We start from the raw sequence: 87547 nt of genomic DNA on the forward strand, positions 1-87547 counted from the left end.
GCATGCGTAATGCCGACACCGCCGTCATTGCGGGATTACCGTTTATGAAAGAAAGTGAGGCGGGCAACCAGATCTTCAATAGCGTGCAAGCGTTTGGCAATGCTAGTGGTAGCTACGACAAACAACGGCTCGTGCCATTTGGTGAGTTCATGCCATTTGAAGCGCAACTGCGAGGGTTAATCGACTTTTTTGATTTGCCAATGTCTGATTTCAGCCGTGGCAGTGATCAGCAAAGCCCTATGCAATGGCGCCACAATGGCAATGTTTACCCACTGAGCACCCTGATTTGCTACGAAGTTGCTTATGCCAGCACCGCGCGCGCTGGTATTTCTGGCAACACACCAGTTTTATTAACCGTCTCAAATGATGCTTGGTTTGGCGAAAGCTTAGGCCCGCATCAGCATCGCCAAATTGCCATTGCCCGGGGCATTGAGAACGGACGTTGGACGGTTCGAGCTACTCAAACTGGGCAGTCGTTCATTGCCGACCAATGGGGACAAACTAAATTATCCCTGGCGAGCTTTGAGGAGGGTGCTGCCAGCGCACGCGTAGAACTGCGCCACGGCCAAACCCTATACAATCGCATAGGCCATGGCTGGTTGATTATTGCTAGCCTGCTGCTTATTGTAGCCACAGCAGGCTATCGTTTTTACTCTGCTAAAGTTGGTCCACGATAATCATATTCAGCATGCGAGCAGGCAACGCAGGGTTCTAATAGCCGTGGGGTTTTGAGTGTTAGGTGTTCGCCACAGTTTCGGCAGGTTAATACCCCAGCTGGCGCGCGTTCACCGACACTGAAATGGTCTAAATCGCCGTCGGCAATGCGAGCCAAAAAATGCTGCCAGTCTAACTGGGTTGGGTCCGCACCCTCCACCACATATGCATGCAGCTGCTCACTCATTGCATCTGGGTCAATCTCTAGCCAGCGAGCAAAGCCTGCGACTGCGTCTTCTAATAGTTTGGTAAACTGACTCATAAGCACCTCCTCAACTTCTTAATTTAAGTAAAGCTCTACCATCGAAAAAAAGCGAAGGAAGCGGTATGCTATCGCACCTAAAATTTTATCAACCTGCCATTTAAGCGGATCTACTAAGCGGAACAAGAAATGGAAACGACGTATAACCCACAGCAGCTTGAGTCTGCGGTACAGCAGCACTGGGAAGAAAACAAAGCTTTTCGTGCCATTAAAGATGCCAACAAAGAGAAGTTCTATTGCCTCTCTATGTTCCCGTACCCATCTGGCCGCCTGCACATGGGCCACGTACGTAACTACACCATTGGTGACGTGATCAGCCGTTTCCAGCGCATGAATGGCAAAAACGTGATGCAGCCTTTTGGTTGGGACGCCTTCGGTTTGCCAGCAGAAAATGCGGCAATCAAACACGGCGTCGCACCAGCGAAGTGGACGGACGAAAACATCGCTTACATGAAAGGCCAAATTAAATCGCTTGGTTTTGCCTTCGATTGGGATCGCGAACTGCGTACCTGCGATCCAGAATACTACCGTTGGGAGCAATGGTTTTTTACCACCTTGGTGGAAAAAGGCCTAGCGTACAAAAAGACCTCAGCAGTGAACTGGTGCCCACACGATGAAACCGTATTGGCACGTGAACAGGTACACGATGGCTGCTGCTGGCGTTGTGACACACCAGTTGTGCAAAAAGAAATTGATCAGTGGTTCATTCGTATCACTGAATACGCTGAAGAGCTAATCAACGAGCTAGACAACCTTGAAGGATGGCCTGAGCACGTTCGCACCATGCAGAAAAACTGGATTGGTCGCTCTGAAGGTGTGAACTTACACTTTGGCCTTGAAGGGGCGGCAACGCAAGTCAGCGACTCTTTAGAGGTGTACACCACACGTCCAGACACGCTAATGGGCGTGACTTATGTTGCGGTAGCAGCTGGTCACCCATTGGCCAAACTAGCAGCCAAAGACAATGCCGAGCTAGCTAGCTTTATCGAAGAGTGTACTAAGAGCACCACATCGGAAGCCGAATTAGCCACGATGGAAAAGAAAGGCATGGCAACTGGCTTGTTTGCCACGCATCCAATCACTGGCAAGCAAGTACCTGTATGGGTAGCGAACTTTGTTTTAATGGATTACGGCAGCGGCGCTGTAATGGCGGTACCAGCACACGATCAGCGTGACTACGAGTTTGCTACTAAGTACGGCATCGAAATCAAACAAGTGATCGCGCCAGCTGAAGGTTCTGCAGCAGAACTAAAACTAGACGAAGAAGCCTTTGTTGAAAAAGGTGTACTAGTGAACTCGGGCGAATTCGATGGCCTAAGCTCTGCTGACGCTTTTGATGCAATCGCTGCCAAGCTAGAAAGCCTAGGCAAAGGTGAAAAAACTGTTAACTACCGTCTACGTGACTGGGGTGTGAGCCGTCAGCGTTACTGGGGGGCACCAATTCCTATGGTGAACCTAGAAGATGGCACTCAGGTACCAGCGAAAGAGTTCCCAGTTCGCCTACCAACAGACGTGGTCATGGACGGTGCTACTTCGCCGCTCATTGGCAACCCTGAGTTTGAAGACACCACTTACGACGGTCAGCCGGCCAAGCGTGAAATTGATACCTTTGATACCTTTATGGAATCAAGCTGGTACTACGCGCGTTACTGCTCGCCAAACTACAGCGAAGGCATGCTAGACACCAATGAAGCGAACTACTGGCTACCAGTTGACCAGTACATTGGTGGTGTTGAACACGCAACCATGCACTTGTTGTACTTCCGCTTCTTCCACAAGCTATTGCGTGACGCGGGCTTGGTAGAAAGCAACGAGCCAGCAAAACGCTTGTTAACGCAAGGTATGGTATTGGCCGAAACCTTCTACAAGCTTGGCGAAGGTGGTAACAAGATTTACTTGTCGCCTGAAGAAGTGAACGTCGAAAAAGACGACAAAGGCAAAGTCATCGGCGCAACGGAAAAAGTAACTGGCGATGCCGTTGTACTAGGTGGCATGGAGAAAATGTCGAAGTCGAAAAACAACGGCGTTGACCCACAAGCCTTTATCGAAGAATACGGTGCTGACACAGCGCGCTTGTACGCGATGTTTGCTGCGCCACCACAGCAAGAACTAGAGTGGCGCAACGACGGTGTTGCGGGTGCCCATAAGTTCCTACAGCGTTTGTGGCGTGCTGTGAGCAGCTTCACTGAGGAAGGCCCAACGCCTGCGTTATCGGTTGAAGGCGTGCGTGATGAATACAAAAACTTGCGCCGCAAGGTACACGAAACCATTGGCAAGGTAACCGACGACTACGACCGCCGCTACAGCTACAACACTGCTATTGCTGCGATCATGGAACTGATGAACGCGACGTTGAAAGCCAAGCCAAACTCTGAAGCTGAGCGCTCAGTGGTTGGCGAAGCCTTGAATACGTCAATCCTACTGCTTGCACCGGTGGCGCCACATATCACACACGTATTGTGGAATGCGATGGGCAACGAAGGCGATGTCATCGACGCTGGCTGGCCACAAGTGGATGAATCAGCACTAACGCGTGACAGCATCACTTACGTCGTGCAAGTGAACGGCAAGGTGCGTGCGCGCATTGAAGTCGCAGCTGATGCCGATAAAGACTCGGTCGAAGCCGCTGCCAAAGCCGATGAAAATGTGCAACGCTTTATGGAAGACAAAACCGTTCGTAAAGTCATTGTTGTACCAAACAAGTTGGTAAACATTGTTGTTGGGTAAAGTGCAGTTAGCCAGCAGAAAGCAGGCCGCGAGCCTGCTAGCTGCTCTGCTGTTTAGTGTATGGCTTTCGGGCTGTGCACTAACCAGCACGCCTGAGCCTTTGGGTATTCGTGTTACCTCGCAACTCTCGCTAGCAGACGACCCCGCCCTGCGCCGCGGTTTAGCGCAGGCAGGTGTGCAGGCCCAGGCAAACTCTGAAGCCCAACTCACCCTGCGCAAAGTAGAGAGTTTAACGTTTGGCAACCGTTTAACGATTACGGTGATATGGGCGCACCGGCCAGCCGGTCAGTTCGCCCTGCGTAGCAGCAAATCGGTACTTAGTGGCGAGCTACCAGCACAAGGCTTTGGCGGCTATCAATCCGACAGCCAAGTCCAGCAACTACGTCAGCAATTATTAGAGCAACTCGGTCGCCAGATTGGTGAGGAAATTCAAGCCTATGAACATCATCAAGCCTGAACAACTGGGGCAAAACCTTGGCACAATTTGCTGGATTGCTGGTGACGAGCCATTATTGGTCAATGAATCTGCCGATCAGTTTGCTAGCCATTGGCGTACTCAAGGCGCCGAACGCTTTAGTTTTCAAATAGAAAAGAACCAGCCCGTATGGGACGACGTGCTACAAGAAGCCGGTGGCATGTCGTTATTTGCAAGCCTTAAACTGCTTGATATCCGCTTTGCTCAGCTACCAAGTGAAGAAGATAAAAAACAGCTGGCTCGCATACTACCGCTGGCAGATAACACGCTCGCCATATCGATTCGCACACCAGCAATGAATAAAAAACAAACCTCAGCCAAATGGCTGCAGGCGTTGCCCGGTGTACTCATGCAAATTTGGCCAATGGATAAAGCTAAGTTTCCCAACTGGTTAGCCAGCAGAGCCTCGGCAGCAGGCTTTCAGCTCGATCAAAGTGCATTGTCGCTATTAGCCGAGCGCACCGAGGGCAACCTACTGGCAGCCATGCAAGAGTTAGAAAAGCTCAAACTGTTATGCGAGCCAGGCCAACTAACCGGCGAACAACTAATGGAGTTAGTTGCCAACTCTAGCCGCTATAAACCGCAAGACTTGCTCGACGCTGCCCTGCAAGGCAACTTAGATGCTGCTGTTAAAATACAACGTGACCTGATTACTGAGGGCGTTGCCGAGCCATTATTAAGCTGGGCGATTGCCAACGACTTGCGCACGCTATTAATGATCTCAAGCAAGGGTAATAATGCCCTACCCCCTTACATGCGCCCGCACTTTGCGCGCGCCAAACACTTTGAGCGCGCAGCAGCGCGCCACAGCACTAGCAAGGTAGAACAGTTGTTGAAGCTAGCCGGCAAACTCGACCGTCTAGCAAAAGGCATGGACGATGGGGACTTTGAGCGAGCCACGCTCACCTTGCTCGCTAAACTTGCCGCCTAACCAACTAGTTGCTGCAACGAACAGCAAAGCCATAGTGAGCGCACTCAGGTGATACTGGGTCGATGACCAAGGCTTTGCATTCATACCCTTCTGCCAAAGCATTCGCCAAGATGGTTTGCTCCGCCCAGTTTTGTGCCAACTCAGGTGACATAGGTGGCACTGAAGAAACAGAAAAGCCACCCTGATAAGCCATTAGAGGTAGCTTTCGCCCTCGCCATTCAGTGAGTATTGGCTGCGCTTCGCTTGGCAAAGTACAGGTAGAGGCTAGTTCGGCAACCTCAGCCGTGGGCTCAATGCTGACCGCTTGCTCACATTGATAGTTAACTTGATAAGCATCTGGGCCAATCGAGTCGACTGACAGCGTCGCACTGGCAAAATCACAGCGCACTAAGGCTTCATTAATCGTGGTATACACCTCAACGAGCGCTAGAAGCTTGCGTTGTGTCTCATCACTTTCACGCGTATAGAGCACACCTGTTAGTTCGGCTAATGGCGCCTCTACGCTTAGTTCAAACGGCTGCTGCTCAGGAAGCTCAGGCATGGTTGCACACCCTGCCAACAATAAAACTGCCCCGGTAAGTATATGTTTCATACTATGCCTTTTTTTTTATTTCGTTCTACGCTGTACATACTAACGGCGGGGCAATCATGGAAAAAGCAGTTTCGTGCAAAGTTTTAGCAACAATTTTTGATTCGCTTACTAAAAATGGCGTAGACCATGGCGTAGTTGTGCGTGACACTCAGCTGTCGCTAGCCACCCTCAAAGACCCTAAAGAGCGCATCACCTGGGCCGAATTCAGCCAGATTTTTCGCAATATCGAGCAGCATGGCAACTACACTCGCCAGGACTTTATTGATATTGGCCTCGGCATATTTGAAACCCCTGTGGTGCAAATGCTTGGCGTAATCGCGCGAACACTGTACACATTGCCCGAGTTCTACCTGTGGTATCACAACCAAGACAAGTCCAAGCTTAACAAGTCACTCACCTCTTGTGTGTACACTGAGTGCTCACATGACCATCAGCTCAACTTTGTTATTCGCCTGCACTTAATAGATGATGCCGAGCCTATAGAAGCCTTCTTTCTAACTTCTTTGGGTGTTGTGAAGGGCTGGCCGAAACTCTATGGTTTGCCCCCTATTGATGTCACCATGTCGCTTGTACCAAATGGTTGTGAGTACCGCTTTCGCTGTCCAAAAACAGGCGGTCCACTCAATGCGTTACGAAAACTACTAATGTGGCCGTTTACCGCGCGTGCGAGTGCAGAACACCTTGTTCTAACGAACAACGAAATCTATGAGTACAACCGCCGTTTAGAGGAAGAAAACGCCAAGCTGCGCGCCGCGGAAGTGGAACTGCAGGAAGCAATCTTCCAAGCGCAGCAAGCCTCGCAAGTGAAAACCAACTTCATCAACAACATTACCCACGAAATTCGCACGCCACTGAATGCGGTAATGGGTCTTAACTCACTTTGTATCGAGTCACAAGCAACACGCGAAAACCTTGATTCGCACTTAATGATGCAAACGGCTATCGACCGATTAGTGTATACCTTCGAGGATATAATTGAGTTCAACTTGCTAAGTGACGAAGCAGCATCTCTTCAGCTGTCAGTTAACAACGCACATAACTGGGTGCAACAGCAAATCACCACGCTGATCAATATGACCAGGGAGCAACAGCTCGAAATCATTGATCAAAACAAGCTTCCGAAAGATCTGTCATTAGAGCTAGATTGGCAACGTATTGCACAAGTGCTCAGGATACTAACCTCCAATGCTCTGAAGTTCACCGTGCAAGGCTACATCAGTCTGCGCGCCGAGTTTACCGAGGACAATCTACAAATTTGTATTTGTGATACAGGTAGCGGCATCGACAATGATGCACTTCAACACCTGTTTGAACCCTTGCATCGCATAGAGCGTGAGTGGACTCGCACCAATACAGGGATAGGGCTTGGCTTGCCACTAGCCAAAGCATCGATTGAGCAAATGCATGGCAGCATTGAATACCAGCCAAACCAACCAAATGGCAGCTGCTTTCAGATATCTGTTCCCGCCAGCCCAGCAAACTCACTTGAACTAGAGCTCGACACTGACAAACAGCTCACTATCTTGCTAGCCGAGGATAACAACGTTAATTCGATAATCTTTAAACGTATGGCAGAAATATTAGGGCATACCATGTATGTCGTGGAAAACGGTCAACTCGCCACTGAGTTTGTCAAAAAGCATAAGGTTGATTTAGTGCTAATGGACTTAATGATGCCTGTTATGGACGGTGTGAGCGCTAGCAAAATCATACGCCAGCACTTCTCACCTAATGAACTACCCATCGTCGCCGTGAGTGCCAATATCACCCCACATGACTTCGACGGGTTATTGAGCATCGGCATAAATCAATGTGCTACCAAGCCACTTAACCTAGAAATGTTTCAGAGCTTGATTCGGCCCTATTACTAGGCGTGTCGTCTTCGACGAGGTTCGCCAGCCATTTTTCACCACGATAACGCCAAAATGCCGCAATGCCCTTCAGTAACTCTTCAACAAAGGTTGCCAGAAAGACAATCGGCAAGCTGAACTGCCAAACAAATGCCATCAACGCAGCCAGTGGCACCCCAACAAACCACATGGTGATGACCTCGGCGTAGAGCACAAAGTTGTTATCGCCACCGGCGCGCAACACCCCAAGCATACAGCACATATTCCAAACCTTGCTCCACATAATCAGGCCCATCATAATCAGCAGCGACTTGGCCAGCGCCATAGTGCTCTCGGAGACACCTGAGTAGAACAATTCGAGCAACGGCATGCAGGCAATCAACAGCAAGCCAACCAGAGCGCCCAGCGCTGGAAATACCAGCAACAAACGCTTGGCGTTGAGCCTAGCCCCTTCGAAGTTGTTGGCGCCCAAGTCATTGCCGACCATAATTGAGGCTGCTATGGCGGCTCCTATGAAGAAGCTCAGAAGCACCCCTTCAAACGGTGCCAACATGTTCACCACAGCAAGTTCCTCAGTACCCATGCGTCCATAAATAATGTTATATGCGAAGATGCCTCCTACCCAAAGCGCTTCATTAACAATAAGTGGCGTAGATAACTTGGCAAACTTTTTCAGCGCCAGCCGGTCTTTCAACACAGCGAAATCCGGCTTTTTAATCGCTAGTACCGGGTAAACCTTATAAGCAAAATATAGTGCTAGGCCTAGGTGAACAATTCTCCCAAAGAGGGTGGCCCATGCAGCCCCAACTATTTGCATCTCGGGGAACGGACCTACCCCAAAAATAAGCAACCAGTTGAAAAGAATATTGGTTACGATTGCCCCGGCGCTGATCCAGGTTGGCGCGGCTGTTTTATGAATGGTGCGCATGGCATTTTCAAGCGTAATCACCACGGCAGATATCAGCACTGTTGGGCCAACAATACGCAAATAGTCGCCGGAATAACCCAGCATAACCTCATCGCTCGATGCCAACTGAGTTAAAAAGTTAGGAAACACCAAAAACAGCACTGCAATAGGCAGCATAATTGCAAAGCCGATCGCCATGGCCATGGCATAAGCTCGGCGAAGCCCAGAATAGTTTTGCGCGCCGAAATACTGTGCCCCCAAGATGGAAGCTCCCGCATTCACACCAACTAATACGATTACCGTGACAAAAATAACGCGCGAGGCAAGCCCAGCTGCAGCCACCTGCTGTTCGCCATATACTCCCAACATCAGCACGTCGGTTAACGATAACAAGTTGAACAGCACCATCTGAATGCTGATCGGAATTGCCAAGTGCGTTAAGCGGCGAAGAAAATCACCCATGGTGGATTCGGCCATTCGACCTCCTAGTAAAGGCAAAGCGATAAAGGGCAACCATACTGAGCAATAAGTAGAGTTGTTAGAGACAGATTGATCAAATCTAAATGATCAAATATCACAAGTATGAGATGATTTTTTCAAGGCCAAAAAAAACGCTGGGGGTTTAAGCCCAGCGTTTTTTTGTGCCGTTAAGTTTACTTGCTCTGCTGAGCCAAAGCTGCGGCAATAAAGCCCGAGAACAAACCATGACCATCGCGTGGCGTCGAGGTGAACTCTGGGTGGAACTGACAAGCCACGTACCAAGGGTGATCTGCTACTTCTACCATCTCAACTAGGGTGCCATCAGCCGATTTACCTGCGATGACCAAGCCGGCATCTTCAAGCTGCTGAACATAGTTGTTGTTGACTTCAAAACGGTGGCGATGACGCTCAGAAATGCGCTCGGCACCATAAGCTTCAGCCGATTTTGAGCCCGGCGTTAGCACACAGTCTTGCGCACCAAGGCGCATTGTACCGCCCAAATCAGAAGCTTCATCACGCTCTACTTTAGAGCCATCGGCAGTAATCCACTCGGTGATCAAGCCTACAACAGGGTGGCGAGATTGTTTGTCGAACTCTGTAGAGTTAGCGCCTTCAAGGCCAGCGACGTTGCGGGCAAACTCAATCACAGCAACCTGCATACCCAAACAAATACCCAAGTAAGGCACCTTGTTTTCACGGGCGTACTGGGCAGCCAAAATCTTGCCCTCTACCCCACGGTGTCCAAAGCCACCTGGAACAAGAATAGCTGAAGCATTCTTAAGAATCTCAACGCCTTCTTTTTCAACGCGCTCAGAATCTATGTATTCAATTTTCACTTTTGTGCGTGAGCGAATACCAGCGTGGTCAATTGATTCAATCAACGACTTATAGGCATCAAGAAGTTCCATGTACTTGCCAACCATGGCAATGGTCACTTCTTTTTCTGGGTTTAGTTTACGGTCTGCTACGTCGTTCCACTCAGACAAATCAGCTTCACCACATTGCAAGCCGAACTTCTCAACAATAAGTGAGTCCAAGCCACGGGCATTTAGGCTTGCTGGAATGCTGTAAATGGTGTCGGCATCTTCCAACGGAATCACCGCACGCTCTTCAACATTGGTGAACAAGGCAATTTTGCGCAACGAAGATTTTTCAATCTTGTGCTCAGAGCGACACAGCAAAATATCTGGCTGCAAACCAATGGTACGCATTTCTTTAACTGAGTGCTGCGTCGGCTTAGTTTTCGTTTCGCCGGCTGTGGCGATATATGGCACCAGCGTTAGGTGAATCGACAACGCACGGTTAGAACCCAGCTCAACACGTAACTGGCGAATGGCTTCTAAGAATGGCAATGACTCAATATCACCAACTGTGCCACCCACTTCAACAATCGCCACTTCTGCATCACCAGCACCATCAATGACACGGCGCTTGATCTCATCGGTAATGTGTGGAATTACCTGTACAGTGCCACCTAGGTAGTCGCCACGGCGCTCTTTACGTAATACATCTTGGTATACACGGCCAGTCGTGAAGTTATTGCGCTGTGACATCTTGGTGCGAATGAAACGCTCGTAGTGACCCAAGTCGAGGTCGGTTTCAGCGCCGTCTTCGGTTACGAATACTTCACCGTGTTGAAACGGGCTCATAGTACCCGGGTCAACGTTGATGTACGGGTCAAGCTTCATCATCGTGACATTAATACCACGAGCTTCTAGGATCGCTGCCAATGATGCTGAGGCAATGCCCTTGCCCAACGACGAAACAACACCACCAGTCACGAAGACGAAACGAGTCATAGATCACCTTAAATTCAAATAATAAAAACCCCGCCAATGACAGGTTCTGCCAGCGGAGATTTGAGTCAAATTAGTTGTGTCGGATAACCAAAGGAGAGGGTTACTCAAGACGGGCGCATATGATAGCGAAACAATGCGCCCAGCTCAATGCAGACAAATAGATTATTTGTTGCGTTTCGATTACAGCAGCTCAACCTCTCCAGGGCGTTGCCATTGAACAAGATAGCCCATTTCCCCAGTTTTGGCTGCAAATTGCTCATCAATCGCTAAATCTGCTACCGCTGCCAGCTCGCCATCGACATACAACATTGGCAGTCTTTCGCGCCACCAGGGCGCCTCGCGGTACTCCTGCAACAACCGTTTTACATCGCGTGACCCACCACGGCGCGGTGGGGTTATGCGCTCGCCGCCTTGTCGTGTTTGCACCATTAAGCGGTTAACCGACAACACAGGCCGAAAGCCATCAGCTTGTGCCGGTTGTAGGGTTAAGGTGCCTAACTTTTCGACCACTAGCGGCTGCTCTGGTGTTAGGGCAACCTGAGGCCACTGAGCGTCGTTTAACTCGGGCAATAAAAAGATGGCCGAGCCAAAGCGGCGAATATCGCGATTCCCCAAGCGCATTTTTGGCTGCCGATCGGCGCCAGCGTCGATCAGTTGTTCAATCAGCGTCATTAAATACTGTTGGCTTGGCACCAGCTGGTCATGGAACTCTAACCAGCAAGCCAGGAGGCCTAGCTGATCTGCCTGCGCCAGCGCATCAAAGTTCACTACTTTTAAGGCACCCTGTGCGGTTAACCTGTGCTCGAGTTCAGTTTGCCAAGCCTCACGCTGTGTTTCACTGGCCACTGCAATATGTTGGCGCGCGCGCTCGATGGTCTGCTGATATTGCGGCCAGCGCTGTTGAATGAGTGGCAGCACCTGCTGGCGTAAAAAATTGCGATCGTACTGGGTATCTACATTGCTTGGGTCTTCGATCCATTGAATATCATACTGCTGCGCATAAGCCACAATGGTCTCGCGCGTTACTGACAACAACGGCCGATAGAGCATGCCACGCCCACATTGCCGCCATGTTTGCATACCCGACAACCCGGCTAGAGAGCTTCCACGCAACATTCGCAAAAATAGGGTTTCGACTTGATCATCAATATGATGGGCAGTGAGCAGCACATCATCTTTGCCAAGCAATTGTTCAAACGCTTGATAGCGCGCTTGGCGAGCACTGGCCTCGAGCCCCTGACCTAGGTCGTGCACCGTAACGGTAATGGTTTTGTTTGGCAGATCACCACATTGCTGGCGCACAAACTCAACCCAGTCGCTAGCCTGTGGTTGCAATTGGTGATTGATATGTACGACCAGCAGTTTTTGTCGCACCGCTGTTTGGCGCAGCATATGCAACAACACCATGCTATCCACCCCACCACTGCAGGCCAGCACAATACGCCTTTTATTCGCTGCCAACTGCTCAAATACTGCTTGATCCAACATATCACCTCCCATTCAAGGCGCTATGCTAGCAATACTGACTCACGATTGGCAGAGATGCGGATCAAGCAAAAACGCTTTAAATGCGTCAGCTTTCATTGGTGCAGCAAAAAAGTAGCCTTGGCAGTAGCGCACCCCTAAATGATTAAGAATTCGCGACTGCGATTGGTTTTCCACCCCTTCGGCAATAATCACTACCTTTAAAGCTTCGGCTAGCGCCACTAAGTTTGGCCACATCGACGACTTGATAGCAGCTGACTCAATTTCAGTAGTGAAACTGCGGTCGACTTTAAGGTAATCAAAAGCCAGCTGATTTAAGCTTTGCAAATTGGAATAGCCAGTGCCGAAGTCATCGATACTGATACTAAAACCTTGGCTTCTAAGCCACTTTGTTGAGTGTACCAAAGCATTCATATTGCGAATTTCAGTTTCTAGCACTTCCAAACACAGCTTAAACGGTGTGTGCTTGGCATTTTTCAACCCCCTGCTCGATTGCAGTTTTTGCAAGTCTTCCAAGTCGTGTGGGTAGACATTGATAGAAATGGACGGGCAAGCAACCCCGGCTAGGTCATCAAAAGCACGTTGCATTACGTGCTCGGTAAATAGCCAGGTTTTTTGCTGGGGTATTAATGGAATAAACTCATCTGGGCGCAGACGACCGAACTCATCTTCAAAACGACTTAACACCTCACAGCCGATTACCTCGCCGGTGCCAAGTTCAATAATTGGTTGATACACATTGTATAACCCTTGCCGGTTCTGCATGCCGCGCAACACTCGTGAAACCGGTGAAAAGTAGTTTCGCCAAAGATTTAGAGCAGCCATGTAGACACCAGCAACCACAACAATCATTGCCGAGAAATACACGGCAAACAGCCACCAGTACAGGCGAACGGATGTTGCAAAGTCAGCTTTAGCAGTAATGCAATAACGAATGGATAAGCACTGAGTTCGCACCCCTGTTCCCAGTGTGCCAAATTTATTCACTAAGCCCCGCTTACCACCGGCATAAGCGAGAAAAGCGCCGTTTTCATCTACATGATACAGCTCAGTTTGTTCATCGATTGCCACAACTGAGCGCAAATCTAGGTAGCCGGCAAAACTATCAAAATTGGTCATCCAGGTCTTAAACGTGGGTAGCGAGGGCACCGCTGCACTTGAATTAATGCGCGCGCCGGTGTCGGAGTCATAATATTCCGCTTGCGGAATAGGCAATGCGGGGTCGAGTAGGCCTTGAATACTTGAACAATACATGCCCTGTTCATTTAGCAGAACCACTTCTAGTAAATAGGGATTAAGCAAGGTTTCTTGGCGAATACTGACCAAGGTTTGTGGGTCGCAGGCTTGAGGGTCGATTAGTTTTAACCGTTCGCGTGTAGAAATCCATTGAATGGCAATATCGTTCACCTGCTGGATGGCCGTATCAACTCGGGCTTGCGCTGCCAAGTTTGCAGCATGTAAAACCAGCCCAATACTTGTCACACACAAAATTAAGGCCATCGATACAGCAGCCCCGACAGCACGCCAAACTATTTTTGATTCTATTCCCTGCACGGAGAATCCTCAGCCAAATCATGGGTGAAGATTAGACGACGATTAGGCATAAAAAAAGCCGAGTTCAATGACTCGGCTTCTTTGCTAAAAAAACGCAGATTATAGCGCTTCAGCATTCTCAGATAGGTAAGAAGCAACACCTTCTGGCGTGTCTTTCATACCTTTATCGCCTTTGTTCCAGCCAGCTGGGCAAACTTCGCCGTGCTCTTCGTGGAATTGTAGCGCTTCCACCAAACGTACTAGCTCATCAATGTTACGGCCTAGTGGTAGGTCGTTGATATTTTGTGCACGTACAACACCTTCTTTGTCGATCAAGAAAGCACCACGGAATGCCACGCCGCCTTCAGACTCAACGTCGTAAGCTTGGCAGATTTCGTGCTTAACGTCGGCGACTAGCGTGTAACCAACTTGACCAATGCCACCATCTTCAACTTTAGTGTTACGCCATGCGTTGTGGCTGAACTGTGAATCGATCGAAACACCAATCACTTCTACGCCAAGCTCTTTGAACTTAGCTGTGCGGTGGTCTAGAGCGATCAGCTCAGACGGGCATACGAAAGTGAAGTCTAGTGGGTAGAAAAACACTAGGCCGTATTTGCCTTTGATCTCTTCAGATAGCTTAAAGTTCTCTACGATTTGACCGTCGGCAAGAACCGCAGCAGCTTCGAAATCAGGGGCTTTTTTGCCTACTAATACGCTCATTTACAATGCTCCATTGTGTTTTATTCAGCTCAACCTGCAGCACCGCTCTGTTGCCCACAGCATAGCGCCACAGGGTTGGCCTCTTTAGTATTTACGGGTAGATAACCCAGTGTTTAACTCAGGTACTCTATTATGGGGATCTTTATTGATTTCTCAACACCCAAAGTGGTGGAACTTTTACAACATTGCGCGTTGACCAGCTACCAACAAAACCAATTATCAAACCACCTAGTATTGGTCCTACCAGCCAAAGCCACGGATGCCAGCTCAAACTCAACTGGAAGACTTGAGTTTGCAACACCGCAACGGTCGCCTCGGCACCCATAGCTGCCAACAACCCAGCAAGGGCGCCAAGTGCTACAAACTCAGTGAGCAGCATGCCCTTCACCAATTTTTGTGGTGCGCCCAAGGCACGCAATAACGCGCCTTCACGCAAGCGCAAATCTATGGTAGCCACCACACTAGCGGTAAGCACAATCAACCCCGCAATCAATACCAGCGCCAGCACAAACTCCACTGCCCGCGTAACACGGCTAACAATGTCTTGCACCTGTTGAATAATCGCATCCACTTCAATTAGCGACAGCGTAGGGATCTGACCTACTAACTCCGCCAATGCCGTTTGATTGCCATTCGGTAAATAAAAGCTTGTTAGCCAAGTTGCACCGGCACCATCTAACAACGGTTTGTTGTAAATAAAGTAGAAGTTCGGGTTGAGCGAGTCCCATTCAACGGTGCGCAAACTGCTAACTATGGCGGTCTCTTCAAGGCCACCGATACGCACGGTAATCTGCTCGCCAACACTCAAGCCAATGCCCTCGGCCCACTCTTGCTCAATCGACACCAGTAAACGGTCATCATCTGGCTGCCACCATTCACCGGCAACGATTTCATTGTCGGTACCTGGTTCAGGTGCCCAAGTGAAGTTAATTTCGCGGCGATACTCACCCTCAAAGGCATCACTGCCTAACCTTGCGGCAATGTCTTCACTGCCAACCGCTACCACGCGTCCGCGGGTAATTGGGTACATGGGTTGTGGTTCAATGCCGTTGTTTTGCTGCCATTGCTCAAATACTGGCAAGTCTTCCTCAAACAGGTTGTAAACAAACTGGTTTGGCGCATCTTCCGGTAACTGTTCTTGCCAAGTATTGAGCAAGTCGGTGCGCACCAGTGTCATTACAAACAGCAACATAATGGCGACCGAAAAAACCATTAACTGAGCAGCATTGATATGCCTGTGGCGATATAACGTGGCCACCCCTAAACGAATGGTCTGGCTTGCACCACTGGCCAGTCGGCGAGCAATCGCCATTAAGCCATAACCCAGCACCAAAGCGCCTAGTGCAATGATTGCCACCCCTAAGAGTACAATAGCAGCGATTAGCCAGTCCGATGAGTACAGCCAAATCAGCAATAGCATGACGCCAACACCCCAAACAAGATGCCAGCGGCGACTAGAGCGCCCTAAACCCTGCTCGCGCAATACCTGCATTGGCGCCACATTGCGCAGCGACCAAATAGGTGGCAGGGCGAAGCCTAATAAGCTGAGCGCGCCGGTGGCGATGCCAAGCCAGATGGCGCGCATGCCTGCAAACTCGATGTCTTGCGGAAAGTAACCTCGTAATAACTCAATCAGCACACCATGTAGCGCAATGCCCACGCCCACGCCAATGGCTGTTACCAAGGTGGCAAGCAAAACGAATTGCAACACATACAGGTTCACTACGGCTTTAGGTGACATGCCCAATGTTTTTAGCAAGGCAACCGTGCTGGCTTGGCGGCTACCAAAACGATTCGAAGCCACTGCTAGCGCCGAGCCTGCCAGCATCACCGCTAAACTGCCGGCAAGCAGCAAGAAAGAGGTCGCGCGCCCAAGCGCATCGCCTACTTCAGCGGAACTATCTGCAGGGTCTCGCCATCTTAGTCCTTCAGCTTCCTCCACTAGCGGCTCTAATTTGTCTAGTTCGGCCGTATTACCGGCGAGCAGCAAGTCGTAGTCTACACGCGATCCTGGCTGCACCGCTTGGGTGCTTGGCACATCGGCGATATTCATCATGGCACGAGGGTTTACCCCAAACGCTGCCCCAGCGCTGTCGGGCTCCTTCAACAGGGCTTTTTCCACTTCTAATTCAGTTCGCCCCACCTGCACCATATCACCTGGTGTAACTTCAAGCGCGGCCATCACTCGTGACGCTAACCAAATTTTCCCCGGTGCTGGGCCACTGAGTACCACTTCGGCGTTGCCAAACGGGCGGTCAGACACTTCTAGTGTGCCTTTCAGTGGGTAGCTGTCGGATACAGCTTTCATCGCCGTTAGCTGAATACGCCCTTGAGCAAACACAGTTGCTTGAAAGCTGATGATTTCAGCACGCTCAAAGGGTTCGGTTGCTTCCATTAACCAATCGGGAAGTGGGCCATCACTGGCCACTAATCGATCGGAAGCGATCAGGGTACCGGCTTCACTAAGAATGGTGGCTTGAATTCGTTCGGCAAATAAGCCAATTGCGGTGACCGTGGTAACCGCCAAAAACAAAGCGCTGATTAAAATCCATAATTCAGCGGCTTTGCGTTGACGCCAAAGCATTCGCCAAATCATGCCTTCACCTCGTGCAACACACCATCAATCATTTCTAGTTGCCGCTGACAGCGCTCGGCTAGCTTAGGGTCGTGGGTGACTAAAATCAGCGTTGTTTGGCGCTCGGCATTTAACTCAAACAACAAGTCTGCTACCTTCTCGCCAGTTTTGCGGTCAAGATTGCCTGTTGGCTCGTCGGCAAACAAAATCGGCGCATTCGAGGCAAACGCTCGTGCCACTGCCACACGTTGCTGCTCACCGCCAGACAACTGCACTGGGTAGTGGTCCATGCGCGCGCCTAGCCCTACTCGCTCTAGCAAACTTTTGGCATCGTTTGCCGCCGAGGTCGACTTTTTTACTTCCAGTGGCAGCATCACATTTTCTAGTGCCGTCAAACTTGATAACAACTGGAAGTTTTGAAATACAAAGCCCACTTTTTCGGCTCGCACCCGAGCACGACCTTCTTCATCGAGCTTAGTAATGTCCTCGCCCGCCAAATGAATACTGCCGTGGCTAGGAGTATCTAGCCCTGCCAACATACCCAGTAACGTCGACTTACCTGAACCTGAAGCGCCAATGATGGCAACCGAAGTTCCTGCTTCAATCGTAAGGTCAATACCCTTTAAAATTGTTAAAGTTTCCTGACCGCTTTGTACTTCGTGCTTTAATGCCGAAGTTGTAATGATGGAGTTGACCATGGTGAAAAAGATTTTCCTCAGCCTAATATTACTGGTTTCGTTGCCAAGTATGGCAGACACAGTACTAGTATACGGTGATAGTTTGAGTGCGGGTTATGGTTTGGCCAATGAAGAACTCGGCTGGGTGCCACTACTTGGCGAAGCGCTAGGCGATGATCACCAAGTGTTAAATGCTTCGATTAGCGGCGAAACATCCCGCGGCGGCTTGTCGCGCCTGCCTGCCGTGCTAGATCGCATGCAACCAGATGTGGTGATTTTAGAGCTAGGCGCCAACGATGGTTTGCGTGGCTATCCGCTAAACCAGCTCGAACAGAACCTGAATAGGATGATCGACCTAATCGAAGCTGCCAACGCCGAAGTGCTTTTAGTAGGCATTCACTTACCGCCAAATTATGGCCCCGCCTATACCGAGCCGTTTTTTGATTTGTACCGAGCCATTGCCGAGCAACGCCAAGTAGCCTACCTACCGTTTTTGCTCGATGCAGTCGCCCTGCAGGCCGACCTAATGCAAGCGGATGGACTGCACCCAAATGCTGACGCTCAGCCAGTTATCCGTGATACGGTACTGCCATATTTGCGCCCACTATTGGAGTCGAACTCGTGAAAATAGCTTTTTTAGATCGCGATACCTTTCCACAAGAATTTACTACCAGCCTACCGGCGAGCTTGGGAGAGTACATTGAATATGCCAATACTACTCCTGAGCAACGAGTAGAACACTTACAAGGTGTGCAGGTGGCCATTGCCAACAAAGTGGTATTCGACCGAGCGCTACTAGAGCAGCTGCCAGACCTTAAACTGATTGCACTGACCGCTACGGGTTACAACAATGTCGACCTAGAAGCCTGCCAAGCACTAGGCATTCACTGTGCCAATGTAGCCGGTTACAGCACCGACAGCGTTAGCGACCATACGATGATGCTGATTTTGAACCTAATGCGTAATCAGCCCGCCTTTTTAGCAGACCAATACCAGCAAGGCTGGGCCGGTGGTCCCTTCTTTTGCCGCCAACTAGCGCCCATGACCGACCTGCGCGGCAAAACCCTTACCCTTGTTGGGCGTGGCGACCTAGGACAAGCCACCGCTCAGCGCGCCAGCGCCTTTGGCATGCAAGTGCTGTTTGCCGAACGCAAAAATGCCGACGAAGTTCGCCCCGGCTACACCGAGTTCTGGCAAGCGGTTGCCAGTGCTGATGTATTAAGCCTGCACTGCCCACTTACCAGCGACAACCACAAGATGATTGACGCTGAAGTCTTTGCCGCAATGAAAGCAAGTGCTTACTTTATCAATACCGCGCGAGGTGCCTTGGTAGACGAACAAGCACTGGCCGATGCACTATCCAAGCAAAGCATTGCTGGTGCTGGTATTGATGTAGCAACCCAAGAGCCTATGCCAGCAGAAGCACCACTTTGGCAGCATGCGAATGCCAACAATGTGATCATTACCCCACATGTAGCCTGGGCCTCACGCGAAGCTGTGACCACACTTTGGCAAGGCATTATCGACAACATTAATGCATGGCAAAACGGGCGTACCGACCAGTTTCTTTGTTAAGCGCTAGAGTGCTCCTATACTCCAAGTAATTGTGTAAGGAGTGCTCACATGACCAAACGCTTGGCAATCTGGCTGCCGATTAACTGGCTCTGTTTATTGGCGGCCTTCTGGTTAAACTACCCAGACCTTCCGCTACCTGAATCACTCATGGCGCCGCACTGGCAACCATTAAGCTGGGTAGCCCTAGTGCTGAGTACCATTGCCAGCGTTTGGGCGATTATGCAGACCGTCGCCGACTTTCGTGAGCGAATTTCCGACTATGCCCAACGGGTGCACACCAGCCATTTAGAAATTGAACGCTTGCAGCACGAGCAAAAACGCGCCGTACTCACCCGCGAAAAAGCCGAACGCTTTAGCCAAAACCGCGCCGAGCTTTCGGAATGGATAGCCGACGATTTGCAAACACTGGCCAGCGACGCCATTCGAACCATTAGCCCACAGAATCAAATGAGTCACAAAGCCGTTAGTCAAATACGCCAGTACGCCGACGAGCTCGCCGCCGTAGCGCAATTAGAGCGCCAGCAGCAATTACCCGAGCTAGATGACGTATGGCTCGACCGCTTATTTGCCACAGCAGCCGAGCAACACCCAATTAACTTGTTATTAGCAGATAGCGATATTGCCGTCAGCATGCCAAAAGCCTGGGGGGATCAGCTAGTGAAAGCCATGGTGCACGCCACCTTGGCATTTAGCCACGAGCAAGAAATACAGGTCATTCGCCACCAACATAGCGACTTAAACGAAGTTGTGCGAATGACAATAAGTGGGCCGTTGAATATTTCGGCGAGCGAACTGAGGCGCGCCTTGCGCCATGCATCGCTGGCCAAACAAAATGATGAAGCACTCGGCTGGCAGCTTGCTATTGCAGCACGCTACGCCGAGCGCTTAGGTGGCATTGTTAGTCACGAACCAGAAGGCTTGGTGATAATTTTGCCTCTGCGTCCCAATCAAGTAACACAAATGGATCATTAATTTCGCGACGATCCGTAGCGAACTCAGCTTTGTTATAGCTGCCAAACTGGCCACTGTACTGATGATGCCACAATGCGGCACGATCCGACTCGGCAAGGGTTTCTAACCAACGCACAAAGCGGTCTTGACTCATCTGCGTAATGGCGGTTTTGTGGCGCAAGCGTTCATCTAGGTGCACATAGCCACGGCTGACCGCTTGCCAGTCTAATTGCGCTTGTAGCACAGGCGACTCAGGCAGGCGAGCAACACTTTCGGCCAGACCCATGCGCCACGCATCAAACTGTTGCCCTTCAATGGCTTTCACTTGCTCGGCTAAGCGGCTAATGAATCGACGCCAATGTAGCTCCAGTAATCCTGGGTCGGTATCGGCGGCAATGCTCACGCGTAACACATCGCGCCACTGCTCAACTTGAGTTTGCAACTGCGGTGACTGAGCCAGCCCATAGTCACGCAGGGCATCTTCTAACCAAGCTTGCAACATCAGCTGCTGCGCGGCTTCGCTGTAGTCTTGGCGTGGCAAGTTCAAGCGGAAAGTATCGCCACCTTCGGTGAGCAAGAAAGTAGGCTCGTTTAACTGCCAGTGTAAGCCACCTTGTGGCTGCGCGGCGCCCTCTAGCTGGCGGCGCAACACTTGCATCACTTCACTTACACTGGTTTGGTCGAGCGGGCCATCGTGCATGGCCAGCATCGGGCGGCTAAATAACCACGTTTGCAGTGCGCCAAGCCAGGCATCGCTCGTTAACTCACTGGCGGCGGTAATGGCTGGTTGCTGCTGCAAAAACTTAACCGGTGTTTGGCTTAACTGCGCTTGTGCTAGGTTGAACTGCCCATCAATAGTAGATAACCACAGCAGCCAACTGTTCACCGCGCCAGCTATTTCTTGCGCCGGGCCAATAAAACTTACCTGAAGTTGGGCGTTGACCAACTCAGCCGACACCAACACATGGCGCTGACTAAGCTGCTGATTAACCGACCCAGGCGCATTAATGGCCGCAGCCAGTAACTGAGCACTGGCGAGATCGGCTTCTTGCAACTGCCAAGCAACAAACAATTGCGACACCGGCGCCTCACTTTGGCGATGCCACTGCGCCCAGGCGTCGTCTTGATGAACTAACGACAACTGCTGGCGATATAAGGTGCTAGTCACCACAGGGTCGCGGCTAAAGGTTTGCGCCACAATCGGCAGTGGTCTTTCTGGCCAAATGCGCCCTAACTCAGCCACATTACTAAACGTTGAAGCAGGGGTTACACGGTCTTCATTGGTGGTGCCACGCAGAGCAATGGCAATTTGGTCGCTGGAGAAATTAAGCGCTGGGTCGGCCGTTAAACATGACTGCATAGCACCACTAGCGCCAAGGCGCAGCAAGCGGTCAGACAAGTTGGTGTAGCAGCCTAGTGCATTTTGGAAGCGAGCAAAGTTAGGCCACTGCTGCGACAAAGCATAAAACCAAGCGATACCTTGTGATAAGTCGTCGGCATTGGCAAATTCAAAATGCAGCCAGTTTTGCTCAACCTGCCAGCTTGTTGGGGCCGGCGAATAATCCGCTAGCGTTGCGAGCGCTTGTTCGATTGGCTGGCTACCAATATTCGTTACCGGAATAGACATGCGCGCGGCAACATCTAGGGAGTCCAACGTGCGGGTTAAACCAAGCTCTACCGCACCATTTGGCTGTGCTGGGCTAAGCGTTGTTAAACTCGCTGGCAACTGGGCACGCATGTCTGCTAATGACAGCGCACTGCTCACCACTAGTTTGGCGTCGCTGGTAAACGGACGCTGATTGCGAATGGCAGCACCGCGCCAATCACTTGGATAGTCTTTGGCTGGGTCGGCCACTAGGCTTGCTAACATATCAAGCAATGCTTGTGGGTCTCGCCCACTGGCTTTAATGTTCGTTTCGGCCATGCCACTAAACGCTTGCCATTGGCCACCTAGGCTTGTGACATAGCGTTTAATGGTAGTGTTCTGATATGGCCGCTCGGCCAATGCTACTACACCGCGAGACGCAGGCCCCTGCCAGTGCCAATAGGCATTTTTCGCCTTGGCATCGCTAATTAAATAAACCTGCAGGCCGTTGTCGAGTACCAGTTCGTCGACTAAGCGTTCATCTAGGTTAGCAATGGGCGAGCTTGGGTTAGCAAGCCAATAAGCTTGCAACTGTTGCCAGCCGAATAATCCAGCGGCCAATACTAAAATGGCCAGAATGGGTAACCAACGAAGTATTTTTGTCATGTTCAACCCTGAAAGTCGTTTGCCCAATGATAACGCAATCTAAAACAAAATGATTGACTCGACGTTCATATCACTCTGCAGGTAAACTCGCGCCAGCAATTTTTATCGAGGTTTATATGGTCGCGCAACTCGCTGGCGTACTCGCTCCAGTTGTTTTAACAGTATTAATTGGTCTGCTATGGGGCAAGTGGCAGCGAAAAATAGATACCGACGCACTGAACTTTGCCGTCATCAATATTGGCACGCCATGCCTAATTATTGCCTCGTTGGTGCAGGTAGATGTAGACACCAAGGTACTCAGCCAAGTGGCATTCGCCGCTTTAATTGTGGCATTTGCAACCGGTCTCTTGGCCACCATTGTGTGCAAACTTACAGGCTCGCCAATGCGCGCCTATGTACCTGGAGTGGTGTTTTCTAACAATGCCAACATGGGCCTACCGCTGTGTTTATATGCTTTTGGCGAAGTGGGGTTAAGTATTGGTGTGGCTTATTACGTGACCATTGCCACCCTGCACTTTACCTTTGGTTTAATGTGGTTTAGTGGCAAACTTAGCTTTAAACCCATGCTCAAAAACCCAATCTTTTGGGCGGCCATGTTCGCCATTTTAATGAAAGCCAGCAACACCGGCCTACCTGGCTGGCTCGGGAACTGGCTGCAGTTTGTAGGCAACCTTGCTAACCCATTAATGCTAATTTTGTTAGGAATTAGCCTTGCACGCATTCAGCTGACTACACTAAAGAGACCACTAGGTTTTGCCATGCTGCGTGTATTTGGCGGTATGACCGTAGCATATGGCGTATGCCAAATGCTCGGCCTTAGCGGTGTAGTAGCTGGGGTAGTACTTATTCAAGCCAGCACAGCATCGGCAGTGGTGAACTATTTATTGGCCGAGCAGTATCAAAGCCAACCGAAAGAAATGGCCGCTATGGTCATGCTTTCAACCGCCGTTGCGTTCGCGAGCATGCCATTTTTGATTGCAACGCTTATATAGAGAGCAACGCTTATTTAATAACCCTAACTCAGAGGCGTGTTTTGTCGGAACAACTGGATTTAAGCCATCACTTTCTTATTGCCATGCCAGCCCTAGCCGATAGCTGGTTTGAACGAGCCGTGATTTATTTGCTCAATCATGATGAGGAAGGGGCCACAGGTGTGGTGGTTAACCGTGCCCTACCCGACTTTGGCTTAAAAGAGTTGTTAGACGAAGTAGAAATTCCCAACCAACACTTGTTGCAACAGCAACCTGTGATGCTAGGCGGGCCGGTGTCGGTAGAACAGGTATTTTTACTGCACAAGCGTCAAGATCATTGGCAGCATTCGTTGCACAACCATTGGCTGTCGCTCACCGCATCGCGTGATGCGCTGTCGGCGGTAGCAAGCGGGTTCGGCCCCGAGCCGGTGATGCCACTTATTGGTTATTCGGGCTGGGGCGCTGGCCAGCTTGAAGAAGAGATTGCCGATAACGCTTGGTTAACCGTTGCTGCCGACGAAACGATTATATTTGAAACCAACATAGACGACCGCTACGAAGCAGCGGTGCGCTTATTAGGCTTCGACCCAGCTTGGCTAGCGAGCACCGGCGGACACGCCTGAAAACACGGCCAACCAAATGGTGACAGGCTCGGCTTGCGTGTAAGTCACCAAGTGCTTGCGCCCGGCTGGAATAAACAAATGATCGCCTTGGGTTAGCCGATAAACCGCTTTGGGTTCTAGCAGCGTTACCTCGGCCTCACCCTGTAAAATCAACACCCATTCATCTTCTAATTGCTTGTAAGGCTGGTTGCTTGGCGTAGTTTGCCCAGCAGAAACAATGCGCTCAATGCGGCAATTAGGCAGTTTTAGCAAATCTTCAAATTGTTCTGCTTGAGTTGCGCTGGGGCATCCGGTAAAAACATTGCCAAATAACTCGTTCATAAGGAACACCTATGCCTAAGGCTGCTGAAGTAAAACCTGGCCACATTGTAGAGATTGATGGCAAGAACTGCACCATTCGCTCAGTAGACGTTCGCTCACCCACTGCCCGCGGCGCGGCAACGTTATATAAGTTTGTTGCCTTTTCGATTCCAGAAGGCCAAAAAGTTGAGGCCACCTGCAAAGGCACCGACATTCTAGGCGACGTAGACTTCGTGCGCGTAGACATTCAAGCCTTGTTCAATGATGGCGAGTTCTGGAACTTTATGGACAACGAAACCTTCGACCAATACCAGCTGGCCAACTCGGGCCTAGCGGGCATTGGTGAGTGGCTGCAAGACGGCATGCAAGTACAGGGCATGTTGATCGACGGCCACCTTGCCAGCATTCAATTACCGAACACCATCGACTGCGTAGTCGCCGATACCATGCCGTCGTTAAAAGGCTCTACAGCAGTCAAAAAGCCTAAGCCTGCGGTTCTAGATAATGGTGTATCGGTTATGGTGCCGGATTACATTGTAAACGGCGAGAAGGTGAAAATTGACCCAGAAGAAAAACGCTTCATTTCGCGCGTGACAGATTAAGCCATGCTAGTGCAGCTTGTTGAAAAACCAGCCAATGAGATAACAGCGCTCGCCCAAGCGCTGTTAATCCCCGAGGTGCTCAAACATTTACCAGACCACTGGCAGCCGGTGACCAACGCCGAAGCGGCCCTTAACTGGCTAAATGAACAACAAGCCATCTTCCACGAGATTCAATATCAGCACCAACCAGCCGGTTTGGTGCTGATACATCAACCTACCCCAGACACTTGGTATCTTGGTTTTATGCTACTGCCCAAGTTTTGGGGCCAAGGCATTGCCTCCACCGTAGTGAAACAAGTACAAACCCTTGCCCAGCAGGCAGCGGTTAAACAAATCGTTGCAGGCGCCAGTGCCGATAACATTGCTAGCCAGAAACTGCTAGAAAAATGTGGGTTTGCCCTCAGCCAATCAGATGACCAAGTTTATGCGCAATGGGTGCCCGATAACGGCGTAGCCTGATGGAACCGCAACTGCCAACTACTCTTGCAGCATTGCCAAATAGAGCTGCGCTGCGCGCGCTGCCAAAAACTACCGTTCTCGCCTTGCCAAGCACTTTGATAACTTAATTGTACTAGTTCGTCTGATAACTGATGCCACGCCATGCACTCTAGCACGAGGGTACGCTCTGCTGGCTGAGACGCGCATTGGTAGTCGGCCCGGCCATAGCGCAAACCGGTATCGGAAATGCCAGTGAAGTTTGGGTGCAGAAACTGTGGTGCAAGCGACCTTTCTAGCCACTGCTGCTCAAAGGGTTTAAATAAAGACAAAATAATATCGGCCATAAACAATTAGCCCAAAAAAGTAAAAAAGAGAGAGGTGTTCAATTTTATGTTACCGGTTTCATCTATCCAAACAGTAAGTCTGATTGAACAACGTTCGCTACCCACGATTGTGCGGTAAATCCAATTTTTGAACTCCGCTAGCCGTTACATCCAGTTACATTTTTAATATATCGGCTAAAAACTCATCACCTTTAAACCTGAACAACAGCGCGCATGGGCTGCATTTTGCAGCCTACTTTGCGCCAGCCTTTGGTATGCTTAGGCCAGTATTAAAAACTTGCAAGGAATGACTGTGAAGAAAACCATCACGCTACTACTGCTGACTAGCCTACTCGCTGGCTGCGCCTCGATGTCTGAAGAAGAATGCGCCACAGCAAGCTGGTACGACATTGGCTATGAAAGTGCCATATTAGGGCGCCTAAAATCGGCCAACGAACGCGACTTTCGCGCCTGTGAAAAACACGACATACCCGCCAATATTGGCCAGTATGATCAGGGTTACACCGTAGGCCTAAACGAGTTCTGCACCCCTGCCAATGGCGCTAGCTGGGGCAAACAAGGCAAACCTTATTACAACCAGTGCCCTGCTAGCCGCGAACCAGCATTCCTGCGCGAATACAAGCCAGCCTTTGCACTCAGCCAAGCCGAGCAACAACTACAGCGTGCTCAAAACGAGCTAACCAAAGACGAAAACCGACTAGCCGCCTTGCCTGCAGCCATTGCCAAAGCCGAAGCGGACGTAGCGTTCTTCGACAGTACCAGCTTGTTTTTAGAAAAACTAAAAGCCCTTCAAGTTGAACAGCAAACGCTTACCGAGCGCTTGCCGTCAAGGTTAAACGCCGTAACGCAAGCAAAAAGCGCAGTGAACGCAGTAAATGCCTGCGAATCACCATTTGATATTGGCATTGACGACGCGTTAGCAGGCCTTCCAGCCGATACTGTAAGCCAGCGTGCGAGCACCTGTAGAAGTTATGCCCGACCAATTGACTCGCGTGAATACCTGCGCGGCTACGACTCTGGCCTAGTGCGTTTTTGCACCGACACCAAAGCACGCCAACTAGGCAGCCAAGGCAGCGATTACAGTGGCCAATGCAGCGAAGTGAACCCAGACTTCTCGCGCCAGTACAACATTGCCAAGTACGACAGCGAGCTGTCTTTAGCGTTGGCCAAAGCCGACAACCGTTGGTTAGAAGCCAAACTAACCGTGGCCAAAAGCGAAGAGCAAATAACCGATTTACTTGAGCAAATTACCCAGGCAACCGAACTTGCCGACATTGAACTGCTACAAGCGCAGCTAACCGCTACCCGTGAGTTGTTAGTAGAACAGCAAGATAGGGAACTCGCTGTGCGCCTAGAGCGTGACGAGCGCCAGCTTAGCTTGAATCGGTTTAATCAGTGTAAAACTGGCGACTGGTACACCCTTGGTTTAATCGATGGCGACGCAGGCAAAGGCTACAGTGCGCTAGGCGAATACCAGCAAACCTGCGGCCAGTTTGGCCTAATGGTAGACACCCAAGCCTACCGCAGGGGCTTAAGCGACGCACTTGGCCGCTACTGCACACCAGCAAACGGCTTCCTAAATGGCCGCACTGGCTTGCCAATGACCAACAACTGCCCGAGCAACATGGCCCTTGAGTACCAAAGAGCCTACCGCGACGGCGTGCGCTACAACACCCTTAACCGCCTGCAAGACCAAGACCAGCAGCAAATTTTCGACATAGAAAAACAACTGCAAGTGGTGGCCAAGTCGATCAACACCACCCGCGACCGCCTAGCTGGTGAACTAAAACCAGAAACGCGCGCCGAACTAGAGCGCAACCTGCAACAACTAAACCAGCGCCGCCTTGGCTTGTCGGACCAGCTACAAGCCATTCAGCGCCAACAAGCCAACCGCACCCGCGAGATTCAACAAATAGAACGCCGCTACCCAGTGGTAGTGCTATAACGGTTAGATTGATTGGCTAGAAAAAGAATGCGCAAGCCCGGATTGGGCTTGCGCGTTTATTAATTGAATGACTCGCACAAACGAAAGCCTAATGGTGTAATAGAGCTTAAAGAGTGTCTTCGCGTACAACGTGTCAAATCAAAGGCTCCATTAAACCCTCCACCTCTTGTTATTGGGTGTTTAGGGTCAACTTTACTAAACCCGTCTTCAAGAAACTTGCCACCTGGGTATGGTTCATAAAGCGAGCTTGTCCACTCTTCCACATTGCCTGCTAAATCATATATGCCATATGAAGAACGTGATTCAATAAAGCATCCAACTGGCGTTGTGTTCATCAATCCTAATTCTAATGAATTACAATATTCTTTGTTAAATTTATCACCCCAAATATATTGCTTGTAGTCATCATTACCCGTAGCAACTTCCCATTGCTCCTCACTTGGGAGGCTGAATTTCCTGCCTGTTTTTTTACTCAGCCAGTCGCAATATTCGACAGCAGTATTTTTATTGATACTGTAAACAGGGTGATTTCCTAGCGCTTTAGGGAAAGTTCCGTTAAACCAACTTGATGGTATTTCTTTATCTGGGTTCTCCCTGAGAAATTGAAGATACTCGATATTGGTGACCGGATATTTCCCGATCGCAAACTCTTGAAGGCTAGACACGTACCTAGGCGTTTCTTTTTCTATCCATGACCTGCCAATACCGATTTTTTCCATTTCAAGCATTTCTAGTTCCAAATTTTCAATGCTCAACCCCAATTGATAACTTCCTTCTGGAATCAATGTCATTTGCGGATTAAGAGTATCTATTCTTGGATCAATTAGTGAGGCCAGCTGGCTTAAAATGCAAATTCTATGCTTTAAGGGCAGTCGGTCAACTAGCTCTTGACAGTTATCGGGATTTTCTAAAATTTTTGCCACTAACTGGTTGCAATTCTTAGCCTCTCCATAAGATAAAGAATAATCATTACCAATATTGGCTGTATTCCTACCAGCAGCGCCAAGCACCATCTTATTTTTTTCTTGATATATAAAATCCATTTTTCACCTATGACTGCAGTTAAAATATTTTCTGAAAATACTGCCCATGGGATAAGCTGGACACCCATCGACTTTTTGCCAAACCAGCGATGGTTGTATAAGTAGCGTCACAATTCCGTTAAAACCTCCCGCTCCCTCCGATAAAGGCGATTATCCATTCACCCGATTCACGAAATGGACTTTCAGTTCCTCGACTCACATAATCACATTGTTCAAGATTTTCTAGAAATTCAGAGTGTATCATATAGTGTCTAATGCCGTTCTAACCGGAAATAATTGTTGGCTATAATTTTTTGAGAAACGAAAAAAGCCAACAGTTTTCTGCCCGCGGTTACAACCTTTTTGCATCACTAATCTTTAGAGAAAAAGATACCCTTTTCGATAAAGTGCCAAAACGACATGCATTTGCTGATTGTATTTTTTCTTTGAAATACTATTCCATAGTTCAGTTTCGTTAAGGAGAGGGTTTTCTTTAATTAAGCTTAATGCTTGTATCGAATAACTTTTATTATCTATTGACCTTGTATAAGAGCCTGCTTTACACCATTTAACCTTCCCCTCTTCACAAAGCCCGAGAAATGCTGATTTTGGACACCCTTTTTCTCTTGATGCTTTACTATTAGGATAAAACTTTTTGGCGCTTTCTTTCCAAGCTTCCTTCGGGCAAGTAACTTTACCCATTTGCAGTAGCTCTACTGCTAATATTGCTATACCTGAATATTTACTCATTACTTAAAGTATCGCGTAACACTCAAAGCAGCAGTGCGGAGCACCCGCTGAATTTGTTTGTTAAGCGATTGGATCGTCACTTACCAAATAGTCTTTCTGAACCGCTGAGTTCAATATTTGGTTTTTAAAGGTATCTATCAATGACGTTATCTCCTCATATAATATGAGGAAATCCTCTTCCGCAATACTTCTATACTCTCCATGAGAAATAGGATTTCTTAACCCTAAAAACTTTTCGTCTATCAAGTTTTCCTTCAGCTCATAAGGTGCATAGCTTATTCCAATTTTTTGGGTCAGCTCCTCCAATACGGAAGAATTTAAATTAGATTTCGTGTCGATATATTTTTCAGAATCTATTTTTAGCTTCTCTTTTAGTCGCAGAGATTCATTCGTAACTATGCTGTAGGACGACTTGAAATTTCTCGGAGGATATTGACCCTGAAATTCGTTAATAAGCGAACAAACATGGAAGTTACGTTTTAGATTTTGATAGCACAAACCTTGAGAATTCAAATACTCGCAATATGCTATCGATATACTCTTAATAAATCCTTCCCAGTGCGAATAAAGTAAAGCCAAACTTGACTTTAACAAAGTCGATTTTATGTGGGATCGGCTCGAGAGGGTTAGGTTTTTCATATTCGTAAGTTCCTTTCGCCTCCACGAATACTCATAAGCTACTTTGTTCTCAAGCTCATCAATGGAGCGAACTCTCATATAGATAGCAACTCTCTTCCCATTGGCAATATGTGGGGAAGCCTGCTAGAGGCTCGTGCACCGGAACCGCTATTCCTAATAAATTCTGGGTTATCCAGCAAATTTTCCGAGACCTCTCGTATATGCTCCAAGTGCGTATTGTCGTTTTCATTATACGAGTCAATATTAAAACCAAGACCAAGACCAATAACCTCAAATATCGAAAGTGAAAACGCTCCTATATATCGCCCATTTTGATATTTCTTAAATGCATTTTCACCTAGAGCAAGATTTAGTAAGCGGAATGTCTTTCTTAGTTTCTCTCCCTCTAGTTGCATGTCGTAATTGGGATTGGTAGCAATTTCCTTCATCCTCTTAGTCAAGAAGTCGCCAATATCTACGCCTCCTCGAATTCTATCAACTGAGACGTCTTTTAATGATAAGAACCGCAACACAAGCTCGGTATGATATTGCTCATCTCTTTGTTTATTCGTTAGAGGGAAAACATTTGTAAAGTTTTCATCGTCGGCAAGAGCACTTATCCATTCATATACTTTTTTGTTGATCATAATTAGTAAGCAATCCCTTACCTCTTGATCTGACAAAGAGCTTCCAAATGTATTTAATCTTTGGAAAAGTTCATATTTTGTGTGTTCATCACTTTCCTTCTTAATAATTTTCAGGTCAATTTTCTCTCGTTTAAAGGCCCTCTGAAGCTCCTTTGAGAGGCAGTTTTCATCAAAATCTTGATTCCAAAATTTACCTTCCAACTCTGGCAAATATTCTGTTGCTGTTAACTGAAGCGGAGGTTGTACTTCGCCATTCTCATTTTTAAATATCCCAAGAAACGAAAAAATAGTTGACAGCCTTTGCAAACCATCTACTACATCCCAAATACCGTCTTCCCGCTGAGCCACAAAGAAAGAAGGTAAGGGAATCCCGAGTAGTATTGATTCAATTAACCTGCTTTTTTGAACATCGTTCCACCTGTAAATCCTCTGAAATTCTGGATGTATATCCAAGTCGCCGTCGGAATATAGATTGATCACCTCTCCTATGGACATAGGGTAAGCATCCGTGTGTATTTCTTTTCTCTTCTCTTCTACTTGTAGATCTAATTTGCTCATCATATTCCCGAGATTTAGTTTTGCTTAACGCTTTGCACAGCCGCGGCGCGGCTGGCGGTAATTTTGGAACAAAATTTGTGACAGCTAGCGGTCGTCAGCTGCTGCAACTGGTTATGTGTATAGTCTGGTGCAAGCTCTTAATTCAACATTGTGAATCGGCAAATACACATCCCCAAACAATTGGTTGTTTTTAGCAGCAATCATCAATTCTTTCTCACGAAAATAGGCTTGCCAAAACTGCTTCCACTTTTTATCACTACGTGGAGAAGGCACACGAATCTTCCAACCTACCTGCTCACACTCGTTGCCACACACAGAACATTTCACGGCGCGTAAAGCATTCTGATCTCTTCGATATTTTTGCTTACAGTCAACGCAAGCCCATGTTCGGTTGCTCATTGTTCAATACACATAACAGCTATGTATAGCGCATGCGCGCTTCCGTCGTAGTTATTTAGAGAAGCACTTTCGAGACTTAAACTAATTAATTACTAGTTGTTGCTACGACAACACGACCTAAATTTACACATACACGTTAACTTTTGTAATTACGCTACTATAGTTTGAGATGTATGGCTAGGTTAAAACATGACCAAAAAAGCAGTAATTTTGGGTAGGCGAGTTTGCAAGGCAGAGAGGATTGGCGTGTTGGGTTGTGGTTGGAATTGGATTGGGGAGGGTGGCCTGCGAGCATCGATGCGAGAGGCGTGCCCCATGTCCGCACGCTGCCTTGCACCTGCGTGCAGCTCAGTACGGACGTCCATGTCCGCAAACATTCGCTTCGCGAATGATTTACGGACCTACGAGATTTTCAAGCAAGCCAAGGGGGTCGAATTATCCAGCTAACCTAGTAGCGGTTTACGCTAGCAGTTTTTCTAGCATTTTTTCGTACATGTCGGTGAGTTTGTCTAGGCCTTCTACCGATACGCATTCGTTTACTTGGTGAATGGTGGCGTTAATTGGGCCGAGTTCTACTACTTGGGCGCCAGTTGGGGCGATGAAGCGGCCGTCGGATGTGCCACCGGCGGTGGAAAGTTCAGTTTCGAAGTCCATTACTTCGCGTACAGCTTCTACGGCGGCTTCTACCAATGGGCCACGGTCGGTTAGGAATGGCAGGCCTTTTACGTCGAACTTCACGTCATATTCTAAGCCGTGCTGATCTAGAATTTCTTTCATTCGCGCTTGCAGTGATTCAGGTGTCGATTCGGTGCAGTAGCGAAATGAACACATTAACTCTACTGTGCCTGGAATCACGTTACTGGCGCCGGTGCCACCGTTAATGTTCGCCACCTGGAAGCTCGTTGGTGGGAAGAAGTCGTTGCCGTTGTCCCATACTTCGCTGGCTAGGTCGGCCAAGGCTGGTGCCATTTGGTGAATTGGGTTGCGCGCTAGGTGTGGGTAGGCCACGTGGCCTTGAATGCCTTTTACTGTTAGGTAGGCCATCATAGAGCCACGGCGGCCGTTTTTAATGGTGTCCCCAACTACCTTGGTAGAAGACGGCTCGCCTACTAGGCACATATCAATTTTTTCATCGCGGGCAACCAAGGCATCTACCACCTTGGTGGTGCCGTTAATCGCTTCGCCTTCTTCATCGGCGGTGATTAACAAGGCAATCGAGCCTTTGTGGTTTGGGTGTTTGTCAACAAAGCGCTCTACTGCCACAACAAAAGCGGCTAGGCTTCCTTTCATATCGGCCGCACCACGGCCGTACAATAAGTCGCCGTCTACCGTTGGCTCGAATGGTGGGTATTTCCAAGCGCTTTCGGCACCGGTTGGCACTACGTCGGTATGGCCAGCAAATACAAACAATGGCCCTTCTTTACCGCGGCGCGACCAAAGATTGCGCACATCTTCAAATTGCATTACTTCGTTATGAAAGCCAACTTTGGCCAATCGTTCTTCCATTAGGGGCTGGCACCCATCATCTTCTGGCGTAACAGACGAACGTGAAATAAGTTCTTTGGCAAGTTGCAGCGTTGCTGACATATTAACCTCTAATGATTCAAACATTGACCTAGGCAAGGTAAACTGCCCGGTATTCTACCTGATTTATCAACACTATGCTGAAATGGCTTAATCGTTGGGCCACCAACGAAATGAACAATCAACCACGGGCGCTGCGCCGTTTTTCAACTGGCGTGGTGATATTTACTGTCGGCGTAGTGGGGTTAATGATGGCACAGAGTTTATTGCGGCCATCATTACAGCAAGAGTTTGCCGCCCTTCTGGCACTGGTAATTGCTGGGTTGGGTATTTTACGCGCGCTATTAGGCTACGCAGGCATGGGCATTGCCCGTGTACTTTATTATTTGCTAAACAAAGATTGAGCATGCAACCAGATATCGAGATTTATTTAAAAGCCACCTCGCACGAGCAAGTTATTGAATGGCTTGAGCAGAAGTTTGGCAATGTTGGCGACAACCCATGGGCGAAGCTGCCAAAAAAAGGCTTTGGTGCGTGCGTTACTTGGGAAGGTGAGCCAATTAAGGTGATGATCATCGAAAAATGCGCCGGTAATTTCACCAGTGTTTGGTTCGACAGCGCCCACACACCTTGGCAGAACGACCTAGCCTGTGCCCGTGAAGCAGTTGCCTTTTTACAGGTGGAAGCCCGTGTTGGTGCTGGTGGCTGGCATGAAGGCGCCGAGCTTGATGCCTGGATAGCCCTGCGCGATGGCGAAGAAGTCGAAATTGAGTGGCTCAGTGCCTAAAGGGCACCTCTAAAAACCCCTTTTTCTCATTTTGACTTTGTTAAAAATCAGCTCAAAGTACTCATTTACTACAGTAAACTCCGCCTTTTCGCCGATTTTTGCCTCGTCAAAATTTCGCCTCTGAGGTTTTTAGAGACACCCTAAACGCGAATATTGCCGGTGGCCAACAAAGCAATCACCTGGTTGGCCAGCAAACTAAATTTACTAAACACGCCACTTTCTATGGGCTCGCCATGCGCGTCGGCATACACCATACCTACAAGCGTTGAGCTAATACGCAGCGGTGCAATCAGGCAGTCACCTTTGGCAATACTTGCAATGGGGCTAGGCTGCTTGTCGCGCGCTAAGTACACCGCGCCACTTTGCTGGGCTAACCATTTAGAAAACTGACTGCCATCTTGGTCGACTTGGCTAACCGACACACTTATGTGTAAATCGTTGGCGCCATGCACATAGCGTGATTCCAACCGCTTTGCTTTCGGGTTAAGAATACACACGGCTACTCGGTCTACATCAATGGCGTCGTAGGTGCCTTGTGCGGCAATGCGAAATAGCTCATTGATGTTCACCGGCCCTTGGCTGAGCTCGTTAAACTTGAGCATCACTTGCACTAGCTTTTGCTCGTTATCTGGCGCAGGGGTTGGCACCGAGGTCGGCAGGTAGCGCTCAACATGTTTAAAACCGATGGCTTCGGCTTGTTTAATCATGTCGGTGGCGGTTTCTTGGGTAGAGCGCTCAACTTCTTTTACGTCTACTTCGCAGTATTGCGCAATGCTCTGTAACAGTGGCCCGCAACCTTTTGGGTCGGCAAAGTACTGATTACTTAGTTTTTGCGCTAACCGCACGGTGGCTACTTCACTATGGCCTGCGCGTTGCTGCTGGTGAACATCTAGAATCAAGCCTTTAATGTTCCAGCGTTTTAGCAGCTCGCGCGCTAACATCGAAAAGCTCATGCCAATCACTGCTTTGGCGGCTAAATCGGCTTGCTGGGTTTGTTTTAGCTGGGTTTTGTAGTCGGTTTGCTTGCTCACCGGGTGCGCCAAAAAGACGATTTCACCAATATTCGACAACAAACCGGCAATGTAAAGCTGGTCGCTTTCGCGGCGTTTACCGCGCAATACAGCTACTTGGCGCGAGAAACTGGCGACTGCCAATGCCCGCGCTAGGGCCGACAACAGTTCAGGGGCATCGGAACTTTTCATCACGTGCTCATATAAAGACACCGACAGCGCCATACGTTTAATTTCGTTAAAACCTAAACGCAAGATGCCTTGAAACACGGTGCTAATGGTGAGCTTTGAAGTATTAAAGGCCGCCGAGTTGGCTAGTTTGATGACTTGCGCCGACAAGCCAGCATCCCGACAAATAACTTCGTTGAGTTGTTTGGCACTAGAAGAGTCGTCTTCGGTGACCAAAATAATCGCCCGCGCCGTTTCGTTTAACGGCACATATTCACTGGCTGCCAACAGGGCTACCCAGGCTTCGCGACTCTTTGGCACTTCTAGCATTGATGAATCCAATCAACCCCCTTCGCAGCAAACACTGCTATAACACCCTTAAGCGTAATGTAAGATTGTATTTTTCACCAACCTAAAGGCGTTAGACACAAAAAAACCAGGCCGAAGCCTGGTCTTTTTTTGATCTAAGCCGGAGGGGGTGGTTAGCCCGACACAATGCTTACGTTCACAGCTTTTGGCTTGCCGTTTTCACCTTCGGCTACACCAAACTTAACTTGCTGGCCTTCGCGTAAGTATTTGCGATGGCCACGGCCGCGAATAGCACGGAAGTGAACAAATACTTCCTCTTCGTTTTCGCGAACAATAAAACCATAACCACGATCACGGCTAAACCATTTTACCGTGCCGTCTTCACGATCATCGTCGTCAATATCTACATCTGCTTCATCGCTATTGTATTGGCGCTCTTGGTAACGGCGACGACCCAATACGCGTGCGGTTACCCATTGGCTAATTAGAGATAACACAAAAATAGTAATAAACAGGCTTACTACTGTTGCCGCCGATGCTTGAATAACGACATCGGTACCGGCCAAGCGATTGACAAGATTCATTACCCCCACGGCTAGCCAAGGACCAATCACGGCAACTATCGTGGCGCTAAAAACACGAATCCAAATTTTTTGTAACTGCCTTTTATGCTTCATAACTTCCTCATTAACAATGCTAAAAACCGGCAGGCTCGGTACAATAGTTGGAAATGGCACTGCCGGAAAACAATCATCGCTAGTACAAGCGATACAATTTCCCCTCTAAGCGCTAAATAATGCCAGATTAAGACATCTTTGTAAGCCCTAGGAGGTTTGATTGAACAAAGAACTACTTGAGCGCGTGACCGAATTGGAAACTCGCATCGCTTTTAGTGAAGACCAAATTGATCAACTCGACCAGACCATTTATCAACAACAGGTACAAATTGATCAGTTAACACACTTGGTTGAGAAAATGCGCCAGCTTATTCAGCAGAGCCAGTTATCGAGCGAGCAAGAAATTATTAACACAAAACCACCACATTATTGATGTGATTGGTTGGGTGTTCAGCGAATCTTTGCCATCATAGGCGCTAGTGATGCAATGTATGCCATGTAATTTATTTTTTAGGTAGCCAAAATGAACCAATGGTTGTCGGGCGCGCCACGTTGGATGCGCAAGTTGATGTTTTTATGGGTGCGCTTTGAAAAGCCAGTTAAGGCACCTGAAATAGACCCAAATAAACCGGTTATTTATGTTACCGAGCACCCATCTCTGTCCGACCGCTTGGTCATTGATGAGCTTGCCAAGAAAAACCAGCTACCGCGTGGATATAAACCATCCGCTGCGCTGCCAAACAAGTTCCCGTTTTTGTCATTGCGTTGGCGCCCACACCCGTTTGCCGAAGCGCGTTCGGGCATTGCTCCAAGGTTAAGAGAGCTGCTCGACTACCTTACTGAGCACCCAGAGGAAGACATTCAACTGGTGCCAGTATCAGTTATGTGGGGGCGCAAACCGAACAAGCAGCAAACCTTTTTTGGGGCTTGGTTATCCGATGCCTGGACATCCATGGGCCCAGTGCGCAAGTTAATCACCATACTGTTTAATGGCCGCAATACTTATGCGGAAATGAACCAGCCTATTTCGCTGCGCTCCCTACTTGCAGATGACAACAATACCGAGCTGTTAGCGCGCAAGGTAAACCGCGTACTGCGCGTGCACTTTCGTCGTGTACGTACCGCCATTATTGGGCCCGACTTATCGCACCGGCGCATGCTAATTAACTCGTTAATGCAGTCGCAGAACGTGCGCATTGCCATTGACCAGCAAGCCAAAACCCATAAACAAGGGCGCGATGGCGCCGAGCGCCAGGCGCGCAAATATTTTGAAGAAATTGCCGCCAACCTGAGTTATCCAACTGTGCGCATGCTCGATGTATTGCTCACTTGGTTGTGGAATAAAATCTACGATGGCGTGTCGGTCAATAACGTTGAGCAGGTAAAACAAGCAGCACAAGACGCCACCCTGGTTTATGTGCCTTGCCACCGCAGCCATATCGACTACCTGCTGGTGTCTTATAGCCTGTATTACAATGGTTTGTCGTTGCCGCATATTGCTGCCGGTGTGAACCTAAATATGCCAATTGTGGGCAGCATTTTGCGCCGCGCAGGGGCGTTTTACATTCGCCGCAGTTTCCGTGGCGACAAGCTCTACACCGCTGTATTTAATGAGTACATGCATGCCATGTTTGCCCGTGGTTTTGCTATTGAGTACTACGTAGAGGGTGGCCGCTCGCGCACTGGCCGCACACTCGACCCCAAAGCGGGCACCATTAACATGACTATGAAGAGCTTTTTGCGCGACCCAAGCCGCCCAATCAAGTTTGTGCCGATTTATATTGGCTATGAAAAGCTGTTTGAAGGTAATTCCTACTTAAGCGAACTGCGCGGTAAAGCGAAGAAAAAAGAGAGCTTATTAGGCTTACTAGGCACCGTTCGCCGCTTGCGCAACTATGGCCGCGTGGCGATGAACTTTGGTGAGCCAATCGACTTAGAGCAGTTTTTAAACCAGCGTGCGCCACAATGGCGAGATACACAATGGTCCGACGACAGCAAACCAGAATGGTTTACTGGCACGGTTGACCAGTTAGCCAAAACAGTCGTAACGCGCATTAACCAAGCGGCCGACATCAACCCAATCAATTTGCTGGCCACCAGTATGCTGGCCACGCCTCGCCAAGCCATGGACGAAACTGAGCTGTTACGGCAAATGCAGCTACTGGCCGATTTGCAACGCGAGCAGCCGTTTTCAGAATATGTTTCACTACCCGAAGGCGATGCGAAAGACTGGTTAGCCTATGGCGAGAAGATGAACGTGATTCGCCAGCACAAGCAAAACCTAGGTGATGTTTGGCAAATTGTGCCCGAGCAAGCCGTGCTGCAAACCTATTACCGCAACAATACCTTGCACTTATTTGCCTTGCCGTCGCTCATTGCCTGTATTTTCGCTAAAGGCGCTCGGCTTTCGCTAGAGCGTGTGCAAAAGCGCATAGCAACGCTGTACCCGTATGTTAAGTCGGAGCTGTTTTTGCCGTGGGATGACGACCAAGCCAACCAGTTTTGTGAGCACTGGCTAGCGCGCTTAGTCGAGCATGAGTTGCTGCAATACCAAGATGGTGAATACGAAATGGCCGACGAGCTGTCGGTTAACCACAGATGCCTGTGGCACCTAGCACAACTGATGATGCCAACCCTTGAGCGCTATTACCTAACGCTGTCGGTATTAAGCAAGTCGGGCAGCGGTGCGCTGTCGGCGGGTGAACTAGAACAGCGCGCCCAGCAAATGGCGGAGCGCTTGTCGCTATTAAATGGCATTCACTCACCCGAGTTCTTCGACCGGGCGCTATTTAAGAAGTTTATTCAAGGCTTACGCAGTGGTGGCATTCTTACTACCAACGACGAGGGCAAGCTCGCCTTTGATGAGCGAATAGAAGACATGCTCACCAGCGCCAACCAAGTATTACGCCGCTCGGTGCGCCAAACCATCCGCCAAGTGGCAGCGTTGAAAGAGGGGTAGGTTTTACGAACCGAAGGTTCGGGAAACAAACGCCCCCTCACCCCTTGGCAATGGCCAATATTTGTTTGTAGAGCGGGTCTTTTTGGGCGATCTCGCGTTGTTCTGCCAAGATGTCTTGCAAGATTTGCTTGGTGGTAAGCGGGTTCGCTAGTACTACCCTGAACACCACAGTTGCTTCGTTATCATAGGCATCTGGCGTTAGGCGGGTGCGCGATACGAAGCTTTTACCCGACTCACGCTGGCGTTTTTGAATATTAGCCGTGAACTGGTTTAGCAGGTTGCGCAAGCAGGCTTTGGTTGACTCGTCGGCGTCGAGCAGGGCAAGCTGTACTTCGGCGGGCACATAGCGGTAGGTTAAAATGCACAGCTCAGGCTCGGATACCAACTGAAAATCTGGCGCTTGCTGAATCAGCTTGGCAAAGTGTTTGGCTCGGCTAATTGAGCGGTCGATCAAAATCTCATAGCCTTTGCGGCCAATAATTTTCATGCAAGCATGCACAATCATGGCCATACCAGGGCGGCTGCCCTCTAGGGTATGGGCACCTAAGTCTTTGGAACCACGGCGCAATATGTACTCGGCATGATGCTCAATGGCCGACACATCGGTTGGGTCTTTAAACAGCACAATTCCAGCCCCCATTGGCACGTACATTTGTTTGTGCGCATCAATGGTTATGGAGTCGGCCTGTTCTATTCCTTTGAGCAAACCACGATAGTTTTCCGACAGCAGCGTGGCACCACCCCAGGCAGCATCCACATGAAAATGGCATTGTAGTTCAGCGGCGAGTTCAGCAAGCTTGTCTAGTGGGTCGACCGAGCCGGTTTCGGTGGCACCGGCAACGCCAACGATGGCCATTACTTTAATGCCCTGCTCTGCTAGCGCCTGCGCTTTTTCGCGCATGGCGTTTACATCTACTTTGTCACGCGAGTCGGTGGCAACTGGCACAATATTTTTGCGGCCAATGCCTAATAAGTCTGCGGTTTTACTCAGCGAATAGTGACCACGCTCAGACACCAATACCGCCAACCCCTTGTAGCCATAATGCACTAAACCGGCTGCTAGGCCTTCTTCGTTGATACCGGCGAAGTCGCCGTTCGGCGCGAGCAACTTGTTGCGGGCAATCCAAAGCGCCGAAATATTAGCTACCGTGCCACCAGAGCAAAGTGTACCCAGTGCTGCTTGAGCGCTGTGCATCCAACGTTTATAGAACTTATCCGACTCGCCATAAGCTAGGTGGTGCATCATAGCGAGCACTTGCCGTTCAAGCGGGGTAAATGCCTTCGAGGTTTCAATTTTTACCAGGTTTTGGTTTAACCCCACCATCAACTTAGATAAAGGCAGAATAAAGTACGGCAAGGCCGAGGTCATATGGCCAATAAAGCTAGGCGCCGAGGTATGTACCGAGTGGGCGATGAGCTTGTCGAGAATGTCCTGGGCATAATGGGAAACAAAATCAGGCTCTTCGGGTATCACAGCCGACTGAAAGTCTTTTTCAATCTCGCTCAAAGGCTTTTCAATCGCAGCGATATTCTCTTTCAGGAAACCTGAAAGATTCTGCGAAATTTCTGATTCAATTTTGCGAAGCGTTGAATCTGGGCCTTCTGGCACAGTAAAAATGCGCTCAAGGCTCTCTTGCGATGCAACGGCTGTGCGATTAGGTGCCATCGTTTTATTCACCAATTACAAACCCCAGTGGCAAGGAATATTGCAACCTGCCGTGTCAGGCTGGAGGCGTACCTTACCACAGGGAAACCCTTTGTCACGAGAATATCACTTGCCATCACAACAGCGAACTATTGCAACTTGCGACGCGGGTAAACATCAAAGCGCCCCGCCTTACCGGCAAACTGCAAACTAGGCGCTTGGTTCAATAAGGGAGGCGCCAGTTTAGGGCGCTTAACCGCTATGCGGGCAACACTGGTTTGCATAGCAGCCTGCATGAGTACGTCGGCATCGTCTTGCTCGCCCAATAGCTGATGGAAGATTTGCATATCTTTCTTCACTTTTGCCGATTTCTCCCTGCTTGGGAACATGGGGTCGAGAAAAATCACATCACCTTGATAGTCGCCAATAACGTTCACCGAGTCATCAAACGCCAGGGTCATTTTCGCAACAATTGGCTGGGTATCTTCGTCGTTTAGGCCACGGTCTAGGCCGTCGGCCAGTAAGGCTCGCACGACAGGGTCGCGCTCTACCAAGGTCATTTCGCCACCAAAACAAGCCATAATAAAGGCATCGCGCCCTAAGCCAGCCGTTGCATCCAAGATGCGCAACGAAGTCTGCTGGCTTAACCCCACGGCTTTGAGCAAGTCTTGTTTGCGCCCACCACCAAAGCGGCGGCGATGCGCCAATGGGCCTTCAACAAAATCAACAAACAAAGGCACCATTTTCGGCTGCGTCAACCAGCGTAATGCTAGTTTATGTTCAAATAAGTCCAGCTCAAGCGCTTGCTGCGCAAGACAATCGCTAGGCAACGATATATCAAGGCGCTCTAAGCGCCCTTGGGCTTCGGGGGTAATCACAACAGCAACCTTATACGTAGAGGTCTAAGCCGACTAGCTGACTGTCGCCAGCTGGTTGTACTTGCTGAATTTGGGCGTAGGCAAGCATTGCTTGCTTATTATTAGGCTGGGTGCCAGCCGGTAGGCTAGCGAGCAACTCGGCTGAAGGCTGAGGCAAAGACGTGGCACCATTTTTTGGTGCCGATTGATAGTCAGCAGAAGGCGGCAGTGGCGAGCGACGCCCCGACGGATTGCCTTCAATAAACTGACCACTTTGAATCTTCATCAGCTAACGGATCCTGTAAGCAACAAGATGATGAGTACTGCTCCTAATAATAGCCTGTATGCAACGAAAGGCCAGTAGCCAATTTTTTCAATCCACTTTAAGAACAGCTTGATACACACCCAAGCAGCAATGGCCGACATCACTGTGCCCAAGCCAATTTGTAGCCACTCTTGGCTGCTTAAATGCTGGCCAATTAAGTCTTTAGTAATCCAGGCACCTGCTGCAACAATCAAGGGTATAGACAACAAAAACGAAAACCTTGCCGCTGCCGTTTTGGAATAACCCAAAAACAGCGCAGCTGTCATAGTAATGCCTGAGCGACTTGTACCCGGCACTAAAGCAAGCATTTGTGCTAAACCAATCACCACAGCATGCGGCAAATTAATGTTTTTCACGCCCTGCCCTACTTTGGCAAAACGCTCAGCAAAGCCAAGCAGCAAACCAAAAATAATGGTGGTGGCAGCAATAACGGCAACCGAGCGTAGGTTTGCTTCAATCCAGTCGTCTAGCAATACGCCAGCTAGGCCGGCTGGAATGGTGCCAAGAATAATCGCCCAACCTAGGCGACTATCGGCAGTTTGTTGCTTGTTGGCGAACTGAGCAAACCACGCCATGGCGATGTCCCAAACGTCTTTGCGAAAATGCAACAGTACCGCGATGAGCGAGCCAACATGTACGGCCACATCAAACGCGAGGCCTTGGTCTTGCCAACCCAGAATTTGGGCGGGCAAAATAAGGTGCGCAGAACTAGAAATCGGTAAGAATTCGGTTAACCCCTGCACAATGGCAAGGGCAATAATTTGAGTGATGGTCACAAGCTTTCCCTGATTAGTCGGTTACATTGTCGCGCAAGTACACTGGCATACCACTGTTGGCTACTGGGTCGAGTGCGGCGAGTTCAGCAATTTCGCTGGCACATGGCAGCACACAGTCGAAGCTGAGCGTTTGATACGCTAATGGAAACTGTGCTTGCATGTCTTGACCCGTGCCAACCAGGCTGTTGATCTGCTCAACCTCTGGCATCTTTTCTGGGGCGCATACCTGCTCATTAGTGAGCGCTTGCAAACCAGATTCACTGCGCTCATAAGCACAACAATATACTTCCCCCATGCGCGCATCCAACACGGCCACCACGCGTTTACCTTGTTCGGCGTTTTTTAGCTGCAACCAAGCAAGTGCTGCCAAAGTGGAAATACCCTTAAGCGGCTTGCCACTTGCTTGCGCCAACCCTTGAGCCGTTGCCGTGGCAATTCGTACGCCAGTGAAAGCGCCAGGCCCACGACCGAATGCAATAAGGTCAATATCGGTTAGGGTTAGGCCAGCGTCAGCAATGACTTGGTCGACTTGCGGCAACAACAACTGGGTATGCTGGCGCGGGGCAACTTGGTACTGGCTTTGCACCACTTCACCATTGACTAATACCGCCGCCGAACAAGCTTCGGTAGACGCATCCAGCGCTAAAATATTCATATTCACGTTCCCATTCTTAGCTGGCTGCACAAGATGCCGCAACAACAGGCGCTTGGCAACTTTTTAGCGTGCTTTTAAACGCAAAAAGCGGCTATTTAGAAGCCGCTTTGGTGGTAATTGTGAGTTGGCTTAGCCTAGGCTAGCAAACACACGATCACGAATTTGTTCAACTGTGCCAGTGCCAGCAATGTAGTTGTACTTAGGCGCTGCCGCAGGTTCTTCTTCTGCCCACGCTTTGTAGTAACCTACTAGTGGTTCGGTTTGCGCGTGATATACATCTAAACGCTTCTTAACTGTTTCTTCGGTGTCGTCTTGGCGCTGAATCAAAGGCTCACCAGTTTCGTCGTCTTTACCTTCAACTTTTGGTGGGTTGTAAACAACATGGTAAGTACGACCAGACGCTTCGTGTACACGACGGCCACTTAGGCGCGTAACGATTTCTTCGTCGGCTACGTCGATGTCGACAACGTGATCGATGTTCACACCGGCTTCGCGCATGGCATCAGCTTGAGGAATGGTGCGTGGGAAGCCATCAAAAAGGAAACCGTTGGCACAGTCGTCTTGTTGAATACGCTCTTTCACCAAAGCAATAATGGTTTCGTCAGATACCAAACCACCTGTGGTCATCACTTCTTTAACTTTTAAACCCAGAGGCGTACCGGCTTTCACTGCAGCGCGCAGCATGTCACCAGTCGAGATTTGAGGGATATTGTACTTCTCGCAAATATACTGTGCTTGAGTACCCTTACCAGCGCCTGGCGCGCCCAATAAAATAATACGCATTGATAGCTCCTATCATCATTCTCTGCCTCGCCATAGCTCGGCATGCGAATGTCGTAAGATAACTACATGAACGTAAAAGCGCAAATGTATGCTAAGCAAGTATTGACGAGGATTAACTAAAAAAAGAAGAAATGGCATCCCGTAGGGGACTCGAACCCCTGTTACCGCCGTGAAAGGGCGGTGTCCTAGGCCACTAGACGAACGGGACGCTTAAGACAGGGGCGCATTATATAGCCAAAAGGTTGGCTGTCAACCTTTAATTAAACTTTTCTAAACTAAGCTAGAAATTGCGCTACGACAATTGCATTTACACCCAAAAACCTAGCATAGTGTTCAAGGTGTATGTTCTATAGTTTTTATATAACTAGAAAGAGATATTTCGGTGGCACAAGTTTATTGGATAATTGGCGGCATACTGGTGGTAGCACTTTGTGTGTTTGCTTTAATGGCAAGTCAATCTTCGGCGCGCAACCGCAAACTGCGCTCGGAGCGTATTCAACGGCTGAACCAACACAACCGCCAGTTGCGCAGTTTGCTGCGTGTTATGCCAAGCGGCATGATTAGCCAAAAGCTCGTTGACTTTATTGTTGATAACTTAAAGGCAAACACCAGTGAAATTATTGAAAACCGCCCCGACAACCCTGTTTTGTACCAAACCGAGCTGGCTGAGCTTGAAAGCGGTAACATCAATATAGGCGGCGACTCTTCGGGGGAGCTTAGAAGCATTGAGCAAGTAAACGTACTGCGCTCTGCCCTAGCAGCCCTAGGTAAAGAGATTCAAGCACAGCATAAATCGGCCAAGCTCGATAAAAAGCAGGCTCAAAGCCTAATAGACGAAGTAGATATACAGCTAGCTATTGTAGCGGGTAGTTTTTTAGAGCGCGCCGGATTAGCCAATGAAAAGCAGAAGAAATATCGTGAAGCCATTGCTGCTTGGCAGAAGGCGATTGATAACTACGCCAACAGCCGGATGAAAAACCACTTCACCGATGAAGCACTCAAGCTGCGTGGCTATATTAAGCGAGCCCAGCAAAGCTGGCGCGATGACAAACAACAGAAAATTGATGAACGCGACGCCGCCCGCGCCGCCGAGGAAGAAGCCAAAGGCCAATCGCCAGCAGATGAGAGCTGGCAGAAACCCAACCTTTATGATTGAGTCTTGCTTCTTAACCCGTTATTCCCAAACGCCCTTTACTGGCGTGGCTCAAAGTCCATCGCCACCGAATTAATGCAATAGCGTAACCCAGTTGGCGGTGGGCCATCTTCAAATACATGCCCCAAATGCGCATCACAATTATTGCAGCGTACTTCTATGCGGTGCATGCCATGCGAGTGATCTTCAATTTGGCGCACATTGCCTTGCGCTAGCACATCATAAAACGCTGGCCATCCCGAGCCAGAGTCGTACTTGGTGGTGCTATCAAACAACGCGTGGCGACATACCACACAAACAAAGGTGCCATCGCCATCAAAATGATAATACTTGCCCGAAAACGGCGGCTCGGTGCCACATTGCTGCGTGACCCGATAGACTTCTGGGTCTAAATGGATAAATTGTTGTTTTTTTTCATCTTTCATCGAAAAACTTCCATAAGACGATTTGCAAGTAATTACGGTCGACGTATCATTATGGGCCAATCAAAATTCTATAATAGGTTTTGTACATAGCCGATCAATGCAATGAGCGATACCTTATAAAAAGGTGGTTGTGGTGTTTGCTAAGAGACCGTCACCCGCAGGGAGCGGGTGTCGAGGTTACAGGGACGTACTTGCACCGTGTCGATTAGCAAATGCCACTACCACCAATATGGTAAAGCGAATGCACAGCATAGCCACCGATAGTAGGCGAGAAATCATGAAGGAAATTCGAAAATCCAGCAAGTTAGCCAATGTATGTTACGACATTCGAGGCCCAGTGCTGGACGAAGCGCAACGCTTAATCGACGAAGGTCAGCGTATTCTTAAACTGAATGTAGGCAACACTGCCCCATTCGGCTTAAACGCGCCTGACGAAATTATTACCGACGTGATTCGCAACCTATCGGCCGCCGATGGCTACTCAGAATCTAAAGGCATCTACTCGGCCCGCAAAGCAGTGATGCAGTACTACCAGCAAAAGCGTGTTGCCAATGTAGATGTTGAAGACATCTTTCTGGGCAATGGTGTATCGGAACTTATTTCAATGGCCACACACGCCATTATTGAACCTGGCGACGAAGTTCTGATTCCATCACCAGACTACCCGCTTTGGACGGCTTCGGTCACCCTAGCTGGCGGCACACCTGTGCACTACATTTGTGACGAGCAGCAAGACTGGTTCCCAGATGTAGCAGATATTCGCAGCAAGATCACCAAAAAAACCAAAGCCATCGTTATCATCAACCCGAACAACCCAACGGGTGCAGTGTACTCGGATGACGTGCTGAAGGATTTATTGGAGCTTGCTCGCCAACACAACCTTATTGTATTGGCCGACGAAATTTACGACAAAGTACTCTACGACGGCACCCAGCACACGCCGCTGGCGTCGATGTCGGAAGACCTGCTCACTCTAACCTTTAATGGTTTGTCGAAAGCATACCGTTTGCCGGGCTTCCGCTCAGGTTGGTTAATGGTATCTGGCCCGAAATATCGCGCCAAAGACCTATTGTCTGGTTTAAACATGCTGGCAAGCATGCGCTTGTGTGCCAACATGCCAGGCCAAATTGCCATTCAAACCGCGCTTGGCGGCTACCAAACCATTAACGACTTGGTACTGCCAACCGGCCGCTTAGGGCGCCAACGCAAAATTGCCTACGACATGATTCAAGACACTCCAGGCCTTAGCACCACGCTGCCAAAAGGTGCCATGTACATGTTCGTAAAAGTGGATACCAAAAAGTTTGGCATCAAAAACGACGAGCAAATGATTCTAGACTTGCTGCGCCAAGAGAAAATATTGCTGGTACACGGCCGCGCCTTTAACTGGCCAGAAGTAGACCACTTCCGCATGGTTTACCTGCCAGACCCAGAAACCCTCACCACCGCACTAACACGCATGCAAAACTTCTTCGCAACTTACAAGCAAGCGTAAAAGTTGGTAGGTCTGTAAGTCATGCGGCACCAGCCGCATGCTTGCAGACAAATCCAAATACCACTCTATTGCCCCACCCCCAAAAACAACGCAACACCCGTTGTAGGTTTCACGAAGCGCAAGCTTCGGGAAACACACTTAAGTACCGAAAAATGTGCTGGCACTACATTAAAACTGTATAGCTCTGGCCGAGTCCGCCCTGATAGAACACTGTGCAAATCACGTAAAGCTTGTCAGATGTACGCTATCTGCGTACATTTTGATAATAAAAAGTGTATTTGTTGAATCAACCATTTTTGAAAAATACCGAGTAGAACATCTTGATGATGAGGAGTACCTACTGTTCCAAGCTGAGCTTATGTCGAACCCAAAGCAAGGTGATGTTATTCAAGGTACAGGCGGTTTGCGGAAGATTCGAGTAGCAAGTAAAGGTAAGGGAAAGCGTGGTGGTTCACGCGTAATCTATTACTTCCTCGATGAAAAGCGTCGTTTCTATTTGTTGACGATTTACGGCAAAAATGAAATGTCAGACTTAACCTCAGATCAAAAGAAACTGTTAAAGGCTTTTATGGAGGCGTGGCGCAATGAGCAATCGTGATCTATTTGCAGAACTAAGTTCAGCACTTGTTGAAGCTAAAGACCATTCAGAGGGTAAAGTAACCCTTAAAACTCACCAAGTTAATGACATCAGTGAACTAGATATTTCACCTGATGAGATAGTGAGTATCCGTGAGCAGTTTAATATGTCGCGCGGCGTATTCGCTCGTTTACTACATACATCATCACGTACATTAGAAAACTGGGAGCAGGGGCGTAGTGCACCAAATGGGCAAGCTGTTACCCTTCTAAAACTGGTACAGCGTCACCCAGAAACTCTATCGCACATCGCTGAGCTATAACAAACGCTGTTAGGCGGATTCCCAACGTTTAGCATTTAAACTTTGCGTCGGTATTTGTGTTTAAGGTGGTATTAAGCAGGCGTGAGGTGGTAGGTCTGTAAGTCATGCGGCACCAGCCGCATGCTTGCAGACAAATCCCAAAACCGCTCTATTGCCCCACTCCCCAAAAACAACGCAACGCCCGTTGTAGGTTTTTCGAAGCGCAAGCTTCGGGAAACATTGATCGGCGACGATACCCGTTGCCCGGCGAAAACCCCGCCGTTCAACCTACGGGAGTTTTGGCGTAGGTTTCACGAAGCGCAAGCTTCGGGAAACACAAACCGCTGCCCCCCCTTCACGCAAAAACACCAAACCAAACAAGTCTCGTTTTTGGTCATGTTGTCAGCTAGAACAAACGCCAACATTGTAGTAGCTTGGTTACAAATAATAACCAGCATGCGCAGTTTTGCTCTGGCCTAATTTTTTAGGTGCCAATGCATCGAAGCAGCACAAAAGTCTTTCCTGCACCATGCACACTTACAAACCGAAAAGTGTGCAGGTAAAAGGTGCGTATGCACTATATGTAAACAGTTAGGTGGCGCAAAGCTTCTGTTTTTAGGTTGCCACCAGAACTGAGTTTGGTGCTGATACGAGTGCCAACTCATAGAATTTCGCTAGCCGGTGGAGTATCGTTGGCTAGAAATAAGGCGCACAAGGTTGAGCGTTTTCAGGTCAAAATTGCAAGGTAAGCATCGAGGCGCTTCTTCGTGCTGATCCTTTCTGAATTTTGCCGCTACTGGCTTCCCGCATAGGCGTCTCTATGTCTGCCAACCTAACCAGTCCGCCCAGGCGACAGCATGAGCTGTCATAATTTTTGTAAAACAACAAAAATTCCGCCAGCTCATGCTGCGCATGGCGGAAGCGTTAGGCCGTCGTATCCCATGTTGCCTAGTTGTCGCCAATGGCAATTATCGTGCTGATACGCGTGCCAACTCATAGAATTTCACTGGCCGGTAGAGTATCGTTGGCTAGAAACAAGGCGCACAAGGTTGGGCGTTTTCAGGTCAAAATTGCAAGGTAAGCATCTCAGTAGTTTCTTCGTGCTTATCCTTTTCAAGTTTTCCCTGGTACTGGCTTCCCGCATGAGTGGTGCCAACTGAGCAGCCTAACCAGTGCGCGCAAGTGACAACATGGGTTGTCACAATTTTTGTAAAACAACAAAAATGGCGCCAACCGCATGTTGCACGTGGCGCAAGCGTTATAGCTCTTGAGGGATCATGGAAAGCTTGTTTGGCATAGTCGCCTTAGTATTCTTGTGGTTTATAGATTCGGTGATTGTTCTAGCTACTATGGCAAAGGAATCGTTGAGCTACATATTTAGTCGAACATTCAGAGATAAGGTAAATGCTCGTTTTGCTCCTGAGCGGGCATGGAAAAAATGGGTTTGGCTTGTTTCTGGCTTGCTGCCTTTAGTACCGCTGGTTATCGTTTTTGTTGGCGTGATCTATTTTTTTGTGCGCCCCGAACCAGAGCCATCATTAACCGAGAAGCTGATAGAGTCAGCAATTGAATCGGTACTTGAGTAGCAGAAAGCTATAACAAGTCCGCCCAGGCGACAGCATGAGCTGTCATAATTTTTGTAAAACAACAAGAATTCCGCCAGCACATGCTGCGCATGGCGGAAGCGTTATATACCTTTTCTAGCATGGAGGCGTAATTGAAAGTAATCGCGATTATTCTGGGTTTTATTGCCTGCTTTTTTGCTGGTTCTTATTGGCAAAAATATAAATTATTAGAATCTAGACCAGTTCAATTAACTGAACCACTAGCTCTGCAAACAAACCCTGAAGCAATTGGTGAGTTACCTAAAGGTACGATACTTTACCCTTATTCAAGTAACGGTAGCATCGATACATTTATTGTTTTTGTAAATACCAAAAGTTTAGATTTATTAATTCCTCATAAATTTGAGCAACAGTTTACAATAGCTCCAATTGACGGGTATGTTGAATAAGGGATATAACAAGGCAATTATAAATGGGACGTCTAAAGCTTGGCTGGCGCTCATTCTTCGCTAATTTTAGCCAAACTTAATACGCCCCATATTGCGGCGTTACAGTACAAGGAATGTATGAGTTCAGTTCACGATAGGATCAATAAAGCTATTTCCCAATACTCAGCAGCTTTGATGAGTAATACGAAATGGAAAATAGTCTTTGAACAATTAGCGGAACATAAGCTTGCTTTCTCTCTTTCTTATGTCCGAGAGCAACACTATGGCCCTGAACAGAAGATAACCAACTTAAAGTTGGGGAATGACTATGTTGCTGATGGTGTTTTGCTCGGTGGGCCTGTTTATTTTAAAGAAATACACTGCTTAAAAATCAATCGATTTGTAACATATAAGAACCCGTTAACAGGCGCTTCTTTTGAAATAGATAGATATAGTGTTTCTTTTCTTAACACCTTAGATAAACTAGGGAAATACCCAATAGATTTTTCTGAAGAGCATATTTATATAAGTGGGTATAAGTAGTTGCACTATAACAAGGCCAACCATAAGGGATAGCGCAAGCTGTCATGAAATTTGAAACAAATTTTCCGCCAGCTAGCACTATCCATGTTGACGGCGTTATATGCAACTTGAACACTCATTGATCTCAAAGGAGTTGAAAATGTCGATTAACCTTACTCTTCTGGTACAACTGTTAGTTATTTCTGTCGTGGTGCCAACGATCATATCAGCGCTTTTGGCAAAGCGATTTGGTAGATCGGTGGCAGGATGGAGCTTTTTAAGTTTTGCCCTAGGTTGGACAATGCTTGGTAGTTGGATAGCAGTTATTTGCCTTGTTTTTGCAGGCCGAAAGGATGTAAACGCTTAGGTTCCACATAAACAGGCAGTCTAGCGAGAACTTCAAACATTGGCAGAGTTCCGCTTCGCTTCAAAAATTATAGCCAACGTTTTCGGTTCGCCGTTTATCTTAACATTAGTCTTCATATAAGGAATTACTATGACTACAAACCAGCATGATATTAGATCTGAAGGAAACTGACTTTTTTCGGTCGAGTGCTTTAATGAAACCTGGGATTTTTTGGACTCAGACAACCCCGATGTTTCTGAAATGCTTGCCACTGCATATTCTTCTTTCTATCACTGGCTTAAAAGAGAAGATAAAACACCGTCTGATATATCGACTGCCCACTGGTTATTGGCAAGAGTGCATTATAAGGCAAAACAAACTGACCTATGCTGTTATCATGCTGAAAAAACACTTGCAACTGTTTCAAAAAACAACCTCATTGGTCTAGATAAAGTCAGTGCATTAGAGGTTATGTCAAAGTCAGAGGTTCTGAAAAATAATATTGAAAACGCTAAACAATACAAAAACGAGGGACTAGCTCTTCTTGAAGACCTTGGAGCCGAAATTGGCGAAGCTGAATACGGATATTGCCTTGAGGACTATAATGCAATCGAACTGGCAGGCTAGAAATTTCGGGTAGTCGACACAAGAATTCTGCGCAAGTGCCACTAATCTGCTCGGGACACCTACACTATTTTAGGAATTTTATTACTGTTTCACCTACTTAAAATCAGTGGGTGTCCACATTGTTATTCCAAGGAAGATATGAAAATCGAATATAAAATCAATGAACCTATAACGGCAGATGAGTTTGTCGCGTTATTAAAGGCATCTAGTTTAGCAGAGCGCCGCCCGATAGAAGACAGGGATTGCATGGAGGGCATGATTTCCAACAGCAACCTTACCGTGAGCGCTTGGCATAATGGCCAGCTTGTTGGTATTGCTAGAAGCATTACAGATTTTCACTATGCCTGTTATCTATCATACTTGGCGGTAAGTTTAGAGTACCAAAATTACGGTATTGGCAAACAGCTTCAAGTGCTGACCCAAGAGCAGCTGGGCAAAAAATGTAAGCTAATACTTATTGCAGCACCAGCTGCCAATGATTATTACGAGCATATTGGCTATAAGAATAATCCGCGCTGCTGGGTGCTTGAGCGTGATTCGAGCATCGGTAGTTAACTTTAGGATAGCCTTACTTTGAGCTTTTTTATTAAAGAAAAAAGTCAGTGACAAACTGGTGCAGCTTGCTAAAAGCCCTATCGAGGTATTTTTTTCGGTACTGTGATTGTGCTGGTTTTTAAAAGGATATAAGAATGTTGAAGCAAAAGGTTATTGAGTTTGGTAAACGTAACTTCTGGTCTAGCAAGCTAGATATAGAGGCGTTAAACGAGAAAATTTCGCAGCTTAATGCGGATGGTTGGAAGGTGGTGTCTATCACGCCTAATTCAGCATTAGGTGGTGGCGTGGTGTCGTATACTATTTTTGTTGAGTTGGAATATTAGGTATTTGTCTGCAAAAACGGCTTCGCCGTTATTTACAGACCTACCGGTTTAGATGGATCTACATTTTTCAGAGTACTTGTCTGCAAAAACGGCTTCGCCGTTATTTACAGACCTACATTTTTTACAAACCAAATATTAAAGGCCCGCAAGATTTGCGGGCCTTTAAAGTAACAGCGTTTAATTCTGTTTATTTACAGTTGTCAGCGCCAACGTAGTTCCAGCTGTTTAGGCCTTCTTGAATCAGGGCTGCTGCTTGGGCGCCGGTTAGGTCGCCAGACAGCATGCCTTGGTACGCTTGTGCCGATAGCGATGCGTAAGTAGGCTGCTCCGCGTTTAGGCTTTGTGCCAAGAATGGCTCAACAGCGGCGGCGTTGCTCATTTGTGCTGAAATGTCTTTCACAATTGGGTGTACACCGGCTGGCTTGTCGTAGTCGCCACCGTATGCTGGTGTTTCAGCCACTTCTTCTAGGAATAGCTCGGCGAATTTGGCAGTGGTGGTAAACTCAAGTACAGCCTTGATCGCGTCGGTTTTTTCGCTGGTTGCGCTGGCGGCATAACCACCGTCTGGGTGAGCAACAATTTTACCGTTAGCACCAGGCACTGCACCAAACACAGGTACAAAGTCAGGGTTTACGTCGTACAAGCCACCAGACATTTGGCGAACCCAGTTACCGGCTGTCCAAGCACCGTCAATCATTGCTAGCGAGTCACCTAGTACCACTGGTGTGCGCATGCCTTCGTAGTCGGTTGCTGTTGGGTTTGAGTTCATGATGCTGCGCCACTCAACTACTTTGTCGAAGGCCGCCACAATTTCTGGGTTGGTGAAGCATACTTCGCCGGTTTCTAAACCGCGCTGAGTATCGTCGCTTACCAAACCAGCAAGAATTACTTCGTTCATTACTTGGTTTAGGAACCAGCCGTCACGGCCATCTACGTGCAACCCAACAAAGCCTTCTTCAACGGCCAACGCCATTAGGCTTTCAAACTCTTCTAGTGTTGTTGGTACGTCTGCACCTAGTTCTTCTAGTACCGCACCGTTGTAGATAACAGACTGCAGCTGAATTGAGCCAGGTACCGCATATTTAACACCATCAGAGGCAACTACACCGGCCGTACCATTCATACCCGAAACATCAATGCCTAGGTCGTCCATCGATAGTAAAGAACCAGAGCTTACAAACTGGTCGTACCATGCTGCACCAGATTTTGAACTGAAGAAGTCTGGGCCATCTTGGCGTAGGGCAATACGTAGGCGCGACTCGTAGTCTTCTGAAGAAATACGTTCTAGTTCAACCGTAACACCAGGAATTAGGTTTTCGGCATTAATGCGGTTCCACAGGTCGGTTTCTTGTTCGCGGAATGTCCAGAATTTTAGCGTTTCGTCAGCCAGAGCCGCTTGCGCGGTTGCCAAAGATGCCACGGCAGTTACCACTGCTACAGAGGTTTTTAGTAGGCGCATGTCAGGTCTTCCTTTTGCTTTTCTTGTTGTTGTTTTTTCTTATTACGAATTGACAATATAAAGTGACGGTGAAACCGGTGTCAACGAAAACTGATACCTGATCGACTTTGCACTCTTGGTTTGGTGCTGACATAGGTCTAGTTCTGGCCGGTAAATAGCACCACTCGACATTTGCGCGCTCAGGTTCAATAATCAGCATTCGCGACAAAAGGAAACTCTATGACCCCAGAGCACATTGATACGTTTTACGAAGACTGCGCCCGAATTTTGGTTGCCATGTACCAATCGTTTCCGCGTACCAGTGATTTATGGGTGGTTGACCTTATTGGCGAAGATAACTTTGATGAATTTGGTATGCATTCCGACCGTCACATGCGCTGCTTGGGCGCTATGCAATGGTTAGCAGAGGAAGGTTTGCTGCGCTTTAACCAGCTTGAACGCCACGACGGCGTGAGTTTATGCGTGCTTACGGCGAAAGGCTTTCAACTGTTAACGGGGCTTACGGGCAACGAGGTAGCACCACCGGCCGTTACACTGCGTTTTGCCCTAAACGCGAATGACATGAACGCAGTCACCGCAACGGTTAGTAAATTGCTGGCAAGAGTTTAGAGAACACTTACGCAACGCCAGTAAAACCAAGCGCACAAAGTTTTTCGCTATGCTCTGGGCAATACACCGTTAAACTCGCGAATTCTTTGCGTTCTGGGTAATGCTTACGTAGCCAGTCAAAGGCTTGCGCTCGCTCGCTGGTGGCCCACATTCTTTGGCGAAACCTTGCATCATCGCTGCGCACGTCATACACAGCTCGAATGGCTGCATCAAACGCTTGGTACACACTCAACCCAGTTTGCAGTGAAATGCTTGCCAAGGCAGCTGGTGGCGGCGCGATACCGGCAAAGCCTTCTAACAACTGCTCGGCTAGCATGCTAGTGCCACGAATTTTGCCTTCAAACGAATAGCCAGCAATGTGTGGCGTGGCAATGCTGGCTTTGCGCAGCCAAGCGTCACAAATGTTCGGCTCTTGTGGCCAAACATCCAATAGTATTTGCCGATCTACCGCTAGCGCATCAGGCGAAATCACCTGCCCTCTGCCAGCATTAATGAGCACAGCGTCAGGCTTAAGCAAAGCTAGTTTGTCGGCGGTAATCATGCCTGCAGTGGCGTGCTCACCGGTTTTGGTAAGCGGAGTGTGCAAGCAAACAATATCAGCGGCTTGCAGAGCGTCGTTCAGTGGCGTGTGGTCGATGTCTGTGCGCAGCGGGTCTACCGTGAGTACTTGGCAGCCCAAAGCTCGCAATCGGCTTATCAAGCGCCCGCCTACATTGCCGCAACCTACTACGGCAAATGTTTTTTCCAGCCAAGGGAGCTTCTGTTCGCGCCAGAGGGTATTTAAGCAAGAGAACACCCAATCCACTACGCCTGCAGCATTGCAGCCAGGGCTATTGGCGAAACGTATGCCTTGCTGGGCCAAGTAGGCCTGATCAATATGATCGACACCAATGGTTGCACTGCCAACTGCTTTAACTGGCGTGCCACTAAGCAATGCTTCGTTGACTTGGGTTACCGAGCGCACCAGTAGCATGTCGGCGTCTTGCAGGTCGGCCTTACTCAGGCTGCGCCCAGGCAAACGGGTAATGCGACTAGCCACTTGGCCAAAGCATTCATTTACCCAGGGCATGTTTTCATCGGCAACTATATGCATTTGCTCCGCAACCCTAAAAAGCAGCTTGTTATAAAAATTAACAATTTAGTTAAATTTTAGAATATAAGAACGTAAAAAACGAGGGAATACGAATAAAAAATAAGGCAAAAAAATAAGCAAGGAGAGGGAAAGTTGGCTCCCCGAGCTGGACTCGAACCAGCGACCAATAGATTAACAGTCTACTGCTCTACCAACTGAGCTATCGGGGAACAACTAGATTTGAAATTGGCTCCCCGAGCTGGACTCGAACCAGCGACCAATAGATTAACAGTCTACTGCTCTACCAACTGAGCTATCGGGGAACAAAATCAAATTGTGTGTTGGCTCCCCGAGCTGGACTCGAACCAGCGACCAATAGATTAACAGTCTACTGCTCTACCAACTGAGCTATCGGGGAACAACGGAGGCGAATCCTAAAGGTGATTGCTAATGCTGTCAACACTTTTTCGCTAAATTGTTGTTTTAATTGCGATTTTTCCTGCAATTCAGTGTTAAGCAGCGAAATAACTGTGCACCAATTATTACGTATCTCAGCTAACTTGGTAACCAACTTACATACATTCTGTATTACATACCAATCGGTTTGTTTTCCTACCAAACCTGCGGCATACCAATCACTGCCAATCACCGCAAAAAACCACGTAAAATAACGCAATTATGGGGCCAATTTATAACATCTTGCGCTAGGTCACCTGTTGCATCGATGTGGCTTATTTACCAAGCAAAATTGCCAACCCAGTCGTAAAATAAAGGCATCAACATTAGAGCTTGCTGCAAAGGTTGTGCATCACAACACTTGCTACCCCAAGCAAGCTCGCTTCTCTACTTACCGCCGACACAATCGGCGATTGAGGTGACAAATGAAAGCACTCGGTATTACCCTATCAGTACTCGCATTTGTAGTTGTTTGCTTTACATTCTCCGCTCTGGCTATGGCAATTTTTGTCATTGGCATCCTACTCGCTTACATTGACGAGCAGCGCGAAGAATACGAAGAAGCACTACTGCCAAGTGACCAACGAGCGTTGCTGCATTGCCGCGCCAGTATGGCTCGCCAAAAAGCGCTTGCAAGCCCTTGGGCGCCAGCCGTTTAGGCAATTATTAGCAGGTTTTACCGGCATACATTGGGTGGTGCTACGCAGCGCCACCTGTTAAAAATGCTTGCGTAAAACAAAGCAAATTAGCATATAATCTGGCGGCAAAGAATGGCGCTAGAGACCCCCTCTCACAGGCCAGAATTTGCAATATTTGAGCCTGTGCTCGTTTTTGTCTCCGGTTTATCCACCGGATAGAGGGTCTCCGCTTTATGAACCAATTAATGATTGGTCAATACCCCCTTGCGCCACTTAATCTGGCAGCCAAGCCAGTGATGGAAAGCTACCTAGGCAAACTGAACCTAGACGCGAGCGACTATACCTTTGCTGCTAACTATCTGTGGGTTGCTGCCGAAACCGGCTTCTACAGCATTATCGATGATTGCTTTTGCTTGTTCTCGCTGAGCAATGGTGAAATCTCTATGGTGCTTCCGCCACTGGGCAATAGCAGCAAGGTACTGGGTGCTATGCGCACTTGTTTTGCTCTCATGGCGAGCAGCAACTGCTACCCCGCTAGCAGCCGCATTGAGTATATGGATGAAACCTTGGTCAATAGCTTCGTTGGCCACTTAGATCCAGACACAGATATCACCGACCCCCTAGCTGACTATATTGTTGAGCGGGCGTTTGTCGACAACGTGTATTTAGCCAAAGAGCTGGTTGAGTTAAGCGGCGAGGCCTATGCCAGCAAAAAGGTGCAAATAAATAAGTTTATCCGCAGCTATCCAGATCACGAAATTAAACCGCTCGATGCGTTCGAGCACTACGACGGCATCATGGCCTTGATTCATCAGTGGATTAACGACCGTATGCGCTATATGCCACGCGAAAAAATGGAAACCTTTTTAGAAGGTATTTATAGCGAGCGCATTGCGGTGAAGCGCATGCTGCGCGACTACGACCAACTTAACCTAATTGGCGTTGTTATATTGATTAATGGCGAAGTGAAAGGGTTTACCGTTGGTGAGCGCATCAACCAAGCAACGGCAAGTGTGATCATTGAAAAAACCGACTTTAACACCTTTGGCTGCACACAGTTTTTGTTCCGTGAGCTGGTAACGCATTTTTATCGCGATCATGGCATCACCCATATTAATGTGGGGGAAGACATGGGCTTTGAGAACCTGCGCAAAGTAAAGCTTTCTTACAAACCTAACCTATTGCTAGCGAAGTATACGGTTTATGCACGCTAAAGTTTGGCGGGTGCGTTTGGCCACCCCAGAAGACATTATTGCCCTGCAAGCCATTGAACTGGCCAGTTTTAACCAAGCCGATGGCCGCCTAAGTGCCAGAGCAATGAAATACCACATTAACAAACAGCGCCTTTGGGTTGCCGTGCGGCCACAGGTATTGGCTTATGCGCTGTGGCTGCCACGCAAACAGGGCTATCGCTTGTATTCACTGGCAAGCAGTGAACCCGGTGGCGGCTCTGCGTTAATTGCGCATTTTTTGGGCCGCACTCAGCAACCCTGCTGGCTAGAAGTGCGCGCCAGCAACAAAAAAGCCATAGCGCTGTATAAACACTATGGCTTCGATGTTGTAGACGAACTACCTAACTATTATGGCGACGGCGAGCTCGCACTTAAGCTTCGCCGTGTGGTGCACCCACCTGCACCTGAAACTCACGACCCGTTGCTTTAATAAAGGCGTCCAGCCAGCGCCCTGGCACGTCTTTTGGGTCTACCTCGGCTAGGTCAATCATCCGTGTCATTGGCATGCCAGCATAACCACACGGATTTATTCGATTAAACGGACTTAGGTCGGCATCCACGTTTAGGCCTAGGCCATGATAGCTGCGCCCTTTGCGAATGCGCAGGCCAAGTGAGGCAAGTTTATGCTCCACACCATTGTGCTGCACATATACTCCCGGCGCGTCGGGTTTGGCGTAGGCCTCTACGTTGTAGCCCTGCATTAGGGTGACCACACTCGTTTCAATCGCCGTAACCAACTCACGCACGCCTAGTTTGCTGCGCTTCACATCAATGAGCGGATAAGCAATCATCTGCCCAGGGCCATGATAAGTCACCTGACCACCACGGTCGGTTTGCACCACCGGAATATCGCCTGGCACGAGTACGTGCTCGGCTTTACCGGCTTGGCCTTGGGTAAACACGGGCTCATGATCAAGCAGCCAGATTTCATCTGGCGTGTGTGGCCCACGCTCATCAGTGAAGGCACGCATTTTGTCATAGGTCGCTTGGTAAGGCTGGCGACCAAGGTGGCGAACTATCAAGGGCTGCATTAGAGCACCATGCGCGTGCGCTTATCGCCTCGCAGCACATCATTGATGTTGCTTAGTTGCTCTTTGCTCTCGGCGGTAATGGTAAAACTGTAGGAAACGAAGTTACCATTTTTGCTTGGGTTCACTTTGATTTTGTTGGCATCAAAGTCTTTGGCCAACTCATTGATGGTGGCAACAACAAACTCTTTATATCCCTCGCCCGTGTCACCAATCACTTTGATCACATAATTTGGGCAAGGAAACGTAATTTCTGGGCGCTCGACTTCAGACATAATGAATCTCAGTTAAAAATATTCCAGAAGAATAGTTTAATGGCATCCCAAGTGCGCTTGAAAAAGCCACCTGCCGGCACATCGGCTTTGGCAACAATGGGCTGTACCAATAACTCTTCGCCATCTTTTAATACGGTTAGCGTACCAAGTTGATCACCTGTTAGTACCGGAGCTTTAATCACTGGATCTATAGTGATTTGTGTACTGAATGATGCCTCGGTGCCACGATAAATGGTTTGCACAATGCTATCAGCAACACCCAGTGCGACCGATTCTTGTGTCCCGCCCCAAACTCGGGCTTCGGCTAGTACGTCTCGTTCCGCTTGAATGGTGTGCGTTTTAAAGTATCTGAACCCATAAGACAAGAGGGTTTGTGTTTCTTGCGCTCGCAGCGCCGGTGAGTCGGTGCCGAACACCACGGCAATAAGGCGCATGTCTTCGTTTTTAGCCGATGCAACCAGGTTGTACCCTGCATTAACTGTGTAGCCCGTTTTTAGCCCATCAACGTCTGGGTCTTGCCACAACAACCGATTACGATTGTTTTGCTTAATACCGGCATACTCAAACTCGCGCTCAGCATAAATAGGATAATACTCTGGGTTATCGCGAATAATTGCCGCAGCAAGATTCGCCATATCTAAAGCGCTGGAATACTGACCTTCGGCTGGCAAGCCAGTAGCGGTTTTAAACTGAGTATTGATTAGGCCCAATTGCGCGGCGGTTTGATTCATCACATCGGCGAAGGCTTCTTCCGAGCCAGCTAAGTGCTCAGCCATAGCAACGGCCGCATCGTTACCCGACTGTATGATGATGCCACGCAGCAGGTCGATCATCGACACTTCAGTGCCTTCTTGGATAAACATACGCGAACCGCCGGTGCGCCAAGCCTTCACCGAAACGACTGTCGTTTCCTGCTCACTTATTACTCCACGCTGCAGCTCCTGTTCGGCCACATAGCTGGTCATCAGCTTGGCAAGCGAGGCAGGTGGTAAGCGCTCTTCGGCATTGTGAGATACCAGCACCTCGCCTGTGTTGTAGTCCATCAACACGTAGGCCTTGGCGGTAATGTCTGGCGGCGATGGGATAATAATAGAGGCGACGGACATGCCCGACACTAGGGTCAGAGCGCTGAGCAACACTTGGAATAATCGGGTCACGTTGTTAAACCTTACTACTTGTGGACACTTTTTCTTTAGCACTAGCTTGCGCCATTTCACGACAGGCTTGCCGCGCCAAACAAAAATGCCAGCAAGCGCCCTTGCTGGCATTGATTCTGATCATCAAACAAAGCTACCCTATAGGACAGCCTAGTTAAAGATATTCCAGAAAAATAGTTTGATTGCATCCCAAGTACGCTTAAAGAAGCCACCTTTAGCAACCTCTTGTTTGGCAATTACCGGGCGCGAAAGCAGCTCTTCGCCATCTTTGTAGACAGTTAACGTGCCCAACTCATCGCCAATAGCAATCGGAGCTTTAATCACAGGATTAATGACTAACTTGGCTTCTAGCGAGTCTTCGGCACCGCGGTGAATGGTTTTCACCACATCTTCAGCTACCCCAAGTTGCAGCTCATCTAGCTCACCACCCCATACACGCGCCGTTTCAATGACTTCGTCGGCGGTAAAAATAGTGTGGGTTTTGAAATAACGGAAACCATAAGACAGCAGGGTTTGTGTTTCTTGGGCGCGCGCTTCATCCGAGCGAGTACCAAATACCGAGGCAATTAGGCGCATGCCATCTACTTTTGCCGACGCCACCAAGCTATAACCCGCTTCTGAAGTGTGCCCTGTTTTTAGGCCATCTACGTCTGGGTTGCGCCATAATAGTCGGTTGCGATTCGGCTGGTTAATGCCATTGAACTCAAACTCACGCTCGGCATACAACGGGTAGTATTCGGCGTTGTCACGAATTACCGCTGCAGAAAGCAACGCCATATCGAGTGCACTCGAATAATGCTCGTCGTCGTGCAAACCTGTTGAGTTTCTAAACTGAGTATTCTCTAAGCCGAGCTTGGCGGCCGTTTGATTCATAATGCCAACAAACGCATCCTCCGAGCCGGCAATGTGCTCAGCCATTGCTACCGAGGCATCATTACCCGACTGGATAATAATGCCGCGTAGCAAATCAATCATCGACACATCGGTGCCTTCTTGAATGAACATGCGTGAACCACCGGTTTGCCAAGCTTTCACCGACACCCGGGTTGTTTCATCTTCACTGATATTGCCTTTAATGAGCTCTTGCTCGGCAATATAACTGGTCATTAATTTGGTAAGTGACGCCGGAGGCAACTGCTCATTAGCATTGTACTCTACCAAAATATCGCCACTATCGTAGTCGATCAGTACGTATGATTTTGCCGCCAATTCAGGTGGCGCTGGAATGATGACATCAGCGCTGGCAACTACCGATAACCCTACGGTGGCGCTGATAAGTAGCTTTTTAAGACGCATCATTAGATTCAATTCCCATTAACAAATTGGCAGCATTGCTACCATCGAGGCACATCTAGGGCCTACCGTCATTATTATCATTGCGCGCTAGCATATCAGAAATGTGACCAGCGCGGCACTAGCTCATTGGCGGCGAATAAGCGGCGGTTCACCTGTAATCTCGCTCACTTGTTGGCTTAGCGTATTGGCTTCGGCTTGCTTCACCGGGCCTAACTGAACGCGGTACACGTTACCGGCACGCACCACTTCTACTCGCTGATTGGTTTTATCCGCTGCCTCACGCGCTAGCTCGCGTGCTCGGTCTCGATCTCCAAGTGCTGCCAACTGTAGGATGAACGAAGCTTGCTCTTGATCACGCAGATCGAGCGCCTCCACTCGCACCCGCCCAACACCAGCACTGGCAATATCTAGCTTGACGGCAGCAGCATAAGATAAATCAATAATGCGGTCGGGGTGAAACGGGCCACGATCGTTCACTCGCACGATTAGCGACTTATTATTGGCCAGGTTAGTAACCCGCACCCAGGTTGGCAACGGCAGCGTTTTATGTGCCGCCGATACCTGATACATGTCGAAAATTTCACCGTTCGAGGTTTTGTATCCGTGAAACTTGGCGCCGTACCAAGAAGCATTGCCCTCTTCCACGTAGCCTATTTCCGAATCCATAATGTGATAGGTCACGCCACGCACTGTGTAAGGGCTTTTGTTGCCACCGCTTGATTTTGGCTCCCATCGAGGCTGAACTTCTACGATGTCTTCAGGGCGAATGACATCGGTTGGCCCAGTATCCTGTGCTAGCTTGTAGCGCCCCCCTGCATTGGCATCGGGTGCCTGATATTTACTTGAACATGCAACCAGAAATAGCGCTACGGCCGCCACAGAAAGCTGCTTCACATTAGTTCCTCAAATCGTTGGCTAAGCAAAAACACGGTCATGGCGTAGTGCAAGCTAGGATTATAGCGGGCTATGGTTCTAAGGTTTTGCGTACCTAACCAAAACTCGGTGCCGTGCTCGCCCTCTACTCGAATTGGCGATACTTCCACGTCACTGTCCATGTTGATAACGGGCTGCCAACCATAGTCACTTACCGCCGCAACCGTGGTGGATGGACGGAAGCTGCGCCCGGCAATGTCGTTGAACGTATCACCAGACACACGAGCGCGTACAGCTGCGGGCAAGTCCGCTTGCCAACCATAATTGCCCAAGTAGTTACCTATGCTGCCAATGGCATCCGCAGGGTTTTGCCAAATATCGCGCTTGCCATCGGCATCAAAGTCTACGGCGTAAGCTTGGTAACTTGTTGGCATAAATTGCGGCAAACCCATCGCACCCGCGTAAGAGCCGTTAATGGTTTTTGGGTCGATGCTCTCACTGTGAGTCAGTGCTAGGTAGGCTTTGAGTTCACGCTCAAAAAACTCGTTACGACTTGGGTGATGCAAAGACAAGGTAACCAGTGAAGCAAGGGTTGGATGGCGGCCCGTATAGCCACCAAAGTTGGTTTCCATCGCCAAGATTGCCATGATCACCGACGGTGGTATGCCGTACTCTGCCGACGCACGTTCCAGTACTTCGCGGTGCTCAGCGAGAAATTCTTCACCACGCTTAATGCGTGCAGGTTCAACAAAAATTGGCCGATAGGTCGCTGCCGTAGCGGTTCGCTCCGGCGCTTTTTGAAATCGTTCAACAATTGAGTCTTGCAGAGGTAGGTCTTTTAGTGCTTCAGCTAGCCATTCGCTGGGCACGTCTACTTCTGCTTGCAATCTGGCGACGAGCGCCTCCCCCTGCGGGGTGCCCTGCCAAGCAGATGCTGTTGCACTGGCACATACCGCCAATGCAGCGATTAATTTGCGCATTAATACTCCTTATTGCTACCGGTGGTTGCTCACCGACATCATTAGTCCGAACCCTAACATAAGCGTAACCATTGCCGTGCCACCGTAACTCACCATAGGTAGTGGTACGCCAACCACAGGCAGAATGCCACTTACCATACCGATATTTACGAACACATAGATAAAGAAGGTTAGGGTTAGCGCGCCGGCCAGCAAACGGCCAAAACTGTCGCGCCCATGGACTGCAATATAGAAGCCCCGCAAAACAATAAGCAAATATAAAATCATTAAGATTACGACACCGGTTAAGCCTAGCTCCTCGGCTAACACAGCAAAAATAAAGTCAGTTCGGCTCTCGGGTAAGAAGTCGAGTTGCGATTGCGTGCCCAACATGTAGCCCTTGCCGTCTAAACCACCCGAGCCAATCGCGGTCATCGACTGAATAATATTCCAACCAGAACCCAGCGGGTCACTTTCTGGATTAAACAGGGTCAACACGCGCTGCTTTTGATATTCACGCATCACAAACAGCCACATTATTGGCATCGCGGCGGCGGCAAGTCCGGCGAAGCCAGCAATTAACCACCAGCTCATACCCGCTAAGTAGATAACAAAGATTCCCGAGGCAGCAATCAACAACGAGGTGCCCAAATCTGGCTGCTGTTGAATCAACAAGGTAGGAATGGCAACTAGCACCAACGCTCCGAAAATGTTCATAAAACTTGGCGGCAGCTCTTTGCGCGTTAAAAAAGCAGCAATCATCAATGGTGTGCCAAGTTTCATAATTTCCGAAGGCTGAAAGCGAAAACCGGCCAGTTCAATCCAGCGTTGCGAGCCGTTTACGCTTATTCCCATAAAGGGCACCATGGCAAGCAACACCACACCGGCTATATACCCAAGCCAGCCCCAGCGTTTGTAGGTTCTTGGGTCAAACTGGGCGAGCACCAATATGCCAGCGAAGCCGACTGCCATGCGCACAGCTTGGCGACTAACGTGAAAGAAGCTTTGCCCAGAAGCCGAGTAAAGAATAAAGAGGCCATAGCCACAGAGCATGGCGATTAAAAACATCAGCAACCAATCAACTTTAATCAGTCGTTGGCGAACGACGGGTGCACCACTTAGGCGATCGTTTAACTGGCGCGAAAAATCACTCTGATGCACGCTCTTCCCCTGCTAAATAAGCATCGAATACTGCTTTGGCAACAGGTGCTGCTGCCCTACCGCCACTTTCGCCGTTTTCTACAATCACTGCAACCGCAACTTTGGGGTCTTCTACTGGGGCAAACGCGATAAACAAGGCGTGCGACTTTTGCCGCTCTTCACGTTCTTCCGGGTCTAGACCCTCGGTACCCGTTAAGCGCGAGATCACTTGTGCCGTACCCGTTTTGCCAGCCATTTTGTAGGTCATACCAAAACCAGCTGCACGCGCTGTGCCTTTGGCACCGTATACAACATCTTCCATGGCTTTGAACATTAGGTCCCAATCGCGCTCGGTGAGCCCCTCGATATCGGGCATGTCAATTTCGCTCGGGGTTGGCACACCATCAATTGATTTCGCTAGGCGCGGAGCCACCCAACTGCCACGACGAGCAAGCACAGTGGTTGCCACCGCTAATTGCAGAGGGGTAGCGGTAATATACCCTTGGCCAATACCTAGGTTAATCGAATCACCAGGGAACCAAGGCAGGCCACGTGTTTCTTCTTTCCATGCACGTGTTGGGTTGATGCCATCAACCGGGCTAAACACATCTACCGCGGTTGTTTGACCAAAGCCAAATGCATCTAAATAACTGTGCATGTTTTCTAGCTTCATTTTGAAGGCTAGGTCGTAGTAATACACGTCACAAGATTCAATCACGGCATCCGCCAAGTCAACCCGAGATCCGTGGCCGTCTCGGCGTGTTGCCCATGTCCAATCGCGCCAGCGCCGCTCTTCACCAGGTATTTGGTAAAAACCTGGGTCGTTGATGGTGCGCTCCCAAGTGGTCGCGCCTACGGCAACCCCAGCCAACCCAATAAATGGCTTAAGGGTAGACGCTGGAGGGTAAGCACCGCGCGCCGCTCGGTCGGTAAATGGCCTGTCCAAGCTATCGCGCAGTGGATTAAAAATACTGGCAGGAATGCCTGCTACGAATAGGTTAGGGTCAACTGTCGGCATGGATAACATCGACAGAATACCGCCGGTTTCGACTTCAATGGCCACAACCGCGCCGCGGCGATCTTGCATGGCATCGTAGGCGGCTTTTTGAATATCGGTATCCAGAAACAGCTCCAAGCTTTTGCCAGGTATTGGGGCAGTTTCGCCTAGCACCTTAATAATGCGCCCATGAGCATTGGTTTCTACTTGCTGATAGCCAGGTTTACCTAACAGCTCATCCTCATACACACGCTCGATACCAATTTTGCCAATAAAATCCGTGCCGACGTAATCGGCATTGCGTTCGGCGTTGGCAATTCGCTCTTGGTCGCGTTCGTTAATTCGCCCAACATAGCCCAGGGTGTGATAGAACATTTGGCCATAGGGGTACGAACGACTTAGTTCTGCCCGCACTTCCACCCCTTGCAGGAAGGGTGCATTGACCCACAGTTTGGCAATGTCGTCATCCGACAGGCGGGTTTTCAGTGCAACAGGTTCGAATGGGCGGCGATATGACTTACGCCGACGCTCAAAGGACTCTAGGTCGTCTTCATCGATGTCGATAATTTCGCTTAATCGGGTCAGTGTTGCGTCAAGGTCAGGCACTCGTTCCGGCACAATCGCGAGGCTATGACTAGGAATATTCTCGGCTAGCAAACGACCTTTGCGGTCGTATATAAGTCCACGTGTAGGTGCCAGCGGCTCCAGCTGAATTCGGTTGGCATCTGAGCGAGCCGAAAACTTTTCATGCTGAAAATGCTGTAAATAGACAGCCCGGGCAATTAATACCGAAGCCATCAAAAAGACCACAACCAAAGCTACGCTTACACGGCGCTGAATCAGTCGTGATTCTCTTTCTGGATCATTCATTGGCGCCGACAAAGGATTCCCTCACTTATGATAAGGATGACCAACCTGAATACTCCACGCACGGTAGAGCTGCTCTGCCAGCAATACTCTTACTAACGGATGCGGCAAGGTCAAGTTGGATAATGACCATTTTTGGTCTGCCTTCGCCGAGAGTTCAGGATCGAGGCCATCTGGGCCGCCAACAATGAGCGCAACATCTTGCCCAGTATACTTCCACTGCTCGGCAGCTTCGGCTAGTTGCTCGGTCGACCAAGCCTTGCCTTTTACTTCCAGTGCCACTAACCATTCTTTGCCGGTTAGTTTGGCAGTAATTGCTTGCGCCTCTTTTTGCATTACCTGAGCAACAGAGTAGTTTTTTGCCCGTTGTGCAGGGGCAATCTCTATGAGCTCTAAGGCAAAATCTTTAGGTAGGCGTTTTTGGTAATCGGCAAATGCCTCCTCAACCCAGCGAGGCATTTTCTGACCAACAGCGAGTAGCTTAATCTTCATTGCTAGCTGGGCGAGCCCCTGTCCAAAGCTGCTCAAGGTCGTAAAATGCGCGCGCTTCGCTGGTCATCACGTGCAGTACCACATCGAAGAAGTCGATGAGCACCCAATCTGAGCCATTGCGGCCTTCAACACTGTTAGCGGCAAATCCTTTTTCTTTTAGGTCTTTTTCTACATTGGCAACAATGGCCGATAGATGGCGAGTAGATGTACCCGTCGCAATCACTAGGTGGTCCATCATTGACGTTTTTTCGCGCACATCAATTACTTGCACATCAAGGGCTTTCATATCTTCAACGGCTTCGATTACCGCTTCCAGAACCTTTTGCTCAGTCATTCAAATATAACTCGTTTGCTTTAATGTACTGACCAATGGCATCCGACACCCAGTGCCAGGCTCGCTGATTGCGAAACTGGCTACTGGCAACATCTGGCATTGACCAAGGTAAGTTAACAACGCTGCCATTAGGTTGTGCCAAGGCACTAGCAAGCGTGCATTGTGGAAGGCTGCTTTGTGGCAAGTTAGTTGGCCAATGCCAACCTGGACGCGGCACAACCAAAATATTAGCCAGTTCGAGTAACTGCTGCCACCTTCCCCATGTGTGTAAATTGGCGAAACTGTCGCCGCCCATCACGAAGTTAAGACTATCACATTCGTACTGGGTGCGCAGTTGCTGCAACGTATCAACGGTGTAACAAGCCTGCTTGGCTTTCACTTCGCGATCATCTATTTGCAGCCACGGCCGACTACTCTGCAAAATAGCCAACATGGCCAAGCGCTGTTCAACCGAGGCACTCGCTGCTGCTTTGTGAACAGGAATGGCCGCAGGCACCACACTAATGACGGCTTGTGGTGCCGCTTGATGCAGCGCATCAAGTAGCGCCTCGTGGCCTATATGCGGCGGATCAAAGGTTCCGCCGTAAAAAATTCGCGCAACCATTAATTAAACGCGAATGGTACCATCACCAAACACCACATATTTCTGCGATGTTAGACCTTCTAGCCCTACCGGCCCACGAGCATGGATTTTGTCGGTTGAAATGCCAATCTCGGCACCTAGACCATATTCGAAGCCATCAGCAAATCGAGTTGAGGCATTGACCATTACCGAGCTGGAATCGACTTCGGTGATAAACCGGCGTGCCAAGGTGTAGTTTTCACTCACGATGGTATCGGTGTGCTGGCTGCTGTGGCGATTAATGTGATCGATTGCCGCGTCGATATCGGCCACCACCTTCACGGCCAGAATTGGCGCTAGATATTCAGTATCCCAGTCTTCTGCGGTAGCCGCATTACATTCGATAATTTTCTGGGTCGCTTCACAACCGCGCAGTTCAACACCATGCTTGTCGTAAATCGCTTTCAGCTTAGGCAATAAATTCTCGGCCTGGCTGGCATGCACAAGCAGTGTTTCCATAGCATTACAAACGCCATAGCGATGCGTTTTGGCGTTTTCAGATATCGCAAGTGCTTTCGCTTCATCGGCATGCGCGTCAATGTACACATGGCAAATGCCATCAAGGTGTTTAATTACCGGCACGCGAGCATCTGTGCTAATGCGTTCAATTAATCCCTTGCCACCACGCGGTACAATAACGTCGACAAACTCAGGCATAGTGATTAACTCACCTACCGCGGCACGGTCGGTGGTGGCAACTACTTGCACACCTTCTGCTGGCAATCCGGCTTCTTCTAAACCCGCCATAATGCACTGCGCCAGTGCTTGGTTAGAATGGATGGCTTCTTTGCCGCCGCGTAAAATGGTGGCATTGCCCGATTTTAAGCAAAGCGCAGCGGCTTCGATGGTCACATTTGGGCGGCTTTCGTAGATGATACCAATCACCCCAAGCGGCACGCGCATTTTACCCACCTGAATGCCACTTGGGCGGAAGCTCATATCGGTGATTGCACCGATAGGATCGGCCAACGCTGCAACCTGAGTTAGGCCTTCGATCATACCGTCGATGCGAGCAGGCGTTAGCGTTAGGCGGTCAATCATGGCATCCGTTAGGCCATTATCGCGACCTGCTTGCAAGTCTTTTGCGTTCTCGGCAACCAGTTCGTCACGGCGGCTGTCGATTATGCGAGCAATGGCTAACAAGGCTTGGTTTTTAGCATTGGTGTCTGCTTTGGCCATTAAGCGCGAGGCAGCTCGAGCTTGCTGACCTAGAGTCTGCATATATACTTTGATGTCTTCGATCATGGTGTTTTATTCTCCGTTTTGCGCCATTATAGCCATGACCACCAGCAGATAAAACGATTTAGCCCAAATGCCATACCAGACAAACCAGATAAGCGGTTGGCACCATATACAAAGGGGATTGAATGACGGCCATCTGGCAAAACAGCGAAGCATTCTTGCAAAACCAGCCTTGGTTGATTCCATTGCTTGTTTTTATTGTTGCCTTGGTCGAATCGTTTGCTGTGATAGGCGTAATTGTACCTGGTGTGGTAATGCTATTTGGGCTTGCTTTTCTTGCTAGTGAGCTTGGTTTGCCGATTTGGCTGATACTTACAAGTGCTGCTGGTGGTGCAATAGCTGGCGATACGGTAAGTTATTTTATCGGCAGACACTTTCAAGACCAAATTTGGCATACCCGGTGGCTAAGGAATTATCAGCATGGCCTGCGCCGTGCGCACTATTTTGTTAACCACAGTGGCGCACTGTCGATCGTTGTAGGCCGCTTTGTTGGCGCACTGCGCCCACTCATGCCTATGGTTGCCGGTGCGCTTGGCATGCGACTACGCTTATTTCTGGCACTTGATTTGGTATCGGCTCTAGTCTGGGCACCTGCTTATATTTTACCTGGTTGGCTAGCGGCGCAATCTATGGAGTTCTCAATGGCAATGTTAAGTTCACTATCCCCATGGCAACTGCATGCCGTAGTGCTAGCGGTAGCGCTATTGGCAATGACGTTATGGCTAATAATGGATTTGTGGGCGCACGAGCGCACTTATTGGCTAGGCAGCACTCGCCACTTTACGGCGGCAATGCTCTGCGCGCTGCTGGCCGTTCTGCTGTTATGGCAAAAGCCCTGGACACTAGATTTATTGATGTACAACAGCCGGCCTATTTCGGGCTATTGGCCAGACTTGTGGGTGCATCTGGAAATGCTGTCGCAACCTGAGTTCTTGCTTATGACACTTGCCGTGGCGGTGCTACTGCTGATTATGCAAGGGCAACGAGCGGTTGCAGTAGCCATTACTACTTCAGCGGTTGTCGCCATTGGCATTGCTAATTGGCTGCCTCAGTGGTTAGGCATTGGTCGCCCTGGTGCACTTCATAACGAGCTTGGCAGTTTTTCAACACCAGCCGTTACAAGCCTAGGCGTAAGCATGGCTTGGGTGTGGTTAATTGGTTTAGCACGTCGCACCGGTACCCGGATAGAAACACTGAAGCTCTCGGTATTGACTTGGCTGTTAATAATTATCACGGCGCCAACCAGTGCTTTTTTGGGTGTGCACTGGTTTAGCGATACATTGGCGGGCGCGTTGATCGGTTCGGCACTGGCGCACGCGGGATTGTTTGTTTGTAAAAAATGGCGCTTTACTAACAACATTGACTGGCCACCTCTCGTTGCACTGCTGCTGCTAACCCTGTACGCGCACCAAGTTGTGTTTGCGATGGCCTATAAGTACTTTTACGCCTCACTGATACTCACCCATTGATTTAATAAGGCAATGCGATGGGCGTTGTCTTCCGCGGCCACCAGCTCGATACGTTGTACCACACCAATTGGCAGCAAAGTTGATAAGTAACCAATCTTTTGTTCGGTGGTGGCAATTTCAACATCTGGCACCTGCACTTGTGATGCATGGGCAGCATCTTGGATCACTCGGTAGATTAAGTTGAGCTGCGAATCATCTGGGCTTTGGGTGGTATTGGGCAGTGGCTCTACCGAAGCCCGCCATAAAGACTCATCATCTTTTTGCAGATCTGATAGCAGCACCCACTCACGACCTGCCACTTCAATGTGAAGCAAGCCGTCTTCGCCCTGATCAAAGTCTTCAATTTCTACCCTAACCGCTTTGCGCAAAATACCTGTGTAGGGGTCGACTAGCTGGCTTTCGACTTCTTCTGGGTTAGTTTGCATGGTCATAATAAAGCTGCGATCACCGCGCATCGCTTCGGCCACCATGTTTAGATACCTTGGTTCGAAAATACGCAGTGGCATGCGACAAGATGGATAGGGCATTACCGAAAGCGGAAATACAGGTACATGCTGTAACATTTAACCGTCCTGATTGTAAAATAACTGCAGTATGATACGTTGACCATATTGTGACAGATGCCTCATGCGTAAGCCGTTTTGGTAAAATGCTGGTATTGCTTAAAATGCAATCAAAGCCTTAACCATCCAAAAGCTTGCTAAGCTTACGAGAGCATCAAAAATTAATGCAGGTAACGCAAATGGACGCTCAACAATCCCCGCTACAAAGGCAACCGGAATGCTTTAGCATTAAATCTGGTCAGGTGCCATTCGCGACGATTGTACTGCACCGCTTAGACATTGCGCAGTTTCAACAGCAGCTTAGCAAACAAGTTGAGTTAGGCGCTGGTTTGCTGGTGGATGCGCCAGTGGTTTTAGACTTTGGCAAACTTCCCGTAGGCGAGGCATTTTTCAAACAGGTAGTGCAAGCTGCTAGATCGATGGGCTTGATTATTTTTGCTGTGCGGATGAAAGGTGAAGACTTAAATGCCAGCTGTCAACAACTGCGCGTTGCCAACCTAGGCCCTGCCCACGTTAAGCCAGCCAAAGAAGCGCCCTCACCTGAACGTACGCGAATTGTAAGGCAGGTGCGCTCGGGCCAGCAGATTTATGCGCGCAACACCTCGCTGGTTATTTTTGGCCATGTTAGCGACGGTGCAGAGGTGATTGCTGATGGTGATATTTATGTGCATGGCAATTTGCGTGGCAAAGCCATGGCCGGCGCATCGGGCAATACCAACGCGATGATTTATTGTGATCAGCTGCATGCGCAACTGGTCTCTATTAATGGCATTTACGCAGTAAACGAAAAAATTCCAATTGACCGTGGTGCCACACTGATTTCATTATCTGAAAATCAGCTAGAATTTGGCGATCCACAATAAAAATTAAGGGTATGACTTTGGCACAGATTATTGTTGTCACCTCGGGTAAAGGTGGCGTAGGCAAAACTACTACCAGTGCAGCAGTGGCAATGGGCTTGGCGTTGCAAGGCAAAAAAACTGCGGTAATCGACTTTGATATTGGCCTGCGCAATCTAGATATTATCATGGATTGTGAACGCCGCGTGGTGTACGACTTTGTTAATGTGATTCAAGGCGAAGCAACACTGAATCAAGCACTGATTAAAGATAAGCGTTGTGAAAACCTATTCATCTTGGCTGCTTCGCAAACCAAAGATAAAACAGCATTAACTGAAGAAGGCGTAGAAGCCGTTCTTGCAGAACTAGCTGAAACCTTTGATTACATTGTGTGTGACTCACCAGCAGGTATTGAGCTTGGTGCGCACATGGCAATGTACTTCGCTGATATCGCACTGGTAGTGACCAACCCAGAGGTGTCATCTGTGCGCGATAGCGACCGCATTCTGGGTGTACTACAAAGCCAGTCTCGTCGTGCCAAACTTGGGTTAGATCCAATTAAAGAGCACTTGTTGATTACCCGCTACGACCCTACGCGGGTTGGCAAAGGTGAAATGCTGTCAATTGAAGACGTAATGGACATTCTTGGCATTCCGCTCATTGGTGTCATTCCAGAGTCTGAATCGGTATTGAAAGCCTCTAACTCGGGCCAGCCAGTAATTCTTGACCAAAAAAGCGATGCTGGCCAAGCATACGCCGATGTGATTGAGCGCTTTCAAGGTAAAGACGTGGCAATGCGCTTTACCGAGCGTAAAGGCTTTTTCCAGCGCGTGTTCGGCTAGCAGGAGGCAATTGTGGCATTATTTCCGTTCTTCAAAGACGACAACAAAAGCAGCGCATCGGTTGCCCGCGAACGCCTGAAAGTGATTGTTGCGCACGAGCGCCTGCAACGCGAGCAACCGGAATACTTTCAAGCCATGCAACGCGACATTATGGATGTGATTAAGCGCTATGTGGATATTGACCCAGAAGACGTGCAAATTCAACTAGAGAACGAAGACAACTGCTCGGTTCTTGAGCTCAACGTTACCCTGCCTAACTAGCATTATCGTTTGTGGTATACGGCAGAATGCCGTATACCATTTTTACACCCAGCGCCTAACCTGATTACAATATTCTGCATAACTGGCGGCAAATTTTTGCGCCAGCACGCGCTCTTCTGGCCGGATCTGAAACCAAGTTAAATAGCCCACAAACACGCCGATAACAATAAAACCAAGCAAGTTGGCAACGTAACAGGCGATACCCGTAAGCACCATGGTTAACGCCAAGTACATTGGGTTGCGGCTGATGCGGTAAGCACCACCTCGCACCAAAATGCGAGTATTTTCTGGGTGATGCGGACTGACCGTTGTATGAGCTTGAAAAAAGCTGATTATGGCCCACACAGCCAGCAAAATACCTGCTTGCACAAGTAGCACAGCAAGCCACAACAGAAGTTTGACTTGGTAAGTAAACGCCGGCAATAACAGCGATAGCAACCAAATCAGCAGTATCGCAATGAGTGCCAGCACAGGGGGTGGAATGAATAGTTCTAGCTTGTTCATTGAAGCATCGACTCGTGAAAGGTAGTCATTAATTACTAGCAGTTAGTGTAGCTGTTACGGGCAAACTAGCGTGGCGGTTTCTATGCCTTGATAACCGGCTCACTTCAGCGGTAACGGCGAGCTGCTTCTAAGTACAATCCTTTGCCAACACTATTAAATAAATCACCGTTGACAATTTTGCACAGTGGGAACTTTTGTTTTACGAGCTGCTGCACCGTTGGCAAAGCTGTTGAGCCCCCAGTGGTGAATACCGTATCCACCTGCTTTATGCCAGATTGCACTAGGGTTTCATCTACTGCAGCAATCACGCGCTGCATATCATTGACCACAGAGTCGTGCAGCACTTTCTGGGTAGCCGTGTATTGCACGTGTTCATAAAGTTCTTCCTCACGATTGAGAAAGTCGAGGTCGATCACGGCTTCTGGCTGATTAGACAAGTCAATTTTACACTGTTCCACCAACCCAGCCAGACGGTGGCCATCACGCTGGTTGAGCAGCGTAAGCAGGCGATCTACCGCTTGTTTATCTTCAATATCAAAGCGTAAATCTTTTAACTTGCGCAACACACTTGGGTCGTACAAGTGGTGTATTTCGTGCCAAGTAGAGAGCGTGTGAAAATAATGCGTTGGCATTTCCATACCGGGGCGACCTTTATACTTAGCGCCCAAACCAAAGTGAGGCATGACGGTCGCCAAGCTGAGGTTGCGGTCGAAATTAGTACCACCAATATGAATACCATGGTTGGCAAGCTAGTCGCTGCTGCGGTCGCTTTTTTGTGGGTTGCCCAATCGAATAATGGTGAAGTCGGATGTACCGCCCCCCATGTCGATAATTAGCGCAACTTCTTCGCCCTTGACTTGCTGCTCGTAATCATAAGCCGCGGCGATAGGTTCGTATTGAAACGACACCTGCTTAAAGCCAGATAGCTTGGCAATTTCTTCCAGCCGGTTCTGTGCTTGTTGATCGAGGGCATCGTCATCGTCGTTAAAGCGCACGGGGCGCCCCATCACCACCGACTCCAGGTTTTGCTCGGTAAAATCGACGGCGCGCTGGCGAAGGCTGGATACAAAAAAGCTGATTAGCTCCGCAAACGATAGTTTATTGAACTTCACCTGAGTGGTTTCATCCATCAAAGAAGTGCCTAGCACGTTCTTCATTGAGCGCATTAAGCGCCCAAACTCACCTTTGGCATAACGATTAATCCCATCGCGGCCAAAGTGCACTTCATCGGTTTCAAAATCGAAGAAGATTGCACTAGGTAAGGTGCACTCCATTTTACCAGTGATTAGGTTCTTCTCTAGCGGTACCATGGTTGGCTGACCATGAAGCGCCACCCCCACTGTTGAGTTAGACGTACCAAAATCTAAACCACAAATACTCATTGCTACCTCTACCTTACTGCTGTCAAAACTACCAGCTAACAACATTGGGGGCGCGGGATTATACATGGAAGCGAGGTGAGTTAAAGGAGTGTTTGCGAGGATTGACTAGCACACTCGCTTACGCAAACAAGGCTAACAATAAAACAATGAATACAGAGAGCGAGATCAAAAAAAAGCGCTCTTTTACAGAACGCTCTTACTGTAACTTCAAACAAACAGGTTTAAAGTTTTGCTTCAGCTTTTATTCCTAAATTTACGATAGAAGCGGTCAAGTCGGCGTAATAACCACTTCCTAAGTACATTTCTTCAGAGACGGAAATTGCGGAGATGTAACCACCAACCTGAAAATACTTATTGAACTCATAACCACCACCGAAAAGAGCACCACCCCCTGTAGATACACTTTCAAGGTCGCCGGCAAGAATATCTGACGTTTCAGCCAAGGTACCCAATCCGAGGGTAGCCTCAATATAAGCCCCACCTGCTCGTCTTTGGAAGTAATAAGTATAACCGATACCTGCTATGCCTGCATATGAATTACTTCCTTCAACATCGAAGTATGAACCAATAGCGTGATAATAAACCGAGTTTTGCTTTCCTCGACCAAAAGTTCCACCTATTTTAAAACTAGTGCCTATAGCAAAACCGCTATCTAACGACTCAGTTTCAGTAAAGCCTATGCTCGGTACACTAACAGTAGCTGCCGCGCCGGTGGAAGCCCCATGTGCCCCAAAGCTAAGTAAAAACCCGCTACGCTCAGAGCTCATTGCGGTTGAAGACAGAGTCAACGCAGTACAAATTGCAAGGCTCTTCTTTGTGATTCCCATTTTATTTTTCCTTATATTGATCCTAAAAAGTCCCAAACTTATCTGATAGGGAATTGTATAAACATTGATTGGATTAGAAATCGTTAACAGACACCAGTATATAAATTTTCTCACTGTGTGCAAATTATTTACACGGCTCACTTACCATAAATCTCACACCTTGCCAATAGCTTGCATAGACCAATAAAAAGCCCCAACATACTCACTGCATAACATTAGAAAAGGATGAAAAATGAAGAAACTACTACTTGCATGCACAGTTACCATTATGGCTGGATGCGTTAGCACACCAGTGGACCTTGAAAGAGACAATGCACCATACAGCAAGGAGGAGCTTCGAGCCGCACAAGCTGAAGTGCTAAAACCCCAAAAGCTAGCATTAAAAAGAAAAGTGGCAGTAGCAAGACTTTCCAATGAAACAACTTATGGTAAAAGCTTGTTGAGTGATGACCCTGAGGATAGAGTTGCAGAGAAAGTCTCAGACATGTTTTTACAAGGCCTTATCAATAGCGGGAATTACTTGATATTTGAGCGCCCCGATATCAATGCACTTGCAGATGAAGCAGAATTAACCGGACAAGAGCTTGATTTAATTGGTGTTGATACACTTATTGTAGGGTCTTTAACCGAGTTTGGTCGTGTCACCACTGGTGAGGCTGGTTTCATTTCGTCAAAAAAGAAGCAAGAAGCTACGGCAACCATTGATCTTAGACTCGTAGATGCTGTAACTGGCCAAGTGCTATCTTCCATTACCGGAACCGGTGCAGCTTCAACAGAAACCTCTAATACAATGGGGTTCGGCAATGTCGCTGGCTATGATGGCAGCATTAACGACAGGGCTATTGGTGCCGCTGTAAATGCAGCAATAGCAAAATTAGACAATTGGATGCTTGAGAAAAAATGGACTTCCGATGTTCTGGCAGACGACAATGGCATGATAATTTTTGCTGGTGGTGCTTCTCAAGGAATAACTCCTGGGATGGAGTTCGTTATTGAAACTCGAGGCAGAAAAGTTAAATCCGCAACAACTGGCGGAACGATAACACTCCCTGGAAATAAAGTTGCGGAAGTAAGAGTGGTCTCCACGTTTGGTGATACAGAATTGGAAGAAGGATCTATAAGCCAAATATTAACTGGCAATATAGATGGTTATGAATTGTCAAACTTGGTAGTTAAGGAGAAAGATCAATGAAGAACTTATTTATAATAATTTCAATCAGCTTTTTCATTGCAGCGTGTGCTATAAATGACCCAGTAAAAACTTCTCAAGTGGTTTCTGATGACCCATTAATCACATTTGACGTTCAAGATTACGACCCTGAAGACCTTGAGCTATTCATCGATGGATTACCATACGGTGACGTTAGTCAGTATTTAAGCTACGAGTCCGCTCTGGAGCTTATACCGGGGCAACATACAATTAAGGTGGAGTATGAAGGACAAATTATTTTTACGAAAAAAAGCTATTTTGGTGAGTCAACTACTACTGTGATAAGGATTTCTGAGTAATGCGTAATTACATTTTACTAGCGCTTTCATTAGTTGCGCTTAGTGGCTGTGCTTCTAAAGGTTTATACGATTGGGGCGGATATGAAGATAGTCTCTTTGACTATTATCACCAACCAGAAACAAAGCTCGATCTGATTGAAGATCTAGTAGAGCACGTAGAATATTTAATGGAGTACGACGAGAAGCCTGCGCCTGGCTTGCTGGCTGAGGTTGGCACTTTTTACTTGCTTGAGGGAGATAGACAAAGAGCAGTTTATTACTACAGACTTGAGGCACAAGAATGGCCCGACAGTCAGCCCATGATGGCTAAGTTGATTAAGAATTTGGAGCGATAATATGATTAGTACAAAGCACCTTTTACGCTCGATTATACTCAGCACCCTTGTCCTTGCCGGCTGTGCAACTGTTCCTGAAGACCCTTATGCAAGAGTTCATGCTAACAAGCCCTCTTCCATACTAATACCACCGGTTGTAAATAATTCCGTAGATGTGATGGCTGGTACTTCAGTGCTTTCCACTCTACCTAAGGGCCTAGGGGAGAAAGGGTTTTATGTATTTCCCGTCAACACAGTGAAATCACTACTGGAGTTTGAAGGATTTGGTGACGCAGCAGAAATCCATAACCTTCCGCCAAGTAATCTTGCTAACCTTTTTGATGCAGATAGTATACTGTATGTCACGATAAACTCTTGGACCAGCAAGTACCTCGTACTTGTCACTGAAACTGAAGTGGATATTAGCTATAAAATTGTTTCCTCAGAAGGGGAGGAGTTATGGCAGGACCGAGAACGACTGACATACACGCCAAGAAACAACTCAACTGGGAATCCTTTCTCAGATTTATTGGCACAAGCTATTAGCAGCGCTATAGAACGGGCAGCCCCGAACTACCTCCCTCTTACCAGACAAGCTAATGCAAACGTGTTTTATAATCCAAGCTACCCTTTCCCTCTTGGACCATATCACCCCTATTATCTTGACTACTATGACGAACTATAAAAATAGTATGCTTTAGCCAATATTCGCGGCACAATTGGTGCCGCGAATCTTTTTTATCTAATATAATTCAAAAATACTCCCCAAACCCAAACATATTCAACAAGGATTCTATTTTATATACTCTTTTTATTGGCAATTAAAAAATTCACAAAATATTCACTGTAAATACCGTTTAGCTTTCGTCACTGCATTGGTATCGAAAAACTTCAATCGCGCCTTCTCTGCCCAAGCGAGTTGGGATATTAACGCAGAATCAGTTGGGATTAGAGTAAACTATCGACCGAGGTAGAAGACTAACGACTACCCCAGTGACTTGCTATGGATTAGCACCTAAAACCGGCTCTTCGCATTTAAGGGTGTAGCTTCGTTTTAAAACCTCCTGACTCCAACAAGCATCGCGCAATGTAGTTGGTGATATTTCTAAAGCCCAAGGCTGTTACACCGTCAAAGCGCGCAGGATCATTAAACAGCAAGCGTTGCCCTTCATTAATAATGGCGCTATTTGCGGTATGCCAAGATACATTCAAGTGATCAGCAACTCGTGATACAGAAAGGTGATCGACAACAATCGCAGCCAATGCCCAACGTATAGCACCATGAGAGAGCTTTGAAAGTGGCGGTGCAGCACGAGTGCTGTCCTCTAACCAGAAATGCTTACAGTTAGCGCAGCGCCATCGTCGTATGCGCAGTAGTAAAGTGGTCGGGCGCTGACCAAAAGGAACATGAGCTAGGCGTTGCGAAACAGAGCCGCGAGGTGAACCGAGGTCACCACATTTAGAGCACGGTTCTGGCTTTTTTGTAATGCGACACTCAATGATGGCGTGTTTTTTATGAAGATACTGCCCCGTCGCCTCGAGACCGAGTTTATTTAGTTGGCAAAAGCTGGAAAGGTCAGGGGTAGAAAAGGTAAGATTGGCCATGCTGAGGGACTTAAATTTTGTTTGTGTGGTAACTTACATTTTCTAAGAACCTCGGCTCCTTTTCTAGCCGTTCAGATTTTCACCTACACCCTTAATTGCGAAGAGCCAGATAAACACTCTGCTTTAACCGTTGCCGTTACAATTGCTGTTATCAAGACATATTCCTACACATAATGACCAAAGAACTGTGTCGTATTGAGTATGATAAAAAGGACACATCTACCACGTGCGTTAACCAACCCACATAACAATTAGGCTTAGCATACTTAGAGCAACTACCCACCACCGAGCAAATCGCTGTTTAATATATTTACTTATCCGGTTACCCAGCCATGTACCAAGCAGCACGCCAGGCAGTAGCGCAGTGGCATGCAACAAGCTGTCACTCGTTATTTGCTGGGTAAATGAAAGTGACACGAGTGACATCAGGCTACCAAAGAAAAAGGTAGTGGCTAACACGGCGCGAATGCGCGCACTACTTTGATGTTGGTAAAGTAGTGCAATGGGCGGCCCACCTACACCAGTAGCTGTGCCAAATAAGTTTGACAGCATACCAGCGATAAACTGCGCTACGCGGTTAACCTGCTTATGGGAAAACGGCACCACAACACCTGCCACAACAATGAGCGAAATGGCAAGCTGTAGTGCTACTGGCGACACGATTAGCAGTGCCAGCGCACCAAGGGGTGCGCCCAAAGCAAGGCCAAGCAATAGAAAAATAATTGGGTGTCCCTGCAAAGCAAAGCGATTCTTGGTTGCTACATATGCCATCAGTGGCAAACTAGCAATAATGACCGGCACAGGAACAAAACTAGGCGAGATTGCAAAGAGCAGTGGCACTGCTATTAACGAGTATCCATACCCTGTACAAGCTTGTACAAGTGCTGCGAACACCATGACGGCACTCGCAAGCAGCATCCATTCCATAGCCAACTACCCTATTTGCTGCACCCACTCAGCACGCCATTTAGGGGCTGGGTAGTCATCGGGCCAGTATTCTTTTTGTTTCACAATTTTGCCTGCTTCCACTAGGTGAAAGGTAATAGCACGGGCCGATTGCACGCCATCGGTGATGGATACGTCGGTTACTACATCGTTACATTCAGCAACAATGGAGTTAATCACAAACTGCCATTTGCCATGGGCTGGGTAGTGCGTATTGATGGCAATAAAGTTTTCGCGCCCGTCGATCAATTCACCAGACTGCGGCCAATGGCCTTCAAAGTCATGACTGAGCCATTCACTGGCCTTGCTGAAGTCATTACTGTTCATTGCCTGCCAAAAGTTTCGCACAACCTGCTTCGGGCTCATACCACTCACCTTAACTATATATCCGTACAGCAATATTACCTTAGGTTACAAACTTAAACCAGTCGTTGGCGAACAAACCATTTTCCCTTCGCTCCTCGCTACGCGAAAGCCTAGGTCGTCGATGGCATAGGTTGGGTGGCTGCGGCGGCGATTACCGGCCAGCACACCACGCTCACCATCGGCCCAGCCACCACCGCGAAAAATGCGGTAACTTTTGTATACTTCGGCGTCATAGATATCCCAACACCACTCCCATACATTGCCCAGCATGTCATATAAACCAAATGCATTGGGCTGCTTTTGCGCCACAGGCTGGCTGCCCTCGCCGGTGTTGCCTTCATACCATGCAATGTCATCAAGCACGCCATAGCGCGGCTCACTGCTGCCTGCCCGACAGGCATATTCCCATTGCGCATCGCTCGGTAAGTAGTAACCATTGGCACCCGATACCTGCCTAACTTGGTCGTCTTCGAGCTGATAAGCAGGCGTTAGGCCTTGGCAAACAGATAAGGCATTACAGAAGGCAATGGCATCTAGCCAGCTGACACTATCAACCGGGCGTTGCGCGCCTTGGTTTAATGCTGGGTTGCACCCCATCACTTGCTCGTAACAGGCTTGGGTAATTGGGGTAGTGGCAAGTTGGAAGGCGGGCACTTGCACCGGCCATTGCTGTTTTTTGCGATCATCACGCAAAACAATGCTGCCAGCAGGAATACTGACAAGGGAGATATCCATAACCTAAATCCTTTCACTAGCTTGGCTTACCCTTTATAAGCCGTTTTTTTAGGTTACTCCGATTATTGGCCAAATTCTATGCCCTAGGGGCGCCTCTAGAGATTTCAGAGGCGAAATTTTGGCAAGGCAAACATGTCCCGGGGAGTCGCACTCAAAAAGCGGAGTTTACTTTAGTAAATACGGAGTGCCGCCCAGAGCATTTTGATTGGACTCGCACACGAGGCGATGGTTAACGCAGTCAAAATGAGAAAAAGAAGTTTCTAGGGGATGCCCCTACCATCTGTCGGTATTTAAACCACGTAACCTTGGCTACAATCAAACAAATTTCTAATTGTGAGCCGTTATGCGCCAAGTTTATCAGCAACTGCCGTCTACTCTATTTCAGGTGACTCAGCCAACACCGGTCAACGAGCCGGGCTTGCTGCTGTATAACGCACCGCTGGCTAAGCAGTTAGCGGTGCCAAACGAGTTAACCCCATCCCACAGCGAGGTAGCCGCTTATTTTACCGGCAACCAGCTGCTTGACCCCGAGGCAAGCCTGGCGATGGGCTATGCAGGCCATCAATTTGGTCACTACAACCCGCAGTTAGGCGATGGCCGAGCGCATATGCTTGGCCAATTAGGTGGCTATGATTGGCAGCTTAAAGGCTCGGGACTTACTAAATATTCGCGTGGTGGCGATGGCCGCTGCGCACTAGGGCCAGCCGTGCGTGAATACATCATGAGTGAAGCCATGCACAGCCTAGGCGTGCCCGCCATGCGCACGTTGGCGGTGGCGACCACGGGCGAAAAGGTGTATCGCCAACAAGGCCTTGAGCAAGGGGCGGTGGTTAGCCGCATTGGCGCCAGCCACATTCGTGTAGGTAGTTTTCAGTACGCCGCGGGTCAAGGCAAGGTACAAGCACTGGCAGACTTCACCATTGAGCAACTTTACCCAGACGCCGCCAATGCCGAACAACCTTATTTAGCCTTGTATCATAGTGTGCAAACCCGCTTGATTGAGACGCTGGTACATTGGTATCGCGTTGGCTTTATTCATGGGGTGATGAACACCGATAATATTGCCCTAAGCGGCGAAACATTCGATTTTGGCCCGTGCGCCATGCTCGGTGATTACAAGCTTGAACAAGTCTATAGCTCAATTGATCATCAGGGCCGCTATGCCTTTGGTAACCAAAAGCCGATTATGCAATGGAACCTAGCGCGCTTTGCCGAGACGCTGATTCCACTGATGGATGGCAGCAAAGACGACGCCATTGCCACCCTAACGGCAGCCGTGGAGAGCTTTGATAGCGAGTTTAGCCACGCCTACGACACCATGTGTGCCAATAAGCTTGGTTTTAGTGAAGCAACCTCCGCCAATCAGCCATTAGTGCAGGAATTTTGGCAACTGCTACAAGCCAACGCCTGGGACTACACGCAAACCTTCAACCAGCTCACCGATTTTTTAAAGGGCATGGACCCAGAGCTACCGGTTGAGCTAGTCGCTTGGACAGACGAATGGCAGCGTGAAGTGAATACCCAGCATGCACTGGTACTGATGGCCAAGGTCAACCCCAAGGCCGTGCCACGCAACCACGAGGTAGAAGCCCTGATTAGCGCCGCTGAGCGCGGTGAACAAGACATTCAACACCAGGTTGATACCTACCTGGCTTACCTCGCTGGCACGGGTGGCAAAACCGATGCCAGCTGGGGCATCCCAGATGCGCAATTTGATCAGCAGTATCAAACATTTTGTGGTACCTAACTGTTGATAGAAAGCAGGTACGCCAGACCCGAACGCGGTATACTTGGTTGATTGGAGGGCACCATGCAGCTAACCAAGTTTACCGATTATGGCATTAGAACCTTGCTGACGGTGGCGCAAGCCGCCCCCGAGTTAATTTCAGTTAGCAAGGTTGCCGAGCAAAACAATATCTCTCGTAATCACCTAACCAAGGTGGCAAACAAACTTGTGAGCCTTGGTTATTTAGAAAGTGTGCGCGGCAAGTATGGCGGTTTGCGCCTAGGCATGCCGCTGACCGACATTCCTTTGGGGCATCTTGTGCGCCAGCTAGAGCCGGACTTCAACCTAGTAGCGTGTATGGGTGACCATCAAGCCTGCACACTATTGCCTACTTGCGGCCTACCCAGAGTATTACAAGAAGCCACGGCAGCGTTTTTAGCCACCCTTGATCACTACACACTGGCCAGCGTGGCCAAACAGCCCGATATGATTCTGGTCCAATAAAAAAAGCCCTCAGATGAGGGCTTTTTTTGTCATGCCATTACGCTGCATTACGCGCTGGCTTGGTTTTGCCATGCGTTAGATAAAGCATGCCGGTGGTAATCGCCAAGCCACCCACTAGGTTCCCCAAAATCGTTGGAATCAGGTTCCAGTTGAGCCACTCCATAATGGTGAACTCAGCGCCTAGCAGCATGCCCAGCGGGAAGAGGAACATGTTGACCACGGTGTGCTCAAAGACCAAGGCAAAGAAGATAAAGATTGGCAGCCACATGGCAATTACCTTGCCTGCCACACTCTTAGAGGTCATCGCGCCTACCACACCCAGGCAAACCATCCAGTTACAGAATACACCGCGCACGAATACCGTCACCCAACCGTTGAAGCCATATTCGGCAAAGCCCAGCGTGCGCGCAGTCGATACCCCAATAAACTTTTGCGCAACGGCATTGGGCTCAATTGCGAAGTTCATCGTCAGGCTAACGGCTAACAAGAATGCCACCGCTAGGGAGCCAATCAAGTTGCCCAAACCAACCAAGCCCCAGTTGCGCAGCACGCCACCCCAGGTCACTCCACGGCGCTTATCAAGCTTCGCCAATGGCGCCAAACCAAATACACCCGTGACCAAATCAAACCCCATCAGGTTTAAAATCACAAAGCCCACCGGAAACACCAAGGCACCCACAATGCCAATACCGGTTTGCACAATGGTGGTAATGGCTACCGCAACGGCAATGGCCAGAATGGCGCCCGCCATTGCCCCGCGAATGATGGTGTCGCGAGTAGACATAAATACTTTTGCTTCGCCAGCGTCTACCATACTGGTAACAAAATCAGCAGGTTTTACATAAGACATATCGCCGTCCTCTTAATTACTTTGTGCGAAGATGGTTTGATCTTCTACTTTGGTTTTAAACACTGGCAGCTGCACGCTGTCGTCTTCCAAACACTGGCCTGTTGCCAGCAAAAAGCGCTGTTTTTTCAGCGGGCTGGCGACATACCAAGCCCCTTCTTGCTCCCCTATTAAACCACGGCTGAGCACACTGGCTTGAGCAAAGGGGTCGATGTTGCTCAGGGCAAATACCTCGCCGTTGGCACAGGGACGAAACAGTGCCACTTGCTGGCCATTCACCAGAGCACACACACCGGTGCCGGGAATGATCTGCTCTAGGTCACAAATTGCTTGCCAAGTCATTAGCACACCTCCGTCGTGGCGATGATGTCTTCACGCTCACTGGGTTTAGCTGGGCGTTTTTGTTCACGCTCAGGGACAAACTGCAGCAGCGGGTCGGGCTCATCTGAATTAATAAAGTGTTTAAAGCGCGCCAGCGCCTGCTCGTTGCTTAGCGTCGTTTGCCACTCGCACTGGTAGGCTTCACGTAAATCGTCAATTTGCCGTTCTAGCATGTCGACCAAGCCAAGCTTGTCATCGATGATCACCGCCTGCAGGTACGCCACACCGCCGTCAAGGCTCTCTAACCAAGGCGCCATTCGTTGCAGCTTGTCGGCTGTGCGAATGTAGAACATCAAGATACGGTCGATATAGCGCAACAAGGTGTCGGTATCGAGGTCGGTGGCAAACAAGTCACCATGGCGGGGTTTCATGCCACCATTGCCGCCCACAAATAGGTTCCAGCCAGCATCGGTGGCAATCACACCAATGTCTTTACCCTGTGCTTCGGCGCACTCGCGGGTACAGCCAGATACCCCAAGCTTTAGTTTGTGCGGCGCACGAATACCCTTGTAGCGGTGCTCAAGCTGCACACCCAAGCCAACGCTGTCTTGCACACCAAATCGACACCAAGTAGACCCCACGCAGGTCTTTACCATCCGCAAAGACTTGGCATAGGCATGGCCAGTTTCAAAGCCTGCGCCAATCAATTGCTGCCAGATATCGGGCAGGTCTTGTTTTTGCGCGCCAAATAAACCGATGCGCTGGGCACCGGTGACCTTGGTATAGAGGCCATATTGGTCAGCAAGATTAGCGAGCGCTGCTAAAGCGACCGGTGTCACCTCGCCGCCTGGCATGCGCGGAATCACTGAATAAGAGCCGTCTTTTTGCATATTGCCCAAGAACACATCATTGGTGTCTTGCAGGCCAACGTTCTGCTCTGTCAGCACATAGTCGTTCCAGCAAGAGGCCAAAATAGAGCCAATGGCCGGCTTGCAGACTTCACAACCACCACCTTGACCATACTTACTCAGCACGGCGTTAAAGCTCTTTAACCCATCTACTTGAATCAGGTGAAATAACTCTTGGCGAGAATATTCGAAGTGGGCACACAGGTGATTGTTCACTTCCAAGCCTTGTGCCGCCAGCTCGCTATTGAGTACTTGAGTAATCAACGGAATACAGCCACCACAGCCAGTGCCTGCTTTGGTATGTGCTTTAATGTCGCCAATGGTGTGATAGCCCTCGCCTACCGCTTGCTGAATTTGCCCCTTAGTGACATCAAAGCAAGAGCACAGTACGGCACTGGCTGGCAGTGCATCGGGGCCAAGGGCCGGAGCGGGCTCGCCACCGGTTGGCATAATTAGCCCTTGAGGATCTTGCGGCAGTGCAATGGCATTCAATGCTAACTGCAACAGGTCGCCGTAACTGCTGGTATCGCCCACGAGCACGGCACCTAGCAGGGTATTGCTTTGTGGGTCAACAATCAGGCGCTTATATATGCCTGCCTTTTCATTGAGGTAAACATAGCTCTGGCCGCCCTGAGTTTGACCAATACTGCCAACTTCCACACCTAATAACTTAAGCTTGGCGCTCATATCCGCACCAGCAAAGGCATTGCTTTTACCCGTTAAGTCATCGGCCACCACCCGCGCCATGGCATAGCCAGGTGCGACCAGGCCAAAGAACTGATCTTGCCAGGAAGCGCACTCACCAATGGCGTAGATGTCGTCGGTGACTTGGCATTGGTCGTTAATGGCAATGCCGCCACGCTGGCCTATGGCTAAGCCTGCTTGGCGCGCCAGCTTGTCTTGCGGGCGAATGCCGGTGGAGAACACCACAATATCGGTTGCCAATACACTGCCATCGGCAAAGCGCATTTCATTGCGACAATCACTGTCACTCGGACAAATTAGGCTGGTGTTTTTACTGGTGTGCACGGCCACACCCATGCTTTCAATCTTTTGGCGTAGCAGCTCACCGCCTTGCTGGTCCAGCTGCTCGGCCATCAGCACCGGCGCAAATTCCACCACATGGGTTTCAAGGCCTAGAGCTTTTAACGCCCCTGCGGCTTCTAAGCCAAGCAAACCACCGCCAACGACCACTCCTATTTTACTGTGCTTGGCGCTGGCTTCGATGGCATTTAAGTCTTCAATGGTGCGATAAACAAAACAGTCTTTATTCTGGCGCCCTTCAATGGGTGGAATCCATGGATAGGCACCCGTGGCAAACACCAGTTTGTCATAATCGAGTGTTCGACCTTTGCTGGAATGAACCACTTTTTCAGCTTGGTTAATGGTGATCGCACGTTCGCCAATGAGCAGGTTAATGCCGTATTTCTCAAAGAAGCCTTCTTTAACTAGGCTAAGCTCTTCGGCCGTGTGATGAGAAAAATAGGAACTCAGATGCACACGATCATAGGCAGCTCTGGGCTCTTCACACAAAACGGTAATCTGGTATCGGTGTGCATCACGCTCAACCAGCTCTTCTAAAAAACGCTGACCGACCATGCCGTTACCAATGACGAGCAATGCAGGTTTTGCCATTGCCAACCCCTCCTCAATGAATGCTTAAGAGCAGGTTATGTCATTCTTTTAAATAGGCATTTGACATGCATCATTATAACCATGCATTCCAAATACCTATTTAAAACCTCGAACTGCGGGCACATCGAGTAGGGTGAGGCGTTACCGCCTCATCCCTCTCACAGAACCGCACGTACGGACCTCGTATACGGCTCCTGCATACTTCTTATCTGTTCTCGTCCAGACAGAATTCCCGTTTTAA

At 48.8% G+C, this 87547-nt stretch carries 93 protein-coding genes, 4 tRNA genes and 2 pseudogenes (1 of these 99 cut by a window edge); 42 read left to right on the forward strand and 57 right to left on the reverse strand.

Annotated elements, in window-relative coordinates; genetic code table 11:
• Positions 1–677, forward strand: the final stretch of a protein-coding gene (lnt, locus tag DUW71_RS06045) for an apolipoprotein N-acyltransferase (RefSeq protein WP_119394345.1). It extends 805 nt beyond the left edge of the window; the window shows 677 of its 1482 coding nt (coding positions 806–1482); its start codon lies off the left edge, out of view; it ends in the stop codon at positions 675–677.
• On the opposite strand, the gene DUW71_RS06050 is transcribed toward lnt, so the two are convergent.
• Complete coding sequence (locus DUW71_RS06050) at positions 650–976, reverse strand: zinc ribbon-containing protein (RefSeq protein WP_119394346.1); 327 nt, start codon at positions 974–976, stop codon at positions 650–652. The genes lnt and DUW71_RS06050 overlap by 28 nt on opposite strands.
• Positions 977–1105: 129 nt before the next feature.
• Here DUW71_RS06050 and leuS point away from each other — a divergent pair, with 129 nt between their 5' ends.
• From leuS to holA, 3 genes are read left to right on the forward strand one after another with little or no spacing between them, the layout of a single operon-like run.
• Positions 1106–3703, forward strand: coding sequence for a leucine--tRNA ligase (gene leuS / locus DUW71_RS06055; RefSeq protein WP_119394347.1), 2598 nt, complete (start codon positions 1106–1108; stop codon positions 3701–3703).
• The gene (locus DUW71_RS06060; protein WP_119394348.1) at positions 3693–4160 is read left to right on the forward strand and encodes a hypothetical protein; all 468 of its coding nucleotides are present in this window, start codon (positions 3693–3695) and stop codon (positions 4158–4160) included. The genes leuS and DUW71_RS06060 overlap by 11 nt, the downstream gene beginning before the upstream one ends.
• The gene (holA, locus tag DUW71_RS06065) at positions 4141–5109 is read left to right on the forward strand and encodes a DNA polymerase III subunit delta (RefSeq protein ID WP_119394349.1); all 969 of its coding nucleotides are present in this window, start codon (positions 4141–4143) and stop codon (positions 5107–5109) included. The genes DUW71_RS06060 and holA overlap by 20 nt, the downstream gene beginning before the upstream one ends.
• 4 nt (positions 5110–5113) lie before the next feature.
• Here holA and DUW71_RS06070 read toward each other — a convergent pair whose 3' ends face one another.
• Positions 5114–5701 carry a hypothetical protein gene (locus DUW71_RS06070; RefSeq protein WP_119394350.1) on the reverse strand — a complete coding sequence of 196 codons (588 nt, stop codon included), beginning with the start codon at positions 5699–5701 and terminating at the stop codon, positions 5114–5116.
• A 56-nt stretch (positions 5702–5757) separates the two neighbouring features.
• Between DUW71_RS06070 and DUW71_RS06075 the strand changes: the two genes are divergently transcribed.
• Positions 5758–7572, forward strand: a complete 1815-nt coding sequence (locus DUW71_RS06075) for an ATP-binding protein (RefSeq protein WP_119394351.1) — start codon at positions 5758–5760, stop codon at positions 7570–7572.
• Here the strand turns inward: DUW71_RS06075 and DUW71_RS06080 are convergent.
• The 7 genes from DUW71_RS06080 to DUW71_RS06110 form a co-directional block, all read right to left on the reverse strand.
• Positions 7529–8935, reverse strand: coding sequence for an MATE family efflux transporter (locus DUW71_RS06080; protein ID WP_119394352.1), 1407 nt, complete (start codon positions 8933–8935; stop codon positions 7529–7531). The genes DUW71_RS06075 and DUW71_RS06080 overlap by 44 nt on opposite strands.
• 176 nt (positions 8936–9111) lie before the next feature.
• Positions 9112–10737 carry a CTP synthase gene (locus tag DUW71_RS06085; RefSeq protein ID WP_119394353.1) on the reverse strand — a complete coding sequence of 542 codons (1626 nt, stop codon included), beginning with the start codon at positions 10735–10737 and terminating at the stop codon, positions 9112–9114.
• Positions 10738–10917: 180 nt separating this feature from the next.
• On the reverse strand, positions 10918–12225 hold the full coding sequence (gene tilS, locus DUW71_RS06090; RefSeq protein WP_158583898.1) for a tRNA lysidine(34) synthetase TilS: 1308 nt from the start codon (positions 12223–12225) through the stop codon (positions 10918–10920).
• A gap of 39 nt (positions 12226–12264) precedes the next feature.
• Positions 12265–13776, reverse strand: coding sequence for an EAL domain-containing protein (locus tag DUW71_RS06095; RefSeq protein ID WP_158583899.1), 1512 nt, complete (start codon positions 13774–13776; stop codon positions 12265–12267).
• A gap of 99 nt (positions 13777–13875) precedes the next feature.
• Positions 13876–14478 carry a peroxiredoxin gene (locus DUW71_RS06100; RefSeq protein WP_119394356.1) on the reverse strand — a complete coding sequence of 201 codons (603 nt, stop codon included), beginning with the start codon at positions 14476–14478 and terminating at the stop codon, positions 13876–13878.
• A 142-nt stretch (positions 14479–14620) separates the two neighbouring features.
• Entirely contained in the window at positions 14621–17074 is a 2454-nt protein-coding gene (locus DUW71_RS06105) for an ABC transporter permease (RefSeq protein WP_119394357.1), read from the reverse strand.
• On the reverse strand, positions 17071–17751 hold the full coding sequence (locus DUW71_RS06110; protein ID WP_119394358.1) for an ABC transporter ATP-binding protein: 681 nt from the start codon (positions 17749–17751) through the stop codon (positions 17071–17073). The genes DUW71_RS06105 and DUW71_RS06110 overlap by 4 nt, the downstream gene beginning before the upstream one ends.
• Between DUW71_RS06110 and DUW71_RS06115 the strand changes: the two genes are divergently transcribed.
• From DUW71_RS06115 to DUW71_RS06125, 3 genes are read left to right on the forward strand one after another with little or no spacing between them, the layout of a single operon-like run.
• Positions 17750–18355 carry an arylesterase gene (locus tag DUW71_RS06115; protein WP_233546040.1) on the forward strand — a complete coding sequence of 202 codons (606 nt, stop codon included), beginning with the start codon at positions 17750–17752 and terminating at the stop codon, positions 18353–18355. The two genes, DUW71_RS06110 and DUW71_RS06115, sit on opposite strands and share 2 nt — an antisense overlap.
• Positions 18352–19305: a D-2-hydroxyacid dehydrogenase gene (locus DUW71_RS06120; RefSeq protein WP_158583900.1), complete on the forward strand. Its 954-nt coding sequence runs from the start codon at positions 18352–18354 to the stop codon at positions 19303–19305. The genes DUW71_RS06115 and DUW71_RS06120 overlap by 4 nt, the downstream gene beginning before the upstream one ends.
• Before the next feature lie 48 nt (positions 19306–19353).
• On the forward strand, positions 19354–20277 hold the full coding sequence (locus tag DUW71_RS06125; RefSeq protein WP_119394360.1) for a hypothetical protein: 924 nt from the start codon (positions 19354–19356) through the stop codon (positions 20275–20277).
• Here DUW71_RS06125 and DUW71_RS06130 read toward each other — a convergent pair.
• Positions 20204–22507 (reverse strand): hypothetical protein, encoded by a 2304-nt coding sequence (locus DUW71_RS06130; RefSeq protein WP_119394361.1) that lies wholly within the window; start codon positions 22505–22507, stop codon positions 20204–20206. The two genes, DUW71_RS06125 and DUW71_RS06130, sit on opposite strands and share 74 nt — an antisense overlap.
• Positions 22508–22623: 116 nt before the next feature.
• On the opposite strand from DUW71_RS06130, the gene DUW71_RS06135 reads away from it, so the two are divergent.
• Both DUW71_RS06135 and DUW71_RS06140 read left to right on the forward strand, forming a co-directional pair.
• On the forward strand, positions 22624–23499 hold the full coding sequence (locus tag DUW71_RS06135; RefSeq protein ID WP_119394362.1) for an AEC family transporter: 876 nt from the start codon (positions 22624–22626) through the stop codon (positions 23497–23499).
• A 41-nt stretch (positions 23500–23540) separates the two neighbouring features.
• Entirely contained in the window at positions 23541–24101 is a 561-nt protein-coding gene (locus DUW71_RS06140; protein WP_119394363.1) for a YqgE/AlgH family protein, read from the forward strand.
• Here DUW71_RS06140 and DUW71_RS06145 read toward each other — a convergent pair.
• A complete protein-coding gene (locus DUW71_RS06145) occupies positions 24075–24422 on the reverse strand; it encodes a cupin domain-containing protein (protein ID WP_119394364.1) in 348 nt (115 codons plus the stop codon). The genes DUW71_RS06140 and DUW71_RS06145 overlap by 27 nt on opposite strands.
• An 11-nt stretch (positions 24423–24433) precedes the next feature.
• On the opposite strand from DUW71_RS06145, the gene DUW71_RS06150 reads away from it, so the two are divergent.
• Together DUW71_RS06150 and DUW71_RS06155 are read left to right on the forward strand one after the other, a co-directional pair.
• On the forward strand, positions 24434–25003 hold the full coding sequence (locus DUW71_RS06150; RefSeq protein WP_119394365.1) for an elongation factor P-like protein YeiP: 570 nt from the start codon (positions 24434–24436) through the stop codon (positions 25001–25003).
• Positions 25004–25006: 3 nt separating this feature from the next.
• Positions 25007–25462, forward strand: a complete 456-nt coding sequence (locus tag DUW71_RS06155) for a GNAT family N-acetyltransferase (RefSeq protein WP_119394366.1) — start codon at positions 25007–25009, stop codon at positions 25460–25462.
• Here the strand turns inward: DUW71_RS06155 and DUW71_RS06160 are convergent.
• Positions 25426–25785: a nuclear transport factor 2 family protein gene (locus DUW71_RS06160; protein ID WP_119394367.1), complete on the reverse strand. Its 360-nt coding sequence runs from the start codon at positions 25783–25785 to the stop codon at positions 25426–25428. The genes DUW71_RS06155 and DUW71_RS06160 overlap by 37 nt on opposite strands.
• A gap of 292 nt (positions 25786–26077) precedes the next feature.
• On the opposite strand from DUW71_RS06160, the gene DUW71_RS06165 reads away from it, so the two are divergent.
• Positions 26078–27730 carry a DUF2799 domain-containing protein gene (locus DUW71_RS06165; RefSeq protein WP_158583901.1) on the forward strand — a complete coding sequence of 551 codons (1653 nt, stop codon included), beginning with the start codon at positions 26078–26080 and terminating at the stop codon, positions 27728–27730.
• A 59-nt stretch (positions 27731–27789) separates the two neighbouring features.
• Here the strand turns inward: DUW71_RS06165 and DUW71_RS06170 are convergent, their stop codons facing one another.
• The 5 genes from DUW71_RS06170 to dapE form a co-directional block, all read right to left on the reverse strand.
• Entirely contained in the window at positions 27790–28773 is a 984-nt protein-coding gene (locus DUW71_RS06170) for a formylglycine-generating enzyme family protein (protein ID WP_119394369.1), read from the reverse strand.
• 357 nt (positions 28774–29130) lie between these two features.
• A complete protein-coding gene (locus DUW71_RS06175) occupies positions 29131–29502 on the reverse strand; it encodes a DUF6979 family protein (RefSeq protein ID WP_158583902.1) in 372 nt (123 codons plus the stop codon).
• 60 nt (positions 29503–29562) lie between these two features.
• On the reverse strand, positions 29563–30219 hold the full coding sequence (locus DUW71_RS06180) for an MAE_28990/MAE_18760 family HEPN-like nuclease (protein ID WP_119394371.1): 657 nt from the start codon (positions 30217–30219) through the stop codon (positions 29563–29565).
• The gene (locus tag DUW71_RS06185) at positions 30216–31325 is read right to left on the reverse strand and encodes a DUF262 domain-containing protein (RefSeq protein ID WP_158583903.1); all 1110 of its coding nucleotides are present in this window, start codon (positions 31323–31325) and stop codon (positions 30216–30218) included. Before DUW71_RS06185 ends, DUW71_RS06180 begins: the two co-directional genes overlap by 4 nt.
• 858 nt (positions 31326–32183) lie before the next feature.
• On the reverse strand, positions 32184–33311 hold the full coding sequence (dapE, locus tag DUW71_RS06190) for a succinyl-diaminopimelate desuccinylase (RefSeq protein ID WP_119394373.1): 1128 nt from the start codon (positions 33309–33311) through the stop codon (positions 32184–32186).
• A gap of 110 nt (positions 33312–33421) precedes the next feature.
• Here dapE and DUW71_RS06195 point away from each other — a divergent pair, with 110 nt between their 5' ends.
• Entirely contained in the window at positions 33422–33652 is a 231-nt protein-coding gene (locus DUW71_RS06195; protein WP_158583904.1) for a hypothetical protein, read from the forward strand.
• 2 nt (positions 33653–33654) lie between these two features.
• The gene (locus DUW71_RS06200; protein WP_119394375.1) at positions 33655–34035 is read left to right on the forward strand and encodes a hypothetical protein; all 381 of its coding nucleotides are present in this window, start codon (positions 33655–33657) and stop codon (positions 34033–34035) included.
• Between the two features lie 140 nt (positions 34036–34175).
• Here the strand turns inward: DUW71_RS06200 and DUW71_RS06205 are convergent, their stop codons facing one another.
• Together DUW71_RS06205 and DUW71_RS17985 are read right to left on the reverse strand one after the other, a co-directional pair.
• Positions 34176–35555 (reverse strand): HDOD domain-containing protein, encoded by a 1380-nt coding sequence (locus DUW71_RS06205; protein ID WP_158583905.1) that lies wholly within the window; start codon positions 35553–35555, stop codon positions 34176–34178.
• A 140-nt stretch (positions 35556–35695) separates the two neighbouring features.
• Entirely contained in the window at positions 35696–36199 is a 504-nt protein-coding gene (locus DUW71_RS17985; protein ID WP_325048581.1) for a cold-shock protein, read from the reverse strand.
• Between the two features lie 160 nt (positions 36200–36359).
• Between DUW71_RS17985 and DUW71_RS06215 the strand changes: the two genes are divergently transcribed.
• Both DUW71_RS06215 and plsB read left to right on the forward strand, forming a co-directional pair.
• Complete coding sequence (locus DUW71_RS06215; RefSeq protein WP_119394377.1) at positions 36360–36572, forward strand: SlyX family protein; 213 nt, start codon at positions 36360–36362, stop codon at positions 36570–36572.
• Between the two features lie 90 nt (positions 36573–36662).
• On the forward strand, positions 36663–39098 hold the full coding sequence (plsB, locus tag DUW71_RS06220; RefSeq protein ID WP_119394378.1) for a glycerol-3-phosphate 1-O-acyltransferase PlsB: 2436 nt from the start codon (positions 36663–36665) through the stop codon (positions 39096–39098).
• A 37-nt stretch (positions 39099–39135) separates the two neighbouring features.
• Here plsB and panP read toward each other — a convergent pair whose 3' ends face one another.
• From panP to DUW71_RS06255, 7 genes are all read right to left on the reverse strand, one after another.
• Positions 39136–40764 carry a pyridoxal-dependent aspartate 1-decarboxylase PanP gene (gene panP / locus DUW71_RS06225; protein WP_119394379.1) on the reverse strand — a complete coding sequence of 543 codons (1629 nt, stop codon included), beginning with the start codon at positions 40762–40764 and terminating at the stop codon, positions 39136–39138.
• A gap of 128 nt (positions 40765–40892) precedes the next feature.
• Complete coding sequence (locus DUW71_RS06230) at positions 40893–41621, reverse strand: class I SAM-dependent methyltransferase (protein WP_119394380.1); 729 nt, start codon at positions 41619–41621, stop codon at positions 40893–40895.
• Between the two features lie 10 nt (positions 41622–41631).
• Entirely contained in the window at positions 41632–41886 is a 255-nt protein-coding gene (locus DUW71_RS06235; RefSeq protein ID WP_119394381.1) for a hypothetical protein, read from the reverse strand.
• A complete protein-coding gene (locus DUW71_RS06240) occupies positions 41886–42701 on the reverse strand; it encodes an undecaprenyl-diphosphate phosphatase (protein WP_119394382.1) in 816 nt (271 codons plus the stop codon). Before DUW71_RS06240 ends, DUW71_RS06235 begins: the two co-directional genes overlap by 1 nt.
• A gap of 13 nt (positions 42702–42714) precedes the next feature.
• Positions 42715–43356, reverse strand: coding sequence for a tRNA (adenosine(37)-N6)-threonylcarbamoyltransferase complex dimerization subunit type 1 TsaB (gene tsaB, locus DUW71_RS06245; RefSeq protein WP_119394383.1), 642 nt, complete (start codon positions 43354–43356; stop codon positions 42715–42717).
• 129 nt (positions 43357–43485) lie between these two features.
• On the reverse strand, positions 43486–44139 hold the full coding sequence (gene adk, locus DUW71_RS06250) for an adenylate kinase (protein WP_119394384.1): 654 nt from the start codon (positions 44137–44139) through the stop codon (positions 43486–43488).
• Between the two features lie 132 nt (positions 44140–44271).
• Positions 44272–44347 (reverse strand) — tRNA-Glu (locus tag DUW71_RS06255).
• Positions 44348–44521: 174 nt separating this feature from the next.
• On the opposite strand from DUW71_RS06255, the gene DUW71_RS06260 reads away from it, so the two are divergent.
• Positions 44522–45295, forward strand: a complete 774-nt coding sequence (locus tag DUW71_RS06260) for a hypothetical protein (protein ID WP_119394385.1) — start codon at positions 44522–44524, stop codon at positions 45293–45295.
• Positions 45296–45330: 35 nt separating this feature from the next.
• Here the strand turns inward: DUW71_RS06260 and msrB are convergent, their stop codons facing one another.
• Positions 45331–45717 carry a peptide-methionine (R)-S-oxide reductase MsrB gene (gene msrB / locus DUW71_RS06265; protein ID WP_119394386.1) on the reverse strand — a complete coding sequence of 129 codons (387 nt, stop codon included), beginning with the start codon at positions 45715–45717 and terminating at the stop codon, positions 45331–45333.
• 277 nt (positions 45718–45994) lie between these two features.
• On the opposite strand from msrB, the gene DUW71_RS06270 reads away from it, so the two are divergent.
• From DUW71_RS06270 to DUW71_RS06320, 10 genes are all read left to right on the forward strand, one after another.
• Positions 45995–47212: a pyridoxal phosphate-dependent aminotransferase gene (locus DUW71_RS06270; RefSeq protein ID WP_119394387.1), complete on the forward strand. Its 1218-nt coding sequence runs from the start codon at positions 45995–45997 to the stop codon at positions 47210–47212.
• Between the two features lie 259 nt (positions 47213–47471).
• Entirely contained in the window at positions 47472–47810 is a 339-nt protein-coding gene (locus DUW71_RS06275) for a type II toxin-antitoxin system RelE/ParE family toxin (protein ID WP_233546044.1), read from the forward strand.
• Positions 47797–48111: a helix-turn-helix domain-containing protein gene (locus DUW71_RS06280; RefSeq protein WP_119394388.1), complete on the forward strand. Its 315-nt coding sequence runs from the start codon at positions 47797–47799 to the stop codon at positions 48109–48111. The genes DUW71_RS06275 and DUW71_RS06280 overlap by 14 nt, the downstream gene beginning before the upstream one ends.
• A gap of 1256 nt (positions 48112–49367) precedes the next feature.
• Positions 49368–49676: a hypothetical protein gene (locus DUW71_RS06290; RefSeq protein ID WP_119394390.1), complete on the forward strand. Its 309-nt coding sequence runs from the start codon at positions 49368–49370 to the stop codon at positions 49674–49676.
• Positions 49677–49807: 131 nt separating this feature from the next.
• A complete protein-coding gene (locus DUW71_RS06295) occupies positions 49808–50104 on the forward strand; it encodes a hypothetical protein (protein ID WP_119394391.1) in 297 nt (98 codons plus the stop codon).
• A 117-nt stretch (positions 50105–50221) separates the two neighbouring features.
• Positions 50222–50626, forward strand: a complete 405-nt coding sequence (locus DUW71_RS06300) for a hypothetical protein (RefSeq protein ID WP_119394392.1) — start codon at positions 50222–50224, stop codon at positions 50624–50626.
• 139 nt (positions 50627–50765) lie between these two features.
• Entirely contained in the window at positions 50766–50972 is a 207-nt protein-coding gene (locus DUW71_RS06305; protein ID WP_119394393.1) for a hypothetical protein, read from the forward strand.
• 210 nt (positions 50973–51182) lie between these two features.
• On the forward strand, positions 51183–51578 hold the full coding sequence (locus DUW71_RS06310) for a hypothetical protein (protein ID WP_158583906.1): 396 nt from the start codon (positions 51183–51185) through the stop codon (positions 51576–51578).
• A gap of 138 nt (positions 51579–51716) precedes the next feature.
• Positions 51717–52133: a GNAT family N-acetyltransferase gene (locus DUW71_RS06315; protein WP_119394395.1), complete on the forward strand. Its 417-nt coding sequence runs from the start codon at positions 51717–51719 to the stop codon at positions 52131–52133.
• A gap of 134 nt (positions 52134–52267) precedes the next feature.
• Positions 52268–52456: a DUF4177 domain-containing protein gene (locus DUW71_RS06320; protein ID WP_119394396.1), complete on the forward strand. Its 189-nt coding sequence runs from the start codon at positions 52268–52270 to the stop codon at positions 52454–52456.
• A 187-nt stretch (positions 52457–52643) separates the two neighbouring features.
• On the opposite strand, the gene DUW71_RS06325 is transcribed toward DUW71_RS06320, so the two are convergent.
• Positions 52644–53915: an ABC transporter substrate-binding protein gene (locus DUW71_RS06325; RefSeq protein ID WP_119394397.1), complete on the reverse strand. Its 1272-nt coding sequence runs from the start codon at positions 53913–53915 to the stop codon at positions 52644–52646.
• A gap of 219 nt (positions 53916–54134) precedes the next feature.
• Here DUW71_RS06325 and DUW71_RS06330 point away from each other — a divergent pair, with 219 nt between their 5' ends.
• Positions 54135–54524, forward strand: coding sequence for a hypothetical protein (locus DUW71_RS06330; RefSeq protein WP_119394398.1), 390 nt, complete (start codon positions 54135–54137; stop codon positions 54522–54524).
• Positions 54525–54531: 7 nt separating this feature from the next.
• Here the strand turns inward: DUW71_RS06330 and DUW71_RS06335 are convergent, their stop codons facing one another.
• From DUW71_RS06335 to DUW71_RS06350, 4 genes are all read right to left on the reverse strand, one after another.
• Entirely contained in the window at positions 54532–55617 is a 1086-nt protein-coding gene (locus DUW71_RS06335; RefSeq protein ID WP_119394399.1) for a 4-phosphoerythronate dehydrogenase, read from the reverse strand.
• Positions 55618–55750: 133 nt separating this feature from the next.
• A tRNA-Asn gene (locus tag DUW71_RS06340) sits at positions 55751–55826 on the reverse strand.
• A 17-nt stretch (positions 55827–55843) separates the two neighbouring features.
• Positions 55844–55919: transfer RNA gene (locus DUW71_RS06345), tRNA-Asn, on the reverse strand.
• A gap of 19 nt (positions 55920–55938) precedes the next feature.
• A tRNA-Asn gene (locus tag DUW71_RS06350) sits at positions 55939–56014 on the reverse strand.
• Between the two features lie 463 nt (positions 56015–56477).
• On the opposite strand from DUW71_RS06350, the gene DUW71_RS06360 reads away from it, so the two are divergent.
• The 3 genes from DUW71_RS06360 to DUW71_RS06370 all read left to right on the forward strand — a co-directional run bounded on the left by DUW71_RS06360 (position 56478) and on the right by DUW71_RS06370 (position 58352).
• The gene (locus tag DUW71_RS06360; RefSeq protein WP_119394401.1) at positions 56478–56711 is read left to right on the forward strand and encodes a hypothetical protein; all 234 of its coding nucleotides are present in this window, start codon (positions 56478–56480) and stop codon (positions 56709–56711) included.
• Between the two features lie 212 nt (positions 56712–56923).
• The gene (locus DUW71_RS06365) at positions 56924–57904 is read left to right on the forward strand and encodes a DUF2156 domain-containing protein (RefSeq protein ID WP_119394402.1); all 981 of its coding nucleotides are present in this window, start codon (positions 56924–56926) and stop codon (positions 57902–57904) included.
• Complete coding sequence (locus DUW71_RS06370) at positions 57894–58352, forward strand: GNAT family protein (RefSeq protein ID WP_119394403.1); 459 nt, start codon at positions 57894–57896, stop codon at positions 58350–58352. Before DUW71_RS06365 ends, DUW71_RS06370 begins: the two co-directional genes overlap by 11 nt.
• Here DUW71_RS06370 and lipB read toward each other — a convergent pair.
• The 12 genes from lipB to DUW71_RS06430 form a co-directional block, all read right to left on the reverse strand.
• A complete protein-coding gene (lipB, locus tag DUW71_RS06375; RefSeq protein WP_119394404.1) occupies positions 58294–58953 on the reverse strand; it encodes a lipoyl(octanoyl) transferase LipB in 660 nt (219 codons plus the stop codon). The two genes, DUW71_RS06370 and lipB, sit on opposite strands and share 59 nt — an antisense overlap.
• The gene (locus DUW71_RS06380) at positions 58953–59225 is read right to left on the reverse strand and encodes a YbeD family protein (RefSeq protein ID WP_119394405.1); all 273 of its coding nucleotides are present in this window, start codon (positions 59223–59225) and stop codon (positions 58953–58955) included. The genes lipB and DUW71_RS06380 overlap by 1 nt, the downstream gene beginning before the upstream one ends.
• Positions 59226–59233: 8 nt before the next feature.
• Positions 59234–60493, reverse strand: coding sequence for a D-alanyl-D-alanine carboxypeptidase family protein (locus DUW71_RS06385; RefSeq protein ID WP_119394406.1), 1260 nt, complete (start codon positions 60491–60493; stop codon positions 59234–59236).
• A gap of 39 nt (positions 60494–60532) precedes the next feature.
• The gene (locus tag DUW71_RS06390) at positions 60533–61681 is read right to left on the reverse strand and encodes a D-alanyl-D-alanine carboxypeptidase family protein (RefSeq protein ID WP_199671163.1); all 1149 of its coding nucleotides are present in this window, start codon (positions 61679–61681) and stop codon (positions 60533–60535) included.
• 120 nt (positions 61682–61801) lie between these two features.
• Positions 61802–62572, reverse strand: a complete 771-nt coding sequence (locus tag DUW71_RS06395; protein WP_119394407.1) for a septal ring lytic transglycosylase RlpA family protein — start codon at positions 62570–62572, stop codon at positions 61802–61804.
• A complete protein-coding gene (gene mltB, locus DUW71_RS06400; protein ID WP_119394408.1) occupies positions 62569–63531 on the reverse strand; it encodes a lytic murein transglycosylase B in 963 nt (320 codons plus the stop codon). The genes DUW71_RS06395 and mltB overlap by 4 nt, the downstream gene beginning before the upstream one ends.
• Positions 63532–63546: 15 nt before the next feature.
• A complete protein-coding gene (gene rodA, locus DUW71_RS06405) occupies positions 63547–64671 on the reverse strand; it encodes a rod shape-determining protein RodA (protein WP_233546046.1) in 1125 nt (374 codons plus the stop codon).
• Positions 64658–66529 (reverse strand): penicillin-binding protein 2, encoded by a 1872-nt coding sequence (gene mrdA / locus DUW71_RS06410; RefSeq protein ID WP_233546048.1) that lies wholly within the window; start codon positions 66527–66529, stop codon positions 64658–64660. The genes rodA and mrdA overlap by 14 nt, the downstream gene beginning before the upstream one ends.
• A gap of 9 nt (positions 66530–66538) precedes the next feature.
• The gene (gene rlmH / locus DUW71_RS06415; protein ID WP_119394410.1) at positions 66539–67006 is read right to left on the reverse strand and encodes a 23S rRNA (pseudouridine(1915)-N(3))-methyltransferase RlmH; all 468 of its coding nucleotides are present in this window, start codon (positions 67004–67006) and stop codon (positions 66539–66541) included.
• Entirely contained in the window at positions 66996–67340 is a 345-nt protein-coding gene (gene rsfS / locus DUW71_RS06420; RefSeq protein WP_119394411.1) for a ribosome silencing factor, read from the reverse strand. Before rsfS ends, rlmH begins: the two co-directional genes overlap by 11 nt.
• On the reverse strand, positions 67333–67944 hold the full coding sequence (nadD, locus tag DUW71_RS06425) for a nicotinate (nicotinamide) nucleotide adenylyltransferase (protein WP_119394412.1): 612 nt from the start codon (positions 67942–67944) through the stop codon (positions 67333–67335). Before nadD ends, rsfS begins: the two co-directional genes overlap by 8 nt.
• 3 nt (positions 67945–67947) lie before the next feature.
• Positions 67948–69207 (reverse strand): glutamate-5-semialdehyde dehydrogenase, encoded by a 1260-nt coding sequence (locus tag DUW71_RS06430; RefSeq protein ID WP_233546050.1) that lies wholly within the window; start codon positions 69205–69207, stop codon positions 67948–67950.
• A 122-nt stretch (positions 69208–69329) separates the two neighbouring features.
• Between DUW71_RS06430 and DUW71_RS06435 the strand changes: the two genes are divergently transcribed.
• Positions 69330–70673: a VTT domain-containing protein gene (locus DUW71_RS06435; RefSeq protein ID WP_119394413.1), complete on the forward strand. Its 1344-nt coding sequence runs from the start codon at positions 69330–69332 to the stop codon at positions 70671–70673.
• Here the strand turns inward: DUW71_RS06435 and DUW71_RS06440 are convergent.
• A complete protein-coding gene (locus tag DUW71_RS06440) occupies positions 70646–71236 on the reverse strand; it encodes an LON peptidase substrate-binding domain-containing protein (RefSeq protein ID WP_119394414.1) in 591 nt (196 codons plus the stop codon). The genes DUW71_RS06435 and DUW71_RS06440 overlap by 28 nt on opposite strands.
• A gap of 179 nt (positions 71237–71415) precedes the next feature.
• On the opposite strand from DUW71_RS06440, the gene minC reads away from it, so the two are divergent.
• From minC to minE, 3 genes are read left to right on the forward strand one after another with little or no spacing between them, the layout of a single operon-like run.
• Positions 71416–72099, forward strand: a complete 684-nt coding sequence (minC, locus tag DUW71_RS06445; RefSeq protein ID WP_158583907.1) for a septum site-determining protein MinC — start codon at positions 71416–71418, stop codon at positions 72097–72099.
• A 17-nt stretch (positions 72100–72116) separates the two neighbouring features.
• Entirely contained in the window at positions 72117–72917 is an 801-nt protein-coding gene (minD, locus tag DUW71_RS06450) for a septum site-determining protein MinD (protein WP_119394449.1), read from the forward strand.
• Between the two features lie 12 nt (positions 72918–72929).
• Positions 72930–73178 (forward strand): cell division topological specificity factor MinE, encoded by a 249-nt coding sequence (minE, locus tag DUW71_RS06455; protein ID WP_119394416.1) that lies wholly within the window; start codon positions 72930–72932, stop codon positions 73176–73178.
• 42 nt (positions 73179–73220) lie between these two features.
• Here the strand turns inward: minE and DUW71_RS06460 are convergent, their stop codons facing one another.
• From DUW71_RS06460 to DUW71_RS06475, 4 genes are all read right to left on the reverse strand, one after another.
• Positions 73221–73682, reverse strand: coding sequence for a methyltransferase family protein (locus DUW71_RS06460; RefSeq protein ID WP_119394417.1), 462 nt, complete (start codon positions 73680–73682; stop codon positions 73221–73223).
• A 104-nt stretch (positions 73683–73786) separates the two neighbouring features.
• Positions 73787–74365, reverse strand: a complete 579-nt coding sequence (locus tag DUW71_RS06465) for an Hsp70 family protein (RefSeq protein WP_119394418.1) — start codon at positions 74363–74365, stop codon at positions 73787–73789.
• Positions 74366–74431: 66 nt separating this feature from the next.
• Positions 74432–75064 carry an Hsp70 family protein gene (locus tag DUW71_RS06470; RefSeq protein WP_158583908.1) on the reverse strand — a complete coding sequence of 211 codons (633 nt, stop codon included), beginning with the start codon at positions 75062–75064 and terminating at the stop codon, positions 74432–74434.
• Positions 75065–75285: 221 nt separating this feature from the next.
• Complete coding sequence (locus DUW71_RS06475) at positions 75286–75891, reverse strand: hypothetical protein (RefSeq protein ID WP_119394420.1); 606 nt, start codon at positions 75889–75891, stop codon at positions 75286–75288.
• 232 nt (positions 75892–76123) lie between these two features.
• Here DUW71_RS06475 and DUW71_RS06480 point away from each other — a divergent pair, with 232 nt between their 5' ends.
• The 4 genes from DUW71_RS06480 to DUW71_RS06495 are packed head-to-tail and all read left to right on the forward strand — an operon-like array spanning position 76124 to position 78399.
• Positions 76124–77083 (forward strand): CsgG/HfaB family protein, encoded by a 960-nt coding sequence (locus tag DUW71_RS06480; protein ID WP_119394421.1) that lies wholly within the window; start codon positions 76124–76126, stop codon positions 77081–77083.
• Entirely contained in the window at positions 77080–77400 is a 321-nt protein-coding gene (locus DUW71_RS06485; RefSeq protein WP_119394422.1) for a hypothetical protein, read from the forward strand. Before DUW71_RS06480 ends, DUW71_RS06485 begins: the two co-directional genes overlap by 4 nt.
• Entirely contained in the window at positions 77400–77735 is a 336-nt protein-coding gene (locus tag DUW71_RS06490; protein ID WP_119394423.1) for a DUF4810 domain-containing protein, read from the forward strand. Before DUW71_RS06485 ends, DUW71_RS06490 begins: the two co-directional genes overlap by 1 nt.
• 1 nt (position 77736) lies before the next feature.
• A complete protein-coding gene (locus DUW71_RS06495; RefSeq protein WP_119394424.1) occupies positions 77737–78399 on the forward strand; it encodes a DUF799 domain-containing protein in 663 nt (220 codons plus the stop codon).
• A 425-nt stretch (positions 78400–78824) separates the two neighbouring features.
• Here the strand turns inward: DUW71_RS06495 and DUW71_RS18050 are convergent.
• The 5 genes and pseudogenes from DUW71_RS18050 to DUW71_RS06515 form a co-directional block, all read right to left on the reverse strand.
• A pseudogene (locus tag DUW71_RS18050) lies at positions 78825–79027 on the reverse strand (ISL3 family transposase); the annotation flags it as partial.
• 40 nt (positions 79028–79067) lie between these two features.
• Positions 79068–79319 (reverse strand): annotated as a pseudogene (locus DUW71_RS18055) (transposase family protein); the annotation flags it as partial.
• Positions 79320–79550: 231 nt separating this feature from the next.
• On the reverse strand, positions 79551–80246 hold the full coding sequence (locus DUW71_RS06505) for a sulfite exporter TauE/SafE family protein (protein WP_119394425.1): 696 nt from the start codon (positions 80244–80246) through the stop codon (positions 79551–79553).
• A 6-nt stretch (positions 80247–80252) separates the two neighbouring features.
• Positions 80253–80630, reverse strand: coding sequence for a nuclear transport factor 2 family protein (locus DUW71_RS06510; protein ID WP_119394426.1), 378 nt, complete (start codon positions 80628–80630; stop codon positions 80253–80255).
• 45 nt (positions 80631–80675) lie between these two features.
• Complete coding sequence (locus DUW71_RS06515) at positions 80676–81365, reverse strand: formylglycine-generating enzyme family protein (protein ID WP_119394427.1); 690 nt, start codon at positions 81363–81365, stop codon at positions 80676–80678.
• A gap of 343 nt (positions 81366–81708) precedes the next feature.
• Here DUW71_RS06515 and DUW71_RS06520 point away from each other — a divergent pair, with 343 nt between their 5' ends.
• Positions 81709–83112 carry a protein adenylyltransferase SelO gene (locus tag DUW71_RS06520; RefSeq protein WP_119394428.1) on the forward strand — a complete coding sequence of 468 codons (1404 nt, stop codon included), beginning with the start codon at positions 81709–81711 and terminating at the stop codon, positions 83110–83112.
• A gap of 63 nt (positions 83113–83175) precedes the next feature.
• Positions 83176–83595, forward strand: a complete 420-nt coding sequence (locus DUW71_RS06525; protein WP_119394429.1) for an Rrf2 family transcriptional regulator — start codon at positions 83176–83178, stop codon at positions 83593–83595.
• Between the two features lie 37 nt (positions 83596–83632).
• On the opposite strand, the gene DUW71_RS06530 is transcribed toward DUW71_RS06525, so the two are convergent.
• From DUW71_RS06530 to nirB, 3 genes are read right to left on the reverse strand one after another with little or no spacing between them, the layout of a single operon-like run.
• Positions 83633–84445 carry a formate/nitrite transporter family protein gene (locus DUW71_RS06530; protein WP_119394430.1) on the reverse strand — a complete coding sequence of 271 codons (813 nt, stop codon included), beginning with the start codon at positions 84443–84445 and terminating at the stop codon, positions 83633–83635.
• A 12-nt stretch (positions 84446–84457) separates the two neighbouring features.
• Positions 84458–84784 (reverse strand): nitrite reductase small subunit NirD, encoded by a 327-nt coding sequence (gene nirD, locus DUW71_RS06535; protein WP_119394431.1) that lies wholly within the window; start codon positions 84782–84784, stop codon positions 84458–84460.
• Entirely contained in the window at positions 84784–87306 is a 2523-nt protein-coding gene (nirB, locus tag DUW71_RS06540) for a nitrite reductase large subunit NirB (RefSeq protein WP_119394432.1), read from the reverse strand. Before nirB ends, nirD begins: the two co-directional genes overlap by 1 nt.
• Positions 87307–87547 lie beyond the last annotated feature (241 nt).

The organism is Salinibius halmophilus, from assembly GCF_003577475.1.
Taxonomy (GTDB): domain Bacteria; phylum Pseudomonadota; class Gammaproteobacteria; order Pseudomonadales; family Natronospirillaceae; genus Salinibius; species Salinibius halmophilus.

What these genes read in the sequence shown, in the direction of transcription:
- DUW71_RS06050 (WP_119394346.1), bottom strand. Translation starts at nt 976, where the DNA reads ATGAGTCAGTTTACCAAACTATTAGAAGACGCAGTCGCAGGCTTTGCT.
- leuS (WP_119394347.1), top strand. Translation starts at nt 1,106, where the DNA reads ATGGAAACGACGTATAACCCACAGCAGCTTGAGTCTGCGGTACAGCAG.
- holA (WP_119394349.1), top strand. Translation starts at nt 4,141, where the DNA reads ATGAACATCATCAAGCCTGAACAACTGGGGCAAAACCTTGGCACAATT.
- DUW71_RS06070 (WP_119394350.1), bottom strand. Translation starts at nt 5,701, where the DNA reads ATGAAACATATACTTACCGGGGCAGTTTTATTGTTGGCAGGGTGTGCA.
- DUW71_RS06075 (WP_119394351.1), top strand. Translation starts at nt 5,758, where the DNA reads ATGGAAAAAGCAGTTTCGTGCAAAGTTTTAGCAACAATTTTTGATTCG.
- DUW71_RS06080 (WP_119394352.1), bottom strand. Translation starts at nt 8,935, where the DNA reads ATGGCCGAATCCACCATGGGTGATTTTCTTCGCCGCTTAACGCACTTG.
- DUW71_RS06085 (WP_119394353.1), bottom strand. Translation starts at nt 10,737, where the DNA reads ATGACTCGTTTCGTCTTCGTGACTGGTGGTGTTGTTTCGTCGTTGGGC.
- tilS (WP_158583898.1), bottom strand. Translation starts at nt 12,225, where the DNA reads ATGTTGGATCAAGCAGTATTTGAGCAGTTGGCAGCGAATAAAAGGCGT.
- DUW71_RS06100 (WP_119394356.1), bottom strand. Translation starts at nt 14,478, where the DNA reads ATGAGCGTATTAGTAGGCAAAAAAGCCCCTGATTTCGAAGCTGCTGCG.
- DUW71_RS06105 (WP_119394357.1), bottom strand. Translation starts at nt 17,074, where the DNA reads ATGATTTGGCGAATGCTTTGGCGTCAACGCAAAGCCGCTGAATTATGG.
- DUW71_RS06115 (WP_233546040.1), top strand. Translation starts at nt 17,750, where the DNA reads ATGGTGAAAAAGATTTTCCTCAGCCTAATATTACTGGTTTCGTTGCCA.
- DUW71_RS06110 (WP_119394358.1), bottom strand. Translation starts at nt 17,751, where the DNA reads ATGGTCAACTCCATCATTACAACTTCGGCATTAAAGCACGAAGTACAA.
- DUW71_RS06125 (WP_119394360.1), top strand. Translation starts at nt 19,354, where the DNA reads ATGACCAAACGCTTGGCAATCTGGCTGCCGATTAACTGGCTCTGTTTA.
- DUW71_RS06130 (WP_119394361.1), bottom strand. Translation starts at nt 22,507, where the DNA reads ATGACAAAAATACTTCGTTGGTTACCCATTCTGGCCATTTTAGTATTG.
- DUW71_RS06135 (WP_119394362.1), top strand. Translation starts at nt 22,624, where the DNA reads ATGGTCGCGCAACTCGCTGGCGTACTCGCTCCAGTTGTTTTAACAGTA.
- DUW71_RS06145 (WP_119394364.1), bottom strand. Translation starts at nt 24,422, where the DNA reads ATGAACGAGTTATTTGGCAATGTTTTTACCGGATGCCCCAGCGCAACT.
- DUW71_RS06150 (WP_119394365.1), top strand. Translation starts at nt 24,434, where the DNA reads ATGCCTAAGGCTGCTGAAGTAAAACCTGGCCACATTGTAGAGATTGAT.
- DUW71_RS06155 (WP_119394366.1), top strand. Translation starts at nt 25,007, where the DNA reads ATGCTAGTGCAGCTTGTTGAAAAACCAGCCAATGAGATAACAGCGCTC.
- DUW71_RS06160 (WP_119394367.1), bottom strand. Translation starts at nt 25,785, where the DNA reads ATGGCCGATATTATTTTGTCTTTATTTAAACCCTTTGAGCAGCAGTGG.
- DUW71_RS06170 (WP_119394369.1), bottom strand. Translation starts at nt 28,773, where the DNA reads ATGGATTTTATATATCAAGAAAAAAATAAGATGGTGCTTGGCGCTGCT.
- DUW71_RS06175 (WP_158583902.1), bottom strand. Translation starts at nt 29,502, where the DNA reads ATGAGTAAATATTCAGGTATAGCAATATTAGCAGTAGAGCTACTGCAA.
- DUW71_RS06180 (WP_119394371.1), bottom strand. Translation starts at nt 30,219, where the DNA reads ATGAGAGTTCGCTCCATTGATGAGCTTGAGAACAAAGTAGCTTATGAG.
- DUW71_RS06185 (WP_158583903.1), bottom strand. Translation starts at nt 31,325, where the DNA reads ATGAGCAAATTAGATCTACAAGTAGAAGAGAAGAGAAAAGAAATACAC.
- dapE (WP_119394373.1), bottom strand. Translation starts at nt 33,311, where the DNA reads ATGTCAGCAACGCTGCAACTTGCCAAAGAACTTATTTCACGTTCGTCT.
- DUW71_RS06195 (WP_158583904.1), top strand. Translation starts at nt 33,422, where the DNA reads ATGAACAATCAACCACGGGCGCTGCGCCGTTTTTCAACTGGCGTGGTG.
- DUW71_RS06200 (WP_119394375.1), top strand. Translation starts at nt 33,655, where the DNA reads ATGCAACCAGATATCGAGATTTATTTAAAAGCCACCTCGCACGAGCAA.
- DUW71_RS17985 (WP_325048581.1), bottom strand. Translation starts at nt 36,199, where the DNA reads ATGAAGCATAAAAGGCAGTTACAAAAAATTTGGATTCGTGTTTTTAGC.
- plsB (WP_119394378.1), top strand. Translation starts at nt 36,663, where the DNA reads ATGAACCAATGGTTGTCGGGCGCGCCACGTTGGATGCGCAAGTTGATG.
- panP (WP_119394379.1), bottom strand. Translation starts at nt 40,764, where the DNA reads ATGGCACCTAATCGCACAGCCGTTGCATCGCAAGAGAGCCTTGAGCGC.
- DUW71_RS06235 (WP_119394381.1), bottom strand. Translation starts at nt 41,886, where the DNA reads ATGAAGATTCAAAGTGGTCAGTTTATTGAAGGCAATCCGTCGGGGCGT.
- tsaB (WP_119394383.1), bottom strand. Translation starts at nt 43,356, where the DNA reads ATGAATATTTTAGCGCTGGATGCGTCTACCGAAGCTTGTTCGGCGGCG.
- adk (WP_119394384.1), bottom strand. Translation starts at nt 44,139, where the DNA reads ATGCGTATTATTTTATTGGGCGCGCCAGGCGCTGGTAAGGGTACTCAA.
- msrB (WP_119394386.1), bottom strand. Translation starts at nt 45,717, where the DNA reads ATGAAAGATGAAAAAAAACAACAATTTATCCATTTAGACCCAGAAGTC.
- DUW71_RS06270 (WP_119394387.1), top strand. Translation starts at nt 45,995, where the DNA reads ATGAAGGAAATTCGAAAATCCAGCAAGTTAGCCAATGTATGTTACGAC.
- DUW71_RS06280 (WP_119394388.1), top strand. Translation starts at nt 47,797, where the DNA reads ATGAGCAATCGTGATCTATTTGCAGAACTAAGTTCAGCACTTGTTGAA.
- DUW71_RS06290 (WP_119394390.1), top strand. Translation starts at nt 49,368, where the DNA reads ATGGAAAGCTTGTTTGGCATAGTCGCCTTAGTATTCTTGTGGTTTATA.
- DUW71_RS06300 (WP_119394392.1), top strand. Translation starts at nt 50,222, where the DNA reads ATGAGTTCAGTTCACGATAGGATCAATAAAGCTATTTCCCAATACTCA.
- DUW71_RS06305 (WP_119394393.1), top strand. Translation starts at nt 50,766, where the DNA reads ATGTCGATTAACCTTACTCTTCTGGTACAACTGTTAGTTATTTCTGTC.
- DUW71_RS06315 (WP_119394395.1), top strand. Translation starts at nt 51,717, where the DNA reads ATGAAAATCGAATATAAAATCAATGAACCTATAACGGCAGATGAGTTT.
- DUW71_RS06320 (WP_119394396.1), top strand. Translation starts at nt 52,268, where the DNA reads ATGTTGAAGCAAAAGGTTATTGAGTTTGGTAAACGTAACTTCTGGTCT.
- DUW71_RS06325 (WP_119394397.1), bottom strand. Translation starts at nt 53,915, where the DNA reads ATGCGCCTACTAAAAACCTCTGTAGCAGTGGTAACTGCCGTGGCATCT.
- DUW71_RS06330 (WP_119394398.1), top strand. Translation starts at nt 54,135, where the DNA reads ATGACCCCAGAGCACATTGATACGTTTTACGAAGACTGCGCCCGAATT.
- DUW71_RS06335 (WP_119394399.1), bottom strand. Translation starts at nt 55,617, where the DNA reads ATGCATATAGTTGCCGATGAAAACATGCCCTGGGTAAATGAATGCTTT.
- DUW71_RS06360 (WP_119394401.1), top strand. Translation starts at nt 56,478, where the DNA reads ATGAAAGCACTCGGTATTACCCTATCAGTACTCGCATTTGTAGTTGTT.
- DUW71_RS06365 (WP_119394402.1), top strand. Translation starts at nt 56,924, where the DNA reads ATGAACCAATTAATGATTGGTCAATACCCCCTTGCGCCACTTAATCTG.
- DUW71_RS06370 (WP_119394403.1), top strand. Translation starts at nt 57,894, where the DNA reads ATGCACGCTAAAGTTTGGCGGGTGCGTTTGGCCACCCCAGAAGACATT.
- lipB (WP_119394404.1), bottom strand. Translation starts at nt 58,953, where the DNA reads ATGCAGCCCTTGATAGTTCGCCACCTTGGTCGCCAGCCTTACCAAGCG.
- DUW71_RS06380 (WP_119394405.1), bottom strand. Translation starts at nt 59,225, where the DNA reads ATGTCTGAAGTCGAGCGCCCAGAAATTACGTTTCCTTGCCCAAATTAT.
- DUW71_RS06385 (WP_119394406.1), bottom strand. Translation starts at nt 60,493, where the DNA reads ATGCCAGCAAGGGCGCTTGCTGGCATTTTTGTTTGGCGCGGCAAGCCT.
- DUW71_RS06390 (WP_199671163.1), bottom strand. Translation starts at nt 61,681, where the DNA reads ATGATGCGTCTTAAAAAGCTACTTATCAGCGCCACCGTAGGGTTATCG.
- mltB (WP_119394408.1), bottom strand. Translation starts at nt 63,531, where the DNA reads ATGCGCAAATTAATCGCTGCATTGGCGGTATGTGCCAGTGCAACAGCA.
- rlmH (WP_119394410.1), bottom strand. Translation starts at nt 67,006, where the DNA reads ATGAAGATTAAGCTACTCGCTGTTGGTCAGAAAATGCCTCGCTGGGTT.
- rsfS (WP_119394411.1), bottom strand. Translation starts at nt 67,340, where the DNA reads ATGACTGAGCAAAAGGTTCTGGAAGCGGTAATCGAAGCCGTTGAAGAT.
- nadD (WP_119394412.1), bottom strand. Translation starts at nt 67,944, where the DNA reads ATGGTTGCGCGAATTTTTTACGGCGGAACCTTTGATCCGCCGCATATA.
- DUW71_RS06430 (WP_233546050.1), bottom strand. Translation starts at nt 69,207, where the DNA reads ATGATCGAAGACATCAAAGTATATATGCAGACTCTAGGTCAGCAAGCT.
- DUW71_RS06435 (WP_119394413.1), top strand. Translation starts at nt 69,330, where the DNA reads ATGACGGCCATCTGGCAAAACAGCGAAGCATTCTTGCAAAACCAGCCT.
- DUW71_RS06440 (WP_119394414.1), bottom strand. Translation starts at nt 71,236, where the DNA reads ATGTTACAGCATGTACCTGTATTTCCGCTTTCGGTAATGCCCTATCCA.
- minC (WP_158583907.1), top strand. Translation starts at nt 71,416, where the DNA reads ATGGACGCTCAACAATCCCCGCTACAAAGGCAACCGGAATGCTTTAGC.
- DUW71_RS06460 (WP_119394417.1), bottom strand. Translation starts at nt 73,682, where the DNA reads ATGAACAAGCTAGAACTATTCATTCCACCCCCTGTGCTGGCACTCATT.
- DUW71_RS06465 (WP_119394418.1), bottom strand. Translation starts at nt 74,365, where the DNA reads ATGCCTCACTTTGGTTTGGGCGCTAAGTATAAAGGTCGCCCCGGTATG.
- DUW71_RS06470 (WP_158583908.1), bottom strand. Translation starts at nt 75,064, where the DNA reads ATGAGTATTTGTGGTTTAGATTTTGGTACGTCTAACTCAACAGTGGGG.
- DUW71_RS06475 (WP_119394420.1), bottom strand. Translation starts at nt 75,891, where the DNA reads ATGGGAATCACAAAGAAGAGCCTTGCAATTTGTACTGCGTTGACTCTG.
- DUW71_RS06480 (WP_119394421.1), top strand. Translation starts at nt 76,124, where the DNA reads ATGAAGAAACTACTACTTGCATGCACAGTTACCATTATGGCTGGATGC.
- DUW71_RS06485 (WP_119394422.1), top strand. Translation starts at nt 77,080, where the DNA reads ATGAAGAACTTATTTATAATAATTTCAATCAGCTTTTTCATTGCAGCG.
- DUW71_RS06490 (WP_119394423.1), top strand. Translation starts at nt 77,400, where the DNA reads ATGCGTAATTACATTTTACTAGCGCTTTCATTAGTTGCGCTTAGTGGC.
- DUW71_RS06495 (WP_119394424.1), top strand. Translation starts at nt 77,737, where the DNA reads ATGATTAGTACAAAGCACCTTTTACGCTCGATTATACTCAGCACCCTT.
- DUW71_RS06505 (WP_119394425.1), bottom strand. Translation starts at nt 80,246, where the DNA reads ATGGAATGGATGCTGCTTGCGAGTGCCGTCATGGTGTTCGCAGCACTT.
- DUW71_RS06510 (WP_119394426.1), bottom strand. Translation starts at nt 80,630, where the DNA reads ATGAGCCCGAAGCAGGTTGTGCGAAACTTTTGGCAGGCAATGAACAGT.
- DUW71_RS06515 (WP_119394427.1), bottom strand. Translation starts at nt 81,365, where the DNA reads ATGGATATCTCCCTTGTCAGTATTCCTGCTGGCAGCATTGTTTTGCGT.
- DUW71_RS06520 (WP_119394428.1), top strand. Translation starts at nt 81,709, where the DNA reads ATGCGCCAAGTTTATCAGCAACTGCCGTCTACTCTATTTCAGGTGACT.
- DUW71_RS06525 (WP_119394429.1), top strand. Translation starts at nt 83,176, where the DNA reads ATGCAGCTAACCAAGTTTACCGATTATGGCATTAGAACCTTGCTGACG.
- DUW71_RS06530 (WP_119394430.1), bottom strand. Translation starts at nt 84,445, where the DNA reads ATGTCTTATGTAAAACCTGCTGATTTTGTTACCAGTATGGTAGACGCT.
- nirD (WP_119394431.1), bottom strand. Translation starts at nt 84,784, where the DNA reads ATGACTTGGCAAGCAATTTGTGACCTAGAGCAGATCATTCCCGGCACC.
- nirB (WP_119394432.1), bottom strand. Translation starts at nt 87,306, where the DNA reads ATGGCAAAACCTGCATTGCTCGTCATTGGTAACGGCATGGTCGGTCAG.